The organism is Salinivibrio sp. PR5, from assembly GCF_001996085.1.
Taxonomy (GTDB): Bacteria; Pseudomonadota; Gammaproteobacteria; order Enterobacterales; family Vibrionaceae; genus Salinivibrio; species Salinivibrio proteolyticus.
In genome coordinates, this window is the sequence record NZ_MUFK01000007.1 from 1 (window position 1) to 109931 (window position 109931).

At 49.4% G+C, this 109931-nt stretch carries 100 protein-coding genes, 4 tRNA genes and 1 other RNA gene; 44 read left to right on the top strand and 61 right to left on the bottom strand.

Annotation, left to right across the window (positions count from 1 at the left end):
* The first annotated feature begins 79 nt into the window (after nt 1-79).
* Nucleotides 80-1747: an asparagine synthase B gene (gene asnB, locus BZG82_RS04515; protein WP_077455228.1), complete on the top strand. Its 1668-nt coding sequence runs from the start codon at nt 80-82 to the stop codon at nt 1745-1747.
* Between the two features lie 71 nt (nt 1748-1818).
* Here the strand turns inward: asnB and BZG82_RS04520 are convergent, their stop codons facing one another.
* The 10 genes from BZG82_RS04520 to BZG82_RS04565 form a co-directional block, all read right to left on the bottom strand.
* Entirely contained in the window at nt 1819-3120 is a 1302-nt protein-coding gene (locus tag BZG82_RS04520; protein WP_069588683.1) for an inosine/guanosine kinase, read from the bottom strand.
* A gap of 89 nt (nt 3121-3209) precedes the next feature.
* Complete coding sequence (gene hemH / locus BZG82_RS04525; protein WP_077765257.1) at nt 3210-4184, bottom strand: ferrochelatase; 975 nt, start codon at nt 4182-4184, stop codon at nt 3210-3212.
* Nucleotides 4185-4365: 181 nt separating this feature from the next.
* The gene (gene adk / locus BZG82_RS04530) at nt 4366-5010 is read right to left on the bottom strand and encodes an adenylate kinase (protein WP_077455231.1); all 645 of its coding nucleotides are present in this window, start codon (nt 5008-5010) and stop codon (nt 4366-4368) included.
* A 155-nt stretch (nt 5011-5165) separates the two neighbouring features.
* Nucleotides 5166-7061, bottom strand: a complete 1896-nt coding sequence (htpG, locus tag BZG82_RS04535) for a molecular chaperone HtpG (protein WP_077479120.1) — start codon at nt 7059-7061, stop codon at nt 5166-5168.
* A 194-nt stretch (nt 7062-7255) separates the two neighbouring features.
* A complete protein-coding gene (locus tag BZG82_RS04540; RefSeq protein ID WP_077765258.1) occupies nt 7256-8029 on the bottom strand; it encodes a GmrSD restriction endonuclease domain-containing protein in 774 nt (257 codons plus the stop codon).
* Nucleotides 8030-8202: 173 nt separating this feature from the next.
* Nucleotides 8203-8811 (bottom strand): recombination mediator RecR, encoded by a 609-nt coding sequence (gene recR, locus BZG82_RS04545; RefSeq protein WP_077765259.1) that lies wholly within the window; start codon nt 8809-8811, stop codon nt 8203-8205.
* Between the two features lie 3 nt (nt 8812-8814).
* The gene (locus BZG82_RS04550; RefSeq protein ID WP_077479122.1) at nt 8815-9144 is read right to left on the bottom strand and encodes a YbaB/EbfC family nucleoid-associated protein; all 330 of its coding nucleotides are present in this window, start codon (nt 9142-9144) and stop codon (nt 8815-8817) included.
* Nucleotides 9145-9168: 24 nt separating this feature from the next.
* On the bottom strand, nt 9169-11274 hold the full coding sequence (gene dnaX, locus BZG82_RS04555; RefSeq protein ID WP_077765260.1) for a DNA polymerase III subunit gamma/tau: 2106 nt from the start codon (nt 11272-11274) through the stop codon (nt 9169-9171).
* A gap of 77 nt (nt 11275-11351) precedes the next feature.
* Entirely contained in the window at nt 11352-11897 is a 546-nt protein-coding gene (gene apt / locus BZG82_RS04560) for an adenine phosphoribosyltransferase (protein WP_077661758.1), read from the bottom strand.
* A 38-nt stretch (nt 11898-11935) separates the two neighbouring features.
* Nucleotides 11936-12352 carry a YbaN family protein gene (locus BZG82_RS04565; RefSeq protein WP_077479125.1) on the bottom strand — a complete coding sequence of 139 codons (417 nt, stop codon included), beginning with the start codon at nt 12350-12352 and terminating at the stop codon, nt 11936-11938.
* 422 nt (nt 12353-12774) lie between these two features.
* On the opposite strand from BZG82_RS04565, the gene BZG82_RS04570 reads away from it, so the two are divergent.
* Nucleotides 12775-13149: a hypothetical protein gene (locus BZG82_RS04570; RefSeq protein WP_077678158.1), complete on the top strand. Its 375-nt coding sequence runs from the start codon at nt 12775-12777 to the stop codon at nt 13147-13149.
* Between the two features lie 113 nt (nt 13150-13262).
* Here BZG82_RS04570 and BZG82_RS04575 read toward each other — a convergent pair whose 3' ends face one another.
* Entirely contained in the window at nt 13263-13910 is a 648-nt protein-coding gene (locus BZG82_RS04575; protein WP_077765261.1) for a YccT family protein, read from the bottom strand.
* A gap of 103 nt (nt 13911-14013) precedes the next feature.
* A complete protein-coding gene (locus BZG82_RS04580; RefSeq protein ID WP_077765262.1) occupies nt 14014-15009 on the bottom strand; it encodes a porin in 996 nt (331 codons plus the stop codon).
* Between the two features lie 521 nt (nt 15010-15530).
* On the opposite strand from BZG82_RS04580, the gene dinG reads away from it, so the two are divergent.
* The 6 genes from dinG (at nt 15531) to BZG82_RS04610 (ending at nt 22154) form a co-directional block, all read left to right on the top strand.
* Nucleotides 15531-17603, top strand: a complete 2073-nt coding sequence (gene dinG / locus BZG82_RS04585) for an ATP-dependent DNA helicase DinG (RefSeq protein WP_077765263.1) — start codon at nt 15531-15533, stop codon at nt 17601-17603.
* Between the two features lie 15 nt (nt 17604-17618).
* Nucleotides 17619-18392, top strand: a complete 774-nt coding sequence (locus BZG82_RS04590) for a sulfite exporter TauE/SafE family protein (RefSeq protein ID WP_077479130.1) — start codon at nt 17619-17621, stop codon at nt 18390-18392.
* Between the two features lie 15 nt (nt 18393-18407).
* Entirely contained in the window at nt 18408-18962 is a 555-nt protein-coding gene (locus BZG82_RS04595) for a primosomal replication protein (RefSeq protein WP_077765264.1), read from the top strand.
* Between the two features lie 83 nt (nt 18963-19045).
* Nucleotides 19046-19951: a histone deacetylase family protein gene (locus BZG82_RS04600; RefSeq protein WP_077765265.1), complete on the top strand. Its 906-nt coding sequence runs from the start codon at nt 19046-19048 to the stop codon at nt 19949-19951.
* Between the two features lie 9 nt (nt 19952-19960).
* Nucleotides 19961-20146 carry a DUF2496 domain-containing protein gene (locus BZG82_RS04605; protein WP_077765266.1) on the top strand — a complete coding sequence of 62 codons (186 nt, stop codon included), beginning with the start codon at nt 19961-19963 and terminating at the stop codon, nt 20144-20146.
* 577 nt (nt 20147-20723) lie between these two features.
* Nucleotides 20724-22154 (top strand): alanine/glycine:cation symporter family protein, encoded by a 1431-nt coding sequence (locus BZG82_RS04610; protein WP_077456478.1) that lies wholly within the window; start codon nt 20724-20726, stop codon nt 22152-22154.
* 78 nt (nt 22155-22232) lie between these two features.
* On the opposite strand, the gene BZG82_RS04615 is transcribed toward BZG82_RS04610, so the two are convergent.
* The 4 genes from BZG82_RS04615 to BZG82_RS04630 form a co-directional block, all read right to left on the bottom strand.
* Nucleotides 22233-22436, bottom strand: a complete 204-nt coding sequence (locus tag BZG82_RS04615) for a hypothetical protein (RefSeq protein WP_069591341.1) — start codon at nt 22434-22436, stop codon at nt 22233-22235.
* Between the two features lie 145 nt (nt 22437-22581).
* Nucleotides 22582-23313 (bottom strand): 3'-5' exonuclease, encoded by a 732-nt coding sequence (locus tag BZG82_RS04620; protein ID WP_077765267.1) that lies wholly within the window; start codon nt 23311-23313, stop codon nt 22582-22584.
* Between the two features lie 9 nt (nt 23314-23322).
* Nucleotides 23323-25200, bottom strand: coding sequence for a DUF294 nucleotidyltransferase-like domain-containing protein (locus BZG82_RS04625; protein ID WP_077661764.1), 1878 nt, complete (start codon nt 25198-25200; stop codon nt 23323-23325).
* Nucleotides 25201-25377: 177 nt separating this feature from the next.
* The gene (locus BZG82_RS04630; protein WP_415752716.1) at nt 25378-26994 is read right to left on the bottom strand and encodes a BCCT family transporter; all 1617 of its coding nucleotides are present in this window, start codon (nt 26992-26994) and stop codon (nt 25378-25380) included.
* Nucleotides 26995-27635: 641 nt separating this feature from the next.
* Between BZG82_RS04630 and BZG82_RS04635 the strand changes: the two genes are divergently transcribed.
* Together BZG82_RS04635 and yjjG are read left to right on the top strand one after the other, a co-directional pair.
* Nucleotides 27636-28859, top strand: coding sequence for a NupC/NupG family nucleoside CNT transporter (locus tag BZG82_RS04635; protein ID WP_077765268.1), 1224 nt, complete (start codon nt 27636-27638; stop codon nt 28857-28859).
* A 143-nt stretch (nt 28860-29002) separates the two neighbouring features.
* Nucleotides 29003-29686: a pyrimidine 5'-nucleotidase gene (gene yjjG / locus BZG82_RS04640; protein ID WP_077765269.1), complete on the top strand. Its 684-nt coding sequence runs from the start codon at nt 29003-29005 to the stop codon at nt 29684-29686.
* Between the two features lie 67 nt (nt 29687-29753).
* Here the strand turns inward: yjjG and BZG82_RS04645 are convergent, their stop codons facing one another.
* Nucleotides 29754-30059: a hypothetical protein gene (locus BZG82_RS04645; RefSeq protein WP_077765270.1), complete on the bottom strand. Its 306-nt coding sequence runs from the start codon at nt 30057-30059 to the stop codon at nt 29754-29756.
* Nucleotides 30060-30429: 370 nt separating this feature from the next.
* Between BZG82_RS04645 and BZG82_RS04650 the strand changes: the two genes are divergently transcribed.
* Complete coding sequence (locus BZG82_RS04650; RefSeq protein ID WP_077661768.1) at nt 30430-30924, top strand: fasciclin domain-containing protein; 495 nt, start codon at nt 30430-30432, stop codon at nt 30922-30924.
* 127 nt (nt 30925-31051) lie between these two features.
* On the opposite strand, the gene choV is transcribed toward BZG82_RS04650, so the two are convergent.
* The 9 genes from choV to BZG82_RS04695 form a co-directional block, all read right to left on the bottom strand.
* Nucleotides 31052-32254 (bottom strand): choline ABC transporter ATP-binding protein, encoded by a 1203-nt coding sequence (gene choV, locus BZG82_RS04655; RefSeq protein ID WP_077661769.1) that lies wholly within the window; start codon nt 32252-32254, stop codon nt 31052-31054.
* 10 nt (nt 32255-32264) lie between these two features.
* Nucleotides 32265-33107, bottom strand: coding sequence for a choline ABC transporter permease subunit (gene choW, locus BZG82_RS04660; protein ID WP_069588035.1), 843 nt, complete (start codon nt 33105-33107; stop codon nt 32265-32267).
* Between the two features lie 54 nt (nt 33108-33161).
* Nucleotides 33162-34121 (bottom strand): choline ABC transporter substrate-binding protein, encoded by a 960-nt coding sequence (locus BZG82_RS04665; protein ID WP_077765271.1) that lies wholly within the window; start codon nt 34119-34121, stop codon nt 33162-33164.
* 19 nt (nt 34122-34140) lie between these two features.
* On the bottom strand, nt 34141-35865 hold the full coding sequence (gene betA, locus BZG82_RS04670; RefSeq protein WP_077678252.1) for a choline dehydrogenase: 1725 nt from the start codon (nt 35863-35865) through the stop codon (nt 34141-34143).
* A gap of 23 nt (nt 35866-35888) precedes the next feature.
* On the bottom strand, nt 35889-37349 hold the full coding sequence (gene betB / locus BZG82_RS04675; protein WP_077661772.1) for a betaine-aldehyde dehydrogenase: 1461 nt from the start codon (nt 37347-37349) through the stop codon (nt 35889-35891).
* Nucleotides 37350-37403: 54 nt separating this feature from the next.
* Nucleotides 37404-38006: a transcriptional regulator BetI gene (betI, locus tag BZG82_RS04680; RefSeq protein ID WP_077765272.1), complete on the bottom strand. Its 603-nt coding sequence runs from the start codon at nt 38004-38006 to the stop codon at nt 37404-37406.
* A 665-nt stretch (nt 38007-38671) separates the two neighbouring features.
* On the bottom strand, nt 38672-39670 hold the full coding sequence (cydB, locus tag BZG82_RS04685; RefSeq protein ID WP_069588028.1) for a cytochrome d ubiquinol oxidase subunit II: 999 nt from the start codon (nt 39668-39670) through the stop codon (nt 38672-38674).
* Nucleotides 39667-41010, bottom strand: coding sequence for a cytochrome ubiquinol oxidase subunit I (locus BZG82_RS04690; RefSeq protein WP_077765273.1), 1344 nt, complete (start codon nt 41008-41010; stop codon nt 39667-39669). The genes cydB and BZG82_RS04690 overlap by 4 nt, the downstream gene beginning before the upstream one ends.
* Before the next feature lie 18 nt (nt 41011-41028).
* Nucleotides 41029-41592: a GbsR/MarR family transcriptional regulator gene (locus tag BZG82_RS04695; RefSeq protein WP_069588024.1), complete on the bottom strand. Its 564-nt coding sequence runs from the start codon at nt 41590-41592 to the stop codon at nt 41029-41031.
* Between the two features lie 422 nt (nt 41593-42014).
* On the opposite strand from BZG82_RS04695, the gene BZG82_RS16660 reads away from it, so the two are divergent.
* From BZG82_RS16660 to BZG82_RS04710, 3 genes are all read left to right on the top strand, one after another.
* Nucleotides 42015-43310: a methyl-accepting chemotaxis protein gene (locus tag BZG82_RS16660; protein WP_077765274.1), complete on the top strand. Its 1296-nt coding sequence runs from the start codon at nt 42015-42017 to the stop codon at nt 43308-43310.
* Nucleotides 43311-43478: 168 nt separating this feature from the next.
* On the top strand, nt 43479-44795 hold the full coding sequence (locus BZG82_RS04705) for an HD-GYP domain-containing protein (protein ID WP_241837345.1): 1317 nt from the start codon (nt 43479-43481) through the stop codon (nt 44793-44795).
* A 156-nt stretch (nt 44796-44951) separates the two neighbouring features.
* Nucleotides 44952-45428 (top strand): Dps family protein, encoded by a 477-nt coding sequence (locus tag BZG82_RS04710; RefSeq protein WP_069588020.1) that lies wholly within the window; start codon nt 44952-44954, stop codon nt 45426-45428.
* Nucleotides 45429-45643: 215 nt separating this feature from the next.
* Here the strand turns inward: BZG82_RS04710 and BZG82_RS04715 are convergent, their stop codons facing one another.
* From BZG82_RS04715 to BZG82_RS04740, 6 genes are all read right to left on the bottom strand, one after another.
* Nucleotides 45644-46504, bottom strand: coding sequence for a DUF2861 family protein (locus tag BZG82_RS04715; protein WP_077765276.1), 861 nt, complete (start codon nt 46502-46504; stop codon nt 45644-45646).
* Entirely contained in the window at nt 46501-47145 is a 645-nt protein-coding gene (locus BZG82_RS04720; protein WP_077479004.1) for a response regulator transcription factor, read from the bottom strand. The genes BZG82_RS04715 and BZG82_RS04720 overlap by 4 nt, the downstream gene beginning before the upstream one ends.
* Nucleotides 47142-48539 (bottom strand): ATP-binding protein, encoded by a 1398-nt coding sequence (locus BZG82_RS04725; protein ID WP_077765277.1) that lies wholly within the window; start codon nt 48537-48539, stop codon nt 47142-47144. Before BZG82_RS04725 ends, BZG82_RS04720 begins: the two co-directional genes overlap by 4 nt.
* A gap of 173 nt (nt 48540-48712) precedes the next feature.
* Nucleotides 48713-48809: signal recognition particle sRNA small type (gene ffs / locus BZG82_RS04730), an RNA gene on the bottom strand.
* Nucleotides 48810-48937: 128 nt separating this feature from the next.
* Nucleotides 48938-49666, bottom strand: coding sequence for a hypothetical protein (locus BZG82_RS04735; protein ID WP_077765278.1), 729 nt, complete (start codon nt 49664-49666; stop codon nt 48938-48940).
* A gap of 41 nt (nt 49667-49707) precedes the next feature.
* Entirely contained in the window at nt 49708-50127 is a 420-nt protein-coding gene (locus BZG82_RS04740) for a YbaY family lipoprotein (protein ID WP_077765279.1), read from the bottom strand.
* A 99-nt stretch (nt 50128-50226) separates the two neighbouring features.
* Between BZG82_RS04740 and tesB the strand changes: the two genes are divergently transcribed.
* Nucleotides 50227-51090 (top strand): acyl-CoA thioesterase II, encoded by an 864-nt coding sequence (gene tesB, locus BZG82_RS04745; protein WP_077457642.1) that lies wholly within the window; start codon nt 50227-50229, stop codon nt 51088-51090.
* 89 nt (nt 51091-51179) lie between these two features.
* Here tesB and BZG82_RS04750 read toward each other — a convergent pair whose 3' ends face one another.
* The 3 genes from BZG82_RS04750 to BZG82_RS04760 are packed head-to-tail and all read right to left on the bottom strand — an operon-like array spanning nt 51180 to nt 55203.
* Nucleotides 51180-52940 carry an ABC transporter transmembrane domain-containing protein gene (locus BZG82_RS04750; protein WP_077765280.1) on the bottom strand — a complete coding sequence of 587 codons (1761 nt, stop codon included), beginning with the start codon at nt 52938-52940 and terminating at the stop codon, nt 51180-51182.
* Nucleotides 52933-54693, bottom strand: coding sequence for an ABC transporter transmembrane domain-containing protein (locus tag BZG82_RS04755; protein WP_077765281.1), 1761 nt, complete (start codon nt 54691-54693; stop codon nt 52933-52935). The genes BZG82_RS04750 and BZG82_RS04755 overlap by 8 nt, the downstream gene beginning before the upstream one ends.
* Nucleotides 54694-54735: 42 nt before the next feature.
* Nucleotides 54736-55203 (bottom strand): Lrp/AsnC family transcriptional regulator, encoded by a 468-nt coding sequence (locus BZG82_RS04760; protein WP_077479010.1) that lies wholly within the window; start codon nt 55201-55203, stop codon nt 54736-54738.
* 130 nt (nt 55204-55333) lie between these two features.
* On the opposite strand from BZG82_RS04760, the gene BZG82_RS04765 reads away from it, so the two are divergent.
* On the top strand, nt 55334-56398 hold the full coding sequence (locus BZG82_RS04765) for a PLP-dependent cysteine synthase family protein (protein WP_101494722.1): 1065 nt from the start codon (nt 55334-55336) through the stop codon (nt 56396-56398).
* 14 nt (nt 56399-56412) lie between these two features.
* Here the strand turns inward: BZG82_RS04765 and BZG82_RS04770 are convergent, their stop codons facing one another.
* Together BZG82_RS04770 and BZG82_RS04775 are read right to left on the bottom strand one after the other, a co-directional pair.
* The gene (locus tag BZG82_RS04770; protein ID WP_074213090.1) at nt 56413-57102 is read right to left on the bottom strand and encodes a response regulator; all 690 of its coding nucleotides are present in this window, start codon (nt 57100-57102) and stop codon (nt 56413-56415) included.
* Nucleotides 57099-58772: an ATP-binding protein gene (locus BZG82_RS04775; protein WP_077765282.1), complete on the bottom strand. Its 1674-nt coding sequence runs from the start codon at nt 58770-58772 to the stop codon at nt 57099-57101. The genes BZG82_RS04770 and BZG82_RS04775 overlap by 4 nt, the downstream gene beginning before the upstream one ends.
* Before the next feature lie 194 nt (nt 58773-58966).
* Here BZG82_RS04775 and BZG82_RS04780 point away from each other — a divergent pair, with 194 nt between their 5' ends.
* Genes BZG82_RS04780 through BZG82_RS04790 form a run of 3 tightly spaced genes read left to right on the top strand, consistent with a single transcriptional unit; the run spans nt 58967 to nt 62044 of the window.
* A complete protein-coding gene (locus tag BZG82_RS04780; protein ID WP_077578537.1) occupies nt 58967-59944 on the top strand; it encodes a tripartite tricarboxylate transporter substrate binding protein in 978 nt (325 codons plus the stop codon).
* A gap of 21 nt (nt 59945-59965) precedes the next feature.
* Nucleotides 59966-60496 (top strand): tripartite tricarboxylate transporter TctB family protein, encoded by a 531-nt coding sequence (locus tag BZG82_RS04785; RefSeq protein ID WP_241837343.1) that lies wholly within the window; start codon nt 59966-59968, stop codon nt 60494-60496.
* Nucleotides 60497-60499: 3 nt separating this feature from the next.
* The gene (locus tag BZG82_RS04790) at nt 60500-62044 is read left to right on the top strand and encodes a tripartite tricarboxylate transporter permease (RefSeq protein WP_046073628.1); all 1545 of its coding nucleotides are present in this window, start codon (nt 60500-60502) and stop codon (nt 62042-62044) included.
* A 25-nt stretch (nt 62045-62069) separates the two neighbouring features.
* Here the strand turns inward: BZG82_RS04790 and BZG82_RS04795 are convergent, their stop codons facing one another.
* The 4 genes from BZG82_RS04795 to dbpA all read right to left on the bottom strand — a co-directional run bounded on the left by BZG82_RS04795 (nt 62070) and on the right by dbpA (nt 65245).
* Nucleotides 62070-62564, bottom strand: a complete 495-nt coding sequence (locus BZG82_RS04795) for a DUF1003 domain-containing protein (protein ID WP_077765283.1) — start codon at nt 62562-62564, stop codon at nt 62070-62072.
* A gap of 79 nt (nt 62565-62643) precedes the next feature.
* Nucleotides 62644-63255, bottom strand: coding sequence for a phosphotransferase family protein (locus BZG82_RS04800; RefSeq protein ID WP_077765284.1), 612 nt, complete (start codon nt 63253-63255; stop codon nt 62644-62646).
* 184 nt (nt 63256-63439) lie between these two features.
* Nucleotides 63440-63823 (bottom strand): nuclear transport factor 2 family protein, encoded by a 384-nt coding sequence (locus BZG82_RS04805; protein ID WP_077765285.1) that lies wholly within the window; start codon nt 63821-63823, stop codon nt 63440-63442.
* Between the two features lie 39 nt (nt 63824-63862).
* Nucleotides 63863-65245, bottom strand: coding sequence for an ATP-dependent RNA helicase DbpA (dbpA, locus tag BZG82_RS04810; protein WP_077765298.1), 1383 nt, complete (start codon nt 65243-65245; stop codon nt 63863-63865).
* A gap of 244 nt (nt 65246-65489) precedes the next feature.
* On the opposite strand from dbpA, the gene BZG82_RS04815 reads away from it, so the two are divergent.
* Nucleotides 65490-65924: an acyl-CoA thioesterase gene (locus BZG82_RS04815; RefSeq protein WP_231637397.1), complete on the top strand. Its 435-nt coding sequence runs from the start codon at nt 65490-65492 to the stop codon at nt 65922-65924.
* A 2-nt stretch (nt 65925-65926) separates the two neighbouring features.
* Here BZG82_RS04815 and BZG82_RS04820 read toward each other — a convergent pair whose 3' ends face one another.
* Nucleotides 65927-66451 carry an RES family NAD+ phosphorylase gene (locus tag BZG82_RS04820; RefSeq protein WP_077765286.1) on the bottom strand — a complete coding sequence of 175 codons (525 nt, stop codon included), beginning with the start codon at nt 66449-66451 and terminating at the stop codon, nt 65927-65929.
* Nucleotides 66452-66632: 181 nt separating this feature from the next.
* On the opposite strand from BZG82_RS04820, the gene queC reads away from it, so the two are divergent.
* A complete protein-coding gene (gene queC / locus BZG82_RS04825) occupies nt 66633-67328 on the top strand; it encodes a 7-cyano-7-deazaguanine synthase QueC (RefSeq protein ID WP_077765287.1) in 696 nt (231 codons plus the stop codon).
* Nucleotides 67329-67401: 73 nt separating this feature from the next.
* On the opposite strand, the gene BZG82_RS04830 is transcribed toward queC, so the two are convergent.
* Both BZG82_RS04830 and BZG82_RS04835 read right to left on the bottom strand, forming a co-directional pair.
* On the bottom strand, nt 67402-70551 hold the full coding sequence (locus BZG82_RS04830) for a multidrug efflux RND transporter permease subunit (RefSeq protein WP_077765288.1): 3150 nt from the start codon (nt 70549-70551) through the stop codon (nt 67402-67404).
* The gene (locus BZG82_RS04835) at nt 70551-71672 is read right to left on the bottom strand and encodes an efflux RND transporter periplasmic adaptor subunit (protein ID WP_077765289.1); all 1122 of its coding nucleotides are present in this window, start codon (nt 71670-71672) and stop codon (nt 70551-70553) included. Before BZG82_RS04835 ends, BZG82_RS04830 begins: the two co-directional genes overlap by 1 nt.
* A gap of 357 nt (nt 71673-72029) precedes the next feature.
* Between BZG82_RS04835 and BZG82_RS04840 the strand changes: the two genes are divergently transcribed.
* From BZG82_RS04840 to BZG82_RS04855, 4 genes are all read left to right on the top strand, one after another.
* A tRNA-Tyr gene (locus tag BZG82_RS04840) sits at nt 72030-72114 on the top strand.
* 22 nt (nt 72115-72136) lie between these two features.
* Nucleotides 72137-72221: transfer RNA gene (locus tag BZG82_RS04845), tRNA-Tyr, on the top strand.
* 22 nt (nt 72222-72243) lie between these two features.
* Nucleotides 72244-72328: transfer RNA gene (locus tag BZG82_RS04850), tRNA-Tyr, on the top strand.
* A 19-nt stretch (nt 72329-72347) separates the two neighbouring features.
* A tRNA-Tyr gene (locus tag BZG82_RS04855) sits at nt 72348-72432 on the top strand.
* Between the two features lie 57 nt (nt 72433-72489).
* Here BZG82_RS04855 and BZG82_RS04860 read toward each other — a convergent pair.
* Nucleotides 72490-73464, bottom strand: coding sequence for a glutathione S-transferase family protein (locus BZG82_RS04860; protein WP_077765290.1), 975 nt, complete (start codon nt 73462-73464; stop codon nt 72490-72492).
* Nucleotides 73465-73706: 242 nt separating this feature from the next.
* Here BZG82_RS04860 and BZG82_RS04865 point away from each other — a divergent pair, with 242 nt between their 5' ends.
* On the top strand, nt 73707-75635 hold the full coding sequence (locus BZG82_RS04865) for a methyl-accepting chemotaxis protein (protein WP_077479020.1): 1929 nt from the start codon (nt 73707-73709) through the stop codon (nt 75633-75635).
* Between the two features lie 47 nt (nt 75636-75682).
* Here BZG82_RS04865 and arsJ read toward each other — a convergent pair whose 3' ends face one another.
* From arsJ to BZG82_RS04890, 5 genes are all read right to left on the bottom strand, one after another.
* Nucleotides 75683-76912 (bottom strand): organoarsenical effux MFS transporter ArsJ, encoded by a 1230-nt coding sequence (arsJ, locus tag BZG82_RS04870; protein WP_077765299.1) that lies wholly within the window; start codon nt 76910-76912, stop codon nt 75683-75685.
* Nucleotides 76913-76985: 73 nt separating this feature from the next.
* Nucleotides 76986-77993, bottom strand: coding sequence for an ArsJ-associated glyceraldehyde-3-phosphate dehydrogenase (locus tag BZG82_RS04875; RefSeq protein WP_077765291.1), 1008 nt, complete (start codon nt 77991-77993; stop codon nt 76986-76988).
* A gap of 11 nt (nt 77994-78004) precedes the next feature.
* The gene (locus BZG82_RS04880) at nt 78005-78346 is read right to left on the bottom strand and encodes a metalloregulator ArsR/SmtB family transcription factor (protein WP_077479022.1); all 342 of its coding nucleotides are present in this window, start codon (nt 78344-78346) and stop codon (nt 78005-78007) included.
* A gap of 225 nt (nt 78347-78571) precedes the next feature.
* Nucleotides 78572-79141 (bottom strand): PIN domain-containing protein, encoded by a 570-nt coding sequence (locus BZG82_RS04885; protein ID WP_077479023.1) that lies wholly within the window; start codon nt 79139-79141, stop codon nt 78572-78574.
* Nucleotides 79141-79590 (bottom strand): helix-turn-helix domain-containing protein, encoded by a 450-nt coding sequence (locus BZG82_RS04890; protein ID WP_198928535.1) that lies wholly within the window; start codon nt 79588-79590, stop codon nt 79141-79143. Before BZG82_RS04890 ends, BZG82_RS04885 begins: the two co-directional genes overlap by 1 nt.
* 570 nt (nt 79591-80160) lie before the next feature.
* Between BZG82_RS04890 and BZG82_RS04895 the strand changes: the two genes are divergently transcribed.
* The 5 genes from BZG82_RS04895 to BZG82_RS04915 all read left to right on the top strand — a co-directional run bounded on the left by BZG82_RS04895 (nt 80161) and on the right by BZG82_RS04915 (nt 83848).
* Complete coding sequence (locus BZG82_RS04895; protein WP_046073639.1) at nt 80161-80361, top strand: hypothetical protein; 201 nt, start codon at nt 80161-80163, stop codon at nt 80359-80361.
* A gap of 845 nt (nt 80362-81206) precedes the next feature.
* Complete coding sequence (locus BZG82_RS04905; RefSeq protein ID WP_077479025.1) at nt 81207-82439, top strand: ISL3 family transposase; 1233 nt, start codon at nt 81207-81209, stop codon at nt 82437-82439.
* A 221-nt stretch (nt 82440-82660) separates the two neighbouring features.
* Nucleotides 82661-83014 (top strand): helix-turn-helix transcriptional regulator, encoded by a 354-nt coding sequence (locus BZG82_RS04910; RefSeq protein WP_077678257.1) that lies wholly within the window; start codon nt 82661-82663, stop codon nt 83012-83014.
* Between the two features lie 169 nt (nt 83015-83183).
* Nucleotides 83184-83354 carry a hypothetical protein gene (locus BZG82_RS16360; protein WP_158011493.1) on the top strand — a complete coding sequence of 57 codons (171 nt, stop codon included), beginning with the start codon at nt 83184-83186 and terminating at the stop codon, nt 83352-83354.
* A gap of 2 nt (nt 83355-83356) precedes the next feature.
* A complete protein-coding gene (locus BZG82_RS04915; RefSeq protein WP_077479027.1) occupies nt 83357-83848 on the top strand; it encodes a hypothetical protein in 492 nt (163 codons plus the stop codon).
* Nucleotides 83849-83890: 42 nt separating this feature from the next.
* Here the strand turns inward: BZG82_RS04915 and BZG82_RS04920 are convergent, their stop codons facing one another.
* A complete protein-coding gene (locus BZG82_RS04920) occupies nt 83891-84610 on the bottom strand; it encodes a phage antirepressor N-terminal domain-containing protein (RefSeq protein WP_274532428.1) in 720 nt (239 codons plus the stop codon).
* A 148-nt stretch (nt 84611-84758) separates the two neighbouring features.
* On the opposite strand from BZG82_RS04920, the gene BZG82_RS04925 reads away from it, so the two are divergent.
* From BZG82_RS04925 to xthA, 6 genes are all read left to right on the top strand, one after another.
* Nucleotides 84759-85253, top strand: coding sequence for a helix-turn-helix domain-containing protein (locus tag BZG82_RS04925; RefSeq protein WP_077765292.1), 495 nt, complete (start codon nt 84759-84761; stop codon nt 85251-85253).
* A gap of 232 nt (nt 85254-85485) precedes the next feature.
* The gene (locus BZG82_RS04930) at nt 85486-85935 is read left to right on the top strand and encodes a hypothetical protein (protein ID WP_077479030.1); all 450 of its coding nucleotides are present in this window, start codon (nt 85486-85488) and stop codon (nt 85933-85935) included.
* A 118-nt stretch (nt 85936-86053) separates the two neighbouring features.
* Nucleotides 86054-87028: a hypothetical protein gene (locus BZG82_RS04935; protein WP_077479031.1), complete on the top strand. Its 975-nt coding sequence runs from the start codon at nt 86054-86056 to the stop codon at nt 87026-87028.
* Nucleotides 87025-87777 carry an HIRAN domain-containing protein gene (locus BZG82_RS04940; RefSeq protein WP_077479032.1) on the top strand — a complete coding sequence of 251 codons (753 nt, stop codon included), beginning with the start codon at nt 87025-87027 and terminating at the stop codon, nt 87775-87777. Before BZG82_RS04935 ends, BZG82_RS04940 begins: the two co-directional genes overlap by 4 nt.
* Nucleotides 87778-88887, top strand: a complete 1110-nt coding sequence (locus BZG82_RS04945) for a phage integrase (protein ID WP_077479033.1) — start codon at nt 87778-87780, stop codon at nt 88885-88887.
* A gap of 61 nt (nt 88888-88948) precedes the next feature.
* On the top strand, nt 88949-89752 hold the full coding sequence (gene xthA, locus BZG82_RS04950) for an exodeoxyribonuclease III (protein ID WP_077479034.1): 804 nt from the start codon (nt 88949-88951) through the stop codon (nt 89750-89752).
* A gap of 84 nt (nt 89753-89836) precedes the next feature.
* Here xthA and BZG82_RS04955 read toward each other — a convergent pair whose 3' ends face one another.
* From BZG82_RS04955 to BZG82_RS04975, 5 genes are all read right to left on the bottom strand, one after another.
* Nucleotides 89837-90514 (bottom strand): ABC transporter permease, encoded by a 678-nt coding sequence (locus BZG82_RS04955; RefSeq protein WP_077479035.1) that lies wholly within the window; start codon nt 90512-90514, stop codon nt 89837-89839.
* Between the two features lie 6 nt (nt 90515-90520).
* On the bottom strand, nt 90521-91261 hold the full coding sequence (locus tag BZG82_RS04960) for an ABC transporter permease (RefSeq protein WP_077661791.1): 741 nt from the start codon (nt 91259-91261) through the stop codon (nt 90521-90523).
* A 38-nt stretch (nt 91262-91299) separates the two neighbouring features.
* A complete protein-coding gene (locus tag BZG82_RS04965) occupies nt 91300-92076 on the bottom strand; it encodes an ABC transporter substrate-binding protein (protein WP_077479037.1) in 777 nt (258 codons plus the stop codon).
* A 76-nt stretch (nt 92077-92152) separates the two neighbouring features.
* Nucleotides 92153-92923 (bottom strand): ABC transporter ATP-binding protein, encoded by a 771-nt coding sequence (locus tag BZG82_RS04970; RefSeq protein WP_069589359.1) that lies wholly within the window; start codon nt 92921-92923, stop codon nt 92153-92155.
* Between the two features lie 573 nt (nt 92924-93496).
* Entirely contained in the window at nt 93497-94798 is a 1302-nt protein-coding gene (locus tag BZG82_RS04975) for a tetratricopeptide repeat protein (RefSeq protein WP_077479038.1), read from the bottom strand.
* A 353-nt stretch (nt 94799-95151) separates the two neighbouring features.
* On the opposite strand from BZG82_RS04975, the gene BZG82_RS04980 reads away from it, so the two are divergent.
* Together BZG82_RS04980 and pflB are read left to right on the top strand one after the other, a co-directional pair.
* Nucleotides 95152-96663, top strand: coding sequence for a DUF3360 family protein (locus BZG82_RS04980; protein WP_077479039.1), 1512 nt, complete (start codon nt 95152-95154; stop codon nt 96661-96663).
* Nucleotides 96664-96799: 136 nt separating this feature from the next.
* Nucleotides 96800-99076: a formate C-acetyltransferase gene (gene pflB, locus BZG82_RS04985; protein WP_077456182.1), complete on the top strand. Its 2277-nt coding sequence runs from the start codon at nt 96800-96802 to the stop codon at nt 99074-99076.
* A gap of 168 nt (nt 99077-99244) precedes the next feature.
* Here pflB and BZG82_RS04990 read toward each other — a convergent pair whose 3' ends face one another.
* Complete coding sequence (locus BZG82_RS04990; protein WP_077678259.1) at nt 99245-100867, bottom strand: methyl-accepting chemotaxis protein; 1623 nt, start codon at nt 100865-100867, stop codon at nt 99245-99247.
* 333 nt (nt 100868-101200) lie between these two features.
* On the opposite strand from BZG82_RS04990, the gene pflA reads away from it, so the two are divergent.
* Nucleotides 101201-101941 carry a pyruvate formate lyase 1-activating protein gene (pflA, locus tag BZG82_RS04995; protein WP_077456180.1) on the top strand — a complete coding sequence of 247 codons (741 nt, stop codon included), beginning with the start codon at nt 101201-101203 and terminating at the stop codon, nt 101939-101941.
* 55 nt (nt 101942-101996) lie between these two features.
* On the opposite strand, the gene BZG82_RS05000 is transcribed toward pflA, so the two are convergent.
* Nucleotides 101997-102902 (bottom strand): LysR substrate-binding domain-containing protein, encoded by a 906-nt coding sequence (locus BZG82_RS05000; protein ID WP_077765293.1) that lies wholly within the window; start codon nt 102900-102902, stop codon nt 101997-101999.
* A gap of 203 nt (nt 102903-103105) precedes the next feature.
* Here BZG82_RS05000 and focA point away from each other — a divergent pair, with 203 nt between their 5' ends.
* Complete coding sequence (focA, locus tag BZG82_RS05005) at nt 103106-104563, top strand: formate transporter FocA (protein ID WP_077765294.1); 1458 nt, start codon at nt 103106-103108, stop codon at nt 104561-104563.
* A gap of 93 nt (nt 104564-104656) precedes the next feature.
* On the opposite strand, the gene BZG82_RS05010 is transcribed toward focA, so the two are convergent.
* Entirely contained in the window at nt 104657-105844 is a 1188-nt protein-coding gene (locus BZG82_RS05010; RefSeq protein ID WP_077765295.1) for an MFS transporter, read from the bottom strand.
* A gap of 229 nt (nt 105845-106073) precedes the next feature.
* Nucleotides 106074-106739: an energy-coupling factor ABC transporter permease gene (locus BZG82_RS05015; protein WP_077661799.1), complete on the bottom strand. Its 666-nt coding sequence runs from the start codon at nt 106737-106739 to the stop codon at nt 106074-106076.
* 172 nt (nt 106740-106911) lie between these two features.
* Here BZG82_RS05015 and BZG82_RS05020 point away from each other — a divergent pair, with 172 nt between their 5' ends.
* The 3 genes from BZG82_RS05020 to BZG82_RS05030 all read left to right on the top strand — a co-directional run bounded on the left by BZG82_RS05020 (nt 106912) and on the right by BZG82_RS05030 (nt 109351).
* The gene (locus BZG82_RS05020; RefSeq protein WP_077765296.1) at nt 106912-107412 is read left to right on the top strand and encodes a YfbU family protein; all 501 of its coding nucleotides are present in this window, start codon (nt 106912-106914) and stop codon (nt 107410-107412) included.
* 143 nt (nt 107413-107555) lie between these two features.
* Entirely contained in the window at nt 107556-108404 is an 849-nt protein-coding gene (rlmA, locus tag BZG82_RS05025; RefSeq protein ID WP_077479043.1) for a 23S rRNA (guanine(745)-N(1))-methyltransferase, read from the top strand.
* Nucleotides 108401-109351 carry a ChaN family lipoprotein gene (locus BZG82_RS05030; RefSeq protein ID WP_077479044.1) on the top strand — a complete coding sequence of 317 codons (951 nt, stop codon included), beginning with the start codon at nt 108401-108403 and terminating at the stop codon, nt 109349-109351. Before rlmA ends, BZG82_RS05030 begins: the two co-directional genes overlap by 4 nt.
* A 144-nt stretch (nt 109352-109495) precedes the next feature.
* On the opposite strand, the gene yfbV is transcribed toward BZG82_RS05030, so the two are convergent.
* Nucleotides 109496-109927, bottom strand: coding sequence for a terminus macrodomain insulation protein YfbV (yfbV, locus tag BZG82_RS05035; RefSeq protein ID WP_077765297.1), 432 nt, complete (start codon nt 109925-109927; stop codon nt 109496-109498).
* Nucleotides 109928-109931 lie beyond the last annotated feature (4 nt).

Below are 109931 nucleotides of genomic sequence, written 5' to 3' on the forward strand. Positions count from 1 at the left end.
TGTCTATCCTGATCGTGCAAGGCAGAGTGGTTGTCAACCTGTTATCGCCTTGTTGGCTAGATGAATTTGAGAGGAAAGTATGTGTTCAGTGTTTGGGGTGCTTGATATAAAAACCGACCCACAGCAGCTCCGTGAAGTGGCTTTAAAGATGTCCAAAACCATGCGTCACCGTGGTCCTGACTGGTCGGGCATTTACTCATCCGAGAAAGCTATTTTGGTCCATGAGCGTTTAGCGATTGTCGATCTAAACAGTGGTGCCCAGCCTTTATATAACCAAGATAAAACCCAAGCATTAGCGGTCAATGGCGAAATTTACAACCACAAAGAATTGCGTGCTGAGTTTGCTCCTGACTATCCATTTCAAACCGAGTCAGATTGCGAAATCATTCTCGCTTTGTATCAGCAAAAAGGACCTGAGCTGCTTGACTACCTCAACGGTATCTTCGCATTTATCCTTTATGATGAGGAGCAAGATGCCTACCTGATTGGCCGTGACCACATTGGTATTATTCCGCTTTACCACGGTCATGATGAACACGGCAACTACTACGTGGCTTCGGAAATGAAAGCCTTAACGCCTGTGTGCAAGAGCATCAGTGAATTTCCTCCGGGCCATTTCCTATGGAGTAAACAAGGCGAGCCGGTGCGCTATTACAAGCGTGATTGGATGGATTATGACGGTGTGAAAGAAAACACAACCGATAAAGCGGCGTTGAAAGAAGCACTCGAAGCCGCGGTTCACCGCCAACTAATGACCGACGTTCCTTACGGCGTGTTGCTTTCTGGTGGACTCGACTCGTCCGTGATTTCTGCCATCACCAAACAATTTGCGGCCAACCGCATCGAAGATGACGATCAAAGCCAAGCATGGTGGCCTCGTCTTCACTCGTTTGCTATCGGCCTTGAAGGCGCCCCCGATTTGAAAGCCGCCAAGGAAGTGGCGGATCATCTTGGCACGGTTCATCATGAGTTTACCTACACCATTCAAGAAGGGCTGGATGCGATTCGTGACGTGATTTATCACATCGAAACCTATGACGTCACCACAATCCGTGCCTCCACGCCGATGTACCTGATGTCTCGTAAGATCCGCGCGATGGGGATCAAAATGGTGCTCTCCGGTGAAGGCGCCGATGAAGTCTTTGGCGGGTATTTATACTTCCATAAAGCGCCAAGTGCGAAAGAGTTTCACGAAGAAACGGTGCGTAAGTTACTTGCTCTCAACATGTTTGACTGCGCACGTGCGAACAAATCCATGGCAGCATGGGGCGTGGAAGCACGCGTACCTTTCCTCGACAAAGCCTTCTTAGAAGTGGCGATGCAGATCAAGCCAGACGATAAGATGTGCGGCAACGGAAAAATGGAAAAACACATTATCCGCGAATGCTTTGGAGACCTACTTCCTGATTCGGTAGCATGGCGCCAAAAAGAACAATTCAGTGATGGCGTTGGGTATGGCTGGATTGATACCTTAAAAGCGATCGCCGAAGAGAAGGTGACGGATCAGCAGCTCGAGACCGCGGCATTCCGGTTCCCTTATAACACGCCAACCACTAAAGAGGCGTATATGTACCGCGAGATCTTTGCAGAGCTCTTCCCGCTCGACGATGCGGCGAAATGCGTACCGGGCGGCCCGTCGATCGCTTGCTCAAGTGCCAAAGCGATTGAGTGGGATGAATCTTTCAAAAACCAAGCCGATCCGTCTGGTCGTGCCGTACGCACTGTACATGAAAAAGCGTATCAATAAGCGCAAAATGATGGGCACACCATAGATTAGAAACAAAAAACCGCCGATTGGCGGTTTTTTTTACTAGAGGCTTATCGCTCCCAATACGCCTCTTCAAGGCTATCCTCTCGCTCAGGCAGCCCACGTGATAAACGCGGTGAGTGCTGCGCCAACACTTCATAGCTGACACGGTTGGCATACTTGCACACTTGCGAGAAAGAGGAGTAGGTCATAAATGGGTATTGGTGCTTACTCGAATTGGGCACGTTATCACGATGATAGCGATTCGCAGACATATCATGCAGCAACGCTGATAGAGCACCATCTCCAGCACCATTGGTGTTCTTAATCCGCTCAGGCCCCCCCATATAGGGAGCAATGTGAGAGTAAATTTTAATCGGCGTTTCACAGTCCGCTTTCATCATCGGACGGCTAAATTCATACATGTTGAATTCAGGGATCGCACCTGGCAGCAACGGCAAGGTGGTTTGACGTTTCGACTTATCCTCAGTGTAACCGGCCATATACAAACCAATTGGTCCTGCAGTACACAACACCATATCCACCCACTGCAGTGCAGCATCGGCCGCTAAGAGCGGATCGCTCTCACCGGTTAAGGCTTCACCCTCATCTTCATTCATCGCCACGACGCTAACATGCTCGGAAAGAAAGTCACGCCACCATTGTGGGTTTTGCTCAATCACAAACTTGGTGCCGAGCGTCATAACCACGGGCACGTTGTGCTTTTTCGCATATTCAATGGCGCGCATGGTCGCTTGCGGCATTGGATCACCTTCTTTACAGCGAACCAAATACGCAGTGAGTACCAACGCAGAAGCGTTTTCAAAGATATGCTCAGGAATTGAATCAGGATGGAGTTGGTTCATCAAGCCTTCGTTGATGGCGAACGTACGCTCACCACAATCGCCAATCAAGGCGTAACAACGACCAATTGGGCCCTGCACTGGCTGCAGGTAGTTAAGATCCATCCGGCTTGAGGTGTTGCACAGGTAGCGGTAAGAATAGCTACCTATTCGAATATCTTGGCTCATCACCCCTAGCAAGATAGATTGATCATCCGCCAGCGCTGAATAGTTGTGTAAGGTGTTACCGATGGTGCCACCCGCAAACTCATGAGTGACAAGATTGTTGTCTTTCAATTCTTGATACAGTGCTTCTGCGCGCTCATCGTCGATGACAAGCGAGTGCCCTTTACTTAACTGATACCGCTCCAGAAATTCATCAGGCACTTTTGCTTCAATGTCGACCAAGGTTTGGTCGATACCAATCACGTGCGGGCGCTTAAAGCCACGTTCGCTGGCTGGGTTGAGCAAAGGATCACGGGCGTGAACCGGAAAATAGTGCTTAGACTTGCGTTGTCCTGGAAATTTCATGGTTCGTGTAACTAGCTAATGGAAGGGAGGCGCGAATTCTATCACAGAATTCGCGCATGCGTAGCGTCTACACGATGAAATTTATTGCCCTACCAACCTTGTGTATGTTGGGCCACCAGCGACGCCATCAGGTGAATATGAGCCTCATCGTCGTTTAAGCATGGAATAAATCGGAAGCGTTCGCCACCTGCCTCGAGGAAGGTGTCACGACATTGCTCAGCAATTTCTTCTAGGGTTTCAAGACAATCAGCCGAAAAAGCTGGGGTCATAATATCGAGGGTTTTCACCCCTTTGCTGGGTAACGTCTCTAAGGTCTTATCGGTGTAAGGCTTGAGCCACTCTTCTCGTCCGAAACGGGACTGATAGGTCATCATGATCTCGTTATCCGCAAGCCCGAGTTCCGCTTGCAGCAGCGATGTGGTTTGCTCACAGTGCCGAGGATAAGGGTCGCCATTATCGGCAAAACGCTGCGGTATGCCGTGATAAGAACAAAGTAGCAAGTCACCTTTCCCATGCGCTTGCCAATGCTGCTTCACCGAGTGGGCTAACGAGGCTTGATAAAGCGGGTGATCATGATAGTGGTTCACATACCGCAACGCAGGGATCACTGGGCGCCCTTTCAATGATTTAGCCACTTTATCGAAAACCGCGGCGGTGGTGGTGGCAGAATATTGTGGATAAAGCGGCAAGACCAACACCTTGTCGCAGCCCTTTGCTTGCAGCTCATCAAGCCCTTGGGCAATCGACGGATTACCGTAGGTCATTCCAAGCGCAACCGGAACCGACACCTGTTCAGCCAGCGCTTTTTGCTGACGTTTGGCATACACCATCAGTGGCGACCCCTCCTCCATCCAAATACTTTGATACAGCTTAGCCACTTTCGGTGAACGAATCGGCAGTATCACGCCATGTAATAATGGGCACCATAACCAACGGGTTAAATCAACCACACGATGATCATGTAGAAATTCAGAAAGAAAGGCTTTCACTGACTGTGAGGTCGGCGCTTCTGGGGTTCCGAGGTTGACCAATAGCACACCGACTTGATTGTGTTTTTCCGTCATTTTGATTGTATTCCTTGGCGGCAATCTTAGAACAGACTGGCGTATAAACGATTTACCCGAACCAGTACGGTAACAATTTGATTTTGGGCTAGCTTGCCATAAAAAAACCGGAGCGACTAATCGTCTGCTCCGGTTTCTGCAATCGATATACTCAATCTTCTCCTTGGGAGAACATCCAGTGTTAGCCTAGGGCTTTTTCAATCTCAACACTGACGTCTGCCACCGCTTGGGTGCCGTCAAAGGTGAAGTACTGCGTATTGCCTGCATCCGCCTCTTTTTTGTAGTAAGCAATCAAAGGCGCGGTTTGATCATGGTAAACCTTCAGGCGCGCACGCACTGTTTCTTCTTTGTCGTCATCACGAACAACCAGCTCTTCACCAGTCACATCGTCTTTGCCTTCCACTTTCGGTGGGTTATACACCACGTGGTAGGTGCGGCCTGACGCCAAGTGAGCACGACGACCACTCATACGCTCCACAATCACATCGTCTGGCACGTCAAACTCGAGCACGTAATCAATCGCAACACCGATTTCTTTTAGGCCATCCGCTTGTGGAATTGTACGTGGGAACCCATCTAGCAAGAACCCTTTGGCACAATCATCTTGCGAGATACGCTCTTTAACCAGACCCAGAATGATGTCATCCGACACCAGCTCGCCAGCATCAATAACCGCTTTGGCTTGTTTGCCCAGCTCAGTGCCCGCTTTAATCGCGGCGCGCAGCATGTCACCGGTAGAAATCTGCGGAATCCCGTATTTTTCCATGATGAACTGCGCTTGCGTCCCTTTACCCGCGCCCGGTGCACCCAACAGAATGATGCGCATAGTGATCCCCTTTTATCGTTTTTGGAGTTTCGTAAAACTGCGTCTATTCGCAAAGACCCGAAACATACACGCTTCACGAAACGCTATCAAGCCCGGCAATCCGGCCGGGCTTGTTGGTCGCTGTTCAGTATGTCGCTTTCACAGCACGTTGTCGATTATACCTTAGTCAGAAGCTTGTTCACCGACGCCAAGAACTCAGACGGATCATCCATGCTTCCTTTTTCTGCCAGCATCGCTTGGCCTAGCAGCATTTCTACCCAGGTACCAAACTTCTCTTCATCGCTCTCATCCGCCATACGCTTGACAAGATCATGCTCTGGGTTGAGCTCGAAGATATACTTCACTTCCGGTGCTTGTTGCCCAGCCGCTTCGAGCAGTTTCGCCATCTGGGTGCCCATCTCAAATTGGTCGGTCACCACGACCGCAGGCGTGCCGGATAGTTTGAACGTCGGACGAACATCTTTCACGCGCTCACCTAAATGAGACTTCACGCGCTCGACCACAGACTCAAACGCTTTTTCGGTTTCTTCACGCTTGGCTTTGGCTTCTTCGTCGTCAAACTGGCTAAGATCCAGGTCTGCTTTGGTAATCGCTTGGAATTGCTTACCATCAAACTCAGTGAGGTAGCTCATCAGCCACTCATCGATGCGATCGTACATCAAGATAACTTCAATGCCTTTCGCCTTGAATTGCTCAAGGTGTGGGCTGTGCTTCGCAGCGTTATAGCTATCTGCAGTGATGTAGTAAATCTTCTCTTGCTCGTCTTTCATGCGCGACACGTAGTCCGCCAATGAAACGGTTTGCTCCGCACTGTCTTCATGCGTCGAGGCAAAGCGCAACAAGCCCGCAATTTTTTCCTTGTTGCCAAAGTCTTCAGCCGGACCTTCTTTAAGTACCAGACCAAACTCACGCCAGAAGGTTTGATACTTCTCCGCGTCGTTTTTAGCCAACTTCTCGAGCATAGATAGCACGCGCTTAGTGCAAGCACTGCGCAGTGATTGAGTGATCTTGTTATCTTGCAAGATCTCACGAGAGACGTTGAGCGGCAGATCATTCGAGTCAATCAGACCACGGATAAAGCGCAAGTAACTTGGCATAAATTGCGACGCATCATCCATAATGAACACGCGTTGCACGTACAGTTTCAAACCGTGTTTGTGCTCACGGTTGAACAGATCCCACGGCGCTTTCGACGGGACGTATAGCAAGCTTGTGTAGTCATTTTTACCTTCGACACGGTTGTGGCTCCATGTCAGTGGCTCCGCGAAATCGTGTGAGACGTGCTTATAAAACTCTTTATACTCGTCCGCGCTAATGTCTGATTTAGAACGGGTCCACAAAGCTTGTGCTTTATTGACCTTTTCCCATTTGCCCTCGCCAGTTTCCTTGCCTTCGTCGTCTTTTTCGACGGTCCACATTTCAACCGGAATACCGATGTGATCAGAGTATTTGCCAATCACCTCGCGCAAGCGCCAGTCGTTGAGGAATTCTTTCTCATCGTCATTTAGATGCAAGATAATATCGGTGCCGCGTTCAGCTTTCTCGATAGGCTCTAAGGTGTATTCGCCTTCACCGGTAGATTCCCAGCATACAGCTTGGTCTGCCGCCAGACCGGCAGCACGGGTGTGCACGGTCACCTTGTCGGCAACGATAAAGGCAGAATAAAAGCCCACGCCAAACTGACCAATCAAGTTGGAATCTTTGCTTTGATCTTCATTGAGTTGCTTTAGAAACTCTTCTGTCCCTGACTTCGCGATGGTCCCAAGGTTGGCGATCACATCATCTCGGCTCATACCAATGCCGTTATCAGAGATAGTCAGCGTACCTGCATCCTTGTCTACTGAGAGGCGTACACGTAAATCCCCATCATTTTCGTACAATTCAGGGGCCGAAAGTGCTTTAAAACGAAGCTTGTCCGCCGCGTCTGACGCATTCGAGACTAGCTCACGCAGGAAAATCTCTTTGTTTGAGTAGAGTGAATGGATCATCAATTGCAACAGCTTGGATGTATCAGAGCCAAACTGGTGTTTTTCTGGGGTTTTCACGCTCATGTCAATCTACCTAAAGCTATGATAATTAAACGCCAAGTGAGCCCGAAGCGGACCACCTGATGACGAATTGGATAAAGTCTCTTTGGATATAGGGGCCGCTCGCGACGCTTTCAAGGCTTAACTGACCAAAAATAAATCACTTAGTCATCTATTCGCGTCATCAAGCAAAGCAGCCACAAGTTCACCCAGCCTTGCTATCCCCGCGGCCCGTAACCACAGGCGGCAAGCCAATGGTTCACGGCCTCCCGCTCACTGGGCACGTAGTGGAGTTGGTAACGGGCGACGATACGATCAAAACGATAGACATAGTCACAACGCAGTGTCTCGACCGGCGGCAGCCATTCATCAGGCCCTTTCGCGCCTTTTTGTGCATTCAGCGCATCATCGGCGATCAGCAGGTTGTCGGGGTCATTGGCAAATTGGGCTTTTTTCTTCCGAGACCATACCTCGCCACCGTGACCGTGGGCCCACTTCAATGGCACAAGGTGATCAATGTCGACATCACTGGCTTGGGTAAACGACTGGCCCGTCAACGCGCCAACCCATAATCCCGTGGCAACCGTGCAGCGATTATCCCGTGTGTAGGTCACAGGCACTTGGCTCCGGGCAATCAGGACTTCAGCACGGGTGTTTTGGCAATCTTTGTCCTCGTCCAACCAATGGGGCCAATGGTCTCGCTGATAGGGTCCAGAGAAAGGACGCCCATCGCGCAACGCCGCGTTGGTTTCTTGATGGACAAGCGCTTTTGGAGAAGACGTCGCCCGCTTAGGTAAGCGCCCGCCTGCCTCAAGACAGGCTGACAGCGAGTCAAATGCGGTAAATCGCGTGACGCGGGTGTAATAGGGACTATTGGTGTCGTGACAAATGCCCGATTTTGAGCGCTTAACTGGCTCGGCCTGAGCCAGGTTACTGACCAATGCGCTTGCGAGAAAGAAGTTTACAAGAAAGAAAGAGAGAAAACGCTTCATACGTTAAGCACGTTTAGTAATGAGTAATTACACAACAGCGCTTAACGACTAGTTTGTCAACAATCAAATGATTGATTGCACACTTACTAGTCAAGGAGGAGAAAAAAAGAAAAGCCTGACCAAGTCAGGCTTAGAAATTAGTGCGTCATGGTACAGCGCGTCATGCTTCTCAGCTAGTTATAGCTTAAGCGCTGCCGGCCAATGATCGAGTGTGAGAGTGTGGTGCCGTCCACCAGCTCAAGCTCTCCACCCATAGGCACACCGTGGGCAATACGGCTAGCTTGCACATCGTGTTCTCGACATAGCTCTGCAATATATTGCGCCGTTGCTTCGCCTTCAACGGTTGGGTTGGTAGCGAGGATCAGCTCTTCAATGGGCTCATGCGTGAGGCGTTTTTCCAACACGTCTAAGCCGATATCGGCAGGACCAATACCATCTAATGGCGACAAATGCCCCATTAATACAAAGTAACGCCCAGAATATTGCCCGGTCGCTTCAACCGCGGCGATATCCGCTGGGCTTTCAACCACACAAATTAAGCCCGTTTGCTGACGTCGAGGATTGTCGCAAATCGCACAAACCTCTTCTTCAGTGAAGGTGCGACACTGGCTGCAATGACCAATCTCTGTCATCGCTGCAGTCAGCGCTTGCGCCAACTCGATACCACCCTGACGATTGCGTTGAAGCAGATGATAGGCCATACGCTGCGCTGATTTGGGGCCGACCCCAGGCATGCAGCGCAGCGCGTCCATCAGTTGTTCAAGTAACTGACTGGTACGCATGGATTAAAACGGCATTTTCATGCCTGGTGGTAACTGCATACCACCCGTCACTTCGGCCATTTTCTCTTTTTGCTGCTCTTCGGCACGACGTGCGGCGTCATTGAATGCGGCTGCAACCAGATCTTCCAGCATGTCTTTGTCGTCTTCCATTAGGCTGTCATCGATTTCAACTCGACGAACGCTATGGCTACCCGTCATGGTGACTTTTACCATGCCTGCGCCCGACTCACCGGTGACTTCCATATTGGCAATTTCTTCCTGAACTTTTTGCATGCGCTCTTGCATTTGCTGCGCCTGCTTCATCAGGTTACCCATTCCGCCTTTACCAAACATAATTCTCTCTCTTGGTTAGGTGTTCTAAATTGGTCGAATGCTGTCTTCATCCAGTTCCGCAGCAAAACGCTGCAGAATAAAACCGACATTCGGATCATTATGCAAGCTCTGTGTCGCCTGCGCTAATTTTTGTTGATAGAGATGTTCTCGCCACTCCAATGGCGTTCGCCCGCTATCGCCTAAATGGACTTCCAATGTTATGGGGGCATTTAGGGCCTGAGACAAGGCCTGTGCGAGCTGTTGTTGTGCTTTTTCTTTATTGAGGTGAGCCTGATCAGGACGTAAGGTCAACACCACCGTATTGCCCTCACGCACCATCGACGCATTCAGTGCCATTTGCTTCACCAAGCGCGGCACCACCAAACTGTCTGCCAACGCACACCAGTGATCCTCAGCGTTCGCTTCATGGACAAGCTTGTCCCGCATCGCTGGTGTTTTTTCATGCTCCAGCGCCTTTTTAAGCGCATTTGGCGTTAAATGCGTGGCTGTCGCTTTCTCGGGCTGCGGTTGAGTCGGCGTCCATTGATAAGGTTCATCAGACACCGGCGCCGTTTCAGCCGTTTTTTGATGAGACAATGCCGCCGGCGCTTGCTCAAAAGAGGAGTCGGACACCGGCGACGCAGGCTGGGCATTCGCAGTAATACGATCCAGCACTGATAACGCATCTTGCTTGGCCGATGTCCGCTCAGTCTTTTTTGGCGTGTTATCCGTCTGACTCGATTGACGTTTCATGCGACTACGAAGTTGATTCCGCGCCTGAATCAAACTGGATGCCGCAGATTGAGGGGCAGCCTGAGCTTCCTCCGCCCTATCCGGCTGCGTCGACGCTGGCTGTTGCGCCTGTGGCTCAGGTTGTGATTGAGGTGGCGCCGATTGAGGAGCTGACGCAGCCTGCTCCCTTGGCGTCGATGTTGCTTGCTGCACCTGCGCTTTTAACGCCCCAATCGCCTGAGCCGGATCGGTATGCGGTTTCTGAGTCGCAGCCTGTTGCGTTTGAGGGGCTTGGGTCGGCACAGAAATCGCCTTGGGTTCATAGGGGACTGTTTTGACCGGTTGGAATGCCAACATCCGCAACAACACCATTTCCAGCCCCGCACGTCCATCAGGAGCATACGGTAAATCTTGACGACCCTGCAGCGCCATTTGATAGCACAATTGCACATCTTGTGGCGACAGTCGGGTCGCCAGTGCATGCAAGCGTGCTTTGTCCGGTGACGCCTCGCTATGCGTATTAGGTAACGCTTGCAGTAAAGCGATTTGATGCAGTTGCCCAGCCAGCTCTTTGAGTAAACCGTCCCATTCAACGCCAATGTGAGCAATCTGCTCTAAAGCACTCATCAGCTCCACCGCATCGTAGTTCACCAGCGCTTCAAGCAGCATCAATGCGTGATCTGTACTCAGTGTACCCAGCATGTCGCTAACCGATGCCGTGGTAATTTGGCCGTTGCCTAGCGCAATCGCTTGGTCGGTTAAGCTCAGTGCATCACGCATGCTGCCTTCAGCCGCGCGAGAAAGTAGCATCAACGCACGCGACTCAGCATCTACGCCCTCTTGCGCCAAGATGGTTTCTAACTGGGTTTGAATTTGGCTGGCATCGAAATGCTTTAAGTGAAATTGCAAACAGCGTGACAGGATAGTCACCGGCAGCTTTTGCGGATCCGTAGTGGCTAATAGGAATTTCACATACTCAGGCGGCTCTTCTAGCGTTTTGAGCAGCGCATTGAAACTATGACGAGACAACATATGGACTTCGTCAATCAAATACACCTTATAGCGACCACGCGCAGGCTTGTACTGAACGTTATCCAGTAACTCACGGGTATCTTCAACCTTGGTGCGCGATGCCGCATCGATCTCTAATAAATCGACATAACGCCCTTCATCAATCTCTCGGCACGTTTGACACTGACCACAAGGTGATGAAGAAACGCCTTGCTCGCAATTCAGCCCCTTGGCAAAAATACGCGCGATGGTGGTTTTACCTACCCCACGGGTACCACTAAATAAGTAAGCATGATGCAAACGATCGTGGTCAAGCGCGTTGGCAAGCGCAGTCAGTACATGTTGTTGCCCTGCCACGGTATCAAAGCTGTGTGGCCGCCATTTACGTGCGAGTACTTGATAACTCATGTTTCTCGGCTTCCTATTTGAATATCCAATGAGGCGGAGCGTAACAAGGGCGCACAGCGCCCCAGTATGGAGAGAGACTAGTGGCCGTCAAATTGGCACAGGCTGAATACGTTAACACCCATTTGGGCAAGTTTATCCTCACCACCAATATCGGGTAGGCTGATGACAAAGCCCGCATGCTTCACCTCACCGCCCAGACGACGCACAAGTTTTACTGTCGCCTCAATGGTACCACCGGTCGCCAATAAGTCATCAATGACAAGCACGTTATCACCGCTGCTAATCGCATCACGATGAATTTCTAGCGTGTCTTCGCCATATTCAAGTTGATAACTTTCACTGATAACTTCACGAGGCAGCTTGCCGGGTTTTCGTACCGGGACGAACGGCAATTTCATCGCCAGTGCCAACGGGGCGCCGAATAAAAACCCGCGCGATTCGGTACCGATGATTTTGGTAAAACCCATGTCACGATACTGGCTCGCGAGTGTATCTATGGTTGCCTGATAGGCAATCGGATCTTCCATCAAGCTAGTTACGTCGCGAAAAAGGATCCCAGGCTTTGGGTAATCAGGAATGGTTTTGATGCTTTGTTTAATGACATTCAGGCTGTCGTTGCTCATGGCCAATACTCGCCGGTAAAAAAACGCAAACCGCAATGTTATGAATTTTCAGCCGAGGCGGCAACAGATTCTGTCTCAGGCAGGCGGAGAAACCAGCATAACAGCACAATTAAGCAAATTAGCAGCATGACTTTTAGCCAAACAAAGCTGACTATATAAATAGAAAAAGCAAAGCTGGCCAGAATCATCACGGTGGCTCGTACTTTTACCTTACGACTAATGGCGCGTTTTTGATACCAATCAGTCAAGATAGGCCCAAAGGTAGGATGTGCATGCAGCCAGTTAGCAATACGAGGCGAACCACGCATAAAGCAACCACTCGCCAGCAGTAAAAACGGCGTCGTTGGTAGCACCGGCAAAAAAATACCCGCCGTACCTAAGCCGACCCACAGCCAACCAAGGCTATTCCAAAGCCAGCGCCAACGGGGAGAAGAAGATGGCAGTGAGTGTTGCATGCTGTGGTCTCGCAAAGTTCTGGCCTGACGGTGAAATGAAACACATTAACAAGTGTAGTGACCCTCACCCGGCCAGTACAGCACAATACCGCATTTAACCGCTGAACGCGGTCCACCAGGATAATTAACGACCAAACAAAATACCGATCCAAGTCAGGCTTGCTGGCAAGGTGGGAATAAGGAGTACCAGTAAAAATCCAATGAAATACTTCAGACTATACGGCTCTTTAAAATCATGTTCCATTTTGTTATCTCTACTCACAACAACTTAACAACAGTGAAGCGCTACTATAGCTCAGCTTTCAACCGCTAAAAACGGACCTTTTGTAAGGTTTTATCGTTATTCTTGATTTACATCAGGGTAACAAGTGGGGTGGGTGATCCATGATAAACGTCATTTCAGCCAATCAAGCGAACTGACCATGGATACAAAAACCCTCGCACAGCTTCGGCGTGAGCTCGAAACCGAGCAAGCGGAGCTGATCGCAACCCTAACCACTCGATTACGAGAAGATTGGGAAAAGGAATGCGATAATCTCAATGTGACTGACTTAATAAAAGAAAGTCAAAGCCTGCCAGGCGCGATTCGTTGCCTAGGCGATCGTTTGGAGAAAGTGGACGCCTCTTTGTGTGCCATGGATTTGGAGATCTACGGCCTGTGTGCCGATTGTGAGAGCCAAATACCGCTCAGTGATTTGATGCAAGATGCGGCAGAACAGCGCTGTCCTCAGTGTCGCACATCAAACTACTACCATCACGATCCCGCGCAGCGCCGTGTTGCGACGGACCCGCACTAAGTTAGTGATACTGTGTCGGTCTACTTTCGCTTGTAGCCTGTTTCTCGCTGTTTAAGCGACGAACGCCCAGCTTTGGCTGGGCGTTTTTTGTGCTTGAGTCAAACCATGCCACATTATTCTTGGTCGATAATCCAGCGGCGGAAAGACTTGCGTTCTTGATCGCTTGCTTTGGTATACCAAAGTTTAAGTTGTGAGAGAGCATCGCCCTTGATGGATGCTTTGCCTTCCTCATCCACTTCGACCAAAACATCATTGAGGTTTTTGCTTTCACCTTGGTCGAAAATAATACCATTGGCGCGGTTATAGTCTGCCACTAACGCTTCCATATCTGCGTAAGCAGCAAAACCGTCACCTTTAAGCTCAATCGCGTTCAACGGCATCACCTCGCCACTCTCGAACTCCGCTTGCCATTGTGGGCCTGAAGCAAAATAGCTCGACGCTTGGCTTTGTGCCGAAAGGCGGGTATCAATATCAATGGTGGCATCACGTCCATCGACATTAAAATCAAACACATAAGGGCGAGATGTAAAAACAACATCTTTGCTGCCGCGCTTCACTTCCCCTTCATAGCGCATCACTAACTGGTGTTTGCCATCGCTTAGTTCAACACTTTGCTGAGGCGCCCAGCTGTCAAATTCCACTTCGGTGCCATCAATCACCAAAAACTCAACACCCCGTGCTGAGGTGATCGTTGCGGCCTGAGCGACACCTGACAACAGGGTGACACCCAACGCTAGTCCAGCCCATTTCAACTGCTTCATGATTCTTTTCTCACTGCTTTGCCAATACCATAAATAAAAAAGCCGCCCGAAGGCGGCTTTTTAGAACGAATACTACATGCTGTAGTGGTATCGTTAAGCTCGATTAGAACTTAACTTCCATACCTGCAACGTAACCTAGGTCAGCGTTATCTGCGTTGGTATCACCGATTTCAGCATAAACTTTCGCATTGCTGTGCAGTGCATAAGTGACGTTTGCGTAGTAACCATTGACGTTGTCACCTTTCTCAGGATCTCGGCGATCCCAACCAGCGGCAAACGTAGTGTTACCCATGGTATAGTCAGCTGCCAATGAGAAGGCGTCTGTGTTAATAACGTCGTTTGCACCACCAATCGCGTCTGCTTGGGCGTTACCATATGAAGCCGCTAGGCTCACGTTCTCAATACCAGCATACTCAACTTCGAATTGATAGGCGGTAACATCTACGTCAGTAGGAGTACCGTTGAGCTTAACATTACCGTCGTCAGCTTTGTAGTAATAACCACGAACATCAAAGTCAGCTACGCGGTAGCCTAGACGAGCATCAACAATAGACAGCTCTGCAGTACCGTCGTCTTCGCCATCGCTCTTCTGATAGGTTGATACACCACCATAAAGGGTGCCGTTGTCATAAATGTATTTAGCAACTTGGTCACCATGGCTGGTTTCTTCAAGGCTAAATGAAGCTTTTGACAGCTCATAGTCCTTGGTGATGCCGCTGTCATCGCTGATCAGATACTGACGACCGAAAGTGATTTGACCGAAGCTGTCGCTCTTGAAACCTACGAACAGTTCTTTGTTTTCAACGTTACCGTTCGTTGCGTTTTTAGTCAGAGCTTCTTCTGATTCAAACTCAAATGACATACCAGCCAGTACGCTCATTTCAGGCGACACTGCAACTTCAGTATTAACAGCAAGGTCGCCATCATCTAGGCGCCACATGCCATCTTTATCATTACCAATATCTTGGAAGTATTGAACTTCAGCTGCACCAGATAGGTCTACTTTAACGCCGTCTGCGTCATACAGGTTGATGCTTGCAGATGCTGAGCCAGCAGCCAGCAGAGCTGGAACTGCCATTGCTAGAATAGTCTTTTTCATGGTTAATCCACTGCCTTTTCTATTTAGTCATTATGAGTTCTTTTTTGGAACTCTGTTATATGGTGGCTGTCATAATGCTGCAAAGAACAAAATGCCAATCCACTGAAACTTCGTGGGTAATCGTGCAGAACAATTGGGATTCTGTCAACTCACCCTAAACCGTACAGATCATAACTCACAAAGTTTAAAAAACAAATAGTTAGAAGATTTCGCTGAATGAAGATCACAGTAAACGGTCAGACATTAACCAATCTTGATAAAAGTTAACCACAGCACAAAACAGAATTAAAAACTAAATTAATACAGAAAATATTAATTTTTCAGAATAAAAAACTATTCAATAGCTTAAAATAGGCGCTTTCCTAATCGACAAGTAGAACAGCAAGATAGGGCAAATTGGTTCAATATAAATTCGTGATTAGGATCTCATTACCGTAAAGGAATCTTGCAGTTCGGGATCGTTTTCACGTTTTTGAGTCGTGCTATACTGCGCGCCATTCTCCCTTAAGCCGGACTTATTGATGCTCAGCCCTGCCGTAAAATCAGACATCCGCGCCTGCTATCAAACCCTACAAGCGCAACTTCCCCATTTTGTCCCTAGAAAGGTACAAAACTATCTCGTGGCAGAGCTCGCAAAAACGCTAGCAGGCGATTACGACAACAAGCGCCGGCTATTTGTCGCGGAGGCGGGTACGGGTGTGGGCAAATCGATGGCCTATCTTATGGGGGCCATCCCCTTTGCGCTTAATAACAATAAAAAAGTGGTAATTTCGACCGCAACAGTGGCTTTGCAAGAGCAATTAGCCAATAAAGATATTCCATTTTTTCGTCGCATCTGCCCAAAACCGTTTGATTTTATTCTGGCAAAAGGGCGCCAACGATATTGTTGTGCACACAAATTAAGTGCAGTGGCAGATACAGACAGCATTCAAGTTACGCTGTTCACCCAAAAGCCCAAACAAAACGAGCAACGGCTACTCAATGACATGTACTCGGCATTTAGCCGCGGAAAGTGGGATGGCGACCGCGATAGCTGGCCCAAGCCGGTTGCCGATCATCTCTGGCAAGCCATTGCATCAGACAAGCACACCTGCCACGCCGGATTGAACGCTCATCGTCAGTGCCCCTTCGCCAAAGCGCGCGAGGCGATGGACAAAGCGGATGTCGTGGTCGTCAATCACAGTCTATTATTGGCCGATCTCGAGCTAGGTGGCGGGGTGATCTTGCCCGAGCCAGAGCAATGTCTTTATATGATTGATGAAGCCCATCATTTACCGACAGTCGCGCGCGACTTTTCTGCCGCCAATGCCAGTTTACTCGGTGCGACTGGATGGCTAGAAAAGCTCAACCAAGCCGCGGTTAAGCTCGGTAATACCGCGGATATGAAGCGCGCAAGCCGCTTCGTGGATAGTTTATTAGACGCGATCCAAGTGCTGATCCCTACTTTACGCGACACAAACCAAATTATTAGTGGGTTACCCATCAATGAGGATGGCTGCTACCGTTTTGTTGATGGCGAACTGCCTGACGCTTTGGTAGAGCCCTGCCAGCAATTGAAGCAGGCGAGTAAAAAAGCCAACCAGAGCTTGGCGAAAATTCACGATTTGATCAACGAGCGACTGAAAGAAAATGACATTTCGGCCAAGCTCGCCGACCCTGCGCTTGCGGAAAGTGCCTTTTTCTTACAACGGCTCGAGAACCTAGAAAAAGTCTGGTCCCTGATGGCACAACCCAACGCAAACAAAGGTGCACCTCTCGCGCGTTGGGTACAACGTTGCCAAGAGCGTGAGGATGATCGCTGGGTCCACGTCTCACCGTTAGAAGTCGGCTGGCGCCTAGATCAAATGCTGTGGTCTCGGGCAGCTGGTGTCGGGCTGTTCTCTGCCACATTGCGAGCACTCAATCGGTTTAGCTATTTTTGTCGCCAAGTCGGTCTAAGCGAAAGCGATGGCACGCGCTATTTAGCGTTACCCTCCCCCTTTGACTATGCCAATCAAGCAAGGCTGATAGTGCCTGCTATGCCCTGTGAGCCACAAGCAAAACAGTTCACCGATGTACTGAGCGACAAAGTGCTTGAGTATTTAGAAGGCGAAACCGCATCACTGGTGCTATTCGCCTCCTATTGGCAAATGCATCAAGTGGCTAAAACCTTGGAGCCGCACTGTCGCCGTCATCAATGGCAACTGCTCTGCCAAGGCACCCTGTCACGTAGTGCACTGTTAGAACAACATAAAGAAGCGGTTGCCGCCGGGAAAACCAGTATTATTTTTGGGACTGGCAGTTTCTCTGAAGGGCTAGATTTACCCGGTAACCTACTGACAAACTTGATTATTACCAAAATTCCCTTTGCTGTACCCACTTCACCAGTGGAAGAGGCCCATGCCGAATACATAGAAAAATGCGGCGGTAATCCGTTTTTGCAAATTTCGGTTCCCGAGGCAAGCAAAAAGCTGGTGCAATCGGTCGGACGCTTACTGCGCAAAGAGGAAGACTCTGGTAGAGTGGTGCTCCTTGACCGGCGCATTATCACCCGCAGATATGGCCAATCATTACTCGACTCGTTGCCACCCTTTAAGCGCGTCGTCGAACAATAACTAGAAAGAATTCGCATGCTTGAACTGATTGACCTCTCTACCCTGATTATTTTAGGGCTCACGGCGTTTGTCGCCGGCTTTATTGATGCGGTGGCTGGTGGTGGTGGAATGCTCACTGTCCCCGCCTTGCTATCATTAGGTTTACCCCCACATATTGCCTTAGGAACTAACAAACTTGCCGCCACTTTTGCGTCAAGTACCGCCGCCTTTACCTATTATAAGAAGCGGCTTTTTTCGCCTCGGTTCTGGCAACATGCCTTTTGGGCAACATTAATTGGTGCCACCTTAGGCACTTTGTTGGTTGATGTATTGAGCACCGAGTGGCTTGAAAAGGCGATTCCTTTGGTGGTGCTGGTCGCTGCGGTTTATACGGTATGGCACCCTCAGCCCAAGGTCGATAACCATAAATTGCCCGCGCCCTGCCCAAAGCTCCCCATTAAGCAATGGGGGCAAGGCCTATCACTGGGCTTTTATGATGGGGTAGCTGGACCCGGAACTGGCGCGTTTTGGACAGTCTCGACCATGTCGATGTATCGCATGAACATTTTGCTGTCATCGGGACTTGCCAAGGCGATGAATTTTACCAGTAACTTCACTTCCTTGGTTGCATTTGCACTGCTGGGGCATGTTAACTGGGCACTCGGGCTAACCATGGGTGTCTGCTTGATGTTAGGCGCTTTTATTGGGGCCCATTCTGCGATTCGCTTTGGTAGCCGGTTTATCCGTCCGATTTTTGTCACGGCCGTGGTCGTGCTCGCGGGTAAGCTAGCATTAGACGCATGGTTTTAAGGTAATTTAACAATCATGAAAGCCCAGCTCGAAACAATGCACCAGTTACTCGACCAACTGGCTAAGCGTGCCGCTGAGGTCGATAGACGTCGCGGAGAAGCAAACGCGCCTTTGTTCTCCATTCAGCTTTTTCAATGCCAAGGCAAGCTGCTCACCCCTTGTGTAAACGAAGCGCAGGGGCTGCTTGATGTGATGCGACGCGACGACGAGCAAGGGCTATTGACCGAAGCAAGAGCGACACATATTTGTGAAACCTTATTGGCACAAATCAGTGCGCTGCAACGTGAGCTGGCGACACTTCCATTACGTAAACAAGAACAAGCATCCCGTGGACGTCGTCGCCAATCCATAGGGGAACTTTACCAAGAGCTCGCCAAACACCAAGATTGGGAACGACGCTTGGAAGACAAACTCAGAGATGCGAATGCTAGCGTCGATGCAGCAAGCACTCCGGCAGTCCGCCAAGACTACCAGAAGCAAGTTTTAGCCCTAGAGCAACGCTTAGCCCGTTGTCGCCAAGCTCGAGAACGTATTGAAAGTACCATCAGTTATCGTGAGCGCAAGACCTAGGGGCGCACGGGGTAAACCCAACATCATATTAAATCTGTTACGGCATTAGCCAGTACGCGCAAATCAGCACAAAGGAGCTTAGGGTGTTACCTCTGATTTACCATCCTATTTATTCTGACTTCCCGCTCCCAGAAGGTCATAGGTATCCCCTTCAGAAGTACCGCCTTCTATACGAGCGTCTCAGCGCATGCAACTTGCCAGTCACGTTCGACCAACCGACAGCGGCAGACCGTCGGGTGATCGACCCCGTGCATGATCACGGCTATATCAATCACTTAATCAAAGGCGAACTACCGCTGGCCAAAATGCGTCGAATAGGTTTTCCATGGAGTGAGGCCTTAATCACCCGCAGTCTCACCTCGTTAGGCGGCACTACGTTGACCGTTGACCACGCGCTTGAAACCGGGCTTGCCATTCATCTAACCGGTGGCTACCACCACGCTCACTACGATTTTGGCAGTGGTTTCTGTTTATTTAATGACTTAATGATTGCGGCACGCCACGCACTGTCTCACCCTGGCATAGACAAGGTGTTAATTGTTGATTGTGACGTACACCATGGCGATGGAACAGCCGCTTTAGCGGCAGACCACCCTGATATCATCACCTTTTCAGTTCATTGTGAGAAGAATTTCCCCTCGCGTAAGCCGCCGTCGACGATCGATTTACCGTTACCTAAAGGCACCGGTGATGATGACTACCTCAGCGCATTTTTGCCCTTGCTCGAACTCGCCATCGCGCAGTATCGTCCTGACATGGTCATTTATGACGCCGGGGTCGACATTCATCGGGACGATGCGCTCGGCTATCTCGATGTGTCAAAAAACGGCATCTATCAGCGCGATCTAGGCGTACTCTCGTGTTGCAAGCACAACCAAATTCCTGTCGCGGCAGTCATTGGTGGTGGTTATCACGATAATCACGACACCCTCGTCCCACTTCATGAACAATTGATCCGTGCCGCGTTACACGTGACCGAAAAGCAATAAGGAGCCCTCATGAACAAAGAAGCATCCCACACCCCGAACGGCCTTGAGAACGCTCCCGATGACGTTAAGCTCGCCGTTGACCTGATTTATTTGCTCGAAAGTCATCAAATTGACATCGACGTTGCGCTGTCAGCCATTGATATGGTCAAAACAGACTTGCTCAATAAAAAAGGCAGCGAATCGACACAAAAATAGGCAGGCATAGCGTGCTCGATTCTTTCATGTGACGACATTTTCATCAAACCCACGTGTTTTTGATCACAATTTTACGCGCTCTGACATAGTCCGCCTTTAGTCGCTTTTAACGAAAATTTATGCAATATTGTATTTAACTAAATCGCGTAAGTTCAAGTAATTAGCATGAAAAGCATTACATTTTATTTACAGTCAATATCACCAAAATCAACATACCGAGCAGGTTAATTTTTAATCAAACCGCCCTTCTCATAGTGTTTTGTCTCACAAATATCGGTATTATCCGGTGCGCTCCGCGTTGTGTACCTACTCATTCAATCAAGGTGCATAACTAACGTGAGAGCACTCTGGCAACAGTCGAGCATGGATTCAAAATGCTGTTGCACACCACGCTGGTTCCACGTTAGGCCACCAACCTAACCGCCCCTCAAGATGGGGACCAGCCGTTCGCCTGCATGGACTGCAGTTAAGTCACATGGACAGTGGTTGTCGGCCTTGGCGCTTGTCGTCACCTTTGCAAACACTCGACTTTTCAAGCTCAAGGCGTCTCCCAACAGACGAAAAACAGAGTTTTATGATGGAACTACTAGAAAACCTATTTGTGTCCATAATCGATACAGGTAATAGCCTCCTTTGGGGAAGCGTACTGATTTACTTATTGATTGGTCTAGGTCTGTACTTCACTGTACGTTCCGGCTTTATTCAATTTCGTAACTTTGGCCATATGTTCAAACTCATGGCCAATAGCCGTGATGGCGCATCAGGCGGCATCTCTTCTTTCCAAGCATTTAGCACCAGCTTGGCGGCACGTGTAGGTACCGGAAACATGGCCGGTGTCGCTGTGGCGATTTACTTAGGTGGCCCTGGCGCTATCTTCTGGATGTGGTTAACCGCATTGGTCGGTATGGCCACCAGCTTTGTCGAATCCACCCTCGCGCAAGCTTACAAAGTCAACCACAAAGACAACAGCTATCGTGGTGGTCCGGCGTATTACATTGAAAAAGGTCTTGGTCAGCGCTGGCTCGGTATCGCCTTCGCCGTGTGTCTGATTATTGCATTCGGCCTGGCCTTTAACGGGGTACAATCCAACTCAATTGCCGCTGCAATGAATACGGCATTTGGAGTCAATGAACTCGCAGTCGGGATCGCAATTACACTGGTCACCGCACCGGTAATTTTTGGTGGTATGCGCTCAGTGGCGCGTGTAGCGGAGCTTATCGTTCCGTTCATGGCACTTGCGTATCTTGCCGTGGCACTGTTTGTCGTTGCGATGAATATCGAGCAGCTTCCTGCCGTTATCTCGATGATTGTTAAGAGTGCGCTTGGCGTTGAACAAGCTGCCGGCGGTGCGATGGGTTATGCCATTGCCCAAGCAATGATGCAAGGCATCAAACGCGGCCTGTTCTCGAACGAAGCCGGTATGGGGTCTGCACCCAATGCCGCAGCAACAGCCACCACCAAGCCTAACCACCCTGCTGCACAAGGCTATGTACAAATGCTGGGGGTGTTTGTCGATACCATTGTGATCTGTACTGCAACCGCCTCGATTATCTTGATGTCTGGTATGCTCGACCCAGAAAGTGGTCTTACCGGTATTGCACTGACTCAAGAAGCCTTGGTTAGCCAAGTGGGTGACTGGGGTGCAGGCTTTATTGCCATTGCGATTTTGTTGTTCGCCTTTACGTCTATCATTGCGAACTACTCGTATGGTGAATCTAACATCGAGTATATCTTCAAGTGTCGTAAAGCCATCACTTTGTACCGTATCGCGGTTCTCTCTATGGTATTGGTGGGGTCAATTACTGACTTGCCGTTGATCTGGAGTTTTGCTGACTTATCGATGGGTATGATGGCGGTGATCAACTTAGTGGCAATTGCGCTACTATCTGGCATTGCGTTTGCGCTGATGAAAGATTATGAAGACCAACGCCGAGCGGGTAAGAAGCCAACGTTTGATCGTACTAAGTTCCCGAAACTGGACAAGCAAATCGATAAAGACGTGTGGTAACAACACCGATCTGTCGGTATCAACCTACAAAAACCACCGTTCAAGCGGTGGTTTTTTTATCGTTAAAGTCAGTGCGGATCACCAAGTGAGCCAATAGGCAATTAACAGCGCAAACACAATGCACGCACCGGCATAAAAGCCCAACTCAATTTTACGTGCCGTCATGTCTTCGGCCTCTTCGGGCTTTAACGTGAGTCCCCAGTAAGCAAAGCCAATGCCTGATGACAACAACAACACCCCAAGGCCAAACACCAGCCCTTCTACTGCATGGATAAATGTCATGTGCTTTCCTCTGATTATCAGTCGCTGATGTTGTAGCACATTCTTATTGCACTGAAAACCAGCACTCGACGTGCTATCGCCTGTAAACGGGTCTACGAACCATCCGTGTCTATGGTTCAATCAAAAAGCGATAGCCGTCTTAACATTAGCTCCATACATCGCTAATCGGTGTGTCAGGGGAAAAGTCGTAGGCCACTTGGGCTTGCAACAACTCTGCCGTGGCAATGGCATCGGTTAAGGCATGATGACTTTGATAAAAAGGCAGCTGATACCGAGTGCGGCTATCGGCTAACCGAATCGACACCGGCGGACGACGCATAATACGGTCCATTAAGCTGCGCTTACCGGTGCGGTGCTTCCGCGCCTCAAGCTCCATCGTATCGACCATCGGAAAAATAATCCCTTCCCCTAAACGCTGCTTAATGGCACGGTCAAGGAACTCTCGCTCGATACGGCGGTAATGCACCACAACGATCGCACCGGCGAGCGCGCTTAGCAGTGGTTCAATCACATGAGAAAAGTCTGGTGCATTCATAATGTCTGAATGGGTGATGCCATGAATAACAATCGAAGACTCCGCCAGCGGCCGATTGGGATTCACAATCCAGTGCTGCGCCTGTTGGCAGCGAACGCGACTAAGGGTAAAAGGCACCAGCCCAATACTGACAATGGCATCCTTTTCACTGTCTAGACCCGTGGTTTCAAAATCGAGTGCAACAAAAGGTACATCCTTTAGAGGCGTATCTGGTGCTACCCAGCCTTGTTGATAAAACGCCTGTAACGTCTCATGTTTCACTTGCTCTCGTTTGGTATCCAGCATGGCTTGCCAGTCTACGTGTTGTGCCGGGGCTTTCTTTTTAAGGTCAAAATGCAACATGCCAACCCCTTATGACCGATTCGGCTGATAGCGGAATTTCAAGAACTTCTGAGCGTTACTTAAAATCTGGAATGCATCTTTGAGGTTACGGCGCTCAAAATCGGATAGATTCTCCGGTTCCACGTTGTTATCTGGATCACGCCCCGCTTCGATATCCAGCGCTTGGTGACGAATACGCACCATGGAAATAAATTCCATCGCATCTCGAAGGTCTGGCCCTCGGCCTTTGGGCAAGATCCCAGATTCAATAATGTCGTCTAAGCGCTCAAACGAGTTTTGTGAGCGCGAATCGATAGCTAATGCGTGTACACGGATAAGATCAGCTAATGGCGCTGTACCACGGCGTTTGAGGTTAATAGAGTTATTGTGTCGCCCATCTTGCTCCATCACGAAATCTTTGAAAAAGCCCAAGGGCGGGGTGCGATTTAAGGCATTGCGCGCCATTGAGGCTAAAAAGCGATTATTGCGACGCGCACGGCGACCAATGAAGGCTTTGAGTTGCTCAGCCCAGTTAGTTCGACCATAGACACCATCTAAATCAAAGAAAATATTGCTGTCGAGTAACGAGCGTGGGCTCGGATTATCAATCCAATCGGCGAAGCATTGTTCCCACTCTTTCAGCGTTTTGCGCCACTCAGGGTTGGTCGCCATGATGTTACCGGTACAATAGGTATACCCGCAGGCATCAAGTCCATCAGACACGCGCTTCGATAGTGCCTCAAAGTACGCGTTATGCTCGTCGTGGTTAAAACTATCGTCCAAGATAATGGCATTGTCTTGATCGGTCACAATCAGCTGCTCATCGCGTGCCATCGACCCCATCGCCAAAAAGCAATACGGAATAGGCGGCTCACCCAGCTCTTCTTCTGCCAACTCCAACAGGCGCTGCTTAAAACTGCGACCAATCACGGACATCGCAGACCCAATCATGTGTGAGTTCGCGTCCTCATTGACCATGCGTACAAAGCAATCTTTGACTTGTTTGGCTAACACCACTAAATCGTCCACCGATTGTTGGCGGAAAATACTGGCGACGAGGAACAAGCTGTTTTGCGATTCGTAACGTGCAATATCCGATAGTGCGACCACACCCAGTGGTTTGCCATGTTGCAGTACCGGTACGTGGTGGAGGTTTGAGCGCAGCATGGTGAGCATGGCTTCAAAGATGTAGGCATTATGATCGAGGGTGATCAGCTGGGGCGACATGATTTCTTGTACCGGCGTCTCATAAGGCAAGCCTTCTGCTAACACGCGATTACGTAAGTCACGATCAGTAATGATCCCCAGCACTGGATTCAGGCCAGTTTCTGGATCGGGCTCATCGCCCATCACCAAAATTGACGAGACCGCTTCTTGCGACATAACTTGGGCTGCATATTGTACCGAGTCGGTACTATCGATCATCACGGGGTCGCGAATAATCAGCTTCTTAACCTTGGACGTCGTCAGATCATTGGCTTCATTATGGCTCGATACCGCCTGACGTAATCGCGTCCGGTCTTCGACCTCGACAAAATCGGCAAAGTGTTCAAATTCATCAAACAAGCGGTTAAATGTCGCCTCAGGGATGAAGTATACCAAGGTGTCTTCGATCGCCTTGGCGGGCATACGCACTCGGTTGTTCATCAAAAGCCCCATCTGACCGAAAATATCCCCCTCGGCGATACGGTTGTACAAGGTGCCATTACGACGATACAGCTCGACAGCACCGCTACGGATCATGGCTAAATCATGAATCTCATCGCCGTAGGCAAAAATCGTCGTGCCCGCTCGGTGATAACTAATTTCGATGCTTTGCGCGACCTCAGCAACCACCTCTTCGGGAATCGATTCAAAAGGGGCGTATTGGGAAAGAAATGTCGCAATTTCAACTTGTTCAGCTTCCATGATGCTCACCTAGCGTTGCGAGAAAGTGCAAGGGTATGCGGTTGACTATTTACAATAGATGAAACCTTAAAGCGTTGTCTCACCCATCACATATCAAAGTTGTTGGTAATAAAAAAGGCAGTCCCGAGGGCCTGCCTTTTTCATCATAGCTAACTGTTAGTTACTTAGCACGTACAGTTACTTAGCGCGCGGCTCTGATGCCAACCCTTTAAACAAGGAAGCTGTCGCCACCAAGAGTACAATCGTGAACGGGAAGCCGGTTGAAACCGCCATCGCTTGTAGGGCAACCAAGCCACCACCAAGGATAAGCGCCACCGCAACTAGACCCTCGAACGACGCCCAGAAAACACGTTGTGGCACTGGCACGTTCACTTTACCGCCTGCAGAAATGGTATCGATAACCAATGAGCCCGAGTCAGACGAGGTCACAAAGAACACGATAACCAGAATGATACCGATGAATGAGGTAATCGATGCCAACGGCAAATCATCCAACATCGCAAACAGTTTCAGTGACAGCTCTGCATCAACAACTGCGGTGTAACCTTCGTTTACAAATTGACCAATCGCGGTACCACCGAATGCGGTCATCCATAACACACAAGCAGCAGATGGGATCAGCAATACGCAGGTGATGAACTCACGCACTGTGCGGCCACGAGATACACGCGCAATAAACATACCTACAAATGGGGACCATGAAATCCACCATGCCCAATAGAACGAAGTCCAGCCCTGCGTAAAGTTGGCATCTTCACGTGCAAACGGCATAGACAGCGCAGGCAAGTTTTCAAGGTACGCGGCGAGGTTACCAAAGAAACCGGTCAAAATGGCTAGCGTTGGACCCACTGCAATCACAAAGATAAGCAGTAGCAGCGCAAGCAGCATGTTCACTTCGGAAAGGCGTTTCACCCCTTTATCTACCCCGGCAACCACAGACAGGATGGCCATCGCGGTGATACCCATGACAAGCAGCACCTCAGTGGTGTTACCCAGTGGGGTATCAAACAGATAGTGAAGACCAGCAGACGCCTGTGATGCACCGAGACCCAGTGACGTTGCAAGGCCGAAGAGGGTCGCGATGATCGCAAGAATATCGATCACGTGGCCGGTCCAGCCCCATACACGCTCGCCAAAGAGCGGGTAAAAGACAGAACGCATGGTCAAAGGCAAGCCTTTGTTGTAGGCAAACAGAGCCAGACCTAGCGCCAAGACAGCGTAGATAGCCCAAGGGTGAAGACCCCAGTGGAAAATCGTTGCAGACATACCTAGGCGTCGAGCCGCTTCAGCATCTCCGGCTGCAGCACCTAACGGTGCCCAGTCGGTACGAATACCGTTTGCATCAACAGCGGTACCGCCCAATGAGGTTTGAAAGTGTGTTAACGGCTCTGAAACACCGTAGAACATCAAACCAATACCCATACCGGCGGCAAACAACATCGCAAACCAACCCGCATAGCTATAATCCGGCTTAGCTTCTGTCCCGCCGAGACGAACGCGACCCAAAGGTGACACAATCAGCACTAGACAGGCGATAACAAAAATATTACCTGCAGAAAGGAAGAACCAGTCTAGGTTCGAGGTCAACCAACCCCGAAGATCACCAAAAACAGGGCCGATTTGGTTTTGAAACGCCAAAGTGACAAATACAAAGGCCATAATGGCCAGCCCCGAGACCATAAATACTCGGTTGTGAATATCAAAACCAAACGGGCCAAGTTTAACGGCCACGTTATCCTGACCGACCTGGTAGTCAGTATCGATCGGGTTAACTTTCCCGTCCGGTTTCATCATATCTTCATGGCTTTTATCGCTCACGAGTTAACTCCTTAGTCCGTTTGTTCGGAAGCCTGTGAGTGTCGGTGGCCTGTGCGCTCAATTGGCCTTTTCATCGCAAAACGCGGATAAAAAAGTTGACCAGCAGCAAGAACCGCAACATCCACACAGCTCACTACCCTAACATAAATGCGTAACGATTTAATTAGGGCACTAACCAAATGTCGATTTTATAACCAGCTATTAATCAATATATCCACTCAATCCCAGACTAGACGGGGCCTAGAACTCATTTGAACTCTTTATTTCAGAGCTATAAAGGATCGTGTCATACACATTCCTCTTCTAGGTTTAGCGGAAATACGCCGTATCATAAAAAGAATTCATTGATAGTGCTCACAAAAAATACCTATGTTCACCAGCAAAACTTTTGATGGATCACAAAGACATCGTGAATAGCATGCGTCTGTTCAAGTACCTATCGTGAAGCCGCTCTGAGCTCGCACGACTCGCCTACGAGCACATAACCTCCAGGCCACAAAAATGCAAAATAATGCAACAATATGATTTATTAGTGACACTTGTCACACTTGGAAAAATAAGTACAATACCGCCGCAATCGTTTTCCATCCCAGTTTAACGTTTGCGGAGCAAGCATCATGCAATTTGGCATCGGCCTTTTGGGGATTAGCGTCCTCTTTCTAATCGCGATTGGATTTTCAGAAAATCGTCGTGCGATCAACTGGCGTACCGTCGGTGGCGCTTTCATTATTCAAATCGTCTTTGCCGGGTTTATTATCTCCGTCCCGCTTGGTCAGCGTATTCTGGCTAACGCATCAGAAGCCGTGTCCGCAATTATTAGCTTTGGCGATATTGGTGCTGAGTTTCTGTTTGGTGATCTCGCGAAATTTAAACTTGGCTTTATTTTTGCCTTCAACGTTTTACCAACTATCGTCTTTTTCTCCGCTCTGATCGCGGTGCTTTACCATTTAGGGGTCATGGCTTGGATTATTCGCCTGATCGGTGGCGTACTAAGACGCGTACTCGGCACCTCGCGCACTGAATCGATGTCAGCCACTGCCAATATCTTTGTCGGATCGGTAGAAGCCCCTCTTGTCGTGCGCCCTTTTCTCGCCTCAATGACGCGCTCAGAATTATTTGCAGTCATGGTCGGCGGGTTAGCCTCCGTCGCGGGAGGCACCATGGTTGGATACGCAGGCCTCGGTGTTGAAATGAAATACCTGATCGCTGCCGCCTTTATGTCCGCACCAGCCGGTCTAATGATGGCAAAAATTATGGTCCCGCAGACCGAAGCGCCTATCAGCCATACCCAAGCGCAAGCCGAGCAAGATAACCACGATAAGCCTGTCAACTTGATCGATGCAGGCACACAAGGTGCTTTGAGTGGATTACAAATTGCGATGGCAGTCGGGGCTAGCTTACTGGCCGTGATCAGCATGATTGCGCTGATTAACGGCGGGTTGGGCAAACTTGGTCCTATGATCAATATGCCTCAGTTGAGTCTGGAATGGATATTCGGCTATGTGTTTGCACCAGTCGCTTGGCTCATCGGCATTCCGTGGGGGGAAGCAATGACTGCTGGTACCTTAATTGGTAAGAAAATTGCGGTGAATGAATTTGTGGCGTTTGCTGATTTTATGAATCTAAAAGGTGCACTTTCTCCCCATAGCCAAGCCATTGTTACCTTTGCTCTGTGCGGCTTTGCCAACCTCACTTCGATCGCGATGTTGATGGGCGGACTGGGCGGTATTGTTCCAGAGCGCCGAGGTGATATCGCCAAATTAGGAATGCGTGCCATTCTTGCCGCCACCTTAGCAAATCTGATGAGCGCAACATTAGCAGGGCTGTATCTGACTTTGTAACCTCAATCACGCTAGATCGTTTTACCATCATTCTGACGGTTCAGTGTTTCTCACCAAGGACGGTGAGTGCACAAAAAAGCCTCGAAGAGAACGGGCTTCATCTGTTACACTTCATTTACTTAACGTAAAGAGATGTAGTCACCATGCGGTATCCTTGGGTTCTTTTTGATGCAGATGAAACACTGTTTCACTTTGATGCGTTTGCAGGACTGCAACGCATGTTTTCACACTATGATGTCGATTTCGACCAACACGCCTTTGCCGAATATTCAGAACTAAACAAACCTTTGTGGGTGCAATACCAAAATGGCGAGATAGACGCACACACGCTGCAAACCAAACGCTTTACCCACTGGGGAAAGCGGCTTAAAGTGGCACCGACAACGCTAAATCAGCACTTTTTGGATGCGATGGCCGAAATCTGTGAGCCACTCCCAGGCGCAGAAGCATTGCTAAACGCGATTCGTCCACACGCACACATTGGTATTATCACCAATGGCTTTACCGCGTTACAGGATGTCCGTTTAGAAAAAACAGGGTTCAAGCCAGCCATTTCTACTCTCGTGGTATCCGAGCAAGTCGGTTTTGCCAAACCTGATCCTCGCATCTTCGAGCATGCATTTGCAAAGATGGGCCATCCACCTAAGTCTCAAATCCTCATGGTCGGCGATAATCCAATGGCCGATGTGCTCGGTGGCATGCGCGCAGGCATAGACACATGCTGGTTGAATCGCGACAAAAAGCCCCTGCCAGAAGGCGTGACGCCCACCCACCAAGTGGACTCACTGCATGCGCTCCAAGCGTGGCTCATACCTGACAACGCCTAACCATAAAAAAAGAGAGCCAATGCTCTCTTTTTTGCTTTCCAACGATGTCTTTGCCTAGTAGGGCAAATTAGCTGCGGTCACCGGCAACAAAAGCGGCTTTTTCTGCTTGTTGGCCTTGGTCGGTATTTGCAACATAAGTCACTGAACCACTGTTTTGGTCTTGGCTGTAAATGAATACACGACCTGATTCGTCAGTCACTTTGCTGTCCATGCTTTTTGAGCTGGTTACTTTCGCGCCTTTAACGGCTTTACCTTGTTCAGTCACTGATACCCAAGCACCGCCTTCTGCAGGTTGTACGTCAAGGTTAAGACCGCTTGCCATTACTGAGGTTGATGCAAGTGTAAGTGCAAAAATAGCTGCTAATTTTTTCATGGTTGTTTCCTCTCTCGTTGTCGATTGATTGTTATTAAACGCCAATCTCGGTGACCAATTGTCACCACAATGTCTCTATTTGAAGGTTTTCTTTGCGACCTTTCGTCGCGGGACGAGAGAGAATGTACGCCGATAAAAGTGTGCTCACAATCACAGTTATGCGAATGACTTGTTCGAAAAATTGCACGTGATTTCACGATCAATCAAGCGTAGAAGATCACAGATATGTGCCTATCCTTACCTCCAAAAGTGATCTTCTTTCTCCTTTCACCCGTTTTGCCAAGAGCCACGACATTCCTGAGCAGTCACTCACTGTCATTGCTGATGATGGTTTGGTGAGGAATGATCAATCGATGAAAAGGAGAGCAACATGTTAAAACGTACCTTCACGAAATTTGCGGTGACTGCCGCCTTGATTCTAGGAATGGGAAGCGCGATGGCTGCGCACCACAAAGGCGGCCACGATATTGTGGACACAGCCGCAAAAAATGATGACTTTTCTACCCTTGTGGCCGCAGTCAAAGCTGCAGGGTTAGTGGATACCCTCAAAGGAGAAGGGCCATTTACCGTCTTTGCGCCCACCAACGCAGCATTCGCTAAACTGCCAGAGGGGACGGTCGACATGCTTCTCAAGCCCGAAAACAAGGATAAGCTTGTCGATATCCTCACCTATCACGTCGTGCCGGGTAAGGTAACCGCGGAACAAGTGATGGGTATGTCGTCCGCCACCACGGTACAAGGCAGTGACATTATGATTAAGACCTCTTATGGCAAAGTTAAAGTCGATAACGCGACCGTGACCAAAGCCGATATTATGACGTCAAACGGTGTCATTCATGTGATTGATACCGTGATCATGCCTTAGCAACCACGCTACTGAGCCTACGATTGTACAGATAGTGATTTGACCTGTGCGGTCAGTCGTCAGTGACAAAAAAGCCTGCTCCATGAGCAGGCTTTGTCGTTGGTTAGGATTTATTCGCTGACGTGAGTCAAGCCGCTTGGCTATCGCACGACTGCTGATACTTGCCGAGCAAGGCATGGTAGAAATCGTGATCGGAAAGCGTGCCAACTAATTTGCCATTTTCTACCAGTAGCACGGGTTTGTTGGTGTGATAGCGGATTTCAATCGCATCACGCATTTCGATATCAGGCGATGCCATTACAATGGTATCCGAGCTTACTTGTGATAAGTTTTCCATGTCTTTTTTCCACTCAGCCACACGCAAATGCTGTGTGCCCGCCATGGCCGACAATGCTCCCTGAGGCTCTACTGTCACCCAGATATCACGCTGATCGCACACCTTCCAACGGTTTTCAACGTGCGGCATGGTGTCAATATCTTTCATCATTGAGCGACCTTTCAGTACGTTCAACGGATTAGTGTGTGCCACAAAGTCGCGAACATAGTCCGTTTCCGGGCGCAGAACAATGTCTTCAGGCTTACCGTGCTGAATAAGCTGACCGGACTCCATGATGGCAATGTTGTTACCAATTTTCAGTGCCTCGTCCAGATCGTGGCTCACAAACAAAATCGTTTTGTTGAGTTTTTTCTGCAGCTCCAGTAGCTCGTCTTGTAGCTGAGCACGGATCAAGGGATCCAGTGCGGAAAACGGTTCATCCATCAGTAGGATGTCACTGTCCATCGCAAAAGCACGGGCCAAGCCAACACGCTGCTGCATACCGCCAGACAATTCGTGTGGATACTGATAGGCCCAATCCGCCAATCCCACCATTTCAAGTTTTTCTAATGCTTGCTTACGGCGTTCTTTTTTACTGATGCCTTTCATTTCTAGACCGAAAGCAACGTTATCCACCACGGTTAACCAAGGCATCAGAGCAAATTTTTGGAATACCATTGAGGCACGGTTAGTACGCAGATGACGCAGCGTTTGTGCATCCACACTCGCCATATCAACCATCTGGTCACCATCGCGCACTTCAAGGCTGCCACGGCTAATCGGGTTAAGACCATTCACCGCCCGTAATAAGCTCGACTTACCTGAGCCAGAGAGGCCCATCAATACGCAAATCTCACCTTCTTTTACATTAAGTGACACATTGTCCACACCCACGACTTGACCAGTTTGATCGATGATCTCTGATCGCGTTAAGCCTTTGTCGAGCAAGTCGAGTGCTGGCTGTACATTGTCACCGAAAACGACATCAAGATTTTTAATTGCGATTGCGTCCATGGTATCCCCCTTATTCATGGCCTTGGTTTGGTGCTTTACACAGGCGGTCAAGAATGATGGCTACCAATACAATCGCCAGACCCGCTTCAAAACCTTGAGAAATGTTAACAGTATTCAGTGCACGAACCACTGGCTTACCGAGGCCATCTGCCCCCACCAGAGCGGCAATAACCACCATAGACAGTGACAACATAATACATTGCGTCACACCCGTCATAATGCTTGGCAGTGCCGCAGGAAGCTCCACTTTGAACAGTAGTTTCATACGGTTAGCACCAAATGCACGGCCAGCTTCCACCAACTCCTCTGGCACACGTGTAATGCCGAGATAGGTCAAGCGAATCGGTGCTGCAATCGCAAAGATGATGGTGGAAATCAGTCCCGGTACAATCCCTAAGCCGAACAGAACCAGCGTTGGAATCAAATATACAAAAGGCGGTACCGTCTGCATTAAGTCCAAGAGTGGACGCATGATGGTATACGCTAAGGGCCGGTGAGCAGCCATTATCCCAAGCGGTATGCCAATTAATACGGAAATCGTTGTCGCGGCAAACACCAGAACAAAGGTTTCCAGCATCTCTTGCCAGTAGCCCAGGTTGAGGATCAACAAGAGCGCACTCACAACAAAGATCACGATGGAAATTCGACGCTGCAGGTACCACGCTAACGCAGCTGTCATGATGATAGGCATTGCAGGTGGCATCCATTTAAAGATGTCGACCAAAAACATGATGCTGGTATCTAAACCAATCGAGATGGCATCAAAGAAGCCCGCGGCGTTCATGGTTAACCAGTCAACGCCATTTTCCATCCATTGACCGAGTGGGATCTTGTTATCTGTAATAATATTCACAATAAAACCTTAGGGGGCGGCGATTAAACCGCCCTCTCCTTCTACACTTTTTTGTTACGCTTCAGTCTTTTTAAGATATTCAGTCACAGCTTCTACGGCATTTTTACCGTCTAGTGTGGTGATACCATCTAGCCACTTGTTCAACACACTTGGGTTGTTACGTAGCCATTCGCGCGCTGCAATCTCTGGTTTCTCGCCGTCATTCAGGATTTTGCCCATCATTTCGTTTTCCATCTTGAGGCTAAACTCAAGCTGCTCGAGCATTTGACCCACATTCGAACATTGCTCGACATAGCCACTACGAACATTGGTATGAACCGTGGCACCGCCGTAGTTAGGGCCGAAGTAGTCATCTGCACCAGACAGATACTTCATATCAAAGTTGCTATTCATTGGGTGTGGGGCCCAACCTAGGAAAGCAACCCATTTGTCGCGGCGAACGGCACGCGAAACCTGTGACACCATGCCCGCTTCGCTTGATTCGATCAGGCGGAAATCTCCCAGATTGAAATCATTAGTATCAATCATTTTTTGGATTTGACGGTTACCGTCGTTACCAGGCTCGATGCCATAAATGCGTGAGTCGAATTTGTCAGCGTATTCCGCGATATCTGAAACACTGGTCACGCCTGCTTCGTAGACGTACTTAGGTACGGCAAGCGTGTATTTAGCGCCAGTCAGGTTGGCACGAACACTATCGATCGAGCCTTCATCTAGATATTTTTTAATATCGCCCGTTTGGGTTGGCATCCAGTTACCGAGGAATACGTCGATGTCGCCCGACGCCAGAGATGAAAAAGTTACAGGCAGTGACAGCAAGTCTGTCTCTGTTTTGTAGCCCATGCCTTTTAGCACTTCTGTGGTGATGGCTGTGGTTGAGGTCACGTCCGTCCAACCGATATCCGAGAAACGTACCGTCTCACATTGGTTGGCAGCAGCGCTAAACGCCACCATAGAGCTCAGGCCAACCGCGGTCATCAGGGTTTTGGTGGTCTTACGTTTGTTCATTGACATCTTGGATTCCTTGTAATGCTTACTGATTAGTTTCCAGTGAAGGCGCACCTTCGGTGGCTTTCTCACTTTGCGCGTTCTGATTGCGTTGCTTCTGCTGCCACTCTGCCGCAATCCATACTGGCACCTGCTCAGCAGGCAAGAGTGGCTTGTCGAGAATCATGTCAGCGGCGCGCTCCGCTACCATGATGGTTGGGGCATTCAAGTTGCCATTTGGAATGGTGGGGAAAATCGATGAATCCACCACGCGCAAACCTTGAATCCCTCGAACACGGCACTGCTCATCGAGTACCGCCATCGAATCGTTGTCTGCACCCATTTTGCAGGTACACGATGGGTGATACGCACTTTCCACGTTCTCTTTCACCCAACGATCAATCGCTTCGTCTGTGGTGACATCACGACCCGGTTGAATCTCTTCACCACGGAAGGGGTCCATAGCACTTTGATCCATGATTTCACGGGTCAAACGAATGGTGTCGCGCCAGTCTTGGCGATCTTGTTCGGTAGTAATGTAATTAAACAGGATCGACGGTTTATCTTGCGGATCCGCTGACTTGATACGCACATGGCCGCGGCTTTCAGGCTTGTTTGGGCCCACATGGACTTGAAAACCATGCCCATCAAACGCCGCTTTACCGTCGTAACGCATCGCTGCAGGTAAAAAGTGGTACTGGATATTTGGCCACTTCAACCCTTTGCGTGAACGGATAAAGGCACATGATTCAAAATGGTTGGTGGCACCCAAGCCTTTACGGGTCAAGATCCACTCAGTACCGATCATTCCCTTGCTAATTAACCCCAGCTTGCTGTTGAGCGTAATCGGCGCTTTACAATGGAATTGGAAGTAAACTTCGAGGTGGTCTTGCAGGTTTTCACCCACACCCGGCAACTCATGCTTGACGTCAACACCGGCATTTTCCAGTACGTCACGCGCACCAATGCCTGAAAGTTGCAGCAGTTGCGGTGAGCCCACTGATCCCGCGCTGGAAATGACTTCTTTGTCTGCCATCACGCGTTCAATTTTGCCGCCTTTTTCAAATTCCACACCTACCGCACGTTTGCCTTCCAGCAAAACGCGACGAGTCACAACACCCTTTTTCAAGGTCAGATTGCTGCGCTTCAGCGCGCGACGTAGGTAGGCATTTGACGTTGAAGCGCGCACACCCTTATCAACCGTCATATGCATCGGCCCAAAGCCTTCTTGCTGATAACCGTTGTAATCTTTGGTTTCTGGATAGCCTGCTTCGACACCCGCATCAATAAAGGCTTGATAAAGCGGGTTGAGTTTCATGTCGTTACCGTTACACGTACCGACAGGGCCCTGACCACCACGGTAAGTATCTTCACCGCCTGACCAGCTTTCTGCACGCTTGAAGTAAGGCAAGCAGCTAGCGTAATCCCAGCCATTGGCACCGTGCTCAACCCATTCTTCGAAATCGCAAGCGTGACCACGCACATAGACCATGCCATTAATAGATGAACTACCACCCAGCACTTTACCGCGTGGGCAATGTAGCTGACGGCCATCCAAGCCTGGCTCAGGCAAAGACTCAAACTGCCAAGCATAGCGTTTGGTATTCATGGGATAAGACAGCGCCGTAGGCATCTGAATAAAAATGCTTTTATCGGTGCCACCGGCTTCAAGCAATAGCACTTGATGTTCGCCGGACTCGGTGAGCCGATCCGCCAGCACACAGCCGGCCGAACCCGCGCCGACGATAATATAATCGTAGCGTTGTGACATATTGGTCGCTCCGTTAACTGAGGTTAGGCGTATGGGCTAGCGAAATCGCCTAGCTCAATCAGTACACTCTTGGTTTGGGTATAGTGAGTCAGGGTCTCGACACCATTCTCACGGCCGATGCCTGATTGCTTGTAGCCACCGACAGGCATTTCTGCTGGCGAATCACCCCAGGTGTTCACCCAACAAATACCGGCTTCAAGCTGATGGATCACGCGATGCGCACGCGACAGGTTTTGGGTAAAGATGCCCGCAGCCAACCCATAATGGGTATTGTTGGCACGACGAATGACCTCTTCCTCGTCTGAGAAACGCAACACTGACATAACAGGGCCAAAGATCTCGTCGCGCACATGCGCCATGCTGTCATCACAATCGGTGAAGATGGTCGGGGCCACAAAGTTACCTTTGTCGAGGCCATTCTCCATTAAGCGTTCGCCGCCGGTTAGCAGGGTGGCACCACTTGCTTTCGCGCCTTGAATGGCCGTCATCACTTTTTCAAGATGCTCGGTTGAAATCAATGCACCAACTTGGGTGTTCATATCCATTGGATCGCCGACGACCAGTTTCTCGGTGCGCGATTTCAGCTGCTCGACAAACGCGTCATAAATGCTGTCGTGAACAAAGACACGGGTACCGTGTGTACATACCTCACCTTGGGTATAGAAGTTGGCGACCATAGCCGCAGATACCGCATTGTCTAAATCCGCATCATCAAACACGATACACGGTGACTTACCACCCAGTTCCATGGTGACTGATTTCAGGGTCTTCGCGGCATCACCCATCACGGTCTTACCGGTACCGACTTCACCGGTGAAAGAAACTTTGGCAATCTCTGGGTGTGCTGTCAGCATTTGGCCAACACGATAATCACCTTGCACCACATTGAATACGCCGTCAGGCATACCGGCCTCAGTGAAGATCTCTGCCAACTTAAGGGCTGTAAGCGGGGTTTCTTCCGATGGCTTGAATACCATGGCATTGCCTGCCGCCAATGCTGGCGCTGATTTCCACATCGCAATTTGAATCGGATAGTTCCACGCACCAATGCCTGCACACACGCCAAGTGGCTCACGACGGGTGTAGAAGAATTGGTTGTCAGACAGCGGTTGCTGCTCACCTTGCATGGATGGCACCAGATTGGCGAAATATTCAATCGCATCAGCACCGGTTACCACATCAACCTCAATCGCTTCTTGCAACGGCTTACCCGTATCAAGGACTTCCAGTTTCGCCAGTTCATCATTGCGCTCACGCAACAAAGCAACCGCCTTCAATAGAATTCGGCTACGCTCCATCGCGGTCATGCGAGACCAAACGGCAAAGCCTTCTTTTGCGGCATCAATCGCTTTCTGCACATCGTCTGCAGAAGCTTGGCCGATCTGTGCCAGTGTTTCACCCGTTGCAGGGTTCACGGTGGCAAAGTATTCACCACTGGATACGTCAGTTAACTGACCATTAATAAAAAGCGTTTTCGCGTCCATGATTAATCCTGAATTCTTTTCTGTTCGTGTGTGCATGTCAGCTGCTATCCCGGGTTAGCCCTGAGGACGACCATAAAAGGTCAGTTGCTTATCTAAATAGTCATTGATAATGGTGCGAGCGTTATTGGCATCAATACCTTTAGGGTTCAATGCACCGCGCAACCAAATACCATCAATCAATGCTGCAATCCCCTGAGCAACCATGACAGCCTGCTCGACCGGCAATAGCGCTTTAAGCTCAATACGCAAATGCGACAGCAAGCGCTTCTCGTTCACGCGCTGTAAACGATGTAACTCATTGTCATGCATGGCATATGACCWGAACGCGAGCCAAGTTTTCACCACATCGGATTGGGCCTGAAAACCTTCAAAGTTCGCGTTAATGATCGCATTAATACGCGCTTGGTGGTGATGACGAGGGATCCCACGCAACGTGTTAATGACAGTGGCTGAAAGCTCGCGCAATACCACGCGCATTGTTTCTTCCAGCAAACCATGCTTACCACCAAAATAGTGGTTGATAATGCCTGTTGATACGCCGGCTTCCTTACTAATCAAAGAGATACTTGCCGCATGTAGACCAACGCGACCAATCACAGTCATGGTGGCTTTAACGAGCTGCGGTTTACGTACTTCCGGCATCCCTACCTTAGGCATTGTTGCTCCCATTCGTTTTTAATTGAACGATTAGTTAAATATAATCTTACACGCTAATATTTAGATCTCAAATAGATTTTTTAACCAAATCGCTACACGACCAACCCTCAAAAAACAGAAACATACAACTACAACAATGATTTAGGTCAATTTCAAAAAGGTTTGTTCCAGATCAAATCTTTTGTGCTGATAGCAGTATTTGTGAACAAATCGGTCGAAATTCCACCACAAAGCTATGGTGGCGCAGGAAATAGTAAGGGGAATAAGGATTCATTTTCACTCAATGCTGGCCGAAACCAACCGCGAGTCAAGGATTCAAAACACGCTCAACGCTGAGCCAAAAATGCGAAAATGAGCGACAAAACGCACAATTTAACCGACGTTATCTACAAAAAGAGGGGGAACGCCAGTCTGAAAGCACGCATCAGCTGATCACAAACCATGATGGGCCACTCCAGCTAGAGCGTCGAGAAGCACAAACTATAACGAGATATAACCTTTCGCTCGACAAATATTTAGGGCCCGAAAGATTGCACAAAAAGGCTGGTTGTCGCTAACCGTTTTATCGTGACGGGCATACCATCGCTATCACACTCAAACGCCGAGCAAAAAAAAGCCCAGCGTCTATCGCTGGGCTCATCGATTAGGGGTGTGTTACGTATGGCTTACTCGTAGTTAAGCTCGGTGGCTTTTCCTGAGAAGACACGGTACACAAAGAGGGTGTATAAGAAGATCATCGGTAGCACGAACATCGCACCGTAACCGACAATCAACAGGGTACCAGTGGCACTCGCCGCCTCTTTCGCCGTCATCACGCCGGGGATAATGTCAGGGAAGAAGCTGTATGCTAAGCCAAAGAAGCTCATTGCAAACAAAATGATCGCGCCAATGAATGGGAACTGATAACCCACATCATTTTCGACCGGCACGTGGCGCAGATAGCGGTCTACCAGCAACATAATGGCAAGACACACCAGTGGCACGGGTGCCAGTAATAAAATCTCAGGGAAGCCAAACCAACGCTCGGCTACTGTCTCACTCACCAGCGGATTGACAATACTGATAGCTAATACGCCAAGCGCCGCAAGCCAGCCACCGCGGCGAGACCATTTCGCCGCGCGCTTTTGCAAGTCCCCTTCCGTTTTCATCACCAGCCAAGTCCCACCAATATAGATGTAGGCGGCGGTCACACAGAGGCCACTTAACAGTGCAAACAAATATGCACCTGTGCTGTCATCAAACGCCAGTACATAGCGGCCAATCATGTAGCCTTGTGTCATCGACGCGATAAACGAGCCCGCTTTAAAGCAGCGATCCCAAAGGTCTTTGCGCTCTGGTTTCACTTTGGCACGAAAATCAAACGACACACCACGTAGAATAAGACCCGCCAGCATCACGGACGTAGGCAAATACAACTCGGTCAAAATCATGCTGTGTGCCGCAGGGAAGGCAATCAACAACAAACCTACCGCCAGTACCAACCACGTCTCGTTCGCATCCCAGAATGGGCCAATCGATGCAATCATACGGTCTCGCTGCGCTTGGTTGCAGCTCGGCAACAGCATCCCCACTCCAAGGTCGTAGCCATCGAGCACGGCATACATAAATACCGAGAAGCCAAACAGCAGCAGATAAATTTCAGGCAGATAAGGAGTTATGCTCATGCGTTCACCTCTTTATTCGGCTGAGCGTGGTTGTCTGACTGGTACTCGGGCAGACGTTTTTTGGCTAAGAAGAACAAGGTACGGATATACGCCACCATCAACACCGCGTAGAGCGTAAGGTAGATAGTTAACGTAATGCCGACATGCGAGCTTGCCACGGGTGTCACCGCATCCGCGGTTTTTAGCACCCCCTGAACCAGCCAAGGCTGACGACCGATCTCTGTGACATACCAGCCTGAAAGCGTGGCTACCCAGCCCGAGAATGTCATGGCGACTAGGCCCATCAGATGCCACTTCGGCATCGGTTGATTACGCCATACGCGATAAGCGGTAAACCAGCTCACCACCAGCATAAGCACACCCACTCCGACCATAATGCGGAAGCCGAAGAACAATGGCTTCACCGGCGGATGATACTCAAAGCTTTCTAAGCCTTTGATCTCACCGTCGAGTTTGTGAGTCAAAATTAGGCTTGCCAGATTCGGGATCCCCACTTCAAAGTCGTTAGAGCGTGTTTCTTCGTTTGGTACCGCAAACAGCAGCAAAGGCGCGCCCTGCTCGGTTTCCCACACACCTTCCATCGCCGCGATTTTTTGTGGCTGATGCTCGAGTGTGTTTAGGCCGTGCATGTCACCAACAAGCACCTGCAATGGGATCAGAATTGCTGCAGCGGTAATACCTACTTTTAAAGGCTTGTCTGATACGCCTGAGGTCGGTGACTTTAATTTCTGATAAGCAGAGATCCCCGCGATTAAGAAAGAAGCGGTCAAACCAGACGCTAATAACATATGGCTTAAGCGATACGGCATCGACGGATTGAAAATCACTTCAAGCCAGCTGGTTGGATGCACCACACCATCAATGATTTCAAAACCGATTGGGGTATGCATCCAGCTATTGAGCACCAAAATCCAGAATGCAGAAATGGTGGTACCAATCGCCACGAGCAGGGTTGCGAGGGTATGAACCCAATTCGGCACACGGTTCTTACCAAACAACATAATGCCAAGGAAGGTGGCTTCCATGAAAAATGCCGTCATCACTTCATAACCCAATAATGGGCCAGCGATGTTGCCGACTTTCTCCATAAATCCGGGCCAGTTGGTCCCGAATTGGAAGCTCATCGTGATGCCGGACACTACGCCCAGCGCGAAGGTCAACGCAAACACTTTGACCCAGAAATAGTAGGTATCTAGCCAGATCTGCTCACCAGTACGGTTGTATCTGAACTTGAAAAACACCAGCATCCACCCTAAGGCGATCGTTATAGTGGGAAAAAGGATGTGAAAGCTGATGTTGGCCGCAAATTGGATCCGCGACAACATTAAGGTATCTAACATGACATTACCCTCAGGAGTTTAACTGCCCGATTGTTCGTTGGACTTACTGTGAAACAACTTGCCAGACAGCTCGAGAAGCTTGCCGACACTGCTGCCCAGTTTCATCAGGTTCTTCAAATGCTCAGGTTTCATTTGCTGAACATCGTCAAACCAATGGTTAAACAGCTCGAGAAGATCGTGGATCTCATGCAACTGCTTAACCGAATGACTCTCAGCGTCATCTTCACTTCGCATAAAGTGTGCACGCAGCATAGATAAGGTGGGATCCACCTCTCGCTTCTTCCTCTCCGCGAGTACCTGCTGCGCCAACTCCCAGATGGTGCCGTTAGGCACAAAGTAATCCTTTCTATCTCCGGGGGTACGCTGTGAGCGAATCAAGTTCCAGCCGTGCAATTCTTTGGTTGCCATGCTGACATTGCCACGAGATATATTGAGCGCCGACACAATATCATCGGCACTTAACGGTTTTTCACTCAACACAATCAGTGCCAGCATTTCGCCGACCGAGCGGTTAAATCCCCACCGACTTCCCATTTCGCCGAAATGCATCACCACATTTCTTAGCTCTTGCGACAGCTCCATCTTGATCTCCCTCACAGTGCTTCTGGGGAATGATACGGAGTTTCTTTGCTGAGGATCAATGAATATTTCGAATTTTCAAAAATTATTGAAAATAAAAAAGTCGATTTGTAACAAGGAATGAAGGATAGTTGTGAATACGTTACATTTGCGGGAAGGTGAATCGACTAAGACTGCATAGGTTAAGCGCTTTCGCCGCACAGCGAAAGAGCGATGACATACTCAGATACATATTTGATAGATTTATAAACAACGGTAGTCATTTGAATCACCAACAAATAAGGTATCTATCATTATGAGCGATGAATAATTTTCTGGAAAAACTGCGCCTAGCCTTACTCGGACATCTACACTTTTACGAGCATATGTGGAGTCTATAAAAAGGTAATGACTCCGCGGGTTTGGACAACGGGAAGTAAGTAGTTATGTTCAAAAAGACTCAACGCGCGCTAGACGCTTGCCAGAAAGAAAACGCAGAGCTTCAAGCGGAGCTTAATGCTCTCCAACAATACATTGCCTCAATTTTATTTACGCCAGACGGGACGGTCATCGATGTGAATGATCGTTTACTTGCCATTATCGGTTACCAGCGAGACGAGGTAATCGGTCAGCATCACCGCGCAGTCTGTTTTGAGGACACGGCAAACTCGTCAGAATATCGCCAATTCTGGCAAGCACTGGCGCAAGGAAAATCTCAGCAAGGCGTGTTTAGACGCCGCCACAAAGAGGGGCATGAAATCTGGATGGAAGCGACCTATGTGCCCATCAAAGATGAAAATGGGAAAGTCACCAAGATACGTAAACTTGCCGCTGACGTTACCCAGCGATACCAACAATCAAAGCGTCAAGACGCAATATTAGAAGCCATCGATCGCTCATTGGCTGTAATAGAATTTGAACCCGATGGCACCATCATTCGCGCCAACAAAAATTTTCTTTGTACGGTCCACTATAAAGACAGTGAGATTATCGGTCAGCATCACCGTATTTTTTGCGACCAAGACTTCTACGATGAGCTCCCCCACTTTTGGCAATCACTGGCAGACGGTCAATTCACCGCAGGACAATATTTACGCCGCGATAAATACGGCAATGAGGTATGGCTAGAAGCCACGTACAACCCTGTGTTCGATGCCAATGGACGAGTAGTGAAAGTGATTAAATTTGCTACTAACATCACAGATACCGTCAAGAAAAATCAGGCTGTGAATCATGCAGCTGAACTGGCTCAAGCGTCGTCTGAGCAAACGCTAAAAGACAGTGAAAGCGGTAGCGTGCTATTGCAAGAAGCGGTGCAGCTATCGCAAAACGTTTCTGAACAAGCAATAGAAGCCTCCAACCAGGTCAATCAGCTGAACCAACATGCGCAAAGCATTGAAAACATCGTCACCACCATCAAACAAATTGCCGAGCAAACCAATTTGCTCGCATTGAATGCCGCTATTGAGGCTGCTCGAGCCGGTGAACAGGGACGTGGTTTTGCGGTCGTGGCAGATGAAGTACGCGGTTTATCACAGCGAACCAGTAAATCGACCACCGAAATCGCGGATGTGGTTGATGAAAACCTGCAACTGATTAAGGGGGTCAGTGAGGCGATGGAAAGAGTAAGTGAACAGTCCACGCTCGGACAAGAAAAAGTCACGGCGGTGGATGAAGTGATGAAAGATATCCATGCCGGTGCGCAAGAAGTCTCGGATACGGTTCGAGGACTGACTCACTGAATAAAATACACATCGTCAACGGCCGTATAGATAACTAATAACCTAACACCGAGCCATTGGATTATGCGTCAACAATCAGATGAGATTAGCGTGCCAGATATACCTTGCCAGCCATCGTCCGAGTTACGACTATCGGAGCTCATTGTCGCGCTAAGTACGGCGCTCGACATGACCGAAGGTCAACCTCCCGAGCACTGTATGCGTTGTGCTTGGATGGGCATGAAGCTGGCCGATGCGCTCGATTTTTCGCCCCAGCAGCGTCACGATCTTTTCTATGCCTTGCTGTTAAAAGATGCGGGGTGCAGTAGCAATGCCGCACGGATCTGCGAGCTTTATCTCACTAACGATTTATCCTTTAAGAAACGCTATAAAATTGTCGATGGCAGTTTATCTAGCGTGCTCAATTTCGTGCTCAAAAATACCGGTGTTAAACGGAGCTTCATGGAAAAGCTTTCCACGACGTTAGATATCATACGAAACGGGGATATGTATGCCCAAGAGCTGATTGAAACCCGTTGTACGCGTGGTGCAGAAATCGTGCGTGAACTAAGGTTTAGCGAGGCAGTTGCCAACGCGGTTTACGCTCTAGACGAACACTATGATGGAGGCGGACGCCCTGACGGTTTACGCGGTGACGCGATCCCTCTTTATGCACGTATCGCTTTGATGACCCAAGTTATTGATGTTTTCCGCACCGAATCCGGCATTGAAGCGGCACTACAAGAAATCAAAGCGCGGCGAGGAACTTGGTTTGACCCCCACCTCGTGGATACATTTATCGAATGCGCTAACGCCCCCCACTTTTGGCAGCACCTTGATGCCTCCCAACTGAGAGAACACGTTCTATCGATGGCTCCTGCTACCGCAACGGTGTGGGTGGATGACAACTACCTTGATGCGATAGCCGCTGCCTTTGGCCGTATTGTCGATGCCAAGAGCCCGTTCACGTCCGGCCATAGCGAGCGAGTAGCTGTGTATGCAAGCTTGATCGCAGACGAGCTTGGCGTGAGCGAGCAGGACAAAAAGTGGCTCAAGCGCGGCGCGTTGCTCCATGACGTCGGTAAACTGGGTGTTAGCAACGATATTCTTGATAAACCCGGTAAACTTGACGACGACGAGTGGGAGCAGGTCAAGCAACATGCCGCATTGAGTAAAACGATTCTCTCGAAGATCCAGCAATTCCACGATCTCGCCCAATTCGCGAGCGCGCACCATGAGAAGCTCGATGGTACCGGTTACCCCGATGGAGTACAGGGCGAGGATATATCACTTCTAACACGCATCATTACTACCGCGGATATATTCGACGCCATCACTGCAGAGCGGCCGTATCGTGGTCCTATTCCCGTGGATAAGGCGCTGAGTATCATGCGCGAAGAGGTGGATACGGCAATCGACCAACGGTGTTTGGATGCGCTCATTGCTGGACTCGATACCCTGCCCGATCACTTTATGGTCCACGACGCTACGTCGATCACATCATAGGCACGCCCTATCAGCTATATAGGTTTAACCCATTTTCTTTTTTGATATCGGGTAGTTATCCTATTTCCATCATTTGAAGCGACACCGTTTCCAGTGCTTGGCGTTTGCTATCTGTAGACGTCAAACACATTGATTTTGCCACTAAGGAGGCATTAGATGAGTAAACAAGCAGCATTGATTGGACTAGACAGCAGCAAAGCCGCCGAGCTAGGCGCGCGTTTGGACACACTATTGGCGAACTATCAAGTGCTTTACACCAATGTGCGTGGCTTTCACTGGAACATCAAAGGTAACGACTTTTTCGAATTGCACACTAAATTTGAAGAAATTTACACCGATCTTCAAACCAAGATTGATGAAGTCGCTGAACGTATTCTCACTATCGGTGGTACTGCTGAGCACCGCTTTAGCGAGTATTTGAAAGTCAGTGAGATCAAAGAGCACGATCCTGAAGCGAATGGCCAAGCTGGTGTCCGCGCACTGGTTGAAGGCTTCAGTGTTTTGATCGCCCTGCAGCGCGACATCATGAACCTTGCTGGTGATGCAGGCGATGAAGGGACATCTGCGCTAATGAGTGATTACATCCGCGAGCAGGAAAAACTGATGTGGATGCTCAACGCTTACTTAAACTAATCATGAATCAGTACGATTTAGTATAGCCCGCGTGAATGCGGGCTTTTTTATATACTGTTAGCGCACCTTAACCCTACTCAGACACAGACCAAACCACTTGCGTTCCATCACTCAACTGCGCCACCAAGCCTTTTGCGGGCACAGTGATATCCGACATACCGACTGGTTGGTCGGTAACGTTTGTGGTTAGCAGTGAATATCAGCAGGAGGCCTAATTACTCCATAGTACCGCCCGGACTGAGTGGTAACGCTATCCATTCGATATACCTCACTTTGATCGCCCCTTGATATTCAAAATGGCTGACAGTTGCACTTAAATGTGCAGTGTCAGAAGGCGATGTTAACGGAAGTTTAACCACAGCAGATGAAGTTGAACTTTTCGTGCCTTCAAACAGGTTGATGGGTGTCTGCTCTATCCAACGATACTCGTTGTCAAGCCATAACCAGTTTGCCGCTGCCGCTAAGCAATTTGACGGTGTTTGAGGTAAATCCACGATTAACTTTTGGTCAGGGTAGTCTGTCAATTGAATCCAAGGCCGACGCGGCATTCCATAAATGACCAAGCTATAACGATGTCCCCCCGTTCTTAATTCATAAATACCAGGGGTAATTGGAGTAAATAACTGCCCTGACTCTATTTCTTGATACCCTTTGTTAGCATCTAAGTTCTCACTGAGCACAACCTCTCCTGCTGGGTTAGTGACTGTCAGTAAGGTGTCATGTTCGATCTGTTGAGCGGAGATTTTGATCTCATAACCAATACTTGACGTCCCTGACCATCGCACAAAAGAGATGGTCAAACCATGAGGGATCCCTTTGCCGTTAGGTTTGGTCAAACGCTGTCCGCAATCAGTTTGATTAATAATGGCGTGTTTTAGTGCCGCCCAGTGCGACTCGTCAACGGGCGCTTGCGTCAGCGCAAACATCAACTCTTGCCAAGCCAATGTGGGCTGTTCGACCAACAGCGCCTGATAAGCCTCGCGCATGGGCGTGTCCATAAACCAAGATTGTTCAGCCTGCGCGCTGATACTAGTCAAGCCCCAAAGGGCTGCGATACCGATACGGTGCCACATCATTGTGCTATCAACCTATACCCCACCCCACGGTGAGTTTCGATGGCAAGATCAGGGAGTTTTTGCCGTAAACGCAAGACATGATTATCCACGGTTCGAGTTGTCGGAAAGGCTTGATAACCCCAGATTTTATTAAGCAGCTCCTCGCGGTGAAACACCCGACCTTGGTTTTGTAAAAGCAACAATAATAAATCAAACTCTTTGGGTTTTAGCGTGACCGCTTCATTTTGCCAATATACCGCGCGTGAACCGGGCTCGACCTTGATGCTGCCATACAGCAGTTGACTCTCTCCTAAGGGACGAAGCTGGGCATAAATACGGGCCAACAGTTCCTGATGTGCAAATGGCTTGACCACATAGTCTTTAGCGCCCGCCATCAAACCTTCAACCCGTTGCTCCACTTCAATTTTAGCGGTTAATACAATGACAGGTAACGCTTTCAATGCCAGCCAAGTAGGGAGATGCGCCAAGCTGTCGCCGTCTGCCAATTGACGATCCAAGATCACTAAGTCCGCGTGATACCAATGCTTCTCAACCTTTGCGCTTTCCATCAACCAAGTACAGTTAAAACCTTGCGTTTCTAAAAACTGACGTAGGCCCTCACCCAATAATTTATCGTCTTCAATCAATAATAAGTGGCTCATTGGGGTAACTCCAAGATACAGCAAGTCGGATGCCGTTTTATCAATAGCTTTCCGCCCATTTGACGCATTAAACGCGCCACCAAGAACAATCCAATGCCCATATTGTGTTCCGAGGTTGGCGCTTGACAGCGCCGCCATAATCGCTGCCACCATGACGGAAACACGCCATCATCGTAAACACAAACACGGACACGTTTTCCCACACACACACGAATCCATACGGTTTCCCCACCATGTTGGTGCGCGTTTTTAATCAAGTTTTCCAAGCAAATCGATAACCAATAGAAGGGTAACGTCAGCGTGCGATCGTCCTCGAGGGTATAGTCAATATCAAAGGGGTCACACACGTGATCGAGCCAATCAGACAGCGATGCCGTTTGAGTCTTAAACTGTTCACTCTTATCCGTACTCAAGTAGCCTTTGCTGGTTTCGGTCAATTGACTCAACCTTTGATGATCAGCCAACAATCGCCACAATACATCTTGCGCATCTTCGCTGAGTTGGTCGAATTGATTGCGCAGCATTTCGACGGTTAACCCCAAGCTGGCAATTGGCGTGCGTAACTCATGCGTTAGCAGTTGAAGTATAAATTGTCGCTCTCGACGCTGTTGATAACGATCATACACACTACGCGCCAGCCCGATCACTAAAGCAATACAGACCAGCACGAGTATCGCGGTAAATACACCTTGATAAGCCGGGTGAAGTTGGTTGCAAATATTGCCATAGCGATAGTCACAGCCGGTCGACTCAGTCGACAAACTGAGTCGATAACGTTCTGCAATCGGCGACCACACAGATTGAGGCAATACCTTCCACCCCAATTCGCCATTCAACCACAACTGGTGATTATCTAGATAGGCACGATAGCCACTCAGTAACGCGTCACGCCCTTGCGCACTTAGGTCACTCAATGACTGGTGTAGGGGATGCTGTGCGTTATCGAGTGTCAGCCGTTGGATAATTTCAGGTGGCGGCGATGCCATCGGATAGGCGGCAAGATAACGGTCCGCATAACTGCCTCCCGCCGGGTGCAGTAACGGGTTTTCCACAAACCATGCTGGCGGTAACGATTTACCGTTGCACAATGCGAGTTCAAAGCGCTGCGCAATCAATAACTGAGGGTCTACAATGCGGGGGTTGGCTTGACACCGCTGCGTCACCTGATGCAGTGCAACCAGATCTTGCCAGTCAAAATGGGTAAAGTCAGGGTATTGCGCTTGGCTTTGCAGCAAGTTTTGCGAGTAAGCATTGAGCGAGGGCTGAGCCACCACCAATTGACCGGCCTGCCACGCTTCATCATAAAAGCCTTTGAGTTGCGTTTGCAGCTCACTAGCCGCCACTTGACTGCTTAGTAAAGCGAACAGTAACGCGGCTAACGCTCGAAAACCCAATCGATTCTCCCCAGACCTATCATTGCGACTAATGATTAAATCATAGCTAAGCGGTAAGGGGCTGTGTCACCCGAGTGTCAACATCAACGTTATCAATGAAGCGTATCGCACAAATGGATTGAAGGGTACGCGACGAAGAATAAGAGAAAAGCGAAGAGCAGAAAGGGCGGAGGCCTCCCCAGCTGCATCCCGGCACACACGTCCCAAGCGCGGGCTGCTTCCTTCCGGACCTGACCCAGTACACAAGATAGTGTTGCGGGAGAACCAAGAAGGCCTCCATCGATATGTCGTTAAGCTTGCTTAACTGCGGGGCATTATGTGGCATGGCTGGATGCAATGCAAGGAGGATTGATAGCTTCGCCGCTTAACTGTTGATCTTATGAGCAATATCCACCCAGTCAGTCGTCCGGCTCTTCCAAAAACAAGTATTCCCCGATCCAAATTGCCGCTAGCATCGTTGCCCACGCGACCAAAAGCGACATGGTAAGTTGTGAGGGTGTCACTAGCGTGATCACCAAAAAAGGAACGCAAGGTAAGACATGTAAAGCGATGGGACGCGAGGAGGCAAACCGTGGCGTCAGCCCTATCCACTGCAATAACCAGATCACCACCACAATCGAAACACACCAAAGCGCAGTCGGCCAACCAAGCAGCACGGCAAGCACTGGTAGCAAAAGCCATGCACTTTGCCGAGGTGGCATGTACGAGCGCCATTGCTGTAGCGCGCCCCATGCCACGACTAATCCCAGCAGCAAGACAGTGAATACCCAAGGTGAACCGGCGAGTTTTGCCTCCGATTGCAGCGCCATAATACCAGTCAGCATCGCAATCATCACTGAGCCCAGCAGTAGTTTGACATGTAGATGCCGCAAGGGGTTCATCAACAATGACAAGGCGGGCAGCATCAGTAAACTGGTTGCACTGAGCAATGCAGGCAGCTGGGGCATGGCATAGGCAAACGCCCCCATCGCCAACGTAAGTAACCAACTCGTGAGTGTCTCGGGGTAAAAGAAAAATACAGCCGGGACGAAAATCGCCCAACTGGATAACGAAAAACCGGAGACCAAACTGGCTGCCGCTGCAATGGCGACGAGCAGTGCAGGCCAAAGCAAAGAAGAGATCCGCATGCACACTCCTTGTGCTCCACTGACTCTTCTCAGTGTAGTGATTAGTTGCCGACTCGCACCAGTGTGAGGATGGGATCAAAGGTATGATTCGTATCCGTGATCACCTTATTGATGGTATTGGTGATAAACAGCGGGCGTTCGTTCACATCAATTTGTGCCGTGACGACGTATGTGTGTGTTGGAGAAATTTGGCTCGGATCGTAATTCAGTGAAAAGTGAATAGGCACTTGCTGGCCTTCGGTTACGAATGATTGCCGGCTAATCTCTTTACCGGGTGAACCCATTTTTTTCATTTCTACCAAACGGACCGTGACGCTGGCATTCTCAGGTAAAGCAAGTCTCTCACGATACACTAAAGTGCCGGAAACACTTGCTAAATCATTAGGTTGACTATTCCCTGAACAGGCAGTAAACACTAGGGCAGTGAATAAGGCGAACAACAGAAACGATAGTTTCTTCATTAAAGAATCCTCACTGGTACGCGTTTGAATGCGGCAAAAACGCTAAGGTTATGATAGCTTGATCAATAACACTGGAAGCATAGCACGTATCAAGGACTTATGAGCCAACCACTGACAGAACTCTTACAATTACTGCAGCTTGAGCGGTTAGATACAGGCCTTTACCGAGGTCAAAGTGAAAACCTTGGACTGCCACAGGTGTATGGTGGGCAGGTCATTGGGCAGGCCCTATCGGCCTCTAAAACCTCGGTCGACCCTGATCGCTTTTTGCATTCATTCCACAGTTATTTTCTGCGCCCAGGCGATCCTGAGCAGCCGATCATCTACGACGTTGAGATACTCAGAGACGGAAAAAGTTTCAGTACGCGACGGATCAAAGCGGTGCAAAACGGCAAACCCATCTTCTATTTGACGGCGTCTTATCAAGAGGAGGAAGAAAGCTTTGAGCATCAAAACACCATGCCAACCGACGTGCCAGCGCCCGAGACCTTGCGCTCGGAGCAGTCGCTAGTCAATGATATTGCCCACAAGCTGCCACCTAAGGTGGTCAAAGCGTTTGGGGGTGACAAGCCGATCGAAGTGCGACCTGCCACAGTGATCAATCCACTTAAGCCCCATGCCGCACCGGCTAAGCAATATCTGTGGATCCGCGCCAATGGTGAAGTGGGAGACGATTTTCATGTCCACCAGTATTTACTTGGCTATGCCGCCGATTGGGGCTTTTTGGTCACGGCGTTGCAGCCTCACGCAGTGACGCTGCTTACGCCGGGCATGAAAGTGGCCACCATTGATCACTCCATGTGGTTCCACCGTCCGTTCAGAATGGATGAGTGGCTGTTGTTTGCGATTGAAAGCCCCTCCGCCAGTGGTGCGCGTGGCTTTGTACGCGGCGAACTTTTCAATCAGCAAGGCGATCTTATCGCCTCAGCGACCCAAGAAGGCTTGATGCGTAAACTCTCCTAACCATCAACGTCTCGAGCGTGAGCGAATCTGAGCAGCACAAATAAGGGGCATTGCGCCCCTTTTTATCTGTTTCACCCATGACTGAACCGCTACACCTGCGCCTCTTCCTCTAATGCGGCTAAATGCGCGCTGGCTTGCTGGAGTTGATACATCTGCCAGTAGCGACCTTGCTGACGCAGTAAGCTTTGATGGCGCCCTTGCTCAATCACGCGGCCACGATGCAAGACGAGGATGTTATCGGCCTCGGCAATGGTCGATAAGCGGTGCGCAATCACCACCACTGTCATCTGTTGGCGTAACCGATTCAGCGCCTGTTGCACAAGCTCTTCGGTGCCGGAGTCGATATTGGCGGTGGCTTCATCAAGGATCAGAATTTTCGGCTGACGCACTAACACGCGCGCCAGAGCCAACAGCTGGCGCTGACCGGCAGAAAAGGTCATCCCGCCCTCGCCAAGTAAGGTATCCAGCCCCGCTGGCAACCCTTTCACGTAATCTGCCAGCGCCACTTGTTCGAGCGCATGCCAGATTTTTTCATCGTCCAGCGTCTGCCCCAGCGCGATGTTTTCTCGCAAACTCCCCGTCAGCATGTGCGGGTCTTGCTGTACCATGGCAACGCCTTCACGCAAGGTTTGATGACTCAAGCTTTCGATCGGTAATCCACCCAGCGTCAGCGTCCCCTCACCTGTGCGATAAAATCCCATCAGTAACGACGCCAAAGTTGATTTACCGCTGCCCGTATGTCCCACCAACGCCAGAAAGCCGCCGGCCGGGACGTCTACATTCACGTCTGACAACACCGGTGTTTCACCATCATAGGAAAACGACACATTCTGCAGTGCAATGGCACCATCAGGGATCGGCGTGGTGTCATGACCATATTGCTCAGGCGGCGTATCCATCATTTCGAAAAGCCGCTCACCGGCCGAGATAGCCTGCTGAAGCAGTGACAGTTGCTGCATCATTTCAATCAATGGCTCGGTGATCCGCCCCAAATAGCTTAAAAAGGCGTACAGCACCCCGACCCCAATTACTGCTGTGCCGCTAAAACCGAAGATAGCCACCAAAGACAGCAACGCGGCCCCTGCCAATAAATCAATCAAAGGGCGAAGATAGATCCCGTTCAGGCGTTGAATAGTCACCATGGCATCTAGGTGATCCGCCGTCATATCACTGAATCGCGAGGAGAACGCTCGTTCTTGCTGCATTAGCTGGATCAAATTCATGCCGAGCACAGATTCATTCATCACCCCGTTGATATCTGCTAGCCGATCTCGCGCCCGACGATACGCAGGCGCTGAACGTTTTTGATAGCGCGCCATCACCAGCACCACACACGGCAGTAGCACCAACACCACCATTGTCAGTTGCACACTGAGCATCAGCATCGCCACCAGCATCACCCCAATCAGTGCGATGTTACGTAAAAAGGTAGAAAGCACAGACACATACAGCTCTTTCAACGACTCGGTGTCATTGGTCAAGCGCGATACAATCCGCCCCATTGGCACATAATCAAAGGCTGACAGAGGCTGTTTAATCACGTTGGCGAACACCGCTTTACGAATACGTTGAATGATGGCCACCGCCATGGTGTTAAAACGCAGCTCGTACTGATACTGAAAGCCCGCGGAGACAATGGTCGATACGATATAACCCACCGCCAGTGCCCACATGATCACCGCCGGATAATGATCTTTGGCGACATAATTATCGAGAAAGATTTGCACCAAATAAGGCCCTGTTACTTCGGCCACAGCCGCCACCAGCAAGAAAATCGTGGCAATCACAAATTGACGCCTGTCGCGGCGCATGTAGCTTAGCAATCGAAATAAGATCTCTCGCTTAGTCATGGCGCGGCTCCTCATCGGCTTCCAATGCCGCTTCCAACTGCTGATATTGGTGCATTTCTTGATACCATCCTGGCTGTTGAATCAATTGGCGATGCTGGCCACGCTCTCGGACTTGCCCGTGGCTGAGTACCACAATTTCATCGGCGTTTTCGAGTGCCGATAAGCGGTGGGCTATCACAATCGTGGTACGGGTGTGCTGATGCTGTTGCAGGTTCTGCAAAATACGGTGCTCGGTGTCACCGTCAACGGCTGACAAGGCATCATCCAAAATCAAGCACTCCGCTTCCACCAACAAAGCGCGGGCAATCGAAATCCGCTGCTTTTGACCGCCAGATAAGGTGATCCCTTTTTCACCGACTGCGGTTTCATACCCGTGCGGCAGCTGACGGATGTCTTCATCAATGCAGGCAAGTTTCGCCGCCTGTTCGATTTCCGCTTGGGTCGCATCCGGACGACCAAGGGCGATGTTTTCCGCAATCGAGCGCGAAAACAAAAACGGCGTTTGCGTCACCACCGCGAAACGTTGTCGCCATGACGACAAATCAGCCTCCGCTATCGACACATCACCATAGCGAATATCGCCCTTTTCAAGCTGGGTCAGATGAAGCAGCAATTGCAATAAGGTTGATTTGCCACTGCCGACTGGGCCGGCAATCCCCAACATGGCTCCAGGCGGAAGCGTCACATGGATATCTTTAAGGGCAAAACTGTCATCCGGTTGCCACTTAAACTGCTCAATCGCCAGCGTCAACGGCTGCATGGTGTCAGGCAGCGGCGTGTCACCGCCAACAATGTCTGGCTGCTCTTGCAGCAACGCATCAATCCGCGTCCAAGCCGCGCGCCCACGCTCAATAATATTAAACAGCCACGCCACTGCGAGCATCGGCCAAATCATCAAGCCTTGATACAGGGTAAATGCGGTAAGATCCCCAAGCGAAATCTCACCGTTAGCGACCAAGTAGCCACCGCCAGACACGGTTAGGAAAAACGAGGCGCCAATGGTGCCTTGGATCACCGGCGAAAACAGCGCATCAACCCTTGCCACCGCGAGGTTTTTCTCCCCAGTACGATCGGCAACTTGATCAAACTGATTCATCTGGTGCTGCTCTAAGCCGAATGCACGTACCATACGCACCGCCGACAGTGAGGACTGACTCACCTCTGACAGCTCAGAAAACGCCGCTTGCGATTCGGTGAAGGTATGGTGCAAACGGCGACCGAAGCGATTAACCAGTACTGCCATTACCGGCATCGGTAACAGGGCTAAGAGTGTGAGCTGCCAGCTAATTTGGCTCACCATCACAATGAGCACGGCCGCACCTGTGATAATAGAATCCCCAGCGGTCAGGACCCCTTCACCGGCGGTCATTACCACTGCTTTTACATCATTGGTAGAACGCGCCATGATATCGCCACTCGGATAGCGACGGAAAAAATGCGGTGATTGACGAGTAAAATGATCATAAAGCCGGTTGCGCAACACAGTGCCAAGCTCAGCCGCAGCACCAAACAGCCACACTCGCCACACAATGCGTAGCACATACACCACCACCCAAATGGCCAGCATACCCGCAAGTAGCCACATCAATAGCTCAGTGGAAATCTCGCCCGCGACCACGCCATCGACCACATGGCCCACAGCCATCGGTGGAATGAGCTCGAAGACAGAGACAAATACCAAAATAATCATGGCGCCGACATAACGACGCCATTCACGTTTAAAAAACCAGCCTAACTGCCAAAACACCTTCATGAGGTCTCCTTTTTATCCCCGCCTTTTTATCATCAGAACGACCTATCGGATCGGTAAGGCGGTGGTGTACTTAAGCGCTTCCATGGCGAATGTTGATGTCACATTATTCAGACTTGGCACAGAATTGACCAGCTTTTTATAAAAATGATCAAATCGAGTCATATCAGCCACCTGCACCTTCATCATGTAATCATATTCTCCCGCCATACGGTAGAATTCCATCACCTCAGGGAACTCGGTTACCACCTCGGTAAAGGTCTTGTACCACTGCTCACTGTGGTCATTGGTTTTGATATGGACGAAGGCGGTAAATGCGAGGCCAACGGTTTCGGGGTCAAGCAATGCCACCCGCCCGCGGATCACCCCTTGTGATTCCAGCCGTTTCAGCCGCTTCCAACAGGGAGTCGTGGTTAAATTCACCCGTTCGGCCAACGCAGCCACAGACCAGTTGGCATCTTCCTGTAGAGCCGCGAGTAAAGTGCGATCTATCTCATCTAAAGTGACAGTCATGAAAAATTATTTCCATTAAGTGCTATATGTGAGTTTATTTTTCTCTTTTGGTGGCATTATAGAGCAAAAATAGCAAGGTTTTTATCCCACACTTTACGTAAACTGGTGCTAATTACGTATTCGGAGATGCATGATGACAACCTCACATCCTTGCCATACTTGGGTCGGTAACGCGATTCGCCTGATTGAAGCCGACTTTAAACGCTCTGCAGATACCCATTTAATTAAGCTCGATCTCCCTAGCTTTACAGACATTGATATTTATCTGAAAGACGAAAGCACCCACCCAACCGGTAGCTTGAAGCACCGCTTGGCGCGTTCTTTGTTTTTGTACGGCTTGTGTAATGGTTGGATTGATGAGCACACCACCATCATTGAAAGCTCGTCAGGCAGTACTGCCATTTCCGAAGCGTATTTTGCCCGTCTGCTTGGCTTACGTTTTATTGCCGTAGTGCCTAAAAACACTGCGTGTAAGAAGATTGAGCAAATCCGTTTTTATGGCGGTGAAGCGCACTTTGTCGAGCGGTCAGATCAGATCTATGCCGAGTCTCGTCGCCTTGCTAAGGAGCTCAATGGCCATTACATGGACCAGTTTACCTATGCCGAGCGCGCGACCGACTGGCGTAGCAATAACAACATTGCCAACCGCATTTTTGATCAAATGCAGTACGAGCGCTTTCCGATCCCTAGCTGGATTGTGATGAGCCCGGGCACCGGTGGCACCTCAGCGACCATTGGCCGCTACATTCGTTATCGTTGCCAACCCACTCAGCTGATGGTGGCTGATGCTGAGCATTCGGTGTTTCACGATTACTACCTCACTGGCGACAGTGCATTAACCACCGATAAAAGCAGCCGCATTGAAGGGATTGGACGGCCTCGTGTCGAGCCTAGCTTCATTCCCGGCGTGATTGATAGAATGACCACAGTGCCGGACACTCACAGTATCGCCACCATTCACTGGCTAGAAAGCCAGCTTGGCCGCAAAGCCGGCGCGTCCACCGGTACCAACCTGTACGGCGTCTTGATGTTAGCAAATGAAATGCGCGCCAACGGCGAAAAAGGCTCTATTGTCACCTTGCTATGTGACAGCGGCGAGCGCTACCTAGACACCTATTACAACCCTGATTGGGTGCGCGAGCACATTGGGGATCTCGACCAAGCGACCCATGATTTGCAGACGGTGTTGGGGTAATAGGCACAACAGCCTTATGGTTTGTGGTAGCGACGCTCCGGGCGACCGACGCTACCATAAGCCACCTCAGCGCAAAGCTCATCTCTTCCGACCATATATTCCAAGTAACGACGCGCTGTTGTTCGGCTCGCGCCAATTTGCTGCCCAACCTGCTCGGCATTTAGCGCTATCGTGGGAGCATTTAAAACCTCACGAATTTTATTCAGTGTAATCGCGTCTATGCCTTTTGGTAGTCGCGGTGAATAAGGTTCGCTCTTCTCCTTTACGCCCGACGCCAGTAGGCCATCAACTTGGCTTTGAATGAGTGAATCCATATTTGCAAGCTTTTGAACATGCGTAGAATATTGGTTTAAAGACGTTTTTAATCGCTCGAAAACAACGGGCTTTAAAATATAATCAAATATACCGTTGTGCATGGCGGTGCGAAGAGTCTCTACCTCCTTAGCTGCCGTCACCAATATCACATCTGTATGCGCACTCTTGGCGCGCAATTCCCTCAGTAACTCCAGACCTGTGCCCTTGGGGAACTGATTGTCGAGAAGCAGTAATTGAGGTCGAAATACATCAAGCAAGTCTCTTGCATCATCCAAGTCATGGGCAATTCCCACTACATCAAACCCTTCGATTTTATCGATAAAGCGACGCTGAATCTCTGCAATTTTCGGATCGTCTTCTGCAATGACAATACTGATTAATTCTGTCATGTGTTGTCCTGATATGGATGTTGATCGAGCTCTTGCCATTTAGCTCTAGGTATATAAACCGTAAAGCGGCTTCCTGATAATCTACCTTGCTTATCACGCATATTCGGCTCAACTGTTACGATACCACCGAGGTGTGCAACTTGACGCTGAACTAAATCCAAGCCAATGCCATGACCATCGGTCTCTTTTGTTGTGTAACCACGCGTGAATATCGCCTCTGCTTGTTGGTGAGATAGACCTGCCCCCTGATCATTCACTTCGAAAATAAGCTCTTTACCGTAGTCAGAAAAACTCAGTGTGACTTGGCCATCGGGCCCATAATGATCCAGCGTTGCTTCTAGGGCGTTATCAACGAGGTTACCTAAAATACTGACCAGCTGCTCACGCGGCAAAGCCTCTGGCAAATCCTGCATATGGCTTTCTTTATCAACGGTTAATCGTAAACCTAACTCTCTTGCTCGATTATATTTACCCAACAGGCATCCCGCCAGAATGCTATCTGAAGTGACCTGCATCACCCGTTGAATAAAGGATTGGTGGCCTGAGGTTTCCTGGCCGATCATTCGCAACGCCTCATTTGTCGCCCCCATGTGGATCAGTCCAGCAAGAGTATGTAATTTGTTGTTGTACTCATGTGCTTGGCTGCGCAAGGACTCCGCATACTGTTTGATTCGCGTTAGCTTACGGCTTACCAAATCCACCTCGTCTTTCAATCTAAAGCTAGACACGACCCCCGTGATGAGACCGTTTTGCCGCAATGGAATCCGGTTAACAATAAGATTGTGATGATGAAGCCAAATCTCTTGATCAAAATCAGGCTCTCCCTCCGCCAGGACAGTTTCCATTCCGGTATCGGGTAATACATCCGTAATATGGCGACCAATGTAGAGTTGGTCTTCTGGCAGCGCTAGCGTCTTTATGGCTGCACGATTGAATGTCGTGATATATCCAGATTGGTTAATCGCAACAATCCCTTCGCGAACAGTTTCTAATGTCACATTACGCTCCTGAAACAGACGCGCAATTTGCTCAGGCTCGAGATTGAAAATCGCTCGACGAAAATGATTAGCGAATAAGATCGCGGTAATAACACTAAAGATAAAGGCTGCGAGGATGGCGAAGAACATTGTACTGGTGTGATGTATGACGATTGCATCAACAGTGTCTAGTAAGTACCCCACCGAGACAATGCCGATAATCGATTTCCCGTCAGGACTGAAAATAGGCGCTTTCCCGCGCACAGACCAACCCACACTTCCCTCGGCTTGCGCAATGTACGCTTGACCATGAATCAGCGCAGGGGCATTGGTATCTCCGTCATCATCGGCCATCGATTTCCCTAAACGATCAGGTAAAGGGTGAGCAAGCCGAATCCCCACCTCATTGCCAAACACGACAAACCGTGCTTGAGCCGAACGTGCGAGAGCAACACTTAAAGGTTGCAAAAATGTTGAGTTCTCTTTTGATACGGCTTCAACCACATCAGGCATCGCCGCGATCGTCATCGCGACCCGCATCGCTTGCTGACCAATTTGCTCATTAAGGACTCTATCGAGGTAATTGATAGCAAAGTAGCCAAGCGTCCCTGTTTGTAGGATGGCAATCACACCTAAAATCAATATCATGCGCTGCTTTAGCTTCAAGCGACGCAATGAGAGAAACTGACGCATTGTGGTGGCGAGCTCCTTTCACCCAAGCATTCTCATGTTCTGTTAGTTTATCTGCGTTATGTTTTTATTGCAGTGAACAATATGAACAAAACCACCAAAACATTTTTTATTCACATTATTTTTACAATATATGAAATGCTCAACAACAGCATTAGAGTCCTCATGAGGAAGCAATCAATACATGAGGAAGCACAATGTTCAAGCAATATCGAAAAGGTAAATCAACAGCCATCGTCGCAGGTGTGATAGCAGCCGCGCTAAGCATTAACGTCCAAGCGAGCGTCGACAACATTCATTTTCTAGTACCAGGCGGCGCTGGTGGTGGTTGGGACAGCACAGCACGTGGCGTCGGGGAAGTACTTTCTAAATCTGAGCTTGTCGAACAGGTTTCGTACGAGAACATGTCCGGCGGTGGCGGAGGTAAGGCCATTGCGTACCTGATCCAAACCGCTGAGCAATCTACCGACACGTTAATGGTTAACTCCACACCGATTGTGATCCGCTCTCTTGCCAAAGTTTTTCCGCAATCGTTTCGTGATTTGACCCCAGTAGCGGCCACTATTGGTGATTATGCTGCGTTCGTTGTACCCAAAGACTCAAAATACCAAAGCTTTACCGATCTTGTGGAGCAATACAACAACGATCCTCGTTCCGTTTCTGTTGCCGGTGGGTCAGCGCGCGGCAGTATGGATCATTTAGTGGCAGCGCTCGCATTTAAAGCAGGTGGCGGCGACCCACGACAAGTAAAATACCTCGCCTACGATGCCGGAGGTAAAGCCATGGCAGGGTTGCTATCAGGCGAAACTCAGGTGCTCTCAACCGGTTTAAGTGAAGCGTTGACGCTTGCAGCAGCAGGTGAAGTGCGTATCCTCGCGATGACAGGGGAAGAGCGCTCTCCCGTTGCACCCAATGTGCCTACCCTCAAAGAGCTGGGCTACGACGCGACGTTTGTCAACTGGCGTGGCTTTTTTGGCTCCCCAGAAATCAGTCAAGCACGTGCGAAAGAGTATGCACAAGTACTGGGTGAGATGTATGACACACCTGAATGGAAATCCGTGCGCGATCGATACGGCTGGACCGAAATCTATAAGCCTGGCGACGAATTCATGCACTTTCTTGAACAACAAGAAAAAGAAATCGGCGCCTTGATGACTGAGCTTGGTTTCATGTAATCGCCTTACCGCAGCGTCGCCATGCTTCTTGGCGCGCTGCTTCTCCATTTTATTGGTTCATCTAGAGAGGGAGCTCCAATGACGATAACCAAAGACCATATCGGCGGCCTAATATTTCTGAGCTTTTCGCTTGCTTACGGTTATTACGCTAATCAAATAGCGCTTATTCCTGGCGATGAGTTTCAGCCCTTTCATGCCCGCACCCTCCCCAACTTTCTTGCCGTATTAGGGAGTGTGCTCGCGCTACTACAGTTGCTCACCGCCACAAAAAGTCGACACTCAACGCTTTCATTAGCCGGCTACGATTTTTGGCTCATGAGCAAACTCTTATTATTGATGGTCGCGTTTTCGCTTGCACTGAAATGGGTCGGTTTTTTGGTATCCACCGCGCTGTTTCTTGCTGGCGGTTATTGGTTGCTTGGTGAGCGGCGCCCCAAAGTTATTCTCTTGGCCTCCGTCCCTTTTGCTATCAGCTTCTGGTTTTTATTGACCCAAATGCTCGATATCTATCTAGCTCCTGGTCAACTTTTTCGCCTAGCACAAGGAGGGTAAGCGATGTTTGATGGAATTATGTCTGGGCTTGGTACTGCTATCATGCCCTTCAACTTACTCATGGTAATTGTTGGCTGCTTTGCCGGCACCTTTATAGGGATGTTACCCGGACTCGGCCCCATTTCAGCGATTGCCCTAATGATCCCGATCACTTACGGGCTCGATCCATCATCGGGTATTATTCTGATGGCTGGCGTATACTACGGTGCCGTTTTTGGCGGATCTACTTCCTCCATTCTTATCAACGCTCCGGGATGTGCCAGTACCGTTGTGACCGCGTTTGACGGTTATCCATTGGCGCAACAAAAACAAGCTGGAAAAGCCTTGGCGCTTGCCGCCTATTCCTCTTTCACCGGTGGCACGATCGGCGCCATCATCTTACTCTTTGCCGCGCCTGCGCTAGCAAAAGTATCTTTGAGTTTTCAATCCAGTGACTACTTTGCACTTATGGTGCTGGGACTCACTGCTGTGGCTGCATTTTCCGGTAAAGGGCGCGTGCTTAAAGCCATGATGATGACTGTCTTTGGCCTGATGATCGCGACAGTTGGCATTGATGTGATGTCAGGCAGCCCACGATTTACCTTTGGAAATGTCGATTTAATTGATGGTATCAGCTTCTTATTACTAGCAATGGCAACCTTTGCATTAACGGAAGTTGTGATGACAGTGCTGAGGGGGGAGCACAAAGAAAAAGACGCCCAGATCGATATGACCTCACTCGGCAGCATGAAGCTAAGCAAAGAAGAAATAAAACACGTCGCCCCGACCGTCGGTCGTTCATCATTTTTTGGCTTTCTTGTTGGCGTATTACCCGGCGCAGGCGCAACGATCGCCGCCTTTTTAAGCTATGGCATGGAAAGAAACTTTGCGCCTAAGGCACTTAAAGAAAGATTTGGGCGCGGAGCGTTGCGTGGGCTTGCCGCCCCAGAGTCTGCTAACAATGCCGCCTCGACAGGATCCTTTGTTCCTCTACTTACGCTTGGTATTCCGGGATCTGGCACGACCGCCATTATGCTCGGGGCACTAATCGCTTATGGCATTCAACCCGGTCCACGCCTTTTTATCGACAATCCTGATGTGTTCTGGTCCGTGATTATCTCGATGTACTTCGGTAATCTGGTTTTGTTAATTCTCAATCTACCGCTGATCCCTTACATCTCTCGTCTGTTGGTGATCCCACGCCCCATTTTAATCCCATTGATATTGTTTTTCTCCATCACGGGCGTTTATCTGGTCAGTTTTAATGCCTTCGATATCCAAATGATGGTCGTCATCACCATCATCGCCACCTTTTTGAAACTGCTAGACTTTCCAATGGCTCCCATGCTTTTAGGGTTTATTCTAGGCGATATATTGGAGAAAAATCTTAGCCGTACACTAACACTGACGGATGGTAGCTATGCATTCCTATGGGAAAGGCCACTAACACTTACCATCATGCTGTTAGCGGTACTCGCTTTGTTACTGCCTGGCTTTATCGCCGTCTGGGATAAAAAACGAGGTAAGAAAAGCAGTACAACCCAAGCGACCGAGCACGCGACAGATTGATAAACTGCACAAAAGCATTAATGCGCTAGTCCGTATCTTTATCTATCCGCGTCTGCAAGGCATCAAATTTGTCGTGCAGGCGCATTAGTTCAAGCTCGAGTTTTAGATTGATTTCGTAGGTGGCTTTTTGCTCCATCCTATCTTTTGCCGCTTGGCGGTTTTGCGACATCATGATGATCGGCGCTTGGAAAGCCGCCAGACTGGATAACCCAAGGTTCAGCAAAATAAAGGGATAGGGATCAAATGACGTGTCTCCCACTAACCAAACCGTATTCACGACAATCCAGCCAATGATGAATGCGAAGAAAAGCCCGATAARTGACCAAGAGCCACCAAATGAGGCAATTTTGTCCGCCACCATTTGCCCAGTGGTCAAACTTTCGTGGAAGGACTTGTTGACGTTCTCAGACACTGCCGTGTTATTGGCAATGCTTTCAATAACTTTTTGTTCTCCCGAACTAAGGCTACCAAATGGCTGGCCGAGCAAAGCTTTGGCTAAGTTCTCAAAATATTTTTTCATCTATGACTCCATGCCAACACGCACAATACCAACGGGGTATGATGCAGCGCTTATCATTAAGCGATTGAAATAGAGTAGATTAACGTAGGGACTCCGCAAGTGATGCCCACCCGAAAGCGTGAGGCAACCACTGCGGTAAGACTGAATTATACCAATTCAAATAGCGGTCGCGATTGGGTGTGCCACGCTGGGTCAATAGGTTAACGACTTCTACAACTATCCATGCTTTTGCCAAGACAAGCTCAACAAACAGTGAATGGCTATCCACACTCGGATTTGCTGCTTTGTAGCGAGTGATAATCGCTTGATAGGCTGTTTTATCTCCCATTCCCGCGACCAAAGGAGCTAAATCAATCGCTGGTGAACCTTGCCCAAAGCGCTCCCAATCAAACAGCACTAATGTACCGTCTTCACGTCTTCCCCAGTTGCCCGGATTAGTATCACCAGAGAGTACACAACGGGGCGTGAACAATACATCGCTGTACTGTTGTAACTGATACAGCATCCTTTCAAGCTCAGGAGTCAAGCTGAGCTGTTCAAGCGCGAATTGTGTTTGCGGTAAAGACCATTGGTGGTGTTTGAAGTGTGGTTGAATTGATAGCTCGATACCATGTAGGCGAGCTAATTGCTCAAACGTATTGGTATCTTGCGCAAGTTCTTCTATCGAAACCGCATGTGGAATCCATTCCATACAGAGAGTCGTCTCACTCACCTCGAACAAGGCTGGCGTGTTTACACCGACTGCGTTGACATAAGGCGCAACAGAGCAGTAAAAATCCCGCTCAACTAACGTCGCATGAGTTTTTGTGATACAAGCCCGACCCTGATACGTTGAACGGCAGACCGACGCCTCCCCCATTTGAGCTAGGTTTTGTCTATTCATTGCCAACACGCCTCACCCAGTTGGATCGCCATTCAGGTGCTGGCATGTCGTCAGGCCAAAACTCTTGTTGATACGCGATACGACCAGCCTTCAGTGTATGAAAAGTAATTACTCGATCGTTAACAACACCATCAGTCACTCCAACATCTGTCACCACCCTATCGCCTTCAGCAATACAAGAGTAAACGGAGAATGTCCATAGACCATTTGCAGGATAGGCCGTGTTTAGTGCGACAAAGTCATCGCGCCCAACGATCAATTCTCCTGACTGAGGCCAGAAGCATTGATAGTCATCACTGAAGTACTCACTCGCTTTTGAGAAGTCATTTCGTTGCATGGCTTCCCAAAACGCGAGAACAACATCCTTGTTCGTCATGCTTATTCCTTGGTTATGTCTTTGATATGTCCTTACAAACTAAATCCGGCGGGCGCGAATAGTGCGTCCTTTAACTTTACCCTCATTGAGTTTACGCAATGCGGCTTTAACGCAAGATTGTGACACGGCAATAAACGCCACATTGTCGAGTACATTGATTTTGCCGACCTGCTTACCGTCAATGCCCGCTTGGCCAGTCAGCGCACCTAAAATATCACCCGCACGTACTTTTTGCTTTTTACCTGAGTCAATCATCAAGGTTGCCATTTCAGGCCGGTAAGGCGCAGTGTCGAGCAAATGCTGCGGCGGCAGGGCTTCGGGGAGAAAATCGCGATCATACTGATCGCCAATCATCGCCAGCTTATAGTGCTCGGCATCGTTATATAGCGAACACGCCACCCCTTTTTTGCCAGCGCGACCGGTACGGCCGACACGGTGTAAATGAGTTTGTGGATCGTGGGCGAGTTGATAGTTGATCACCATATCCATGTCATCAATGTCTAAGCCGCGCGCGGCCACATCAGTGGCCACCAGCACAGACGCACTTTTGTTGGCAAATTTTACCAAGGTGCGCTCACGGCCACGCTGTTCAATATCGCCATGCAAGGCAACGGCGCTAAAGCCATCATCTTCTAGGTTATCGCAAACTTGTTGTGTTTGAGCTTTGGTCGTACAGAACACCACACAGCTTTGCGGCTGAAAGTGCAATAAAAGTAACTTTAACGCTTGATAACGCTGCTTGTTGTCATCGACTTTATAAACGTGTTGCGTGATTGTACTTTGCGTTTGCACCTCATCCACTTTAACGGAGACAGGGTGGCTCAACACTCGCTGGGCAATCGCATTGATCGAGCGCGGGAAAGTGGCGCTAAATAACAAGGTTTGGCGATGAGCAGGAACACGCGCAATGATGGCATCCAAGGTATCTTGGAAGCCCATATCCAGCATCTGATCGGCTTCATCCAACACCAAGGTCTCAACATCATCAAGGCGCAAGGTGCCTTTGCGTAAATGGTCATCCACACGCCCTGGAGTGCCGACAATAATGTGTGCACCATGCTCCAATGAGCCAATTTGTGGGCCAATCGATACACCGCCACACAGCGTCAGCACTTTGACATTATGGCGACCACGCGCCAACTTACGCATCTCAACCGCCACTTGCTCGGCCAGCTCACGGGTTGGACACAGCACCAAAGATTGCACGCGAAAGCGTTTTACGTTCAGTTTGGCTAACACACCTAAGCTAAATGCCGCCGTTTTCCCCGAGCCAGTTTTAGCTTGGGCAATAATGTCTTTGCCACTGAGCACAGACGGTAAACTCTGCGCCTGAATGGGCGTCATCTGCGTATAACCCAAGGTTGCCAAGTTATCGAGTAAATCAGCAGGTAACGCGAGCGAGGAAAAAGCGGTATCAGTCAAAGTCGTATCCACAGCAAAAGTAAATCATGCCGCGCCCAAGCACGGCCAAAAAGGGGGCGTATCATACCAGAGTCTGATTGCTGCCACATTAACCAATTAGCGCCACACTCTTGATAACCGCTTTGTCGCCTCATGTATTTTGTTGCGTAATTGTTAGACCAAGCTCCGTATTTACCTTTGCGCGGCTTGTCTTGTCATTGTGCTTGGTGTGCAATCAAGACACACAATTAAGGAGGATTGTCTTGTGGCAAATATCCCAGTAGAAAACTACCCGCTCTCTCATACGCAGGCGATTGTCTGGAACGACATGGATGCCCTGCAACACATCAATAACACCGTGTACTTTCGCTATTTTGAAGATGTGCGTGTGGTGATGCTTGAAAAACTGGAAGTATTCGAGCTAGCCAAACGGCTGCATGTAGGCCCCGTGGTCGCCTCAACTCGCTGCGATTATCGCGCCCCTTTGGTGTATCCAGATACCATCACCACCGTCGCTTGGGTCGAGGATATTCAAGAAAAGCGCTATGCGATGAAGTATGAAATCTACAGTCACAATCAAGAACGCTGTGTGGCCGAGGGCGAGGCCTTGATTGTCTATTGCGATTTTAAAACCGGTAAAAGCTGCCCTATCCCAGCCGAGACGCTCGAAGGGTTAAAAGCTTTTGTGGCGAAACAGTAACTTTATTCCAAACTAATCTCTTCAGGCTCGCCCACTCTGGTTACAGACGGCGCGCCTGGGGCGTTCCAGCGAAACAAGGTAATATGCCAAGTGCTGGGATCTTTTCGCGACGGGTCAATCAAGCCAATTTCATTACCATTTCTCAGCGTATCGGCCACCAACCAACTGGATGGTGATTCGCCTTTTGCTAAGGCCGCTTGCCAATCAACGCTGGATAAGGTTTTGTATTGCTGGAGTTCAGGATGACGCAAATCCACCAGCTCACAGGGGTCAACCTGATACCGCACAAGCACGCGTGGCGTTGTGATCTGGCTGGCGTACTTTTGCATGGCTACGCGCGCACTCTCTGCACTCTCGGTTAAATACAGCGCACTTTCCCCCTGACGATTATACCGACCGTTCGGTCTGTCTTTACTTTCTCGCATCAAGGCAGCGTCGATATGCTCAGGGTGACATACTCTAACAAAAATACCCGAGATAGGTGTGCGGCACAGGCGGGGGATTGCTTGCGGTTCAAGTCCGTCCATGACTTGCGAATGTCCTTTATAAATCAATTATCAAGGCGTAGCTTAGCAAACAAAGAGGGGACAAATTGCGTGCTGACTAACGGATTGCATCATCGCATCTGGCTTGCTGTCGATACCGCACAGGGGTACCATCCGTGCTCTGTGTAACACTGGGTAAGTAGCACCGCCAAAGGACAAACCAATGAAAAAAGCCGTTGTGGTATTTAGCGGAGGACAGGATTCAACCACCTGTTTGATTCAAGCGCAGGCAGAGTACGACGAAGTGCATTGCCTCACGTTCGACTATAACCAGCGCCACAAGCAAGAAATTGATGTTGCCCGAGAGATTGCTGCAAACCGCAACGTCAGTGCGCACAAGGTACTGGATGTTGGTTTGCTCAATGAATTGGCGATTAGCTCGCTCACACGCGACAATATTCCTGTTTCCAATGCACTGAACGAAAACGGCCTGCCCAATTCCTTTGTGCCGGGTCGTAATATCTTGTTTTTGACTTTAGCGGGTATCTACGCCTATCAAATTGGCGCTGAGGCGGTAATCACCGGTGTCTGCGAAACTGACTTTTCTGGCTACCCAGATTGTCGTAACGATTTTATTCAATCAATGCAGCAAGCCCTTGAGCGCGGTATGGATAGAAAACTCGCCTTAGTCACACCACTGATGTGGCTGAATAAAGCCGAGACTTGGGCACTGGCCGACCAGTATCACGCCCTCGATTTTGTACGCGACCATACCCTAACCTGCTATAACGGCATTAAAGGCACTGGCTGTGGCGAGTGTCCAGCCTGTCACTTGCGTCAGCGTGGCTTAGATGAGTACCTCGCCAACCAAGCAGAAGTACAAGCCGCGCTGCAACGCAAACAAGCCGAAAACGCGTAATAGCGCAGCGACAAGAAATAAAAAACCGCCTCATTATGAAGAGGCGGTTTTTGTATCGAGAATACAACAGCAGTTATTTATGCGGCTCATCATGCGGATGGGTATCAAACTCACCATGACTGGCCCGATGCACAGTTTCCACCGCGAGCGCCTTATCCAATTGCTGCGCCACATACTCAGGCGAGTGAGTATGAATGGAGAGTAAGCGATACATCGCAGGGATCACCAGCAAGGTAACAAAGGTCGCAAAGGCCATGCCGGTGAAGATCACTGTCCCAACCGCAATACGACTTTCCGCCCCCGCGCCAGTGGAGAGGATCAGTGGGATCATCCCTGCCAAGGTGGTAAACGCCGTCATCAGAATCGGTCGCAAGCGACGGACTGACGCATCGATAATCGCTTTTTCAAATGCAATGCCACGGTCACGCAGTTGGTTAGCAAACTCCACGATCAAGATACCGTTTTTCGTCACCATCCCAATCAGCATAATCAAACCAATTTGACTGTAGATATTGATCCCTTGGTTGGTCAGCCACAGGCCTAAAAAGCCGCCTAGCATCCCCATGGGCACCGTCAACATCACCACCAAGGGGTTAATAAAGCTTTCAAATTGCGCCGCTAACACCAAGTACGAAACCAAAAGCGCTAAACCGAACACCACCAGCACACTGGTTTGGTTGTCACGAAAATCTTTCGACTCCCCTGAATAGCCCACCGAGATATCGGCTGGCAGGTTCTCAGCCGCGATTTTATCGAGATAATCGAGTGCTTGACCCAGTGTCACATCCTCGCCTAAATGCGCCGATAAGGTGATCGACTTTTGCTTGTTGGTATGGCTCAAGCGCTGCGCGGACGCTGTTTCCTCCACCGTAGTCACTGCATCCAGCGAGACCAACTTGCCACTGCGGCTGCGCATATAAATACGGGTAAGATCCCCTTTGCTGCTAAAGGCCTTTTCATCGCCGCGTACATACACATCGTATTCTTCACCACGATCCACATAGCTGGTCTGTGCCCGGCCACCAAGCATCACCTCTAAGGTATCGGAAACATCCCGCACCGAAATCCCAAGTTCAGCGGCGCGACGACGGTCTACTTTGACCACCAACTCAGGGGTGTTTTGGTTGTAGTCGTAGTCGGGGCTGTCAATCATGCCCGCCTCGCGGCCCATTTCGCCCAATTTTTCCGCCCAGCGATGAAGTTCAGGATAGTCTGGACCACTTAACACAAACTGCACGGGCTCTGAACTGCCGCCCCCAAAACCAGGCGCAAACGGGAACACTTGCACATCTGGCACACCATTTAACACCTGCCGGACTTCCGCCAAGATATCTTGTGCGGAGCGATCGCGCTCATCCCAATCCGGCAATAGCATGATCACAAAGCCTGTTTGATCCCCAGCTCGGCCACCAAACGCTGGTGTTTGTAAGCTAACCGAGCTCAGAGTACCCGCCTCGACCAAGGGCATTAAACGCTGCTCAATTTGCTCGATATTGCCCACCATACGGTTGTACGCCGTGCCTTCCGCACCACGGACAAACGCCAGCAGCACCCCGCGATCTTCTTGTGGCACTAATTGCGACGGTAAGTGCTGCATCAGCACGCCACTGCCACCAATACAAAGCAGAATTACTACCGGAGCCACCCAACGCCAACGCAGGACATGCGCCAGCACTCGGCGATAGTAACTTTCAAGCACATCAAACCCACGGGTGATCACGCGGTTCACGGGAGTAGATGCCACATTTAAGCGCAGTAATTTACTGCCAAGCACCGGCGTGAGCGTTAACGCTATTAAGGACGAACAGAGCACGGTGACAGCAAGCATCACGGCAAACTCGGTGAACAACTTACCAATCATGCCATCCATGTAGGTAATGGGGAGAAACACCATCACCAACACCGCGGTGGTGGCGATCACCGCAAAACCCACCTCCCGAGCACCACGGTAAGCGGCCACCAAGGGTGGATCGCCTTGCTGTAAGTGGTGGAAGATATTTTCGACCACCACAATGGCATCATCCACCACCAGACCTATCGCGAGAATGAGCGCCATTAAGGTCAATAGGTTAATCGAAAAGCCCATTGCTGAGGCAACGATAAAGGCAGAAATCAAGGATACCGGCACAGTCACTGCAGGGATCAAGGTGGCGCGTGCTTGGCCAATAAAGATATACAACACTAATACCACCAGCGCCCCAGTAATAAATAGCGTGCTATACACTTCCTCAATCGAGCGATCAATAAATACCGTGGTATCGTAATCCACCCAAAGACGCGTACCTTCGGGCAGAAAGGCCYGCATTTCATCAACAAGTTTATGCGCTCGTGCGGATATATCGAGCGGATTGGCATCGGATTGTGGGATCAGCGCCAAACTTAAATTATTAATACCATTGTTTTTATAGGTGGCATCTTCGTTCCGTGAGCCAATTGCCACCTCCGCCACATCCGACAAATAAATCGCAGTGCCGTTCGCCGTGGTGCGTACCACCAGTTGTTTAAAGTCCTCTGCGTCACGATATAAACGGTCGCTACGTACTGGCATGGTCATCACGTCATTGCGGATTTCCCCGCCCGGACTTTCTAAGTTTTCATCCCGCAATGCGTCAAGAATATCTTGGGTGGTGACACCGTGCCCCGCCATTTGGGTCGGATCCAGCTTCACATACATCACTTTATACAGCGCGCCGTATAAATCGACCGAGCTCACCCCAGAGATCAAGCTGAATCTATCTTCCAGCGTACGTTGGGCGTATTCCGTCAGTTGGTTGCGGTCCATCTCTGACGAGGCCAAATTGATATAGACCGCCGCTTCACCAGTGCCGTTGTCTTTGTACACAATCGGATCGTTGGCATCATCAGGCAATCCCCCTTGCGCGCGCGCCACGGCATCACGCACATCACTCACCCCCTCGGTCAGCGGGTGATCGAGTTTAAATTCCACCGTGATCCGTGATGAGCCATTGCGGCTGACCGAGGTGATCTCTTCAATGCCGCTGATGCCAGAAAGCTCATCTTCAATCAACTGCGTGACTTGGCTTTCCATAATGCTGGCCGAGGCGCCAGAATAGCCGGTGTAAATACTCACCACCGGGCTATCGATATCAGGCATTTCACGCACTGATAAGGTCGAGAAAGAAACCGCGCCAAAGACACATAACAGCAAACTCAATACGATCGCCATCACTGGCCGTTTTACCGAGACATCAGACAACCACATTAGCTGGCCTCCGTCTCAGAAACAGTCTCAGTCACACGGCTTTGATCATCAGCTTGGTTTTTACGCGCTTCCGCATTTAATACCGAGACTTGCGCCCCATCACGCATGTTCACTAAACCTTGCACCACAATGTGCTGACCCGGCTCGAGTCCTTTACTCACCACTACCTGATTATCAATCCGCGCGCCAAGGGTAATTTCGGTACGATGGGCAATGCCTTCGTTATCAACGCGGAAGACATAGCGGCGCGTACCGGAATACTGCAGAGCTTGCACAGGCACTATCACCGCGTATTGCTCAGGCAAAGTCAGTTTCGCCTCCATCAGCATACCGGGCTGCAATTGGCGTTCAGGATTATCCAGCGCGACGCGAACACTGACCGATAACGCGTCTTTATCCACCCGAGAGTCCACCACACTCACCGTGCCGGTAAAGGCCTCATCGGGATAGGCTTGCGACGTGACCGCCACTGGCATATTGGGATAAAGCAGTCCGATGTATTGCTCTGGCACCTGAATATCGAGGTTCATACGTGACAGGTTGTCGAGACTAAAAAGAGTTTCGCCCACATCCACGCGCTGGCCGACGCTTAAATCAAACAAACCAATGCGACCAGAAAAAGGCGCGATTAAACGATGATCATCTAGATCAGATTGCGCCGATTGCAAACGGGCCTTGGCAATATTGACACTGGCTTGCTGCGCATCCAACTCGGTTTGCGTTAACGCACCACGTTGCGCCAGCTTGGTGTACTCCTTTAGCTTGCGCTGCTCATCATTGAGGTAAGCCGACGCCTCCAGCACCGCGGCTTGAGCTTTGGCGCGATTAAAGGTCACCAAAGGCGCCCCTTTTTCAACCGTCTCGCCCGGTTTTACATGCACAGTTTCAATGCGCGCCGAGACTTCTGATTCAATATCAATCTGCTGATGGGCTTTAACATTGCCCACCAATGACAACGACGGCGCAATCGGTTTGGTTTCCACTTCCGCCGTCATCACATCCACAGATCGTGCCCCCGGTGCTGAGGCTACGGTATCTTCGTTCGTGGGCCCCGACCCATTCCATAACCAGAACGCAACGCCGCCCAATATCACGGCGCCCACTAGCATCCCTTTTTTCATTGCATCACACCTCATAATTTGAATAGCACCAGTGTACTGATCTGCTTCTTTTTGTCCTTAAAGAATTGTAAAGACGCTATTTTTTATACTTATTACATTGAAATATGAGATTCGATCAGAACTCATAATTGCTTTATGATTGATCTTTCTGCGATATATGGGTTGTGACCTACCCACGCATCATCGATGACTGGGCATGAGACTGCGGCAATAAGCAACGGTTTCAAAAAACGCATAAAATTCGATGTTGGCGGTCAAAAACACCGTAAAGCGTTGAAAAAAACATCAACCGCTACACGGGATCAAGAAAATCCTTTACAGCACCAATCGGTTTGATAATATTCGCCCCGTTCGCGTGGTGGGATTCCCGAGCGGTCAAAGGGATCAGACTGTAAATCTGACGGCTCAGCCTTCGAAGGTTCGAATCCTTCTCCCACCACCATTTTTACCGAGCAATACTCCGTGGTGGAGTTCCCGAGCGGTCAAAGGGATCAGACTGTAAATCTGACGGCTCAGCCTTCGAAGGTTCGAATCCTTCCTCCACCACCACTTTTACAAAGCAAGACTCCGTGGTGGRRTTCCCGAGCGGTCAAAGGGATCAGACTGTAAATCTGACGGCTCAGCCTTCGAAGGTTCGAATCCTTCTCCCACCACCACTTTACAAAGTAACACTCCGGTGGAGTTCCCGAGCGGTCAAAGGGATCAGACTGTAAATCTGACGGCTCAGCCTTCGAAGGTTCGAATCCTTCCTCCACCACCATATTTAAGGGCCAGCATCTGCTGGCCCTTTTTCGTTGTTGTGTCGTTAGCAGCCCTATTATTTCCCGCATGTTAGTGATGCTCGCCCATGCGGCGACCATAAATCTTGCTCCGGTCCTTTCGGTACAATTCGGGTTGGATTGATATTACCGTGGCTGTAATAGTAATGGGTTTTGATATGCTGCATATCGACGGTCTCGGCTACCCCTGGCACTTGAAACAGCTCTTTCATGTAGCAAAACAAATTGCAGTAATCGGCAATACGTTGCTTGTTACATTTAAAGTGGCCCACGTAGACAGAATCGAAACGAATCAGGGTGGTGAACAAACGCCAATCGGCTTCTGTGATCTGGTTTCCGGCAAGATAACGGTTACGACTTAAATGATCATCCAACACCGTCAAGGCAGTAAATAACTTATCAAAAGCGTCTTCATAGGCCGCTTGCTCGGTGGCAAAGCCACATTTGTACACGCCATTGTTTACATTGGGGTAAACAAATTCATTCCACTGATCAATCGCCGCACGTAGGTTTTCTGGGTAATAATCGTTATGATTGCCCGTAATACCATTAAACGCCGAATTGAACATTCGAATAATGTCGGCGGATTCATTACTGACAATCGTCTCGGTTTGCTTGTCCCATAAAATTGGCACAGTGACCCGTCCGGTGTAGTCAGGTTTGGCTTTGGTATACAACTGGTGCGCGTAGTCAAACCCATATAAGGGCTCTGGCTTCGAAAACGTCCAGCCATGTTCTAGCATCTCAGGCGCCACCACAGTGACAGCAATATGAGGCTCAAGCCCTTTCAAATGACGCATAATCAGGGTGCGATGCGCCCACGGGCATGCCAAAGAGACATAGAGATGATAACGTCCTGATTCTGCTTTAAAGCCCGCGCTCCCGCTGGACTCTGAATCACCATCAGGCGTTATCCAATGACGAAACCCTGCGTCTTCACGGATAAATCGGCCGCCGGATGATTGGGTGTCATACCACACATCGTGCCACACACCATCGATCAGTTTTCCCATACGTCCTCCTTTTTCTCTTTGCAGTATAAAAAGCCACAACGAGAAAGTCGGCCATTCAACTTGTTGGAGTTATTCGAAAAAGCTGTTCAAGTGGCTGATCGTCGCAGAATGAAAGGAGTACGAGGCCACCGAAAAATCATAAGCCATAGCACGCACCATAGTGACCTGTCAGACTGAAAACATGCCAGTTAGTAAAATTCCACTATATTAAATAGGTCCGATCTTAACTGAATAGGCGCCCAATGAAATGGATGTATAACCTTAAAGTGCGGCTTAAGCTCATGATCGCATTTGGTATTTTGGTGTTATTAACTGCATTAGTGACGCTGAACGCTGTCACAGGTGTGGATGAGCTGAATGATGATGTCTCGGCTGCCGATGATCTCAATCGAATTGTTAAATACATAAAAGAAGTGCGGATTACCGAAAAGAATTATATTTTACGTCGCGATAACAGCTACGTGGATGAAATCAAACAACTTACTGACACCATCAATCAGCAAGTAACTACCACAACCGCCAAAGTCAATGAGCAAGAAATCCTCACACTGCTTTCGCAAATCATGACTGAAAATAAAGCCTACCAAGCGGCGATGGATCAGTATGTGGCGCAGTTTGATAAGCTCGCGCAAGCGGAAACAGGGATGCGCGATCAGGCTCGGCGGGTTGAGCAAGCGCTGATAGACATTCGCCAAACACAAAAGGATCGCGTCAACCGTTATCTTGCCCAAGGGCGCGCGCCGGAAGTGGTCATCGATACTTTGAAAATTGCCGATGAAGCAAATCGCTTAATTAAATGGATGCTCGAATCTCGTCGCGCCGAGAAGAATTTTCTTCTTTCGAACGATACGCAGTTCATGGATGCCGTCAATAAAACCTTGGTCGACATGGACAAGTTGATCGATACCCTTCCGGATGAAATAGACAAGTCAGCCGTTCGACAAGGCATCGCGTCCTATCGCAACGCATTCCAAACCTACGTCAGCACATATCAACAAAGCCAAACAATTAACGACACCATGTTAACCAAAGCGAGAGCCGTGGAAGATCTCGCCGAGAAAGGCCGTGATATAGGCAAACAAGAGCTCTCTGAAAATGAGCAAAGTTTACTGGTTAGTAATGTCGTGCTAGCCGTCGCCGCAGTTGTAATCGGTATCGGTGTCTCTTGGCTGATGACTGCTATGATCGTGCCACCCTTACAGCGCGCAGTGGCAGCCAGCCAACAAATCGCCAATGGCGATTTAAGCGTCAACATTGCGACCGACAGGAAAGATGAAATTGGTGAGCTGCTCGGATCCATTTCCACCATGTCGACCCGTCTAAAAACCATGATTGGCGATTTGTCGGACAACATTACCCGCATCGCCAACTCGTCAGAGGAATTATCTTCGCTGACCAACGAAACCTCCCACGGCGTGAAGACGCAGAAACAGGACATTGAACAAGTGGCCGCAGCAGCAACACAAATGAGCGCCTCGGCACAAGAAGTGGCGCATAAAGCCGAGGCAACCTCGGACTCCGCCCATCAGGCGAACGATCAAGCGCAACGCGGTAACGCGTTAGTGAGCACCACAGTCGCCGGTATTTCGACCTTAGCGGAAGCCATTGGACAGTCCGAGTCGGTCATTAACACGGTGAAAGACGACAGTGAAAACATCGCGTCTATCTTGGATGTGATCAAAGGAATTTCGGATCAAACCAACTTACTCGCACTCAATGCCGCCATCGAAGCCGCCCGAGCGGGTGAGCAAGGTCGTGGCTTTGCGGTAGTGGCCGACGAAGTCCGTTCACTGGCACAGAAAACCCAAGAATCGACCGTCGAGATTGAAAAAATGATCGAGACCCTTAAAGCAGGTGCCGAATCCGCCGTGAGTGAAATGGTGAAAAGTAAGCAACAAGTCGAAGAAGTGGTCGAGCAAACCGAACAAGTTCGTGAAGCCCTTGAGTCTATTTCAGCAGAAATTAGCAATATCACGGAAATGAACACCCAAATCGCACAAGCCGTCAAAGAGCAAGGGCACGCGGCGGAAGATGTCAGCCAACGCATGAATACCATTCAAGATGTGGCCGACCAAACCTCGCAAGCCTCCGAGCAGACCTCGGTGGCCAGCCAAGACTTGGCATCCGTCGGCGAAGAGCTGCGTCGCCTCAGTACCGTGTTTAAATGGTAACCGAATTGCCACCCAGCCTGCTGGGTGGCATTTATCTCATTCTGCGCTTATGACGAAGGCTGCAGAGGCTGTGGTTGACGGTTCGGTAACCACAGCGAAATGATCGAGGTTACGGTGAGAAATCCAAACGACACCCAAAGGCATGCCGCCAGCCCCCACACTTGGAACACCCAACCGGATAACACAGTACCAATTAAGCGTCCCATGGCGTTTGCCATATAATAGAACCCCACATCCAGCGACACGCCGTCGCCTTTGGCGTAGCTGACAATCAAGTAAGAATGCAGTGACGAGTTAATCGCAAAGATCGCTCCGAACACCATGAGTCCAACGATAATCACTCCTTGCGGATACCACTGTTCGCCAATTGCGTAAGCAATAACACCTGTCACCACTGCCAATAAACCTGCCCAACCTAACGCCGCTTTACCGCCCGGCGAATGGCCAGCTTGGCGCCCGGTAATTTTCGGCGCAATCCCTTGCACCATGCCGTAAGCGATCACCCAAAGGGCAAGAAAGCCGCCCACCGCACTGTGGCTCCAACCAAATGTGGTGCCAAGATAAATTGGCAACGCCACCACAAACCACACATCTCGCGCGCCGAAAAGGAACATCCGTGCCGCTGAGAGGATATTCACACTACGAGACTTAGAAAAAATTTCCGAAAACTTGGGCTTACTTTTGGCTTTTCCCAACTCCGCATTGAGCGACACCACACTGCCGATAAACACGAGGCTCAAGACGCCAGCCATCGCCGCCACCGCGTACTGAAAGCCAATCAGAGAAAGCAATGCGCCACCAACAAAAAAGCCCACACCTTTGAGTGCATTCTTCGAGCCGGTCAAGATCGCAATCCACTTAAACAGCGCCCCCTCTGCGTTGTCAGGCACCAAGGTTTTAATCGCGCTTTTGGCACTCATTTTATTCAGATCTTTCGCAATCCCAGACAAGGCTTGAGCTGTCATCACCCAGGGAATGGTGAGCCAAACGGCTGGCACCGCTAACATGGCGAGCGCCACAATTTGCATACCAAGGCCAATATTCATGGTGCGATTAAGGCCTAAACGCGCACCGAGCCATCCACCGATAAGGTTGGTGACCACGCCGAAGAATTCGTAAAACAAAAACAGCGAGGCGATTTCTAACGTGCCGTAGCCCAGCTCATAAAAATACAGCACCACCAGCATCCGCAGTGCACCGTCGGTGATGGTGAAATTCCAATAGTTAAAGGTGACCAGCATATACTGGCGCACGGATTGGCTTAATTGAGCAAACATAGTGGTCATCGATTCACATACAAAAAAGGGCGATGCGGTACGGGGCACGCATCGCTACCCTATAAAAAAGCGATTACTGATCAACGCGGCCGACGTTGCGCACCAACTCAGCGGTGCGCGTGGCATACCCCATTTCGTTGTCATACCACGCATAGATTTTGACCATACGCTTACCCACCACCATGGTGGATAAACCATCGACAATGGTGGAGCGCTGATCGCCACGGTAATCAATCGAGACTAAAGGACGCGCCTCAAAGCCAAGAATGCCCTTGAGATCGCCATCCGCGGCCTCTTGCAACAATGCATTCACCTCATCAGCAGTGGTATCGGTTTCCACATCAAAAATCACGTCCGTTAGCGACGCATTGGCGAGTGGCACACGCACCGCATGGCCATTAATCTTACCTTTTAGATCCGGGAAAATTTCCACGATGGCGGTCGCCGATCCTGTGGTGGTCGGGATCAAGCTCATGCCGCACGCGCGGGCACGACGTAAGTCTTTATGCGGCGCATCTAAAATCGTTTGAGTATTGGTTAAATCATGAATGGTGGTGAAGGTCGACTGCGCAATTCCCAGTTTTTCATGGATCACTTTCACAATCGGAGCCAAGCAGTTCGTGGTACACGACGCTGCGGTAACGATTCGATGTTTACTCGGATCAAATATCGCGTCATTCACTCCCACCACAATATTCGCCACTCGCTCATCTTTGACTGGCGCAGAGACAACCACACGCTTTACGCCTTGGTCCAAGTATTTTTGCAGCAAATCCGCGTCAAGGTGTTTTCCCGTTGCCTCAATCACCACATCGCAGCCTGACCAATCGACTGCATCAATCGCTTTTTCTTGGCTTGTCGTCAGTGAGTGACCGTTAATCTGCACGCGGTTTCCTTCTGCACTCACCGCGTGATGCCAACGCCCTTGTACCGAATCAAACTCCAGCAAATGCGCCAGTGTTTCCGTATCTCCCGCCACATCATTAATGTGGACAAATTCGAGCTCTGGCCAGTCAAACGCAGCCCGCAGTGCCAAACGGCCGATACGGCCAAACCCATTGATCCCGACTTTAATTGTCATTGCTTTCTCCCTTACACGCAGCAGGTGGGGCGAGACGCCATCTTGGCAAGCCGCGTGAGATCTTCTTGATAAGTGTCTTTTAGGCAGTTGGAGTCCACCAGCCCTTGAATTTGTTTGCGCATCCAGCCGGGTAAATCGGCAGCTAAACGATAAAACACCCACTGCCCTTGGCGCGTATCAACCAACACCCCGCTGGCACGCAATTGCGCCAAGTGGCGTGAAATCTTTGGCTGCGAGGTATCTAGCGCTTCAGTCAGTTCGCACACACATAACTGCCCTTCACGGGCAATAAGCAGTAAACACCGCACACGTGTTTCATCGGCCAATAATTTGAAAAACTGATGAGGCAACATAGGCTCTCTCACTACACTTCATTAACTGTACATATGTATATGCGTATATTATAAAATCTAAGCATGCACGCAACCCTGACAGACAGGAGTTCATAAAAGCTTCATGTTAAATCGTATAGCGTCGCTTCATCCTTAGCGCGACATTCACCAATGCAATCAACACGAGCACGTGATAGGTATAACGCTAGACAAGCACTGACGCTTAATATTGATGAACGAACTCGACTAAAGCATGCAGCTGAAGCTTCTTAGCTTTGAGACAAAGCTAGGCAGTTTTTGCCGTTGCAAACAGGCTAAAAAGTCATCTGAAGTCATGGGAGGGTTTTTCAGGGCGCGTTTTTGTTGCTGAGCAGCTCTCACGCAAGCACTGCTGTCTAGCTCAAACATATCACAGAGAAACTCATCAGGATGGATTACCGATAGGCCAAGCGGATCGAGTAATTTTGAAGGGAAGTCTTTGAGATTAAAGGTGATGATAGACTCCGCTTGACCTTTGATAGCAGCGGCAACGACATGTCTATCATCTACATCAGGTAACGTTAACCCGTCTATTAATGGCTCATATCCTTCAATCAAGCAGTCAGGAACATGCGCATTCATCAACTGTTTGGTTCTCTCTAATCGCTCTGGGTCGATATCTGGATTATTTTTGAGAAGATTTCTGATCCATTCATCATGTATTTGTTCTGTCCATCGTGCTCTAAATAACCCCGTGTTGGACAAATACATTAGATAGCTGCGAAGTGGCGCGGGGTACATAACACATGCGTCTAAAATTACTGTATAGGATGTCATCAATACCCCATATCCATTTCTTGATCTAATGCTGATAGTTCAGCAAGTGCTGCTAGCCGTTTCTCTTCTAAGCGATTCTTATATGCCATCAAATCGGCATAGGCCACCTTCCTACGGTTACCTTTACGACTATATGGGATCTCATTAGCATCAAGCAGCTTGATAAATGTCGGACGAGACATATTGAGCATATCAGCCCCTTCTTGCGTGGTAAGCTCAGCATGGATAGGGGTAATACTCACTGAGTTACCATGGCCTAATTGCGTCAGCACCTCAATCATCATGTTTAGTGCACTTGATGGAATAGTGACTTCATGACTCTGACCAGACTTATCGACGACATGAATTTTTTGCGCTTCACCATTGGTTTCTATAACGGCTGATAACGCTTGGCTACTAAGCTTAGCCAGTGTGATTTCTTCGGCACTTGGCAGTGTTGTCATATTCATCGTATTTTTCTCAGCTTTGATTTCAGGCTGTATAAGCCTATGCACTGTTCAGTATCTGAAATATTCGAAAATATGTCAACATTCGAAATTTTCGAAAGCCATTTAAACGCTCATTGCCGATTGAGTCGAACACGAAACATAAAGGCTCCGGGTTTCTAAAAAGCCCTTTACATCCGCATAAAATGCTGTAGTGTGGCTAAAGCTCTAGATACGGAGCATCAAAAGACATCAAGTCAAAGTCGAGACAGACCATGCTATTTCCCGCATAGACTCTCTGCAGTAATCCACTTTCGCTTTTTTCCTAGATTGATAACCCGTTAACCACCCCTTTTGCTATTACTCATTGGTGGGTATCACTGTATTGATGGTGATCGCTCATTCCAAAGGGACCGGCGCATTTGCGCGGCTCATGATGGATAACCACTGAGGGGGCAGAGCAATAATCATTTAACTCACGGAGATAAAATATGGCCGCTACTAACGGCAGACTGCGTCACTGGTATCATTTACGCCGTGCGCAAACACAAACGAAAACCGCTAACAACACAACCAAAACAGTAAGGAACGCCATTGATAGTTAACTTTTCACTCCCTAACCTTGCCAACTGGCAGGTCGCGATTCATCAATTTAATGGGGATATTATCCTCAAGCACTTGCTCCATCGCCTACCAACATTATCCCAACCGACGCTACAGTTTGATCCCAGTACCGAGCTTGGCGCCATTTTTAGCCAAGGTGAATGCTTGGGTGAATTCTCTCTTGCGCACTAACGCTTAGACAATATCGCGCGTTTCCATAACCTATAGAGATAGAGGCCGCCTTTCCGTTCATTGAACGAAGCTGGTAAAGTGTCTTGCTATTAACAAGGCAACAAAGGCAGCCTCACACGTGAAAATCATTTCCTTGAATATTCTTGATGGTTTTTAGTCATTTAAAAACAAACACTTAAACATTATTCAGTCCTTCCATGGCGACAAAGTGGCGACAGTCTCAAAGCCCATACACTTCCCTGATCGCTTCGTGGGCCTTCTCAAGTTTATGAACCGCTGCAGCGATGCGCTTCCTCGTCACCCCTGTTTTAACTTCCGCCAGTTCATAGTAAATCCATTGATGACCCGCAACCTGACAGCTTCTCGTGTTGTCTCAGGCAAGTCACGCTGTGAGTAAATACTCATGAGCACATCTAACTGGGGTGGTTTAATGATTTGTCTCAGCATATTATTTTATGAGTAGTCTAGAATACCCATAAATTTATGGCTTATATTCACCAAGGTTCAATAGCAAGCGGCTGAATCCAGCGATTTCGTGGCTTGAAAACTCTTCAATGTCACAGTTCACACCCCACCAAATCCCGTGATCTAAATTGAAATTATGATCTTTTCATCAAACCACCACAAAACAAATAATATCAATCACTTACACACCACCACTTCAACCTAATGAGATCATCAGGTGATCATTGAGATCGTGACGAAATCTATTCCCGTCCCTTTTATTTCAATTACTTACCTGTGCACACATGGCTCTTCACCGGATGTAGTGGGAAGTGTTTCTTTTCAAGTTTTCCGATTAATTGGACAATAAGGAAACACTCTGCACTTGAGCCCTGAATCAGATGAAAGATACAGCACTCTATCAAGCGATCCTTGGACTGATTCCGCCATGGACTGTCGACTCTGTCCAGGTGGATAAAAAGAGCCAACGTATTACCGTGACCATCATGTACGAAAGTCCTTCAGGCGTTGCTTGTCCAACATGTTCGAAAGCGGTAAGAAAGCATGACTCTCGAAAGCGGATATGGCGTCATTTGGATACATGCCAGTACGAAACATATCTTGAGGCCCAAGTCCCACGTGCTGACTGTCCAAAGCACGGGGTTCAGACCGTTTCTGTTCCTTGGGCATCTCCTGGAAGTCGCTATACCGAACTCTTCGAGACAAAGATTATTGAAACACTTCAGTTCACTTCTCTTCACTCTGTATCTAAAGCCTTTCGACTGAGTTGGGGAGCCATTGATCGGATAATGAAAAGGGCTGTTTCACGAGGGCTCGCCCGGAGAAATTTAGATAAGGTAGAAGCTTTGTTGGTAGACGAAACTGCCTTTTGCCGAGGGCATGATTATGTCACTGTGATGTCGAGCCGAACGGGCCAAGTTCTCGCTGTTGCCGACGGTAAAAGTGAACAAAGCTTAGCAAACTGCTATCGAGTGCTGCCTAACATCGCTAAACAACAGGTCCGCTCAGTCTCGATGGATATGAGCCAAGCTTTTATGAATGCAACCGAGTCCTTCTTTGGCTCACGATCTAAACGCCTGATTGCAGTTGATCATTTCCACGTAGCAAAAGTGCTCACCAAAGCTGTTGACGATGTTCGCAAGCAAGAGGTTAACCGTCTACCGCCATACCTTAAACGAGAGTGCTACAGAACGCGTTATGGCTGGCTCAAAAGAAATAGAAACCTCACAGGTCGCCTGAGGGAGCGTATAAACAGATTGGCCAAGCTCATGATAGATACAAGCCTTAGCTGGTTGCTCAAAGAGCAAGCAAGACTGATCTGGTACGGAGGTTCGATCAGAAGCGCAAGGAATCAATGGCTAGAGTGGCTTACTTTAGTTAAAGCAAGTGGAATTAAACCATTGATGGCAGCAGCGGCGACAGTGAAAAAGCACTTACCAGCAATCCTTAATGCAATGCGGCTTAAGGCATCGAATGGCTTGGCGGAGGCTATAAATGCCAAAATCCAATACATGAAGCTTAGAGCTAAAGGCTTTAGAAACAAACAAAGGCTCAAGACAGCGATACTGTTCTATTTTGGGGGACTTGATATGACTTTCCACCACGAACGATGAAGAGCCATATAAACACAGTAATTTTAATCATATCAACAAATAAGCCTTTTTTACACGCCGTAATGCAGTGTTTATCACACACGTTTCTTATGGTTTGGGCCAAAACCTACAGGAACCAAGATCACAAATATGTGACCAGGCTCGTATCAGCCTTTGTACTACTCTTAAATGGCATATTTGGTGCAGTAATAAATCAGATTTGACGTGTAGATTTGATACCAATGCCTAAAAAACCTAACAAACCCGACCCTATCGTGCTGTTTTTAGTCACGATTCGGGTGCAGAAAAAGATGACGCAGAATGCCGTTGCGAACCAGTGCCATGGCATTTCGCTCAGCACTTTGCGACGGATTGAGCAAGGCAAGACGGATATGACCCTTTCTCAATACCGGGCCTTATGTGAGTTGTACGGGCTGACGTCGCTGGATGTGTCGCTGGGCGAAATGCGGCATCGGCACACGTCGGCGGGGGATATTGCGGCCACCGCCCGGCTGCTGCCAAAGCGGGTTCGGGAAAGCTTTGTCGATTTGATAGTGACGGTGGCCGAGGAGTTGCAAAGTAGGGATGCCGGATAGCCCGGCAAAGCTGTCAAACGGGGCATATCGTGTCAAATCGTTCTATATTGTGCCTATCTGGAGCTGTGAATATTGTCTGATTTTTACAACTCATGTATAGTTTGCGTCCCTCAATACGGTATATTGTACTTTACTTTTATTATGGTTTTTCAGACGACAAGGAGGCTGTATGAGTATGAACCTTGCAGCAAAAGCTAACGCCGCAATGAGAAGTGGTAAAAAGCTGTCTTCCTATGATCTGCCTACTGAAGTGAAACGAAAGATTGCTGCTCGCCGCTACTCACAAGAAGAAATCAACAGCAAATATGCAGAATACCGTGCTGCTAAGGCTGCTGGTTAACCATGTGGGCACACAATACTTATGGTGATATGGTAGAGGGAGATGGGGACTTTGTTGGTTTTGTAGCCTACTCCCTCTACAAAGAGCAAAAGGTCAAATGGATCAAAGCTCATAAGGCAAAAACCGGTAAGTTCCCGACCTCAGATGAAATTCATGATTTTTTCACTCATTACCAATCCTCACCGGACTGCGTCGCTAAATATCGTGAAGATGCGGAACGTATGCTCAATGACTATTTCGATTTCTGCTTTTCTGAAGAGCTAAACGTTTACAAAGAGACGGTGAAAGAAGAGGCTATAGTTCAACGAGTTCACAAACCATTTAAAGTCTCAGTCTGGGAGAACTTGGCGGCTGGGCTTATTGCTTCTTTCATAACAATAGTTCTATCCATGACTTTTTGGCTCTATTCGGAAATGAAATTTTCAGAACGAAGAGAAGAGCTTCTGAAGTCAGCACCTATTGCTGAAGAGCTTAAACAGCTGATAAACGAATAAATTTTAGTCATGAAGCCCGACACTGCCGGGCTCTTTTATACTTCACCCCCAAACCGGGCTGTTCAGGATCAGGCTTTGCTGTCGGGCCAGTTTCATGAGCGCCTTGTTCACTTCGTCGATTTCTTCCTGCTGCCGGCTCACCAACCGGTGCAGCGCCTGCAAATCGTATTCGCTGATCACCTTCATCCCCACTTGCTCGGCCAGTGCTTGCAGTTCCGCCACCGGGGCTGCTTTGTATTTCCGGGCTTCTTCAATGTCGTGCTTGAGTTTGACGTTCGCCAGCGCGATCGACACTTCATCCCCTTCCGGCCAGCACGGGTTGCTAAAAACCTGGCTGTAGTGAATGCGGATTTCCTGCGTGGTAACGCCGCGCAGTTCGGCCAGTTCGAACATCAGTTCGGTGAGTTTTACCCGGCGGTTGGGTTGTGGTGCGGAAAGAGTGAGTTGCTTGGGTGTTGGGGCGGTTTGGTTGGTCCAGTGTTGCCAGAGTACGTCGTCACATTCGTTTTGATACTGGATGACTTTATCGCGGATGGAGGATTTGACCTTGTTGGGCGATATGGTTTGTAGCCAGCCGAACAGCTTGCGGAGCGGTAAGCAAACCGCCTCTTGGTTTCCGCCAACTGAAGGGATCACCATTTTGGTGATACCCCATCTTTCGGGGTTCGATGCGAGTTTTCTTTTCTCTTTTCTTGAAGATGACTTTGCCTTCGCGTTCCCAGTCTCGAAGGAGGCGTTTGGACATGCCGGAGTAACGTGAATACTCCTCCAATGTCATAAAGGGTGCGTTCACGACTATTTGAAATGAGAGCATGGTGTTATCCTTACTAGTTGGTTTTGAGTTCCGATTTGTTCCGGTGTACGGCATCCTGTGCCGAAAACCGAACTTGACAACAATGGCAGATCGAAAATGACAACACTACAAGCTGAAATCCCGGCTTTTGATTATGTTTCCGGGAAGGAATTCACAGAAAAGCTTCGAGAAATAACCGGAGCTTCGACTAATTACATGCTGGCTGACAAGTTTGGAATCCCAAGATCAACCATTCAGACTTGGCACAGCCATGATCGGACCGCTTTTGAGTTAATTGTCAGAACGCATTTAGCAACCGGTGCGTCGGTTCGCTATATGGCACTGGGTGAAGGAGAACCTTTTGAAGGTAAAGTCGACCCAGTTGAAGGGCTACAAACTCACCGCTTGGTTGACGGGGCATTGGTTGAGGCAGGAAGAATTTCGCTAGACTTAAGCACGCTGGACCGATTTGGCTTGAAACCATCGATCACCAAAGTCATTGAAGATGATGCCGCGATTTATTACGTAAACACAGAATCCACCAATCCGACTTCAGGCAAGTACCTGATCGATATTGACGGCCAGCTGTCAATCAACTTCATCCTGCGTTAAAGTGCTTGGCCGCGTGGCCATGACGATGAGTAAGGAATAATTCCTCACAGCTCACACATATGCACCACGTTTGATGCGTATGGAGCAACTAACACAAGATTCTAGCTAGAATTTGACTTCATAAATAAGCACGGAGGCAATATGGAATTAGATGATCAAATTATCTGTACATACCTGTCACAGAGGATGCGACTGTCGATTCAGACTATCGTGAAACCAAAGGTTATCCTGGATGACACAGATCAGCCTATTCATATTCAAGGTTGGTGTGCAAACAATGGCTCCCCCCCGAACCCTGCGTTTCGATCATGTATTGGAAATGCATAGCACTCAGAATGAAGCCGAAGCCTACTTCGAACTCGCAAAAAGAAAATTAGAACAAGAAGGCTTCGAGTTCGAGACTAAACGCTCTCCAGGTGCAAGCAGGTACTCAAGCCCTGAAACTATAGACATTTGTTTCACTGGCTTCAAAAAGGCAGATAAAGATCAACTCATCACGTTTGATAAGGAAAATGGTATGTATGTTCGAGGGGAAGTCACCAAGCATCTGGATATTCTTTGTTATGGCTATAACGCTGGTCCCAAAAAACTCGAAAAGGCCCTATCGCAAGGCGCCATGATTCTTAATAAAGAACAACTGGAAACGTTGATTGAAACTGGTGAAGTTCCCGAGGATGTTTAAACAGCCTTTATGACTGTACGTAAATTAGAAGTCGGCAGCCATAGGCCTTGGCTCTGCAAGTGCTAAGTGCCTGTTTTCACTCACAGTAGCATGACGAATAAAAATGAGATATTAACTCATGGAAGAATACCCGATTTTAGACATTTCAGATCAGAGTGTTGATGATTTCGAATCGATGGGCACGAAGTCCAAGTTTTGGTATACGGACTCTAATGATGGTCAAGAGTACATCTTTAAGTCTATTCATACCCTCGATAAACGTGGTAACCCAACCGTACGTCATGGCGAGAACTGGTCTGAGAAAGTTGCTTGCGAGCTTGCTGAACTGTTAGGAATCCCTCATGCCCATTACGACTTAGCATTCAATTCAGGCCAGCATGGCACCCGAAGTCCAAACTTCATCCAAACAGGTGAAAATATGGTGTTTGGCAACCAGTTACTAGAAAAGGTTGCTACGACTTTGGCAACACCATTAGGTAAAGGTGAGCGAGCACAACGGATTGAGTTCATTACGACTATTCTTGAGCGAATCATTGTTAATCCGCCAAAGGGCTGGCAGCCCACAGCCTGCATCAATAATGCATTTGATGTTTTTTTAGGCTACCTGATGCTGGATACATTGATCTCAAACCAAGATCGCCACAGTCAAAACTGGGCAATGATCGAAGCCCTTGATGGCACAACATATTTAGCGCCAAGTTTTGATCACGGTGCTAGTCTCGGCCGTAATGAGCGAGATGAGGTCAGAATTGAGCGATTAACGTCCAAAGACTCAGGGCGCCAAATTCCGCAATATGTAACCAAGTGCAAGTCACACTTTTACTTCCATGATAAACGAAGAAAAACTTTAGAGGCATTCTTGGTTTTTAGTGCCAATAGCCCTGATGCCGCGCTAGAATGGCTAGAGAGGTTAGAATCCATCGACAACAGTCAAATCATTGAGGTTGTTACTGCGGTTCCCTCAGAAATTATGACTGACGTAGCAAAGATTTTTTGTTACTCGATAATTATTGCGAACAAGGCACGTTTGTTAAGCAATAAAGAATTAATCGAAAGATTTAAAAGTTTAGTTAAAAAGAGAGCAACGCAATGAAAAGCGTATTTGTAATTTGGAAAGACTTGGACGATGGTATGTGGCACCCAGTAGCCAAACTCACTCGTACGGATACTTTTTATCGTTTAAATTACACCAAAGGCGCTTCTCATCCAAACTTTATAGCTTTCCCTCGTATGGAGGATAAAACTAAAGCCTATTTATCGACAGGTCTTTTCTCATTCTTCAAAAACAGGATCATCCCAACAAACCGGCCTGAATTTAGAATGATGCTGGAATGGTCTGATATTGACTTTGAACTTTATGATGAGCTCGACTTATTAGGCGTTTCAGGTGGCGCACGAAAAACTGATCAGTTTCGTATTATTTCGCAACCGGAGATTACAAAGTCTGGTGAGTATAAAATCAGATTCTTTTCCAGTGGAATTAGCCATTTAGATAAAGAAGCTATTGATCGAATTTCAAAGTTGCGGCCTAAAGAATTGTTAGACTTAGAGTTTGAGGATTCAAACCCATATGACAGTAATGCTGTTATGGTAATGACTTCCGATAACGAGAAAGTGAAAGTTGGATATTTACCTAAATATTTTAATTGTGACATTCGTTCATTATTAAGCAACCCTCACTTGAACGAATACAGAATTAATGTTGTTAAGGTTAATAAAGATGCGCCTGCTCAGTTTAGATTGCTTTGTGAATTCACAGCCAAATGGCCAGATAACTTTATTCCATTGGTCTCTAAAGATTATTCAAACTTTACTGAGTCGGAACAACTTCGCGTCGTATAAATGTCAGTTCGAAACCTTAAAGACGGCAGCAAAAAGCCTTGGCTCTGCGAGTGTTACCCGCAGGGCCGAAAAGGGAAACGTATTCGCAAGCGCTTTGCCACCAAAGGCGAAGCGGTCACGTTTGAGCGTTACACTATGCAAGCGGTGGACGACAAACCCTGGCTGGGTGACAAGCCAGATCACCGCCGACTGTCGGACCTGATTGAGCTTTGGTATCAACTGCACGGAAAGAACCTCAAATCCGGCGACCATTCCCTGCGCCGGTTGCTGATGATTAGCGAGGAACAGGGCAACCCTGTCGCCAGTACCTTCACCGCGCGGGACTTTGTGCATTATCGCGCCAACCGCAGAACCAAGGGCCGGGGTGAAACCCGCAACGGCACTGAGCTTTCGGCATCGTCCCACAATAAAGATCAGTTGTGGCTGCAATCCGTGTTCAATTACCTGATTGATATTGGTGAGTGGAAGCAGCCCAACCCGATGCATTCGGTGAAGAAAATCAAGCTCAGTGAGAACGAGCTGACCTATCTGACCGACGAACAAATCCTCCACCTGTTTGATGTGATTCAGGCTAGCCCGGTTGCCGACCAGCTATGCAAAATTATTCAAATCTGCCTGGCGACTGGCGCCCGCATTATGGAAGCTGTTAACCTACGGGGTTCACAGTTATCGCAGTACAAAATTACGTACGTGCAAACCAAGGGGAAACGCAACCGCACGGTGCCGATTTCAAAATCACTGTATGACGACCTTTATCAACCGATGTCAGATCGACTGTTCACCGTTGGCTATGGTGTGGTGCATAAGTGGATTGACCGTACATTGCCGGATTTACCCAAGGGACAAACCACCCATGTGCTTCGCCACACGTTCGCCAGTCACTTTATGATGAATGGCGGCAACATCCTGGCACTGAAAGAAGCACTAGGGCATACGGACATTAAGCAGACAATGGTGTATGCGCACTTCTCGCCGGATCACCTGGTTGAAGTGGTCGAATTGAACCCGCTCAGCCAGCTAAAAGTGCTCAAAAATGATGGCGGCAAGTGGCGACAAAATGGCGACAGCCATCGCCAAACACCGTTAAATATCGTCGCACATCGTAACTGACGATATTGAAGAACCCAGTAAAACAGCGCCATACGGCGGTATACAAGAGTTTAAAAATTATATGAAAGTAATTTCATTCAATATCAATGGTATTCGTGCTCGTTTGCATCAATTGCAAGCCTTGATTGAAAAACATCAACCTGACGTGATCGGGTTACAAGAAACCAAAGTCCATGATGACGCCTTTCCGCTCGCGGATGTCGAAGCCATGGGTTACGAAGTGCACTTTCATGGCCAAAAAGCCCATTATGGCGTGGCAATGCTATGTAAAAAGTCCCCTATCAGCGTGCAAAAAGGCTTTCCTACTGACGATGAGGACGCTCAACGCCGGATGATCATGGCGACCTTTGAAGACGAAAACGGCAAGCCAATCACTGTGCTCAACGGTTACTTCCCGCAAGGGGAAAACCGCAGCCATGAAACCAAATTCCCCGCCAAGCGTAAGTTTTATCAAGACTTAATGACCTATTTAGCTGACCGTGATCCCAGTGAGCAGCTGGTGGTGATGGGCGACATTAATATCAGCCCGAAAGACGATGACATCGGTATTGGTGAGCAAAACGCCAAACGCTGGCTACGCACCGGTAAGTGCTCTTTCTTACCCGAAGAGCGTGAGTGGCTGGGCACTCTGATGGACTGGGGGTTTGTTGACACCTTCCGAGCCCTGCACCCAACCGTGAACGATCAGTTCTCGTGGTTTGACTACCGCTCACGCGGCTTTGACGATAACCGTGGCCTGCGTATTGACGTGATTCTGGCCACTCCAGATCTGGCGAGCCAATGCATCGATGCCGGCATTGACTACGAACTCCGTGCGATTGAAAAACCGTCAGATCACGCGCCGATTTGGGCAACCTTTAAGTAAGCCCCAAGGCGCACACGTTGGATAAAAAAACGCCGCAGATGATCAGGTGATCACTGCGGCGTTTCTTATTTGAGATTGAGCCGATTAGCTCAGCGGCCTTAAATGGCGTAGGAAGCGGCGCTCCGCTAAGCGGAACATCCAAAGGATGCTAAATGTCAGCGCCATATAAAACACGCCGGCGGTCAAAAACGACTCGAACGGCGCATAATAGCGAGAGTTCACTATCCGAGCGGCACCGGTTAAATCGACAATGGTGATAATCCCAGCCACCGCTGAGCCGTGTAGCATAAACACCACTTCGTTACTGTACGCCGGCAACGCACGACGCATCGCACTCGGCAACACAATGCGCGAAAAGGCTTTATAGGGGCTCATGCCATAAGCGATCGCCGCCTCGACTTCCCCTTTAGGAAGGCCATTAATCGCGCCACGGATGATTTCCGCTGTGTAAGCGGCTGTGTTCAGCACAAAGGCCACTAAGGCGCAGAACCAAGCGTGCTGCCACAAAGTGTCTTCAACATTAATTACCTGACTTAAGCCATAATAAATCAGATACAGCTGGATCAGCAGCGGTGTGCCACGGAAAAAATAAATAAACGCCCACGCTGGGTAGCGCCATAAAGGGAATTGCGCGTTGCGTGCTACCGCGACCGGCACCGCCACCACTAAACCAATCACCAATGCCAGTGATACCAGCCATACAGTGGTCCACAATCCCTCGAGGTAGATGGGCCACGTTTCTAGAACAAGTGAAAAATCCATAAGCACCTACCGCGTGTGAATACTAAAGCGACGCTCCATCCAACGCAGTCCCGTGGTCGAGATACTGGTGAAGAGCAAGAAAATCAGCGCGACAGTAAAATAGAAGGTAAATGGCATCTGGGTGGATCCGGCCGCCAATGCCCCTTTGCGCACCATGTCATCAAGACCGATGATTGACACCAGCGCGGTAGTTTTAAGTAGCACCAGCCAGTTGTTACCGAAGCCTGGTAACGCATGACGGATCATCTGCGGTAAAAGAATACGGCGAAACGCTAAACTGCTGCTCATGCCATAGGCACGTGCCGCTTCCATTTCCCCTGCGTCCACCGCCATAATCGCGCCACGGAAGGTTTCCGCCATGTAAGCGCCAAAGATAAACCCGATGGTTAGGATCCCGGCGATAAATGGGCTGACATCGACGTAATCCGGCAAATAAGACGTCCATTCATGGCTAGGGTTCTGCCCCGCCATATACTCATTGAGCCACTCATTCATCCCATACAGACTGTTATTGAGAAGCATTTGTCCGCCATAAAAAATTAGCATCATCAAGACAAGGTCAGGGATACCGCGGATCACAGTCGTATAAAGGGTGGCAACACCACGCAACGTTGAGAATTTTGACAATTTTGCCAACGCCCCGAGCATACCCAGTAGCATGGCAAGACCTAACGAGAGCAGCGCAACCTGAAGGGTCACCCATGCACCTTCGAGCAGGGACCACTCGTAACCTTTCAAATCAATCATATGATTCGGGCAGCACTTTCATGCTGCCCGCCTGCCTATTACTCGCCGTATACGTCGTAGTTGAAGTACTTGGCTGCAATCTCGTCATACACGCCTTTTTCACGCAACGAATCGATCGCTTGGTTAAGCTTCTCAGTCAGCGCTTTGTCTTGCTTGCGTGTCGCAATGCCAAAACCTTCACCAAACCACTCAGGATCGGTTAATGACGGACCAATAAACTCAAACGCATCACCGCCTTCTTTATCAAGCAGGCCTTGCTGCAGTGCTGACGCATCGCCAAGAATTGATTCGATACGGCCTGCTTTCAAATCAAGGTAAGCTTCATCGAAAGTGCCATAGCGAACGATATCGACCGCATCGCCATAGTTATCCGTCAGGTATTTATCATGGGTGGTTGCGCGCTGAACACCGATTTTAACGCCCTCTAACCCCTCTTTGGTAAAGGTCAGATCCGTGCCTTTTTCAGCTACAAATTTGTTCGGGATGAGGGCGTACTTGTTGGTGAAATCGACTTTCTTTTTACGCTCTTCGGTGATAGACATCGCTGCGATGATGGCATCGTATTTACGCGCTAACAGTGAGGGAATGATGCCATCCCAGTCCTGAGCGACGATTTTACACTTTGCTTGCATCTCTTCGCACAGCGCATTGGCCATATCCACATCAAAGCCTTTCAGCTCGCCTTCATTGGTGGTCCAACTAAATGGAGGGTACGCCCCTTCGATACCAAAACGTACGACCTTCCAATCCTTGGCTGCTACGGAGGTTGACCCAACCGCGGCCATCACGGCGGCGGCAACTAGCCATTTTTTCATTTTCCTTTCTCCTGTCGTTTTTACGATGTTGTGCGGGCTACGCCCATTTGCATGGTTATGCTATTGATATATTTAATTAGTAGATTGATGAGATAAACTGCTTCAGGCGCTCAGATTCCGGAGCATTAAACAACTCTTTCGGATCACCCTGCTCCTCGACCAACCCTTGATGTAAAAACATCACATGATTCGACACATCACGCGCGAAGCTCATTTCGTGGGTAACCACCAGCATAGTTCGCCCTTCTTCCGCCAGTGAACGCATCACCCCCAGCACTTCTCCCACTAATTCAGGATCCAGCGCGGAGGTTGGCTCATCAAACAGCAACACTTCTGGCTCGACGGCGAGCGCACGCGCAATCGCAGCACGCTGTTGTTGACCACCGGATAAATGGCCTGGGTAGTAATCGCGCCGCTCATACAATCCAACGCGATGCAACAAGGCCTCAGCTTGTTCAATCGCTTCCGCCTTGGGCACACCCAATACATGAACAGGCGCTTCAATAACATTTTGCATCACCGTCATGTGTGACCAAAGGTTGAAGCCTTGAAATACCATGGCCAGACGCGAGCGAATGCGTTGCACTTGTTTGTCACTGACGGGAACAGGCTCACCAGCACGGTTGTTTTTCATTTTGATCAACTCACCATTGACCCAAATTTCGCCGCCGGTGGGCGTCTCAAGTAAATTGATACAACGCAAAAAGGTGCTTTTCCCGGATCCGGAAGAGCCAATAATAGAGATAACGTCGCCACGGTGGGCGTCGAGAGAAATGCCTTTGAGCACTTGGTGCTGCCCAAAGCTTTTTTTGAGTGACTTAACCTGTAGCGCTACAGCTTCCGTCATGCGCTAGCTCCTATCATCCATGAAATCTGTTGTGTTTACGTACCGCCCACATCAAATGCGCGCTTATTATTACTCACGGTTGGGTGAGTGCCTGACCCCTCACCATCGTTGGTGATTAATTCGACATCTTGCAATCGAAAATATCACCCCTCCCTCTAATGAGCAACATTTTGTTAACCTTAAAAATGGAATTATTATAGTCAATATTATTGCATAAAAAGTCAAACGCAAAATTAACTGCTGAAAAAACAACCAGCACATTCGTCACATCGAGATCGTCGACATACCAACAAAGTTACAACTGTCATATTTCTCTACTCTGCTTCCAACAGCCAACCGTCGGCAGTATGGGCGAGATACAAAAGGGCGAACGTGAGGTATCGCTTAACAACAAGCATAGCGCAGCACATTGTTTTTAAGGAAATAAAGTAGGCGCTGAATAGAAACCCATACTCTCACGCACGGGTGGTGAACGCTTTTCAGTGTTAATACGCACCAAGAAGTAACAAAACTGTGAAGGGGCGAACGCTAAGACCATGATGGCAGACAAAAGCGCCCGCATTGTAAGACAGATTAGGAAATAGATAGATCAGACAAGCTCGCGCGACCTGCTTTAAGTAATTCCAACGTCTCTCGCCAACGTTCAGCCAAGCCTGAGGTATCCCTTGCTTGCCACTCATTTAAGGCAAAGTCAGCCAAGGCATAATCTCCCGCTTTGATAGCGCTAATAGATAACCACTGCCAAAGCATCCTATCTTCTTTTAAACCATGAGAAAGCGCCACTTGGGACGTATCAATCACCTCTTGCCAGCGCTTGAGCTGATACGCCAACATCACTTGAAGCTTAAGGGTTTGTGTATCAGGCGCGCTCAGGTTGATCTCGCTGACCCGATTAAGTGCCGCGACACGCTGGTTGTTTTGCAGCAGACACTGCACCAACAAAAGTTGCTCATCTCGTGTGGGAACGCGATCCAATTGGCTTAACCCTTGCTGCCAATAAGCCAGCGCTTCTTGAGGTTGGGTTTGTTCGAGTTGCTCTAGCGCCAATGTGCGATACAACGCAATATCGGCCCTCGCTCTCGCTAAGTATTGACGGGCTTGAGAGTGCGATCCGGCATGCGCATGTGCTCGCGCAGCCTGAGCCAACCATTTCGGCGCAACATCGTCTTGCTGAGCCAGTGCATCAAAGGTACGTGCCGCGGCGGAAAACTGCGACAAGGCCATTTCACTCAACCCTTTGGTTTGCAGAGTAAACGCATCCGCATTGCCGCTCTTTTGTAGTCGCGACGCATAGTCTATCGCCACATCATAGCGAGATAATGCGTAAGCCGACTGCATCGCCAAACGGTTGGCATGCGGCAGTAATTCATGGTGCTCGGCCATCTGCCGCGCATAGCGAAGGACTTCATCATATTGTTTAACGCGGTAGGCTAAAGTAATCACTGCCGATAAGGCGTCCGCTTCGCTGTCTTTACTTAATGCATTGAGCGCGAGTGCCTGACGATAACTGCGATAAGCCTCTGCCCGTTGCTGTAAATACAAATGCGCTACGCCTTGCAGACGCAATAACTCGGCACGTGCTGAATTATCCAGTGCTGCATCATCCTTCGCGGTCAGCAACGTTTGGCTATTTTGCAACGCCTGCTGATACGCCCCTTGTTGAATCAGACCACTGACGGCATCTACACTGGCGGTTTGTTGTCCGTACGCGGGTGCCAACACCAACATACTTGCCAGCATACAAGCGTGAATTCCCTTACTCGAAAAAGCGCTTCCTAAGCTCGAAATCAGTCGCCGCACCAAACTTATCCATTGTTCAACCATGATGGGATGACTATAACGTAATTTTTCTTTGTCAGCAGCGCTAGCTGTCATGCTGTCTACATTCCTTGGCGTGTGATCGCGTTCCTCGACACAGTCACCCACTTTCACCCTCGATATTCGCCTGTTTTGTAGCACATTTTAGGCGTGATTTTTGGTAAAAAAATTACAAAACTCCGACATGGGTGGCTTTTTAGGCACATTTGGCGCGCTAAAAAGCGCCGATAACCGGCCGTGGCACGTAAAAAAATTACACGGTAATGATCTAAGTCAACATTCAGAAAATCCTCTATTGTTAGCATGCTGATAACGAAACAGAACACGGCCACAAGGCCAGCGTAAAAACAATATAAAGACTGGCTAAACCACTGTTTCGAAAGCTTTTGCTTTCTGTAGACGAGGAAATTATGGCAACACATGCTCAAGACCGCAGTGTGAGTCACGAAGAAAAAAGCGAATATCAAAAGAAGCACAAGCCGGCTTCATCATTCGCCTCCCGCGCTGACTACCTGAATCACGAACTACAAATCATGCGTCCGCGCCGTTGGGGGCTAAACCTGCCCGGCCGTGACTTCCGTTTTGAACTTGAAGATCTTGTTCCCGCGCTAGCTGGTACCATCGGCATCATCGCAATGTATTCTGCGGTAATGATGTCATGGGCTGAGGGGCTAACCGCAGCGTGGGATCACATCACACTTGGTAAAGCATTTGCCGTCGAGGTTGCTCGCGTGGAAATGTTAATACCTGCTTTATTGTTTTGTGTGTTACTGTGCGGCTTTATCAACCCCCGCGCGAACTTAGCCGGTAACCACGGTCCGATGATCCCGTTGGTCGGAACCATCGCCTTGGCCGGTGCTCACCCACTTGCTCTCGGTATTCTGATCGGCGTATTTGGCCTGACCTTAAGCTACCTCAAAGGTGGGTCCAAACTGGTAAATCTTACTAGTCAGGGCGTGGCCGGTGGCTTGCTGATTTTCCTCGGCTTTGGTGGCGCAAAAGGACAAATTGAGAGCCTGTTGGCTTGGGGCGCAGAGATCAACATGGGCTATGTCTCCATCTTGATTCTTGCCGTGTCGATTGTGATTTATGCCTTCTTGGCTCGGATTGGTAAGCGCTGGCTGGCGATCCCTGTATGCGCCATTACTGGTGGTTTGATTGCCACTGCACTTGGTGCGGGCTCGTCATTAGAGTTTGTCACCCAGCCCGGTATCCCAAACCTTAACCCTGTGTACTGGTGGGGATCGACTGAACAAGGTTGGCAGCTAGGTTTACCTAATGTATCGCACTTCTTAGCGTCATTGCCATTTGCTTTGCTCGCGGTTGCGATGTGGTCGCCAGACTTCCTTGGTCACCGTATTTTCCAGGAACTAAACTATCCTAAGAAAGCCGAAAAAGTACTGATGGATGTGGATGACACCATGACAGGGTGCTCAATTCGCCAAATGGTCGGCGCCTCTGTAGGTGGCGGTAACATCACCTCATCATGGGGCACCTATATGATCCCGGCTGCGATAGCTCGCCGCCCGATCCCAGGTGGTGCCATTATTCTCGGTTTACTGTGTATCGGTGTGGCTTTAATTGGTTACCCAATGGACGTTGCCACTTGGCCTCCAGTGATGACTATCGCACTGCTTTCAGGGGTATTCCTGCCCTTGCTTGAAGCAGGCATGCAGATGGTCAAAGACGCCAAGTCAAGTCAGTCAGCCGGTATTTGTATTTTCGCCTCCATGGCTGTTAACCCAGTCTTTGGTTGGGCAGTCACAATGCTTTTGGACAACAACGGCCTTATCGGTGACAAAGAGCGTCCTAAAACGCTGTCAGCGGTTGACCGTCTGGTGATTCCAACCGCCACTGTGATTATTTGTATTGCTGCCATGTTGGCAGTTGGAATGATTCCCGGCATTCCAGCGTTATTGTAATAACTCAGCCCCGCTTACGGGCGGGGCAATCCGGATTTAAATCGATGGGTCGCAGGCGTCAGCCATACTGACAAACACTATGACTGAACCTGGTCCCGATAAACTTCTTTTTGAAAAGAGTACAGGTAGGTGCAACATGTCTGAGCACGTTTCTAATGCATGGGAAGGATTTGTTGAAGGTAACTGGAGCAAAGCCGTTGATGTTCGCGACTTTATCCAAAAAAACTATACCCCTTACGAGGGCGACGAATCATTCCTAGTCTCTGAGCCAACTAACGCGACTAGCCAGCTGTGGGCGCGCGTGATGGAAGGCATCAAGCAAGAGAACGCGACGCATGCACCGGTTGACTTTGATACGTCTGTGGTTTCTACCCTGACTTCTCATGACGCCGGCTACATCGAAAAAGATCTGGAAAAGATTGTTGGTCTACAGACTGACGCGCCGCTAAAACGCGCCATGCTGCCTTACGGCGGTATCCGCATGGTAGAAGGTTCATGCCACGCTTATGGCCGTGAGCTTGACCCACAAGTGAAGAAAGTTTTCACCGAGTATCGTAAAACCCATAACCAAGGTGTTTTCGATATCTACACCCCTGAAATCATGAAGTGTCGTAAGTCTGGCGTATTGACCGGTCTTCCTGATGCCTACGGCCGTGGTCGTATCATCGGTGATTACCGTCGCGTCGCGCTATACGGTATCGACTTCTTGATGAAAGACAAAAAAGCGCAGTTCGATTCTCTGCAAGAGAAATTCGAAAACGGCGAAGATCTGCAAATGACCATGCAACTGCGTGAAGAAATTGCAGAGCAGTACCGTGCACTGGGCCAACTTAAAGAAATGGCAGCGAAATACGGCTGTGATATTTCTCGCCCAGCAGAAAATGCGCAAGAAGCCATTCAGTGGACTTACTTCGGCTACCTAGGTGCAGTAAAAACCCAGAACGGTGCAGCAATGTCACTGGGCCGCACGTCAACCTTCCTAGATATTTATCTAGAGCGCGACATGGCCGCTGGCAAACTGACTGAAGAACAAGCGCAAGAGCTGATCGACCACTTCGTGATGAAACTGCGTATGGTTCGTTTCCTACGTACGCCTGAGTATGATGATCTCTTCTCTGGCGACCCAATTTGGGCAACTGAATCAGTAGCCGGTATGGGTCTAGACGGTCGTACTCTGGTATCTCGTACCAGCTTCCGTTTCCTTAACAGCCTATACACCATGGGTCCAAGCCCAGAGCCAAACATCACTGTGCTTTGGTCTGAAAAACTGCCTGAAGGCTTCAAAAAATTCTGTGCCAAAGTGTCTATCGATACCTCGTCTATCCAGTACGAGAACGATGATCTGATGCGCCCAGACTTTGAGTCAGACGACTATGCAATTGCATGTTGTGTATCACCAATGGTGGTTGGTAAACATATGCAGTTCTTCGGTGCTCGTGCCAACTTGGCGAAAACCCTGCTTTATACCATCAACGGTGGTATCGATGAGAAGCTGAAAATCCAAGTTGCGCCTGAACACGCGCCAATGACTGACGAAGTGTTGGACTATGACAAAGTCATGGACCGCATGGATCACCTGATGGACTGGCTGGCGAAGCAATATGTAACTGCCCTGAACAGCATCCACTTCATGCACGACAAATACAGCTACGAAGCGGCGCTGATGGCACTGCACGATCGTGACGTACGTCGTACCATGGCATGTGGTATTGCGGGTCTATCGGTAGCGGCTGACTCACTGTCTGCGATCAAATACGCAAAAGTGAAACCTGTTCGTGACGAAGACGGTATTGCAATCGACTTTGAAATCGAAGGCGAATACCCAACCTTCGGTAACAACGATGAGCGTGTTGACCAAATCGCTTGTGACCTAGTTGAGCGTTTCATGAACAAAATCCGTTCACTGAAAACATACCGTGACGCTGTCCCAACGCAATCTATCCTGACTATCACCTCAAACGTGGTATACGGTAAGAAAACCGGTAACACGCCAGATGGTCGTAAAGCAGGTATGCCTTTCGCACCAGGTGCTAACCCAATGCACGGCCGTGACGAAAAAGGCGCGGTTGCGTCACTGACTTCGGTTGGTAAACTGCCATTTGCCCACGCCAAAGACGGTATCTCTTATACCTTCTCTATCGTGCCAAATGCTCTGGGTAAAGATGAAAACACCCAGCGCGCTAACCTTGCCGGTCTAATGGATGGTTACTTCCACCATGAAAGCGGTCAAGAAGGCGGCCAACACTTGAACGTGAACGTGATGAACCGTGAAATGCTACTCGACGCGATGGAACATCCTGAGAACTATCCTCAGCTGACTATCCGTGTTTCTGGTTACGCGGTACGTTTTAACTCGCTGACCAAAGAGCAGCAGCAAGACGTCATCACTCGTACCTTCACCTCTTCACTGTAAGAGATGATCAAGAGCCCTTCACACAATAAGGGCTTCTAAAAAGAAAAAACCGCCGGCAATGCTGGCGGTTTTTATTTATCACTCTTTCCCTTTCACGATTTAATCCGCAACCCACCTCAGTGCCAACCAAAGCCCATCCGTTGCTAACGTCGCTTGTTTACTCAGGTGCTACACCACCTCAAAGTGATCGAGTTTGCTATCTAACTCTCGCGCGGAGTCAGCCAGTAGCTGGCTTTGTTCGGCAAGGTGAGTGGCCGCACCGCTCACTTCATTGGCCGAGTTATGAATGTTACTCACATTCTGGTTCATCTCTTCTGAGACAGTGCCTTGCTGCTCTGCAGCCGCCGCAATTTGCACCACACGATCGTTAGACTGATGCAAGGCCGCCACCATGTCTTTAAGCTGCTGCTGTGTTTCGAGCGCTGTCGCCACACTTGCTTCACTGGATTGATGGCTCGAAGTCATCGCTTCGGCTGCCTCAATCGCGTTATTGGTCAGCTCCTCAATGGTGCCTTGAATTTCAGTGGTCGACTTCTGGGTGCCTTGCGCCAACGAGCGCACCTCATCGGCAACCACCGCAAAGCCACGGCCTTGCTCACCCGCTCGCGCCGCTTCAATCGCCGCATTCAATGCCAACAGGTTGGTTTGCTCAGAGATGCCTTGGATCACTCCCGCCACATCACTGATTTGCATCACACCTTGTTTCACTTGGTTCACTAGCTTATCGGCACTGGCAATACGCTCCGCCACCTCGCGAATACTCGCCACCGTACTGTCTAATTTGTGGTTACCCACTTCGGCCATATCGGCAATTTCATTGGTCGCTTGGGCGGTTTGCTCTGCATGGTCAGCCACATCCGCCACCGTTGCTGTCATTTCGTTCATCGCCGCCGCCAGTTGCTCCAATTCAGCGCGCTGCGACTGGATACTTTGCGCACTTTGCTCACTGGCCGACGCAATCGACGACGCCATCGTCGACGATTGTTTGGCTTCGTCATGCGCGATACGTAACGCTTCACGGACGCTGGTCATCGCGGTATCCATTCGACGTGCCAATTTGCCGATTTCATCTTCGCGCGTGTAGCCACATTGCACACGCAGGTCGCCACCGGCAATTCGGTCAAATTTTTCCACCAGCTCATCAAGCGGCATCACGATATCACGGCTCACAAAGGCGCCCGCCACTAACAAGATCACCGCTGCGATAAGTGTCATACCCGCAATCTGCCACGCCGAGGCAATAAACTGCTCTTCAATATCGCTCACGTGCACGCCTGAACCAATGATCCAATTCCAGCCGTTCACGCGCTTCACGTAAGAGATCTTGGGTTTTAACTCCCCTTCTGGCGAGCGCCACGTGTAATCCAGCACCCCACCTTCCGGCGGTTGACTCACTTTTACCATTTCACGCCAATGAAAGCGGCCATCACCGTCGGTGATCTCACTCGCACTGGTCCCGTTTAAGTTAGGCTTGAGAGGATGCGTCACTATGGTGAGATCAGGCGTTAAAATCCAAAAATAGTTATCGCCGTCGTAACGCAGTTTATTTAACTGAGCAATCGCCTGCGCCTTCGCGGTTTCTTCACCCAATTGCGCCGCTTGCTGGCGATAGTAGTTCACCACACTTTCAGCGACTTCCACGTTATTGCGTAACGAGGCTGTCCGTTCGGCATAGGCTTGGTCTTTTTCTTTTGAAATGGTGTAGGCACTGATTGCGCCAAGTAATGCAATGGCGACTAACATAAGTGCAATTAGCTTGTTCTTTACCCTTAAATCACTAATTTTTTTCATTATTGATTCCCAACTTTTTCGGCTTCAACACGTCAACGCAGCAAGCCCTCGACGTATTCACGCACATCTCTACCAGTCTATGTCAGCTTTCTCGATATGTTGCACGTAAGTTTGGGCACACATAAGAGTTACCTCAATGTCGACATGGTTTTTTCCTCGGTGTGATCTCATTGTGATGAGACGAAAAAATGGAACTGTGATCTAAGTTGGTAGGCACTGCAAACGGCGATTCAGACAACTTGCAAAATCGCGAAAAAGGCGCGAATTCCCTTACGTTAAGACCGGGTTTTGTAATAAAATAACGACATAGCAATTCGCAGTCTGGAGACACTTATGTCGGCAGTTGGTCGCATCCACTCGTTTGAATCCTGTGGTACCGTAGATGGTCCTGGAATCCGCTTTATTGTCTTTATGCAAGGCTGCTTAATGCGGTGCAAATACTGTCACAACCGTGATACATGGGACACGCATGGCGGTAAAGAAGTCACCGTCGATGAAATCATGAAAGACGTGCGCGCCTATCGCCACTTTATTACGGCGTCGGGCGGTGGTGTAACCGCTTCAGGGGGAGAAGCCATGCTTCAACCTGAGTTTGTGCGTGACTTTTTCCAAGCTGCGAAAGCGGAAGGGATCCACACCTGTTTAGATACCAATGGGTACGTGCGTAAACACACCCCAGTGATTGATGAAGTGTTGGACGCCACTGACTTGGTGATGTTGGATCTCAAACAACTGAACGATGAAATCCATGAGAATTTAGTCGGCGTGTCAAACCGCCGCACGCTCGACTTTGCCAACTACCTGCATAAAATTGGCCAAAAGACGTGGATTCGTTACGTGGTTGTCCCGGGTTATACCGACGATGATGACTCTGCCCACCGTCTTGGCCAGTTCATTAAAGAGATGGATAACATCGAGAAAGTGGAGTTACTGCCCTACCACCAATTAGGGGCCCACAAATGGGAAGCGCTCGGCTACGATTACGAGCTGCAGGACGTTGCTCCACCATCAAAAGAAGTGATGGATAACGTCAAAAACATCATTAGTAGTTATGGCCACACGGTCACCTACTAGTTAATCCTGTGGCTTGATCACGAATAGCCGGCCATTTTGGGCCGGCTTTTTTCTATTACATATTACGGCGACGCGCTTTGGTCATCCGTGTTGCTTCGCGAATAATGCAGTCGCGTAACGGGTTTGCTGCCGCATCTGCCCGCCAAATAAACGAAAGCGTCCGCCGCATATTCAGCTCAGGGACATTCAAAGCCACCAGCTCGTCTCGCTCAATCCATTTTTCTACGTCCAAGTACGGTAAACAGCTGAGATAACTCGAGTTTGCGACCAAGGTTCTCAGTACAGGTACTTGCTCATACTCGCGGCGCACATCCAGATCTTCAATCACACCGTGAATCGCACTATCAAAGCTATGCCGCGTTCCTGCGCCGGGTTCACGCAATACCCATTGCGCCTGCTCGAGTTGCGCCAAGCTAACGTGGTCAAGCTGCGCATAAGGGTGATGCTTTGCCGCAACCACGACGAGATGGTCATGACACCAAACTTGTTGCTTTAAGCGGCTGTCGTCGCAACGCCCCTCGATGATCCCCAAATCATGTTGATACTGGCGCACACTGTCGATCACCTTCTGAGTGTTTTTCACCGTAAAGTCGATTCTAAGCTCTGGGAAGTCACTATCAATAATACTGATAAGGTCAGGAATAAGATGTTCGGCCGCCGTCTGACTGGCAATTAAGGCAATATCACCACTGACAACATGCTGGCCGTCAAATCCTGCTTCAATTTGCTGCGCATCAAACAGTAACTGGCGCGCCTTCGGACGTAGCCACGCTCCCCAGTAGGTCAGCTGCATTTGCTTTCCCTGCCGTTCAAACAGCGGCCGACCCAATAATTTTTCCAATTGTGACAAGGCCATACTGGTTGCCGATTGCGTCAGTGCCAATTGGTCGGCGGCTCGACTCACACTGCCACTGGCTGCAACCGCTTCAAAAACGGCTAATTGCTTCAGTGAGTAGCGCATGTTTTTTACCCTTCTACGATGCCTGATTTCAATGACACCACACTATCAACTTTTGTGATTATTACCCTAAGCAATATCAATTTTACTCCTTATATCGCGCCGCTTAGTCTGGATGTATTCACAATCCGTCTAAAAAGGAGTACAACCTGTATGTTGATATGTCTTAGCCCTCGGGCAGAGTGTGCCGCCAGAGGAGACAGCCAATGGTGAGTGCAACTCAAATTAAAAAGCCCGAAGGACCCGCGGCGTTACTCGCCCAAGCTGAAGAGTATGCGGTGAGTAAAACCCGCAAATCTACCCGGATGGCGATTGGGCTCGCAATGATGGCCGGTTTGTTTATCGGGTTAGCATTTGTGTTTTATCTCACGGTTACCACTGGCAGCAACGCTGGCTGGGGGATCACCCGCTTGCTGGGTGGATTAGCATTCAGCATGGGCTTGATTCTGGTGGTACTGGGCGGCGCGGAATTGTTTACCAGTACCGTGCTCTCCATGCTGGCGCGTGCCAACGGCAAGATCTCAACCGCAGGCTTACTGCATACCTGGGCGAGAGTCTATCTCGGCAACTTACTCGGTGCCTTGTTGCTGGTGTTGATCGTGATGACCGCGGGGTTATATCAGCTTGATGACGGCCAATGGGGACTCAACGCGCTGCACGTTGCCCAACACAAGCTCCATCACACTTGGATCCAAGCCTTTGCACTGGGTGTGCTTTGTAACTTACTGGTTTGTCTTGCGATTTGGATGACGTTTACCTCGCAAAACCCACTCACTAAAGCGGTAATGGTGATCTTGCCCGTAGCCATGTTTGTCAGCACCGGCTTTGAGCACAGTGTCGCCAACATGTTTATGGTGCCACTGGGCATGAGTATTGCCACCTTTGCCCCTGACAGTTTTTGGCAAGCGGTGGGGGCCAACCCAGAGGCATTTAGCGATTTAAACTTGGCCCGATTTATCAGCGCCAACCTGATCCCTGTCACCCTTGGCAATATCCTTGGGGGCGCAGGACTGGTCGGCATGGGCTACTGGCTAATTATTAACCCTGAAAGAGAAAAGAAAACAGCGCAGATTGCTTCACTCGCTCTGCCTTCGGCTTCCTATTCTGAGAGTGCGATTATGACCCAAGAAACATTAACCATCGAAAAACACATGAAACCCGCTCAGTGTGCATTAAGCGCACGCCAGTATGTCGCCGATGCACTAGAAAAGCTTAACCAATATCAGTTATCCGGCGCACCGGTTCTCGACGATGACGGTGATCTGGTGGGCTTTTTCTCGGTGCAAGATGTTCTGGTCGACCTGTGGTGGAACGATTATCAGCCGGATATGGATGCCAAAGTTGAATCCCTGATGCGCACTGAAGTACAAACCGTGGATGCCGATCAATCAGTGATTGAACTGGCGCAATATATGAGCATTGATAACAAAGTGGTTTATCCGGTCAGCGATACCGGGATCGCCACCCACTTTACCAATCAATCCGCGCTAGAGCGTGCGAAAACACAGACGGTCTCGCGCCCTTACATCTATCCAGTGATGCGCGATAATCAGCTGGTTGGCGTGATTACCCGTGCCGATGTGGTCCGAGCGCTAGCCCCCTTGTATGGCAATGCCATGGATATCTTGCCAGCCGACGCCAAAGAAGGACTCGTCACCGCGTAACACACAGAGACGCTAAGCCTCATAAAACAACGCCCCAGCCAATGACTGGGGCGTTTACTTTATCGTTTGTTGCCTTATCTGTTCTGAACGATGTCAGGCCGCACTGAGGTCGGGCATTTGACGACGCTCTTTCACATACATCACCAACATATAAACCGCCGTACTTAACAAACAAACGGCTAAATAGGTCATCAAACCATTGGTGCCAGAAAATGCGTTATCTGCCAGCAACGGGCCTGATACGGAGCCGACGCTATACGCGAGCAGCAGTACTTCGGTGGCCGCCACGATTTTCTCAGCGGCCAGCCCGACACAGGCATAGGTAATCGCCACAGGATAAATCGCAAACACAGCGGCACCCAACACGACTAATCCGATGCCCATTTGCCATTGGCTACCCGCAAAAGCAATTAAGGCGACAGCCCCGGTGCCAATCACACATAGCCATGTCATCAGCAGCACTTTACTCATTCTTGCCGATACCAGACCAATAACGGGCTGTACGGCCATTCCGCCGACAATCACGAGCGCCATCATCGCGCCCACTTGTTGATGATCACTGACTCGCTCAGCCAAATACAATGGCAATAAGCCATAAACGGCACCGAGCGTCAGCCCAGACACCAAGCAACCAATATAGGCCGCTTTACGCAAAGATTTGAGCGATCCTAAACGTGCACTATGTCCTTCCTCACGGCGAGGTTCCCCATGACGTGCAAACAAAGGCACCATGATCGCAAGCGTAATCAGTCCACCAATAAGCCAATAAGGCTGATTGCCGGTCACACCGACATAGCCCACGCCGAGCTGCCCTAAAGCATTACCGCCGTACAAAGCCGCCATGTAAAAACCTAATCGCTTCGCACGCTGGCGATCAGAGTCGGCCATCAGCAACCAAGACTCAACCACCACAAAGACACCGGCAATGGCAACGCCCGCCACAAAGCGCGCAAGCAACCAGACGCCCTGCCCTTTAATCGCCGCCATGGCGGTAATAGAGAGCAGCACAATACCCAAAAACATCACCAACGCACGGCGATGCCCCAACGTAGCAACAATACGTGCACTGAAGGTCGCACCCAATAACAAACCGGCGTAAAACGCACTGGCTAGCCATGCGGCCAGATGCGGCGCCAACCCCAAAGGTGCAAGGGCAAGCGGAATCAAGCTCATCAAATAGCCACTGGCAATCGCAAAGCCGGTTAAACTCACCAACGGCACCCAAGGGAAAGCCGACGGAGTCACGCAACCACCATGAGACACAGAGGAAGTCTTGTTCATTTAAGTACGCTCATTATATTGGAGAAATCAGGCACGAACGGGCCGAGACGCGCGCACTATGACGCCGCTTTTCGCCAAGGTAAAGCGAGTAATTTCTTTGCTGATGATAAAAAAATTTGATGGAAGGATTCACGGGCGTCTATAGATAAAAACGCCAGAAAGTCAGAGGGATAAACGTAACACCTGCCCGCTTTTTTAACGACTTTGTCAGCAGGTGTCACGTCTTTTTTTATCGCTCAGGCGATAAATACTCGCGATCATAGAAGGTGCGTAACCAATGCGGCCGATACACCGCCATCACGGTCACCGCCATCCCATTTAGTAGCGCTTCAGGGAACCACATCAGCAACGCAATTTGCAGGTAATTGTGAACAATTTCTTGCCAGCTATAACGGTCCGCCGCCCAATACCATAGCGAACTCACCGAGAGCTGAAACACAATGGTCAGCGCAGCGCCCAAAAAGGCGGCAATAAAAATGTAGATAAATAAATGGCGCGTTAAGTAATGATAACTCAACGCAAAAATGGCATAGCTAAACAGAATGGGGAGCACGGCTGTGGTCAAGGCCGTCATACCAATATCGCCAAGAGGCACAAACCCAAACACCGCCATAAGCGTCAAAGGCACCGTGGTAATCCAAATGGCGATTCGCCAGCCGTGGCACAGAGCCAGCGTCGTGACGCCTAAAAAGTGGATATCGAGCCCTTCTTTGATCCCTGCTTGCAAGGCCCAAAGCACAAACAGTACAACCGCGGACGAAAACGCCAAATGCTGGTAGCCAACTTCCTGACGGAGTTTAGGGAAAAACTCCCGTGGGTAGGTGGCATAAAGCACCGCCACAAACACAATCCAACCCAGCCATTGCCAGCCACTTAGCGCGGCGAAATCACTCATATCGCATCCTTACTAAAGGCAAAATCAACAATTGCACATGAGCGGGTGAAAAACGTGCTACGGACATGGTCCAGATCAAGATTTGCCCATCGCGCAACTGATAATCTTCTCTTATTGTTTGTCATCTTTGATAGACGCTATTTTACCTTTATTAGTGAAGAGGCCAACCGCGATGGATATGACCCCTGCTCAACGTCTTATTTTATCTAACCAATACCAATTGATGTGCCACCTCGATCCCTCAAACAGTGAAAAATATCGCCGTTTGCAGACCATTATCGAGCGCGGCTACGGATTACAAATGGCAGAGGTGATCAGTCAATTTGAAGCACTGTGTGAAACCCAGTGCCGCGAAGTGATTGATATTATGGAAATGCACCACGCAATGCAGGCCTCTTACAACCTATTAGATGACGCCAGCCAAGCCGCGTTGTCACCACGCCGCGTCCAATTCTGGGGCTTTGATGCCGCTACGGAAGGCGCGTTAGTGCACTACGTGCGCTTCTTGGTTGATACCGAAGGGCTATATACCCAGTTCGATCAAGGCGAGCATCGCTTTAATAGCCAGATGCCCATGCTGGAAAAATACCGCCGAATGCTCGAAATTTGGCGCCACTGCCCGCGCCAATTCCACTTAAGCCTGACCGAGATTGAGCGTATTCTCAACGCGTAATGTCTCGCCGCTGAATCTCAGCATCAAGCCGCCTTATTGGGCGGCTTTTTGATGGATTGTCCCCTTGGTTGGCTTATCTGGCTTGTCGAACCGTTAACAACGCCGTACCCTAAAGCGCATCAAAGCCAAGATTCTGACCAACCATGATTTATCGATGCCCACTGTGCCAACAAACCTTGCACACTAACGCGCGTGGTGTTCACTGCGACGCCAACCACCAATTTGATCAAGCCAAAGAAGGCTACCTGAACCTACTGCCGGTTCAATTTAAACGCTCCAAAGATCCAGGTGACAACAAAGCCATGACGCAAGCGCGTCGCGCCTTTCTTAATGCAGGGCATTATGCGCCGATGCAGCAAGCGATGATTGATGCGCTAACCCAAGCGCTGGATGGCGAACACAAAGCCATCTTGGACGTAGGCTGCGGCGAAGGCTACTACACCCACGCGATTGCCGACCAAACTGCGGACAAACACTGGTCCGTACACGGCCTTGATATCGCCAAGGTGGCGGTCCGTTATGCCGCCAAATGGTATCCACAGTGTCAGTTTTCAGTGGCCTCCTCACAGCGACTGCCCTTTCACGACAACAGCCTCGATGGCGTCGTGCGTATTTATGCGCCCTGTAATGGCGAAGAGCTCGACCGCGCGGTAAAACCGCAAGGTGTGGTGGTCACCGTCACCCCCGGCCCTCGTCATCTTTATCAACTCAAAGCGGGGATTTATCAGGATGTGCGGTTACATGAAACACCGCCAGAAACGCTGCCCAACTTTGTGCTTGAGAAGGAGCAATCCCTGCACTACACCATGACGCTCGCCGGTGAGCAAGCACTCACCTTACTGCAAATGACACCATTTGCATGGCGTGCCAGCGACGCGTGGCGTGACACCTTAGCGAACAGCGACGCCTTCGAGTGCGAAGCAGACTTTACATTGCGCGTCTATCGTCACCAAGGTACGGACAGCCACTCAGAGGAGACCCCCAAGCCATGAACCGAACGTTTGCTACAAAAGCGCGTGGTTGGCTGTTAGCCGCGAGCTTGGCTTGTCTGGCATCAACAGCCAGCGCTGCCCCAAAAGCGCTTAACACCCTATTTGATTATCAAGTCAGTACCTCCGACGGCAAAGCACTGACCTTGGCAGAGGTCGCCAAACACGTGGATGATGCGGATATCGTCTTAATCGGTGAATGGCATGGTCATCCAGGGGTACACCGCTTTCAAACAGAGCTGTTGCAAGCCTTGTCTGAGCGCCATGCTGTTGCGTTGTCCATGGAACAATTTAGCCGCGATGCCCAGCCTGTGCTCAACCGCTATCTGGCTGACGAGCTGGGCGAAGATAACTTTAAACGCGAGGCCAACGCATGGGATAACTATGATGGCAGCTACCGCCCACTGATTGAATTTGCCAAACAGCATAATATCGACGTGCTTGCCGCCAACGCTCCCAAACGCATGGTGAGCTGCATTGGGCGACAAGGGCTGAGTTATCTCGATACACTTCCTGCGGCGCAACGTGCATGGTTTGCAGACACCATCGACACCCGTGACTCAGAGTACAAATCGGTTTTTAAAGCCAATATGCACCACGGCACCCCGAGTCAAACCGAATCGCAATACGCGGCCCAATTAGCTTGGGATGCCACCATGGCCGAAAGCATGGTGCGCTATCACCAAACGCATCCAGAGACACAAATTGTCCATGTGGCTGGCCGCTTTCACATTGCCGAAGGGCTTGGCACCGCACAACAAATTCGTCAGCGCAACAACAAGCTGCGTATCGCATTAATCACTCCCGTCAGTGATGAGGCGCCGCTTGCCGATAACGCCCCAGACTTCCGCTTGAAGGTGCAACCTCTTCCTGCACGTTGGCGCTCAATGGATGAAATGCGTGAGGCCGTTAGCGCAATGAAAGGCACGTCTTCCTCGGTGTGTGAGTAACGCGTCCTCACGCTGTTGGTCAGCGCCGGCTGTACGCAAAAAGCTTTTGTGTTGTAAAACGCCTAGCTACCAAACAGTACCCATAAAAAACGCCGACCCGCAGGTCGGCGTTTTCGTATTCTCAATATCAAAAAGGGTGCGTGGCTAGAACCAACGCTCCAACGCAGCGCGGTCTACTTTAAACGCGCGACTTAACGCTTGGGCCAGCTCTTTATAGCGAGGTTGGCTTTTCAACGGTTGCATGGCATGGCCTTGGCTGGTGATCTTCTGATGCAATTCGCGATACCAGCCTGCTAACGCCGGCGGCAGTGGCGTATCACGACGCTTACCCAACCACCAAAGCCCCTGCAGCGGCAAACTCAGCGCAAACAACGCCACAATCATGGCTTGCGGCATCCCTTGGTAGTTATATGTCGCCATTTGCAACAACACGCTGATGGCAGCAACGGCAGGCATTACTTTCATCGCAAAACGCGTGGTTTTAATCACCCGGTTTTCTGGGAATACCGGGGTGAGCTCCTTACGCATCGGCCACTCTTTCATATACTTTTGGCCGTCTTGCAGGCAGCGCCAGATTGAC

Coding starts and splice junctions, on each gene's coding strand:
- asnB (WP_077455228.1), top strand. CDS start 80: ATGTGTTCAGTGTTTGGGGTGCTTGATATAAAAACCGACCCACAGCAG.
- BZG82_RS04520 (WP_069588683.1), bottom strand. CDS start 3,120: ATGAAATTTCCAGGACAACGCAAGTCTAAGCACTATTTTCCGGTTCAC.
- hemH (WP_077765257.1), bottom strand. CDS start 4,184: ATGACGGAAAAACACAATCAAGTCGGTGTGCTATTGGTCAACCTCGGA.
- adk (WP_077455231.1), bottom strand. CDS start 5,010: ATGCGCATCATTCTGTTGGGTGCACCGGGCGCGGGTAAAGGGACGCAA.
- htpG (WP_077479120.1), bottom strand. CDS start 7,061: ATGAGCGTGAAAACCCCAGAAAAACACCAGTTTGGCTCTGATACATCC.
- BZG82_RS04540 (WP_077765258.1), bottom strand. CDS start 8,029: ATGAAGCGTTTTCTCTCTTTCTTTCTTGTAAACTTCTTTCTCGCAAGC.
- recR (WP_077765259.1), bottom strand. CDS start 8,811: ATGCGTACCAGTCAGTTACTTGAACAACTGATGGACGCGCTGCGCTGC.
- BZG82_RS04550 (WP_077479122.1), bottom strand. CDS start 9,144: ATGTTTGGTAAAGGCGGAATGGGTAACCTGATGAAGCAGGCGCAGCAA.
- dnaX (WP_077765260.1), bottom strand. CDS start 11,274: ATGAGTTATCAAGTACTCGCACGTAAATGGCGGCCACACAGCTTTGAT.
- apt (WP_077661758.1), bottom strand. CDS start 11,897: ATGAGCAACGACAGCCTGAATGTCATTAAACAAAGCATCAAAACCATT.
- BZG82_RS04565 (WP_077479125.1), bottom strand. CDS start 12,352: ATGCAACACTCACTGCCATCTTCTTCTCCCCGTTGGCGCTGGCTTTGG.
- BZG82_RS04570 (WP_077678158.1), top strand. CDS start 12,775: ATGGATACAAAAACCCTCGCACAGCTTCGGCGTGAGCTCGAAACCGAG.
- BZG82_RS04575 (WP_077765261.1), bottom strand. CDS start 13,910: ATGAAGCAGTTGAAATGGGCTGGACTAGCGTTGGGTGTCACCCTGTTG.
- BZG82_RS04580 (WP_077765262.1), bottom strand. CDS start 15,009: ATGAAAAAGACTATTCTAGCAATGGCAGTTCCAGCTCTGCTGGCTGCT.
- dinG (WP_077765263.1), top strand. CDS start 15,531: ATGCTCAGCCCTGCCGTAAAATCAGACATCCGCGCCTGCTATCAAACC.
- BZG82_RS04590 (WP_077479130.1), top strand. CDS start 17,619: ATGCTTGAACTGATTGACCTCTCTACCCTGATTATTTTAGGGCTCACG.
- BZG82_RS04595 (WP_077765264.1), top strand. CDS start 18,408: ATGAAAGCCCAGCTCGAAACAATGCACCAGTTACTCGACCAACTGGCT.
- BZG82_RS04605 (WP_077765266.1), top strand. CDS start 19,961: ATGAACAAAGAAGCATCCCACACCCCGAACGGCCTTGAGAACGCTCCC.
- BZG82_RS04610 (WP_077456478.1), top strand. CDS start 20,724: ATGGAACTACTAGAAAACCTATTTGTGTCCATAATCGATACAGGTAAT.
- BZG82_RS04615 (WP_069591341.1), bottom strand. CDS start 22,436: ATGACATTTATCCATGCAGTAGAAGGGCTGGTGTTTGGCCTTGGGGTG.
- BZG82_RS04620 (WP_077765267.1), bottom strand. CDS start 23,313: ATGTTGCATTTTGACCTTAAAAAGAAAGCCCCGGCACAACACGTAGAC.
- BZG82_RS04625 (WP_077661764.1), bottom strand. CDS start 25,200: ATGGAAGCTGAACAAGTTGAAATTGCGACATTTCTTTCCCAATACGCC.
- BZG82_RS04630 (WP_415752716.1), bottom strand. CDS start 26,994: ATGATGAAACCGGACGGGAAAGTTAACCCGATCGATACTGACTACCAG.
- BZG82_RS04635 (WP_077765268.1), top strand. CDS start 27,636: ATGCAATTTGGCATCGGCCTTTTGGGGATTAGCGTCCTCTTTCTAATC.
- yjjG (WP_077765269.1), top strand. CDS start 29,003: ATGCGGTATCCTTGGGTTCTTTTTGATGCAGATGAAACACTGTTTCAC.
- BZG82_RS04645 (WP_077765270.1), bottom strand. CDS start 30,059: ATGAAAAAATTAGCAGCTATTTTTGCACTTACACTTGCATCAACCTCA.
- BZG82_RS04650 (WP_077661768.1), top strand. CDS start 30,430: ATGTTAAAACGTACCTTCACGAAATTTGCGGTGACTGCCGCCTTGATT.
- choV (WP_077661769.1), bottom strand. CDS start 32,254: ATGGACGCAATCGCAATTAAAAATCTTGATGTCGTTTTCGGTGACAAT.
- BZG82_RS04665 (WP_077765271.1), bottom strand. CDS start 34,121: ATGTCAATGAACAAACGTAAGACCACCAAAACCCTGATGACCGCGGTT.
- betA (WP_077678252.1), bottom strand. CDS start 35,865: ATGTCACAACGCTACGATTATATTATCGTCGGCGCGGGTTCGGCCGGC.
- betB (WP_077661772.1), bottom strand. CDS start 37,349: ATGGACGCGAAAACGCTTTTTATTAATGGTCAGTTAACTGACGTATCC.
- cydB (WP_069588028.1), bottom strand. CDS start 39,670: ATGAGCATAACTCCTTATCTGCCTGAAATTTATCTGCTGCTGTTTGGC.
- BZG82_RS04690 (WP_077765273.1), bottom strand. CDS start 41,010: ATGTTAGATACCTTAATGTTGTCGCGGATCCAATTTGCGGCCAACATC.
- BZG82_RS04695 (WP_069588024.1), bottom strand. CDS start 41,592: ATGGAGCTGTCGCAAGAGCTAAGAAATGTGGTGATGCATTTCGGCGAA.
- BZG82_RS16660 (WP_077765274.1), top strand. CDS start 42,015: ATGTTCAAAAAGACTCAACGCGCGCTAGACGCTTGCCAGAAAGAAAAC.
- BZG82_RS04705 (WP_241837345.1), top strand. CDS start 43,479: ATGACCGAAGGTCAACCTCCCGAGCACTGTATGCGTTGTGCTTGGATG.
- BZG82_RS04710 (WP_069588020.1), top strand. CDS start 44,952: ATGAGTAAACAAGCAGCATTGATTGGACTAGACAGCAGCAAAGCCGCC.
- BZG82_RS04715 (WP_077765276.1), bottom strand. CDS start 46,504: ATGATGTGGCACCGTATCGGTATCGCAGCCCTTTGGGGCTTGACTAGT.
- BZG82_RS04720 (WP_077479004.1), bottom strand. CDS start 47,145: ATGAGCCACTTATTATTGATTGAAGACGATAAATTATTGGGTGAGGGC.
- BZG82_RS04735 (WP_077765278.1), bottom strand. CDS start 49,666: ATGCGGATCTCTTCTTTGCTTTGGCCTGCACTGCTCGTCGCCATTGCA.
- BZG82_RS04740 (WP_077765279.1), bottom strand. CDS start 50,127: ATGAAGAAACTATCGTTTCTGTTGTTCGCCTTATTCACTGCCCTAGTG.
- tesB (WP_077457642.1), top strand. CDS start 50,227: ATGAGCCAACCACTGACAGAACTCTTACAATTACTGCAGCTTGAGCGG.
- BZG82_RS04750 (WP_077765280.1), bottom strand. CDS start 52,940: ATGACTAAGCGAGAGATCTTATTTCGATTGCTAAGCTACATGCGCCGC.
- BZG82_RS04755 (WP_077765281.1), bottom strand. CDS start 54,693: ATGAAGGTGTTTTGGCAGTTAGGCTGGTTTTTTAAACGTGAATGGCGT.
- BZG82_RS04760 (WP_077479010.1), bottom strand. CDS start 55,203: ATGACTGTCACTTTAGATGAGATAGATCGCACTTTACTCGCGGCTCTA.
- BZG82_RS04765 (WP_101494722.1), top strand. CDS start 55,334: ATGATGACAACCTCACATCCTTGCCATACTTGGGTCGGTAACGCGATT.
- BZG82_RS04770 (WP_074213090.1), bottom strand. CDS start 57,102: ATGACAGAATTAATCAGTATTGTCATTGCAGAAGACGATCCGAAAATT.
- BZG82_RS04775 (WP_077765282.1), bottom strand. CDS start 58,772: ATGCGTCAGTTTCTCTCATTGCGTCGCTTGAAGCTAAAGCAGCGCATG.
- BZG82_RS04780 (WP_077578537.1), top strand. CDS start 58,967: ATGTTCAAGCAATATCGAAAAGGTAAATCAACAGCCATCGTCGCAGGT.
- BZG82_RS04785 (WP_241837343.1), top strand. CDS start 59,966: ATGCTTCTTGGCGCGCTGCTTCTCCATTTTATTGGTTCATCTAGAGAG.
- BZG82_RS04790 (WP_046073628.1), top strand. CDS start 60,500: ATGTTTGATGGAATTATGTCTGGGCTTGGTACTGCTATCATGCCCTTC.
- BZG82_RS04800 (WP_077765284.1), bottom strand. CDS start 63,255: ATGGAATGGATTCCACATGCGGTTTCGATAGAAGAACTTGCGCAAGAT.
- BZG82_RS04805 (WP_077765285.1), bottom strand. CDS start 63,823: ATGACGAACAAGGATGTTGTTCTCGCGTTTTGGGAAGCCATGCAACGA.
- BZG82_RS04820 (WP_077765286.1), bottom strand. CDS start 66,451: ATGGACGGACTTGAACCGCAAGCAATCCCCCGCCTGTGCCGCACACCT.
- queC (WP_077765287.1), top strand. CDS start 66,633: ATGAAAAAAGCCGTTGTGGTATTTAGCGGAGGACAGGATTCAACCACC.
- BZG82_RS04835 (WP_077765289.1), bottom strand. CDS start 71,672: ATGAAAAAAGGGATGCTAGTGGGCGCCGTGATATTGGGCGGCGTTGCG.
- BZG82_RS04860 (WP_077765290.1), bottom strand. CDS start 73,464: ATGGGAAAACTGATCGATGGTGTGTGGCACGATGTGTGGTATGACACC.
- BZG82_RS04865 (WP_077479020.1), top strand. CDS start 73,707: ATGAAATGGATGTATAACCTTAAAGTGCGGCTTAAGCTCATGATCGCA.
- arsJ (WP_077765299.1), bottom strand. CDS start 76,912: ATGTTTGCTCAATTAAGCCAATCCGTGCGCCAGTATATGCTGGTCACC.
- BZG82_RS04875 (WP_077765291.1), bottom strand. CDS start 77,993: ATGACAATTAAAGTCGGGATCAATGGGTTTGGCCGTATCGGCCGTTTG.
- BZG82_RS04880 (WP_077479022.1), bottom strand. CDS start 78,346: ATGTTGCCTCATCAGTTTTTCAAATTATTGGCCGATGAAACACGTGTG.
- BZG82_RS04885 (WP_077479023.1), bottom strand. CDS start 79,141: ATGACATCCTATACAGTAATTTTAGACGCATGTGTTATGTACCCCGCG.
- BZG82_RS04890 (WP_198928535.1), bottom strand. CDS start 79,590: ATGAATATGACAACACTGCCAAGTGCCGAAGAAATCACACTGGCTAAG.
- BZG82_RS04905 (WP_077479025.1), top strand. CDS start 81,207: ATGAAAGATACAGCACTCTATCAAGCGATCCTTGGACTGATTCCGCCA.
- BZG82_RS04910 (WP_077678257.1), top strand. CDS start 82,661: ATGCCTAAAAAACCTAACAAACCCGACCCTATCGTGCTGTTTTTAGTC.
- BZG82_RS16360 (WP_158011493.1), top strand. CDS start 83,184: ATGAGTATGAACCTTGCAGCAAAAGCTAACGCCGCAATGAGAAGTGGT.
- BZG82_RS04915 (WP_077479027.1), top strand. CDS start 83,357: ATGTGGGCACACAATACTTATGGTGATATGGTAGAGGGAGATGGGGAC.
- BZG82_RS04925 (WP_077765292.1), top strand. CDS start 84,759: ATGACAACACTACAAGCTGAAATCCCGGCTTTTGATTATGTTTCCGGG.
- BZG82_RS04930 (WP_077479030.1), top strand. CDS start 85,486: ATGACACAGATCAGCCTATTCATATTCAAGGTTGGTGTGCAAACAATG.
- BZG82_RS04935 (WP_077479031.1), top strand. CDS start 86,054: ATGGAAGAATACCCGATTTTAGACATTTCAGATCAGAGTGTTGATGAT.
- BZG82_RS04940 (WP_077479032.1), top strand. CDS start 87,025: ATGAAAAGCGTATTTGTAATTTGGAAAGACTTGGACGATGGTATGTGG.
- BZG82_RS04945 (WP_077479033.1), top strand. CDS start 87,778: ATGTCAGTTCGAAACCTTAAAGACGGCAGCAAAAAGCCTTGGCTCTGC.
- xthA (WP_077479034.1), top strand. CDS start 88,949: ATGAAAGTAATTTCATTCAATATCAATGGTATTCGTGCTCGTTTGCAT.
- BZG82_RS04955 (WP_077479035.1), bottom strand. CDS start 90,514: ATGGATTTTTCACTTGTTCTAGAAACGTGGCCCATCTACCTCGAGGGA.
- BZG82_RS04960 (WP_077661791.1), bottom strand. CDS start 91,261: ATGATTGATTTGAAAGGTTACGAGTGGTCCCTGCTCGAAGGTGCATGG.
- BZG82_RS04965 (WP_077479037.1), bottom strand. CDS start 92,076: ATGAAAAAATGGCTAGTTGCCGCCGCCGTGATGGCCGCGGTTGGGTCA.
- BZG82_RS04970 (WP_069589359.1), bottom strand. CDS start 92,923: ATGACGGAAGCTGTAGCGCTACAGGTTAAGTCACTCAAAAAAAGCTTT.
- BZG82_RS04975 (WP_077479038.1), bottom strand. CDS start 94,798: ATGACAGCTAGCGCTGCTGACAAAGAAAAATTACGTTATAGTCATCCC.
- BZG82_RS04980 (WP_077479039.1), top strand. CDS start 95,152: ATGGCAACACATGCTCAAGACCGCAGTGTGAGTCACGAAGAAAAAAGC.
- pflB (WP_077456182.1), top strand. CDS start 96,800: ATGTCTGAGCACGTTTCTAATGCATGGGAAGGATTTGTTGAAGGTAAC.
- BZG82_RS04990 (WP_077678259.1), bottom strand. CDS start 100,867: ATGAAAAAAATTAGTGATTTAAGGGTAAAGAACAAGCTAATTGCACTT.
- pflA (WP_077456180.1), top strand. CDS start 101,201: ATGTCGGCAGTTGGTCGCATCCACTCGTTTGAATCCTGTGGTACCGTA.
- BZG82_RS05000 (WP_077765293.1), bottom strand. CDS start 102,902: ATGCGCTACTCACTGAAGCAATTAGCCGTTTTTGAAGCGGTTGCAGCC.
- focA (WP_077765294.1), top strand. CDS start 103,106: ATGGTGAGTGCAACTCAAATTAAAAAGCCCGAAGGACCCGCGGCGTTA.
- BZG82_RS05010 (WP_077765295.1), bottom strand. CDS start 105,844: ATGAACAAGACTTCCTCTGTGTCTCATGGTGGTTGCGTGACTCCGTCG.
- BZG82_RS05015 (WP_077661799.1), bottom strand. CDS start 106,739: ATGAGTGATTTCGCCGCGCTAAGTGGCTGGCAATGGCTGGGTTGGATT.
- BZG82_RS05020 (WP_077765296.1), top strand. CDS start 106,912: ATGGATATGACCCCTGCTCAACGTCTTATTTTATCTAACCAATACCAA.
- rlmA (WP_077479043.1), top strand. CDS start 107,556: ATGATTTATCGATGCCCACTGTGCCAACAAACCTTGCACACTAACGCG.
- BZG82_RS05030 (WP_077479044.1), top strand. CDS start 108,401: ATGAACCGAACGTTTGCTACAAAAGCGCGTGGTTGGCTGTTAGCCGCG.